The sequence below is a fragment of the Aeromonas sp. 603757 genome (genome assembly GCF_049171255.1).
Classification (GTDB): domain Bacteria; phylum Pseudomonadota; class Gammaproteobacteria; order Enterobacterales; family Aeromonadaceae; genus Aeromonas; species Aeromonas veronii_A.
Genome location: NZ_JAAKOE010000006.1, coordinates 1 through 114,518, shown reverse-complemented (window position 1 = coordinate 114,518; position 114,518 = coordinate 1). Strand labels below are relative to the sequence as shown.

The 114,518-nt window shown below is 59.8% G+C and carries 101 protein-coding genes, 2 tRNA genes and 1 riboswitch; of the genes, 63 read left to right on the top strand and 40 right to left on the bottom strand.

Annotated elements, in window-relative coordinates; genetic code table 11:
* Positions 1 to 44: 44 nt before the first annotated feature.
* Positions 45 to 1,574 (bottom strand): EAL domain-containing protein, encoded by a 1,530-nt coding sequence (locus tag G5332_RS07915; RefSeq protein WP_227341526.1) that lies wholly within the window; start codon positions 1,572 to 1,574, stop codon positions 45 to 47.
* Positions 1,575 to 2,069: 495 nt separating this feature from the next.
* Between G5332_RS07915 and G5332_RS07910 the strand changes: the two genes are divergently transcribed.
* The gene (locus G5332_RS07910; protein ID WP_227341525.1) at positions 2,070 to 3,998 is read left to right on the top strand and encodes an EAL domain-containing protein; all 1,929 of its coding nucleotides are present in this window, start codon (positions 2,070 to 2,072) and stop codon (positions 3,996 to 3,998) included.
* Between the two features lie 64 nt (positions 3,999 to 4,062).
* On the opposite strand, the gene G5332_RS07905 is transcribed toward G5332_RS07910, so the two are convergent.
* Entirely contained in the window at positions 4,063 to 4,986 is a 924-nt protein-coding gene (locus tag G5332_RS07905; protein ID WP_216952742.1) for a 1-aminocyclopropane-1-carboxylate deaminase/D-cysteine desulfhydrase, read from the bottom strand.
* An 86-nt stretch (positions 4,987 to 5,072) separates the two neighbouring features.
* Between G5332_RS07905 and G5332_RS07900 the strand changes: the two genes are divergently transcribed.
* From G5332_RS07900 to G5332_RS07770, 27 genes are all read left to right on the top strand, one after another.
* Positions 5,073 to 5,936: an MSHA biogenesis protein MshI gene (locus G5332_RS07900; protein ID WP_227341524.1), complete on the top strand. Its 864-nt coding sequence runs from the start codon at positions 5,073 to 5,075 to the stop codon at positions 5,934 to 5,936.
* A 100-nt stretch (positions 5,937 to 6,036) separates the two neighbouring features.
* Entirely contained in the window at positions 6,037 to 6,630 is a 594-nt protein-coding gene (locus G5332_RS07895; RefSeq protein WP_128834786.1) for a PilN domain-containing protein, read from the top strand.
* The gene (gene pilO, locus G5332_RS07890; RefSeq protein ID WP_128834788.1) at positions 6,630 to 7,277 is read left to right on the top strand and encodes a type 4a pilus biogenesis protein PilO; all 648 of its coding nucleotides are present in this window, start codon (positions 6,630 to 6,632) and stop codon (positions 7,275 to 7,277) included. Before G5332_RS07895 ends, pilO begins: the two co-directional genes overlap by 1 nt.
* Positions 7,270 to 7,599 (top strand): SctD/MshK family protein, encoded by a 330-nt coding sequence (locus tag G5332_RS07885; protein WP_106844136.1) that lies wholly within the window; start codon positions 7,270 to 7,272, stop codon positions 7,597 to 7,599. Before pilO ends, G5332_RS07885 begins: the two co-directional genes overlap by 8 nt.
* 70 nt (positions 7,600 to 7,669) lie before the next feature.
* Positions 7,670 to 9,346 carry a pilus (MSHA type) biogenesis protein MshL gene (gene mshL, locus G5332_RS07880; protein ID WP_216952745.1) on the top strand — a complete coding sequence of 559 codons (1,677 nt, stop codon included), beginning with the start codon at positions 7,670 to 7,672 and terminating at the stop codon, positions 9,344 to 9,346.
* Between the two features lie 92 nt (positions 9,347 to 9,438).
* Positions 9,439 to 10,335, top strand: a complete 897-nt coding sequence (locus G5332_RS07875) for an ExeA family protein (protein ID WP_421311213.1) — start codon at positions 9,439 to 9,441, stop codon at positions 10,333 to 10,335.
* On the top strand, positions 10,332 to 11,414 hold the full coding sequence (locus G5332_RS07870; protein ID WP_266134568.1) for a tetratricopeptide repeat protein: 1,083 nt from the start codon (positions 10,332 to 10,334) through the stop codon (positions 11,412 to 11,414). The genes G5332_RS07875 and G5332_RS07870 overlap by 4 nt, the downstream gene beginning before the upstream one ends.
* 73 nt (positions 11,415 to 11,487) lie before the next feature.
* The gene (gene mshE / locus G5332_RS07865) at positions 11,488 to 13,197 is read left to right on the top strand and encodes an MSHA fimbrial ATPase MshE (RefSeq protein ID WP_106844139.1); all 1,710 of its coding nucleotides are present in this window, start codon (positions 11,488 to 11,490) and stop codon (positions 13,195 to 13,197) included.
* Positions 13,198 to 13,200: 3 nt separating this feature from the next.
* A complete protein-coding gene (locus G5332_RS07860) occupies positions 13,201 to 14,421 on the top strand; it encodes a type II secretion system F family protein (RefSeq protein ID WP_005340027.1) in 1,221 nt (406 codons plus the stop codon).
* Positions 14,422 to 14,566: 145 nt separating this feature from the next.
* Entirely contained in the window at positions 14,567 to 15,028 is a 462-nt protein-coding gene (locus G5332_RS07855) for a hypothetical protein (RefSeq protein WP_128834793.1), read from the top strand.
* Between the two features lie 77 nt (positions 15,029 to 15,105).
* Positions 15,106 to 15,777: a prepilin-type N-terminal cleavage/methylation domain-containing protein gene (locus tag G5332_RS07850; protein WP_106844142.1), complete on the top strand. Its 672-nt coding sequence runs from the start codon at positions 15,106 to 15,108 to the stop codon at positions 15,775 to 15,777.
* A gap of 14 nt (positions 15,778 to 15,791) precedes the next feature.
* Complete coding sequence (locus G5332_RS07845) at positions 15,792 to 16,223, top strand: prepilin-type N-terminal cleavage/methylation domain-containing protein (protein WP_106844143.1); 432 nt, start codon at positions 15,792 to 15,794, stop codon at positions 16,221 to 16,223.
* A gap of 58 nt (positions 16,224 to 16,281) precedes the next feature.
* Complete coding sequence (locus tag G5332_RS07840) at positions 16,282 to 16,770, top strand: type II secretion system protein (RefSeq protein ID WP_128834795.1); 489 nt, start codon at positions 16,282 to 16,284, stop codon at positions 16,768 to 16,770.
* Positions 16,757 to 17,317 carry a type IV pilus modification PilV family protein gene (locus G5332_RS07835; RefSeq protein WP_421249447.1) on the top strand — a complete coding sequence of 187 codons (561 nt, stop codon included), beginning with the start codon at positions 16,757 to 16,759 and terminating at the stop codon, positions 17,315 to 17,317. The genes G5332_RS07840 and G5332_RS07835 overlap by 14 nt, the downstream gene beginning before the upstream one ends.
* Complete coding sequence (locus G5332_RS07830; RefSeq protein WP_421249448.1) at positions 17,317 to 18,246, top strand: PilW family protein; 930 nt, start codon at positions 17,317 to 17,319, stop codon at positions 18,244 to 18,246. Before G5332_RS07835 ends, G5332_RS07830 begins: the two co-directional genes overlap by 1 nt.
* Entirely contained in the window at positions 18,236 to 18,709 is a 474-nt protein-coding gene (locus G5332_RS07825; protein ID WP_421249449.1) for an MSHA biogenesis protein MshP, read from the top strand. Before G5332_RS07830 ends, G5332_RS07825 begins: the two co-directional genes overlap by 11 nt.
* Positions 18,706 to 22,362, top strand: a complete 3,657-nt coding sequence (locus G5332_RS07820; RefSeq protein ID WP_421311212.1) for a DUF6701 domain-containing protein — start codon at positions 18,706 to 18,708, stop codon at positions 22,360 to 22,362. The genes G5332_RS07825 and G5332_RS07820 overlap by 4 nt, the downstream gene beginning before the upstream one ends.
* Positions 22,363 to 22,566: 204 nt before the next feature.
* Complete coding sequence (locus tag G5332_RS07815) at positions 22,567 to 23,607, top strand: rod shape-determining protein (RefSeq protein ID WP_005340051.1); 1,041 nt, start codon at positions 22,567 to 22,569, stop codon at positions 23,605 to 23,607.
* Positions 23,608 to 23,649: 42 nt separating this feature from the next.
* Positions 23,650 to 24,543: a rod shape-determining protein MreC gene (gene mreC / locus G5332_RS07810; protein ID WP_005342907.1), complete on the top strand. Its 894-nt coding sequence runs from the start codon at positions 23,650 to 23,652 to the stop codon at positions 24,541 to 24,543.
* Complete coding sequence (mreD, locus tag G5332_RS07805) at positions 24,543 to 25,028, top strand: rod shape-determining protein MreD (protein ID WP_005342908.1); 486 nt, start codon at positions 24,543 to 24,545, stop codon at positions 25,026 to 25,028. The genes mreC and mreD overlap by 1 nt, the downstream gene beginning before the upstream one ends.
* Positions 25,029 to 25,030: 2 nt before the next feature.
* Positions 25,031 to 25,618, top strand: coding sequence for a Maf family protein (locus G5332_RS07800; RefSeq protein ID WP_005342909.1), 588 nt, complete (start codon positions 25,031 to 25,033; stop codon positions 25,616 to 25,618).
* Positions 25,619 to 25,713: 95 nt separating this feature from the next.
* The gene (rng, locus tag G5332_RS07795) at positions 25,714 to 27,183 is read left to right on the top strand and encodes a ribonuclease G (protein ID WP_005340056.1); all 1,470 of its coding nucleotides are present in this window, start codon (positions 25,714 to 25,716) and stop codon (positions 27,181 to 27,183) included.
* Positions 27,184 to 31,077, top strand: a complete 3,894-nt coding sequence (locus tag G5332_RS07790) for a YhdP family protein (RefSeq protein ID WP_421311211.1) — start codon at positions 27,184 to 27,186, stop codon at positions 31,075 to 31,077.
* Between the two features lie 34 nt (positions 31,078 to 31,111).
* On the top strand, positions 31,112 to 31,432 hold the full coding sequence (locus G5332_RS07785; protein WP_042052565.1) for a Dabb family protein: 321 nt from the start codon (positions 31,112 to 31,114) through the stop codon (positions 31,430 to 31,432).
* Between the two features lie 25 nt (positions 31,433 to 31,457).
* Positions 31,458 to 32,291 (top strand): carbon-nitrogen hydrolase family protein, encoded by an 834-nt coding sequence (locus G5332_RS07780; RefSeq protein WP_421172672.1) that lies wholly within the window; start codon positions 31,458 to 31,460, stop codon positions 32,289 to 32,291.
* Positions 32,292 to 32,424: 133 nt separating this feature from the next.
* Positions 32,425 to 33,873 carry a metalloprotease TldD gene (gene tldD, locus G5332_RS07775; RefSeq protein WP_421172673.1) on the top strand — a complete coding sequence of 483 codons (1,449 nt, stop codon included), beginning with the start codon at positions 32,425 to 32,427 and terminating at the stop codon, positions 33,871 to 33,873.
* 32 nt (positions 33,874 to 33,905) lie between these two features.
* Complete coding sequence (locus G5332_RS07770; protein ID WP_041209636.1) at positions 33,906 to 34,769, top strand: SIS domain-containing protein; 864 nt, start codon at positions 33,906 to 33,908, stop codon at positions 34,767 to 34,769.
* A gap of 68 nt (positions 34,770 to 34,837) precedes the next feature.
* On the opposite strand, the gene G5332_RS07765 is transcribed toward G5332_RS07770, so the two are convergent.
* The 8 genes from G5332_RS07765 to G5332_RS07730 form a co-directional block, all read right to left on the bottom strand.
* Positions 34,838 to 35,473, bottom strand: a complete 636-nt coding sequence (locus G5332_RS07765) for a DUF2057 family protein (protein WP_421172674.1) — start codon at positions 35,471 to 35,473, stop codon at positions 34,838 to 34,840.
* Positions 35,474 to 35,514: 41 nt separating this feature from the next.
* Positions 35,515 to 36,588: a porin gene (locus tag G5332_RS07760; RefSeq protein ID WP_227341512.1), complete on the bottom strand. Its 1,074-nt coding sequence runs from the start codon at positions 36,586 to 36,588 to the stop codon at positions 35,515 to 35,517.
* A gap of 102 nt (positions 36,589 to 36,690) precedes the next feature.
* Entirely contained in the window at positions 36,691 to 38,145 is a 1,455-nt protein-coding gene (gene murP, locus G5332_RS07755) for a PTS N-acetylmuramic acid transporter subunit IIBC (protein WP_041234056.1), read from the bottom strand.
* Positions 38,146 to 38,241: 96 nt separating this feature from the next.
* Positions 38,242 to 39,138 (bottom strand): N-acetylmuramic acid 6-phosphate etherase, encoded by an 897-nt coding sequence (gene murQ / locus G5332_RS07750; RefSeq protein ID WP_227341511.1) that lies wholly within the window; start codon positions 39,136 to 39,138, stop codon positions 38,242 to 38,244.
* Between the two features lie 262 nt (positions 39,139 to 39,400).
* Positions 39,401 to 39,604: a hypothetical protein gene (locus G5332_RS07745; protein ID WP_041209699.1), complete on the bottom strand. Its 204-nt coding sequence runs from the start codon at positions 39,602 to 39,604 to the stop codon at positions 39,401 to 39,403.
* Between the two features lie 182 nt (positions 39,605 to 39,786).
* Positions 39,787 to 39,990, bottom strand: coding sequence for a hypothetical protein (locus tag G5332_RS07740; RefSeq protein ID WP_216952760.1), 204 nt, complete (start codon positions 39,988 to 39,990; stop codon positions 39,787 to 39,789).
* 159 nt (positions 39,991 to 40,149) lie between these two features.
* On the bottom strand, positions 40,150 to 40,872 hold the full coding sequence (locus tag G5332_RS07735) for a MarC family NAAT transporter (protein WP_151287145.1): 723 nt from the start codon (positions 40,870 to 40,872) through the stop codon (positions 40,150 to 40,152).
* Positions 40,873 to 41,016: 144 nt separating this feature from the next.
* On the bottom strand, positions 41,017 to 42,336 hold the full coding sequence (locus tag G5332_RS07730; RefSeq protein ID WP_151287144.1) for an MFS transporter: 1,320 nt from the start codon (positions 42,334 to 42,336) through the stop codon (positions 41,017 to 41,019).
* A 166-nt stretch (positions 42,337 to 42,502) separates the two neighbouring features.
* Here G5332_RS07730 and G5332_RS07725 point away from each other — a divergent pair, with 166 nt between their 5' ends.
* Positions 42,503 to 43,183 (top strand): ATP-binding protein, encoded by a 681-nt coding sequence (locus tag G5332_RS07725; RefSeq protein WP_421172712.1) that lies wholly within the window; start codon positions 42,503 to 42,505, stop codon positions 43,181 to 43,183.
* Here G5332_RS07725 and G5332_RS07720 read toward each other — a convergent pair.
* The 5 genes from G5332_RS07720 to G5332_RS07700 are packed head-to-tail and all read right to left on the bottom strand — an operon-like array spanning position 43,180 to position 49,666.
* The gene (locus G5332_RS07720; protein ID WP_216952761.1) at positions 43,180 to 44,382 is read right to left on the bottom strand and encodes an HD-GYP domain-containing protein; all 1,203 of its coding nucleotides are present in this window, start codon (positions 44,380 to 44,382) and stop codon (positions 43,180 to 43,182) included. The genes G5332_RS07725 and G5332_RS07720 overlap by 4 nt on opposite strands.
* The gene (locus tag G5332_RS07715; RefSeq protein WP_421172675.1) at positions 44,321 to 46,987 is read right to left on the bottom strand and encodes a response regulator; all 2,667 of its coding nucleotides are present in this window, start codon (positions 46,985 to 46,987) and stop codon (positions 44,321 to 44,323) included. The genes G5332_RS07720 and G5332_RS07715 overlap by 62 nt, the downstream gene beginning before the upstream one ends.
* Positions 46,988 to 48,052, bottom strand: coding sequence for a SpoIIE family protein phosphatase (locus tag G5332_RS07710; protein ID WP_421172676.1), 1,065 nt, complete (start codon positions 48,050 to 48,052; stop codon positions 46,988 to 46,990).
* 6 nt (positions 48,053 to 48,058) lie between these two features.
* The gene (locus G5332_RS07705) at positions 48,059 to 48,430 is read right to left on the bottom strand and encodes an anti-anti-sigma factor (protein ID WP_216954502.1); all 372 of its coding nucleotides are present in this window, start codon (positions 48,428 to 48,430) and stop codon (positions 48,059 to 48,061) included.
* Positions 48,431 to 48,445: 15 nt separating this feature from the next.
* On the bottom strand, positions 48,446 to 49,666 hold the full coding sequence (locus G5332_RS07700) for a PAS domain-containing protein (RefSeq protein WP_216952764.1): 1,221 nt from the start codon (positions 49,664 to 49,666) through the stop codon (positions 48,446 to 48,448).
* A gap of 296 nt (positions 49,667 to 49,962) precedes the next feature.
* Between G5332_RS07700 and G5332_RS07695 the strand changes: the two genes are divergently transcribed.
* The gene (locus tag G5332_RS07695) at positions 49,963 to 50,109 is read left to right on the top strand and encodes a hypothetical protein (RefSeq protein ID WP_302055900.1); all 147 of its coding nucleotides are present in this window, start codon (positions 49,963 to 49,965) and stop codon (positions 50,107 to 50,109) included.
* Between the two features lie 100 nt (positions 50,110 to 50,209).
* Here the strand turns inward: G5332_RS07695 and G5332_RS07690 are convergent, their stop codons facing one another.
* Entirely contained in the window at positions 50,210 to 50,473 is a 264-nt protein-coding gene (locus G5332_RS07690; protein ID WP_042658108.1) for a hypothetical protein, read from the bottom strand.
* A 169-nt stretch (positions 50,474 to 50,642) separates the two neighbouring features.
* On the opposite strand from G5332_RS07690, the gene G5332_RS07685 reads away from it, so the two are divergent.
* The 5 genes from G5332_RS07685 (at position 50,643) to G5332_RS07665 (ending at position 56,749) form a co-directional block, all read left to right on the top strand.
* A complete protein-coding gene (locus G5332_RS07685; RefSeq protein WP_201937502.1) occupies positions 50,643 to 51,464 on the top strand; it encodes an HDOD domain-containing protein in 822 nt (273 codons plus the stop codon).
* Positions 51,465 to 51,594: 130 nt separating this feature from the next.
* Positions 51,595 to 52,104, top strand: a complete 510-nt coding sequence (locus G5332_RS07680) for a GNAT family N-acetyltransferase (RefSeq protein WP_421172677.1) — start codon at positions 51,595 to 51,597, stop codon at positions 52,102 to 52,104.
* Positions 52,105 to 52,306: 202 nt separating this feature from the next.
* The gene (locus tag G5332_RS07675) at positions 52,307 to 53,659 is read left to right on the top strand and encodes an alpha-glucosidase/alpha-galactosidase (protein WP_421172679.1); all 1,353 of its coding nucleotides are present in this window, start codon (positions 52,307 to 52,309) and stop codon (positions 53,657 to 53,659) included.
* Between the two features lie 44 nt (positions 53,660 to 53,703).
* Complete coding sequence (gene melB / locus G5332_RS07670; protein ID WP_216952768.1) at positions 53,704 to 55,104, top strand: melibiose:sodium transporter MelB; 1,401 nt, start codon at positions 53,704 to 53,706, stop codon at positions 55,102 to 55,104.
* 58 nt (positions 55,105 to 55,162) lie between these two features.
* Positions 55,163 to 56,749, top strand: coding sequence for a hypothetical protein (locus G5332_RS07665; RefSeq protein WP_421172681.1), 1,587 nt, complete (start codon positions 55,163 to 55,165; stop codon positions 56,747 to 56,749).
* A gap of 51 nt (positions 56,750 to 56,800) precedes the next feature.
* Here the strand turns inward: G5332_RS07665 and melR are convergent, their stop codons facing one another.
* The 6 genes from melR to G5332_RS07635 form a co-directional block, all read right to left on the bottom strand.
* A complete protein-coding gene (melR, locus tag G5332_RS07660) occupies positions 56,801 to 57,721 on the bottom strand; it encodes a transcriptional regulator MelR (RefSeq protein ID WP_421172683.1) in 921 nt (306 codons plus the stop codon).
* A 193-nt stretch (positions 57,722 to 57,914) separates the two neighbouring features.
* Entirely contained in the window at positions 57,915 to 59,096 is a 1,182-nt protein-coding gene (locus G5332_RS07655) for a MalY/PatB family protein (protein WP_421172684.1), read from the bottom strand.
* Position 59,097: 1 nt separating this feature from the next.
* Positions 59,098 to 60,561, bottom strand: a complete 1,464-nt coding sequence (gene nhaC, locus G5332_RS07650) for a Na+/H+ antiporter NhaC (RefSeq protein ID WP_216952772.1) — start codon at positions 60,559 to 60,561, stop codon at positions 59,098 to 59,100.
* A gap of 114 nt (positions 60,562 to 60,675) precedes the next feature.
* The gene (locus G5332_RS07645) at positions 60,676 to 61,698 is read right to left on the bottom strand and encodes a LacI family DNA-binding transcriptional regulator (RefSeq protein WP_421259328.1); all 1,023 of its coding nucleotides are present in this window, start codon (positions 61,696 to 61,698) and stop codon (positions 60,676 to 60,678) included.
* Positions 61,699 to 61,968: 270 nt separating this feature from the next.
* Complete coding sequence (locus tag G5332_RS07640; RefSeq protein WP_005340085.1) at positions 61,969 to 62,145, bottom strand: hypothetical protein; 177 nt, start codon at positions 62,143 to 62,145, stop codon at positions 61,969 to 61,971.
* A 506-nt stretch (positions 62,146 to 62,651) separates the two neighbouring features.
* Positions 62,652 to 63,929 (bottom strand): cation:proton antiporter, encoded by a 1,278-nt coding sequence (locus G5332_RS07635; RefSeq protein WP_019446508.1) that lies wholly within the window; start codon positions 63,927 to 63,929, stop codon positions 62,652 to 62,654.
* 216 nt (positions 63,930 to 64,145) lie between these two features.
* On the opposite strand from G5332_RS07635, the gene metH reads away from it, so the two are divergent.
* Both metH and rimK read left to right on the top strand, forming a co-directional pair.
* A complete protein-coding gene (gene metH / locus G5332_RS07630; RefSeq protein WP_421311210.1) occupies positions 64,146 to 67,841 on the top strand; it encodes a methionine synthase in 3,696 nt (1,231 codons plus the stop codon).
* 231 nt (positions 67,842 to 68,072) lie between these two features.
* A complete protein-coding gene (rimK, locus tag G5332_RS07625) occupies positions 68,073 to 68,969 on the top strand; it encodes a 30S ribosomal protein S6--L-glutamate ligase (protein WP_005340088.1) in 897 nt (298 codons plus the stop codon).
* 95 nt (positions 68,970 to 69,064) lie between these two features.
* On the opposite strand, the gene G5332_RS07620 is transcribed toward rimK, so the two are convergent.
* Both G5332_RS07620 and G5332_RS07615 read right to left on the bottom strand, forming a co-directional pair.
* Positions 69,065 to 70,309: a sensor histidine kinase gene (locus G5332_RS07620; RefSeq protein WP_421311209.1), complete on the bottom strand. Its 1,245-nt coding sequence runs from the start codon at positions 70,307 to 70,309 to the stop codon at positions 69,065 to 69,067.
* Complete coding sequence (locus G5332_RS07615) at positions 70,306 to 70,974, bottom strand: response regulator transcription factor (RefSeq protein WP_042032226.1); 669 nt, start codon at positions 70,972 to 70,974, stop codon at positions 70,306 to 70,308. The genes G5332_RS07620 and G5332_RS07615 overlap by 4 nt, the downstream gene beginning before the upstream one ends.
* A gap of 88 nt (positions 70,975 to 71,062) precedes the next feature.
* On the opposite strand from G5332_RS07615, the gene G5332_RS07610 reads away from it, so the two are divergent.
* From G5332_RS07610 to gapS4b, 11 genes are all read left to right on the top strand, one after another.
* Positions 71,063 to 71,485, top strand: coding sequence for a hypothetical protein (locus tag G5332_RS07610; RefSeq protein WP_346202516.1), 423 nt, complete (start codon positions 71,063 to 71,065; stop codon positions 71,483 to 71,485).
* Between the two features lie 86 nt (positions 71,486 to 71,571).
* Positions 71,572 to 72,057 (top strand): hypothetical protein, encoded by a 486-nt coding sequence (locus G5332_RS07605; RefSeq protein WP_368209630.1) that lies wholly within the window; start codon positions 71,572 to 71,574, stop codon positions 72,055 to 72,057.
* A 260-nt stretch (positions 72,058 to 72,317) separates the two neighbouring features.
* On the top strand, positions 72,318 to 73,781 hold the full coding sequence (aerA, locus tag G5332_RS07600; protein ID WP_421311223.1) for an aerolysin AerA: 1,464 nt from the start codon (positions 72,318 to 72,320) through the stop codon (positions 73,779 to 73,781).
* Positions 73,782 to 74,032: 251 nt separating this feature from the next.
* Positions 74,033 to 74,145, top strand: a riboswitch (TPP riboswitch).
* Positions 74,146 to 74,425: 280 nt separating this feature from the next.
* A complete protein-coding gene (gene thiC, locus G5332_RS07595; protein ID WP_421311208.1) occupies positions 74,426 to 76,417 on the top strand; it encodes a phosphomethylpyrimidine synthase ThiC in 1,992 nt (663 codons plus the stop codon).
* Complete coding sequence (gene thiE / locus G5332_RS07590; RefSeq protein WP_421249460.1) at positions 76,414 to 78,021, top strand: thiamine phosphate synthase; 1,608 nt, start codon at positions 76,414 to 76,416, stop codon at positions 78,019 to 78,021. The genes thiC and thiE overlap by 4 nt, the downstream gene beginning before the upstream one ends.
* Positions 78,011 to 78,805 (top strand): HesA/MoeB/ThiF family protein, encoded by a 795-nt coding sequence (locus tag G5332_RS07585; RefSeq protein WP_421249461.1) that lies wholly within the window; start codon positions 78,011 to 78,013, stop codon positions 78,803 to 78,805. The genes thiE and G5332_RS07585 overlap by 11 nt, the downstream gene beginning before the upstream one ends.
* Positions 78,802 to 79,008, top strand: coding sequence for a sulfur carrier protein ThiS (gene thiS / locus G5332_RS07580; protein ID WP_421249462.1), 207 nt, complete (start codon positions 78,802 to 78,804; stop codon positions 79,006 to 79,008). Before G5332_RS07585 ends, thiS begins: the two co-directional genes overlap by 4 nt.
* A 1-nt stretch (position 79,009) precedes the next feature.
* Positions 79,010 to 79,777, top strand: a complete 768-nt coding sequence (locus G5332_RS07575) for a thiazole synthase (RefSeq protein ID WP_421249463.1) — start codon at positions 79,010 to 79,012, stop codon at positions 79,775 to 79,777.
* The gene (gene thiH / locus G5332_RS07570; RefSeq protein WP_421311207.1) at positions 79,774 to 81,030 is read left to right on the top strand and encodes a 2-iminoacetate synthase ThiH; all 1,257 of its coding nucleotides are present in this window, start codon (positions 79,774 to 79,776) and stop codon (positions 81,028 to 81,030) included. Before G5332_RS07575 ends, thiH begins: the two co-directional genes overlap by 4 nt.
* 571 nt (positions 81,031 to 81,601) lie before the next feature.
* Entirely contained in the window at positions 81,602 to 82,549 is a 948-nt protein-coding gene (gene gapS4a / locus G5332_RS07565) for a GapS4a family protein (protein WP_199416171.1), read from the top strand.
* Entirely contained in the window at positions 82,542 to 83,654 is a 1,113-nt protein-coding gene (gene gapS4b / locus G5332_RS07560; RefSeq protein WP_421311206.1) for a GapS4b family protein, read from the top strand. Before gapS4a ends, gapS4b begins: the two co-directional genes overlap by 8 nt.
* A 130-nt stretch (positions 83,655 to 83,784) precedes the next feature.
* Here gapS4b and G5332_RS07555 read toward each other — a convergent pair whose 3' ends face one another.
* The gene (locus G5332_RS07555) at positions 83,785 to 84,219 is read right to left on the bottom strand and encodes a GNAT family N-acetyltransferase (protein ID WP_421311205.1); all 435 of its coding nucleotides are present in this window, start codon (positions 84,217 to 84,219) and stop codon (positions 83,785 to 83,787) included.
* A gap of 287 nt (positions 84,220 to 84,506) precedes the next feature.
* Here G5332_RS07555 and G5332_RS07550 point away from each other — a divergent pair, with 287 nt between their 5' ends.
* The gene (locus tag G5332_RS07550; protein ID WP_421311204.1) at positions 84,507 to 85,088 is read left to right on the top strand and encodes a penicillin-binding protein activator LpoB; all 582 of its coding nucleotides are present in this window, start codon (positions 84,507 to 84,509) and stop codon (positions 85,086 to 85,088) included.
* Between the two features lie 89 nt (positions 85,089 to 85,177).
* Here G5332_RS07550 and G5332_RS07545 read toward each other — a convergent pair whose 3' ends face one another.
* Positions 85,178 to 85,813, bottom strand: coding sequence for a Vat family streptogramin A O-acetyltransferase (locus G5332_RS07545; RefSeq protein ID WP_255912735.1), 636 nt, complete (start codon positions 85,811 to 85,813; stop codon positions 85,178 to 85,180).
* Positions 85,814 to 85,836: 23 nt separating this feature from the next.
* Positions 85,837 to 86,154 carry a DUF6968 family protein gene (locus G5332_RS07540; protein WP_058056329.1) on the bottom strand — a complete coding sequence of 106 codons (318 nt, stop codon included), beginning with the start codon at positions 86,152 to 86,154 and terminating at the stop codon, positions 85,837 to 85,839.
* 349 nt (positions 86,155 to 86,503) lie between these two features.
* Between G5332_RS07540 and G5332_RS07535 the strand changes: the two genes are divergently transcribed.
* Entirely contained in the window at positions 86,504 to 87,394 is an 891-nt protein-coding gene (locus tag G5332_RS07535) for a sensor domain-containing diguanylate cyclase (RefSeq protein WP_159158084.1), read from the top strand.
* Positions 87,395 to 87,546: 152 nt separating this feature from the next.
* On the opposite strand, the gene G5332_RS07530 is transcribed toward G5332_RS07535, so the two are convergent.
* On the bottom strand, positions 87,547 to 87,801 hold the full coding sequence (locus tag G5332_RS07530; protein ID WP_421257787.1) for a hypothetical protein: 255 nt from the start codon (positions 87,799 to 87,801) through the stop codon (positions 87,547 to 87,549).
* Positions 87,802 to 87,865: 64 nt separating this feature from the next.
* Here G5332_RS07530 and G5332_RS07525 point away from each other — a divergent pair, with 64 nt between their 5' ends.
* Positions 87,866 to 89,140, top strand: a complete 1,275-nt coding sequence (locus tag G5332_RS07525) for an amino acid permease (RefSeq protein WP_421257786.1) — start codon at positions 87,866 to 87,868, stop codon at positions 89,138 to 89,140.
* 66 nt (positions 89,141 to 89,206) lie between these two features.
* Here the strand turns inward: G5332_RS07525 and G5332_RS07520 are convergent, their stop codons facing one another.
* A complete protein-coding gene (locus G5332_RS07520) occupies positions 89,207 to 89,845 on the bottom strand; it encodes an exopolysaccharide biosynthesis protein (protein WP_216952786.1) in 639 nt (212 codons plus the stop codon).
* Positions 89,846 to 90,096: 251 nt separating this feature from the next.
* Here G5332_RS07520 and G5332_RS07515 point away from each other — a divergent pair, with 251 nt between their 5' ends.
* Positions 90,097 to 90,720, top strand: a complete 624-nt coding sequence (locus tag G5332_RS07515) for an outer membrane beta-barrel protein (protein ID WP_216954511.1) — start codon at positions 90,097 to 90,099, stop codon at positions 90,718 to 90,720.
* A 91-nt stretch (positions 90,721 to 90,811) separates the two neighbouring features.
* Here G5332_RS07515 and G5332_RS07510 read toward each other — a convergent pair whose 3' ends face one another.
* Positions 90,812 to 91,735: a GGDEF domain-containing protein gene (locus G5332_RS07510; RefSeq protein ID WP_216979592.1), complete on the bottom strand. Its 924-nt coding sequence runs from the start codon at positions 91,733 to 91,735 to the stop codon at positions 90,812 to 90,814.
* A 504-nt stretch (positions 91,736 to 92,239) separates the two neighbouring features.
* On the opposite strand from G5332_RS07510, the gene amt reads away from it, so the two are divergent.
* Positions 92,240 to 93,667 (top strand): ammonium transporter, encoded by a 1,428-nt coding sequence (amt, locus tag G5332_RS07505; protein WP_421249467.1) that lies wholly within the window; start codon positions 92,240 to 92,242, stop codon positions 93,665 to 93,667.
* A gap of 82 nt (positions 93,668 to 93,749) precedes the next feature.
* On the opposite strand, the gene G5332_RS07500 is transcribed toward amt, so the two are convergent.
* The 9 genes from G5332_RS07500 to G5332_RS07460 all read right to left on the bottom strand — a co-directional run bounded on the left by G5332_RS07500 (position 93,750) and on the right by G5332_RS07460 (position 101,866).
* On the bottom strand, positions 93,750 to 94,217 hold the full coding sequence (locus G5332_RS07500; RefSeq protein WP_421249468.1) for a glycine zipper 2TM domain-containing protein: 468 nt from the start codon (positions 94,215 to 94,217) through the stop codon (positions 93,750 to 93,752).
* Positions 94,218 to 94,336: 119 nt separating this feature from the next.
* Positions 94,337 to 94,813, bottom strand: coding sequence for a GNAT family N-acetyltransferase (locus tag G5332_RS07495; RefSeq protein ID WP_139405189.1), 477 nt, complete (start codon positions 94,811 to 94,813; stop codon positions 94,337 to 94,339).
* Between the two features lie 112 nt (positions 94,814 to 94,925).
* Positions 94,926 to 95,330: a nitrous oxide-stimulated promoter family protein gene (locus G5332_RS07490; RefSeq protein ID WP_421249469.1), complete on the bottom strand. Its 405-nt coding sequence runs from the start codon at positions 95,328 to 95,330 to the stop codon at positions 94,926 to 94,928.
* 88 nt (positions 95,331 to 95,418) lie between these two features.
* On the bottom strand, positions 95,419 to 97,221 hold the full coding sequence (locus G5332_RS07485; protein WP_421311203.1) for an aminopeptidase P family protein: 1,803 nt from the start codon (positions 97,219 to 97,221) through the stop codon (positions 95,419 to 95,421).
* A 33-nt stretch (positions 97,222 to 97,254) separates the two neighbouring features.
* Positions 97,255 to 97,920: a GntR family transcriptional regulator gene (locus tag G5332_RS07480; protein ID WP_005340138.1), complete on the bottom strand. Its 666-nt coding sequence runs from the start codon at positions 97,918 to 97,920 to the stop codon at positions 97,255 to 97,257.
* A 192-nt stretch (positions 97,921 to 98,112) separates the two neighbouring features.
* Positions 98,113 to 99,738 (bottom strand): phosphoenolpyruvate carboxykinase (ATP), encoded by a 1,626-nt coding sequence (pckA, locus tag G5332_RS07475; RefSeq protein WP_139405192.1) that lies wholly within the window; start codon positions 99,736 to 99,738, stop codon positions 98,113 to 98,115.
* Between the two features lie 149 nt (positions 99,739 to 99,887).
* Entirely contained in the window at positions 99,888 to 100,772 is an 885-nt protein-coding gene (hslO, locus tag G5332_RS07470) for an Hsp33 family molecular chaperone HslO (protein ID WP_005340140.1), read from the bottom strand.
* A 77-nt stretch (positions 100,773 to 100,849) separates the two neighbouring features.
* Positions 100,850 to 101,248 carry a ribosome-associated heat shock protein Hsp15 gene (hslR, locus tag G5332_RS07465; RefSeq protein WP_270819384.1) on the bottom strand — a complete coding sequence of 133 codons (399 nt, stop codon included), beginning with the start codon at positions 101,246 to 101,248 and terminating at the stop codon, positions 100,850 to 100,852.
* Positions 101,249 to 101,485: 237 nt separating this feature from the next.
* On the bottom strand, positions 101,486 to 101,866 hold the full coding sequence (locus tag G5332_RS07460) for a hypothetical protein (RefSeq protein ID WP_421249471.1): 381 nt from the start codon (positions 101,864 to 101,866) through the stop codon (positions 101,486 to 101,488).
* A gap of 185 nt (positions 101,867 to 102,051) precedes the next feature.
* Here G5332_RS07460 and G5332_RS07455 point away from each other — a divergent pair, with 185 nt between their 5' ends.
* Together G5332_RS07455 and ydiK are read left to right on the top strand one after the other, a co-directional pair.
* Positions 102,052 to 103,440: a bifunctional NUDIX hydrolase/phosphatase PAP2 family protein gene (locus tag G5332_RS07455; RefSeq protein WP_421311202.1), complete on the top strand. Its 1,389-nt coding sequence runs from the start codon at positions 102,052 to 102,054 to the stop codon at positions 103,438 to 103,440.
* Positions 103,437 to 104,528, top strand: a complete 1,092-nt coding sequence (ydiK, locus tag G5332_RS07450) for an AI-2E family transporter YdiK (protein WP_216952793.1) — start codon at positions 103,437 to 103,439, stop codon at positions 104,526 to 104,528. The genes G5332_RS07455 and ydiK overlap by 4 nt, the downstream gene beginning before the upstream one ends.
* A gap of 104 nt (positions 104,529 to 104,632) precedes the next feature.
* Here the strand turns inward: ydiK and mutS are convergent, their stop codons facing one another.
* A complete protein-coding gene (gene mutS, locus G5332_RS07445; protein WP_421172710.1) occupies positions 104,633 to 107,224 on the bottom strand; it encodes a DNA mismatch repair protein MutS in 2,592 nt (863 codons plus the stop codon).
* 250 nt (positions 107,225 to 107,474) lie between these two features.
* Between mutS and pncC the strand changes: the two genes are divergently transcribed.
* From pncC to G5332_RS07405, 8 genes are all read left to right on the top strand, one after another.
* The gene (gene pncC / locus G5332_RS07440; RefSeq protein WP_064338870.1) at positions 107,475 to 107,966 is read left to right on the top strand and encodes a nicotinamide-nucleotide amidase; all 492 of its coding nucleotides are present in this window, start codon (positions 107,475 to 107,477) and stop codon (positions 107,964 to 107,966) included.
* 80 nt (positions 107,967 to 108,046) lie between these two features.
* Positions 108,047 to 109,111: a recombinase RecA gene (gene recA, locus G5332_RS07435; RefSeq protein WP_005348744.1), complete on the top strand. Its 1,065-nt coding sequence runs from the start codon at positions 108,047 to 108,049 to the stop codon at positions 109,109 to 109,111.
* Positions 109,112 to 109,155: 44 nt separating this feature from the next.
* On the top strand, positions 109,156 to 109,665 hold the full coding sequence (locus tag G5332_RS07430; protein ID WP_201910943.1) for a regulatory protein RecX: 510 nt from the start codon (positions 109,156 to 109,158) through the stop codon (positions 109,663 to 109,665).
* Positions 109,666 to 109,960: 295 nt separating this feature from the next.
* Positions 109,961 to 112,585, top strand: a complete 2,625-nt coding sequence (gene alaS, locus G5332_RS07425; RefSeq protein ID WP_040068996.1) for an alanine--tRNA ligase — start codon at positions 109,961 to 109,963, stop codon at positions 112,583 to 112,585.
* A 16-nt stretch (positions 112,586 to 112,601) separates the two neighbouring features.
* Positions 112,602 to 113,840, top strand: a complete 1,239-nt coding sequence (locus G5332_RS07420) for an aspartate kinase (RefSeq protein WP_005336054.1) — start codon at positions 112,602 to 112,604, stop codon at positions 113,838 to 113,840.
* Positions 113,841 to 113,943: 103 nt separating this feature from the next.
* On the top strand, positions 113,944 to 114,132 hold the full coding sequence (gene csrA, locus G5332_RS07415) for a carbon storage regulator CsrA (RefSeq protein WP_005336053.1): 189 nt from the start codon (positions 113,944 to 113,946) through the stop codon (positions 114,130 to 114,132).
* A gap of 213 nt (positions 114,133 to 114,345) precedes the next feature.
* Positions 114,346 to 114,438, top strand: a tRNA-Ser gene (locus G5332_RS07410).
* A 3-nt stretch (positions 114,439 to 114,441) separates the two neighbouring features.
* Positions 114,442 to 114,518: transfer RNA gene (locus tag G5332_RS07405), tRNA-Arg, on the top strand.

Here is a 114,518-nt window from a genome sequence, read left to right as displayed (position 1 = left end):
CGGTGGGGGGAGCCCTGCCAGCGCTGGCCTGTGCAATATCGGTGTCAGCTCTCTTGCGAATATTGTGGAGGCCATGTCTGCTGCCAGATGGCAAGATCTGCCAGCGCCATGGGCCTGCCAAAGACGTAACCCTGGATCAGATAGACGCCGTGTTGCCGCAAGTAATCAACCTGTTCCCGCGTCTCAACCCCTTCCGCAATCATCTCCATGCCTGATTCCAGGCCAAACGTGATGATGGCATCCAGCACGCTGCGTTTGAGGTCGTTGGTGCCTATGGTATCGACGAACATCTTGTCGATCTTGATCTGGCGGATCCCGAGGCTCTGCAGGTAGGCAAAACCACCGTAGCCGGTACCGAAATCATCCAGTTTGAAGTGATATCCCATCTGCTGCAACAGGGTGATCTCCTCGGTAGCGGCTTTGATGTCGAGGATCGGCTTGCGTTCTGTCAGCTCGAAGGTAAGGCGCTCGGGCGAAGGGTTATGGTGTTCACTCAACATGTTGCGCAGCAAGGGTTGTTCGATATGGGTGGCCATCAGATTGACACTGATCCACTGCTCTGGTGGCAACAGCGGCAGATCCGTGATCACCTGCTCCAGCAACTGCCTGGTGATAGGCAGGATAAGTCCCTGATCTTCAGCATATTCGATGAAAGCGCTCGGGGGGATCAGCTCGTGTCCACGTTGCCAGCGTAGCAGCGCCTCAAAACCGGCAACCTGCCAGGTTCGAAGATCCACCACGGGTTGATAGAAGGGGATGAACTCCTGGCGCACCAATCCGGCCTGCAATAGCCCCTTGAGCGAGCGGCGATAGTTTCGCAGCGACCAGTAAGCGGTCACCAGCAGCAGGCCCAGGATAGTGCCGCTCCAGAGTGCGATTCGTCTGACTTGCTCGCGAGCATACAGGTCCAGTGCAGAACCGGCCCAGATGGTTTGTCGGGTCAGTTTGTCCTGATCAAAGAAGCTCAGGCTGCGGCTGCCCTCTTCCAGCTTGATGGTCCGGTCACCGCGCGGGAAGCGGGGGGTCATCGCTGCGGGATCCCGCTGGCTGAACTCCAGATAGAAACAGTCACTGCAGGGGAGCTGTAGCAGATCGTGGCTCCAGCTGTTATCGAGCACCCAGTAGGCAATGTTGCCGCCGTTTTTGTAGTAGGCAACCATCTCCTGTTCCGTATTGAAACTGGCCGTTGTAGCAGTCAGCCCCAGTTTGTCGGGGAGGGCGCCATCCTGGTTGGCGTTTTTGATGAGCGAAATACCCACACCCAGGCTTGAGCAGCTTTTCCCTGATGCCAGTTCCAGCCCCTGCAGACGAATATGGGTGTTGTAAAAGCGGGGATCCCGCAGCAGTGCCATGTCGTTGGCACCACAATCGAAATCAAACAGCGTCAGCTGCTCGCTCATGGCCTTGTCCAGCGTGTGATGGCGTATCGCCATGGCTCGCTTTATCTCGGCCACCTTCTGCTCAAGCAGGTGGTTGGCCATCGGTTTTGTTAGCCACAGACCGACGGACTGGCTTGCCAGGATGGGCAAGAGCAGTAGCAGTACAGTGATCCAGAGGGGGGTGATGCGTAACAAGGGCGCCTGCCAGTTTTACGAGACACAAATGGGTCAAGCCATCATAGTGCATTAGTACAATCAATTTGAGCTCTACTTGTCACACTTATTGGATGATTTTTTAAATGTATGATTTTAAATGTTTTTATTGTTAACCTTGAAAAGATTCAATCGCTGACCTGTCATAAATGACAATTGCTCAACTTATCCGAACTGCTTTAGAGTACCCCTGCGGTTTGACTCACCGTGTGTTCAATACTCCTGTATCTGTTTTTTGTCAGTAGCACAGAGTGTTAGTTTTGATATGAGTGTTCCTTTTGGTCCCTTTTGAGGGACCATTTTTCTGTCTGCTATCTTCCCCTGCTCCACCTGTGTACCTTCCTTGGTATTCTCTCGCTGCTTTGGGTATGCTGCCCCGCTTAAATTACAGAAGCGGGATCCCCGTCCATAGTGATGGCCACAGCGCCACTGCTACCATGAACTCCAATGGATGATGCCGGGCACACGGAAAGGCACATGAAACTCACAACACATCTTGTCTCGTTTATTACCTTGTGCGTGATCGCTGCCATGGCGACCGTGCTGATTGGCGGGGTGTTCAGCTTTCGCGAGCTGGGCATGGAGTTGCAGCAAAAGAAGGTCGATGCGCTGGTCGAGGTGATCGACAAGCAACTCGACGTTGCTCACGGTATGGAGGATATGAGCCGCTGGTTGCCCACCTTGCTGCGGGCGGCTCATGTGGTGGAGCTGGAGGTGCGCCAGAATGACCAGCGGGTCTACTGGTTCCGTGACGTACAGCGTCCGGTTGATGAACCGCTGCTGGTGCCATACAGCCATCCGCTGCCCCATCAGGCTGGCATGCAGGCCAGCTTCAAGCTGGAGCGCCCCTTCAAGGAGGCGGAGTACTCCATCAAGGCGATGTCGGGCATCTCGTTCGGGATCTTCATCGTGGTGTTCGGTCTCTGGTACTCCATCCGCTGGTTGCGTCAGCAGTTGCGCGGCGCCGAGCTGCTGGGCATTCGCGCCCAGCTGATCCTCGATGACAAGCTCTCCAAACTAAGCCATGACCCCGCCGAAGAGTGGCCGGTGGCCGCCAGTCAGGCCCTCGATCATCTGCTCGCCGAGCTGGCGGATGCCCGCAAGGAGCGCAGCCGCTTCGACAACTTCATTCGCAGCAACGCCTTCGTCGACAAGATGACCGGCATCGGCAACCGCCTCTTCTTCGATAACCGGCTCGAGAGCGCTATCATGGAGGCGAGCGTGATGAGTGGCGGTGTCTTGCTGATTGAACTCGCCTGTCTGGAAGAGCTGGAAGCGGAGCAGTTCGAGCTGCAGGGGCATGATCTGCTGCTGGAGGCGAGCGCCGTGATCAGTGCTTTTGTACGCAAGCATAACGGTGCCTTGCAGGCTCGTTATGCCGGACATGTCTTTGCGGTATTGTTGCCCAACATGTCGGAGAGCGAGATGGTGGACAGTGCCAGCCAGCTGCTCAAGAGTCTGCAACGGCTACACTGGCCGCAGCAGGTCAATCCGGAGACGGCCATCTATATCGGGGCTGTCTGCTACCAGGCGCAAGACACTCTGCTCAAGGTGCAGGAGGAGGCCGAGCTGGCCCTCAAGAGTGCACGTCTGCAGGGGCACAACGGCTGGTTCCTCTACGAGAAGCAGCTGGACGAGGAGCAGAGCAGCAAGGGGACGGTGCGCTGGCGCACCCTCATCAGTCGCCGTCTTGAAGAGCAGGGGATCGATTTTTATACCCAACCGGTCCAGCAGGATCGGGATCAGGTGGTACTGCAGCAGGATCTGCTCACCTATATCCACGATGAGCAGGGGAGGGAACTGCAAGCAGGGATCTTCATGCCAATGGCGGAGAAGGTGGGCCTGCTGCTGCAACTGGATCGGCTGGTGGCGGAGCAAACGCTGGTGTTGCTGCGCCAGCGTTCCGAGCAGAGCTGTCCCATCACTCTGACCCTGAGTGCCCAGAGTCTGCTCAACCGCGAGTTCCAGCGCTGGCTCTTCTTCGCCCTGTTCCAGCTGCCGCGCAGCACCAACGAGCGGTTGATCCTGCAGCTCTCGGAGGCTCAGGTCACACGCCACTTCGAAGCACTCAAGCGGCCGCTGCGCTCCCTGCGGATGCTGGGCTGCCAGCTGGCCATCGATCATGCTGGCCAGGATGTGGTGAGCACCCAGTACATCAAGGAGTTCGAGATCAACTTCCTCAAGCTGCACCCCAGCCTGGTGCGGGAGATTCACGCCCGACAGGTGAACCAGATGGCGGTCCGCAGTCTGGTGGGGGGCTGCGCCAATACCCGTACCCGGGTGCTGGCGGTGGGGGTAGAGAGTGGCGATGAGTGGAAGATGCTGCGCCACCTCGGGGTGCATGCCGGGCAGGGGCCCTGGTTTGCCGAGCCACGCCGGTTGGTGCAGGAGTCGGCTGGTGATTGAGATAAATGAGAGAGGGTCGTCGTGGGGCGACCCTCTCTCGTTTTCGGTTGCCGTCAGGCGGGGCTCACAGTCGCCCCTGCTCCCGCAGTCCGGCCAATCCCTGCATGCCGCCGGTATGGATAAAGACAATCTTGCTGCCGGGGGCGATGCGGCCCGCAGCCAGCTCGCGAAACAGCCCCCACATCGCCTTGCCGCTGTAGATGGGCTCCAAAGGCAGACCTGTTTCGGCGCTGAAATCTTGAACCCACTGCCAGAGGGCCGGGCTGAATTTGGCGTAGCCACCATCGTGGTGATCGAGTGCGACCCGCCAGCCGGGGATGCTGGCGGCAGCGGGATGGAGGCGACACACCTCGTCAGCGATAAAGCCGCCTCCTTTCAGTACCGCAATGGCGAGGATCTGCTCCCGGTCCTGTTTGCCAGCGATTAGGCCCGCCAGGGTGCCGCCGCTGGCACAGGGCAGTACCCAGAGATCCGGCGAGAAGGGTACCTCGCCGACCAGTTCGGCAACCCCGGGGATAGCCAGCGGGCTGCTGCCCCCTTCCGGCACGATCAGGGTATCGGGTGCATCGAATTGGGCCAGCCAGTCGGGATCCTGGCGACGGCGGTAACTCTGGCGGTCGACGAAAACGAGATCCATACCCCAGCGTCTGGCATCCCTCAGGGTGGTATTGCTGACGGCATCAGATTCGCCCCGTATGATACCGGTAGTTCGAAGGCCAGATTGGCACCCTGCTGCTGCCAGTGCATGGATGTGATTGGAGTAGGCGCCGCCAAACGAGAGTAGATGCCGTTTGCCGTGCTCTCTGGCATGAAGCAGGTGGTATTTGAGCTTGCGCCACTTGTTGCCGGAGATGGTCGGATGGATCAGATCATCCCGCTTGCACCAGAGTTCGACGCCGTAGCGGGTCAGCAACGGGTGGTGGAGGGGGTGCAGGGGGGAGGGCAGGATAGCTGACCCCTCTGGCTCGGCTGGAAGGCTGGCTTGCAATGGTGAGTCCGTCTTTTATATAGAGGCTAATCTGCTGTTTATGTTAATATTTCATACATTTAATCACTATTGATGGGCGGGCTTACATGAAAAAACTGTTCAGACGGTCGACGCCAAGCCGCCAGGTCGGGCTCTTGTTGGCCAATGACAGGATCATGCTGGCTGCAGTGGGCAATCCCCCCGTCTTCGCGACGCGCACCATCAACGGCCCACAGGAGTGGGCTGTGGCCATGAACGAGCTGTTCAGCCGTTATGGGCTGGCCAAGTCTAAAGTGCGGGTAGCCCTCGCCGCCAGCCTTTATCAACAGATCCAGATCGACAAGCCTGCCGTGCCTGACGCCGAGATGGCGGGGGCGCTCCCCTGGGCCATCAAGGACTATGTCAGCGAACCCGTGCTGCAACTGGCGATGGATTATGTGGACTTGCCCACCCCGCCTGCCGGTCGTCCGCGCATCAATGTGATCTGCCTGCCCAAGAGCCGGGTGCAACAGCTGGCCGATGCCATCAACGGCATCGCCACCCTGCAATCCATCATCAGCGACGAGCTGGCGCTCACCTCTCTCTATGAAGCGGATGACACTGTGCGCATGCTGCTGTGGCAGCCCAAGGGGCAGGATCTGCAACTGCTGGTCTTCCATCAGGGGGGGCTCTGCTTCTCCCGCCAGCTGCGCGGTTTCACCAGCCTGACCGGCGAACATGAGCCTGACGCCATGCTGCTCGATTCACTGGCGCTGGAGATCCAGCGCTCCCTCGACTATCTGGCGGGCCAGCTCAAATTGCCCGAGCTGGGGCAGATGCAGTTTGCCGTCGCTTCGCCCTTTATCGGTACCCTGGTGCGTCACATGGAGCAGACCTTCGGCTTTGCCGTCTCCGCCATGGCCAACAAGGCGGTGCTGGCCGGCGTCGAATACCTCTCGGCTTATGCTGCCGCATTGGGGGATCATCAATGAGAGTGTTATTCCCCCTTGCTGCCATGGTCAACAAGACAATGTTGCTGGCTGGCGTCGAATACCTTTCTGCCTACGCAGCCGCCATCGGGGAGGATGCGTGATGAAACGTCAGATAAACCTCTATGGTGCCGAGTTTCGTCCCAAGCGGCAGTGGGCCAGCCTCAATCAGATGGCGTTGGTATGGGGTGTTGCGCTGTTGCTGATCCTGCTGACGGCTATCGGTTACAGCTGGCAGCAGCAACAGGTCAGCCGGGCGCTAGCGCAACGCACCGCCGAGCTGGAGCTCAAGCGCAGCGAGGCCAGACGCCTCGATGCCGAGCTGGCGCGCCATCAGGCGGATCCCCGGCTGCAACAGCAACTGGTCAATAAACGGGATGAGCTGACCGCCAAGCAGGGGTTGATGCGTCAGCTCGGTAGCCTGTCTCTGCAAAAATCCCAGGGCTATGCCAGCGTGATGGCGGATCTCTCCCGCATTCGCAGCAGCAACCTCTCGTTGCAGCGCATCGAGATCAACGAAGGGCGGATCAACCTCTCCGGTTTTGCCGGACGCAGTCAGGATGTGCCGGCCTGGGTCAACCGCTTCAAGCAGACCCCGAGTCTGGTAGGCAAGGAGTTTGGTGAACTGACCCTCGGCCGTGACGAGGAGGGTCGTCTGACCTTCCAGTTGAGCGGCATCGCGCGGGAGAAACCCTGATGAACCTGAAAGCACAATGGCAGGCGTGGGGCCAGCGTATCGCCCGGTTGAGCCAGCGGGAGCGGGTGTTGATCCTGCTTACCGGTCTGGTTTTGCTGGGCGCTGGCAGCATCTACGGTTGGCTCGATGGCGCCGATACCCGCCTGCAGCAGGATCGCATGGCCCTGAGCGCCGCCGAGCGCGACCTCGAAATCATGGAGCTGGAGAACCTCGGCAAACAGGCTCGGCTCAAGTGGGATCCCAATCAGGGCGTTCGCGACCAGCTGGCGCAGGTCGAAGCGGATCTGGCCCGGATCGACGATGAGCTGAAGGCCCAGACCGTCGATCTGATCCCGGCGCACGAGATGCCGCAGGTGCTGGAGGCGCTGCTCTCCCGCTCCGCCAACCTTCACATGCTGGCGCTCAGTTCGCTGGAGCCGACCCCGCTGATGGCGGGAGAACAGAAGGTCAATCTCTACAAACATGGTATCCGGCTTCAGCTTGAAGGTGGCTATTTCGATGTTTATCAATATCTTAAAGCGCTGGAAGCCTTGCCGCGCCACTTTTACTGGAAGCAGTTCGACTACCGGGTCAAATCCTATCCCGGCGCGGTGGTGGAGATGGAGATCTACACCCTGAGTACCAGCAAGGAGTTTATCCGTGGCTAGAGTGTTTGCGTTGTGCTGTTGCCTGTTCAGCGTGCTGGTAAAGGCGGAGCAGGTCGAGGTATTGCAGGATCCCACCGCACCGCTGGCGGATGTGGCGATTGGCGCCCGTGCGACCGGCGAGAGCAACACCGGTTTACCGAAGCTGCAGAGTGTGGTGCTGGGCAATGGCCCGGCGCTGGCGGTGCTCAATGGCAAGAGTTATCGGGTCGGGCAACAGGTGGATGGCTATACGCTGGTGGCCATCACGGCAGATGCCGTGGTGCTGGAAAAGGCGGGCAAACGCCACGCGGTCACACTCTTTGCCAGCAAGATCCGGGTTTGAGTCGTGCTTGCCTTTCGAGAGGTGGAGCGGCTTTATCGAGTTTAATTGCAAGTCAGGGTGCTCTAATTACATGAAAAAACACCGTCTCTGTCTGATCACCATGGCCATGATGGCCGCAGGCTGTACCACGTATCAGCACCCCGAGCCGACCCAGGCCAAGGATGCTCTCAAACAGGCCATGAACGAACAGCAGAAGCAGGCTGCCCCGCTGACCGCCTTGCCCAAATCGGTGCAGAGTGAATTGCTGCAGCTGAACCGGCCGCAGATGCCGGTCGGCATGCCGGAGAAGCGGCTGCGCATCGCGGCTCACGACGTGGAGGCGGTGGAGTTTTTCGGTTCCCTGTTCAAGGGCTCCCGCTACAGCGTGGCGGTTCATCCCGGGGTGGCCGGGCTGGTCTCGGTCGAGCTCAAGGATGTGACCCTGCCGGAGGTGCTGGCGGTGGTAGGTGACATGTATGGCTTCGACGTGCAGCGCAAGGGCAATGTCTTCCACATCTATCCGGCGGGTCTGCGCACCGAAACCATTCCGGTCAACTATCTGATGATGTCCCGCCGTGGCCTATCCCGCACCTCGGTCAGCACCGGCGGAGTGACTGCCAATGACAACAACAATGGCAGCAATAACAGCAGTTTCGACAGCGCGTCCAACAACAGCGGCAGCAACAGCTCCTCCAGCAACAACTCGAGCGGTGACAACAGCAACGGTACCCGGATCGAGACTGACACCAACAGCGACTACTGGACCGATCTGCGCGACTCCCTGCAGACCCTGATTGGCACGGGTGATGGTCGCGCCGTGATTACCAGCCCGCAGGCGGGTCTGGTCACTATTCGCGCCTATCCGAAGGAGCTCAAGGCGGTACGTGAATTCCTCAATCAATCCGAGAGTCACCTCAAGCGCCAGGTGGTGCTGGAGGCGCGGATCATCGAAGTCGCCCTCAACGAAGGGTATGAGCAGGGGGTTGACTGGAGCGGTCTCTCCGCCAGTTGGGATGGCGGCAAGGGTATTACCGGCGGCCAGTCACTTGCCAAGACCCAGCTGCCCACCACCCCCAACCAGATCTTCAGTGCGCTGGGCGGCGGCGCCGGTTTCACGATCTCTGATGGCAACTTCGAGGTGGCGGTCAACCTGCTCAAGACCCAGGGCGATGTGAATACCCTCTCCAGCCCGAGGGTCACTGCGACCAACAACCAGAAGGCGGTGATCAAGGTGGGGACGGACGAATATTTCGTCACCAATGCCTCGACCACTACGGTGACCTCGACCGGCACGGCCGAACCTATCGTGACCCCCAATGTGGAGCTGACCCCCTTCTTCTCCGGTATTGCGCTGGACGTAACGCCGCAAATCGATGAAGAGGGCAAGGTGCTGCTCCATATCCACCCTTCCGTTATCGACACAGAAGAGCAGAAGAAGACCATCAACGTCGGTACCGCCAAACCGCTGGAGCTGCCGCTCGCCAAGAGCTCGATCCGCGAGTCCGATACCGTGGTGCAGGCCAATAACGGCGACATTATCGTCATCGGTGGTCTGATGAAGACCGACAAGCAGGAGATCGTCAGCAAGGTGCCGCTGCTGGGAGATATTCCCTGGGTGGGCGAAGCCTTTACCAATCGTCGCGAGAGCACCAAGAAGGTGGAGCTGGTGATCATGCTCAAACCGACCGTGGTGGAGAAAGATACCTGGCAAAACGAGCTGCAGCGTTCCGCAGATCTGCTCGACAAGTGGTATCCGGCGAAGGGGTAAGCCATGAGCTGGCGATTGGCATCTTTCCATTCCGCCGTACTGCGGGCCGAGGCTCGCGGTCGCAGGTTCCCCGTACTGGCTGGTGAGCGCCCATGTACCTGAGCCACTTCGGCCTGCAGGAGGCGCCGTTCGGCCTCACCCCCAATACCGGCTTCTACTACGGCCTGCCCCCTCACGAGGAGGCGCAACAGGTGCTCAATTGGGCGCTGGCGCAAGGGGAGGGATTTATCAAGGTGACCGGCGAGGTGGGTACCGGCAAGACCCTGCTCTGCCGAAAACTGCTGAGCGAGCTGGGCTCGGAAGAGTGCCCGGTGCGGCTCGCCTGGTTGCCCAATCCCCACCTCAGCCCGGCCGAGCTGCGCACAGCGCTGGCGCTGGAACTGGGGTTGTCGGTGCGGGAGCAGAGTGAGCTGGATCTTACCGATCGCATCCATCGTCACCTGATCAGCCTGCACCAGCAGGGCAGTCGGGTGGTGGTGCTGATCGATGAGGCCCAGGCGCTGCCTGACGAGACGCTGGAGGCGATTCGCCTGTTTGGCAATCTCGAGACCGAATCGAGCAAGCTGCTGCAGATTGTGCTGTTCGGCCAGCCGGAGCTGGATATCAGACTGGCCAGGCCCCACCTGCGCCAACTGCGCCAGCGGATCGGCTTTTCATACTGCCTGCGCCCGCTGCGCTTTGACGAGACCCGCGCCTATCTGGAGCACAGATTGCAGGTCTCCGGCTACCGCGGGGCACCACTGTTTGCCGGCCGCGCCATGCGGATGCTGTGGCGGGCCTCGCGAGGGATCCCGAGACTTATCAACATCCTGGCGCACAAGTGCCTGATGCTGGCCTACGGTCAGGGGAGGCGCCGGATCGATAGCCGTCTGGTGAGGCTCGCCATTCGCGATACCGACGATGCCAGCCGCTTTGCGCCATTGCGCTGGTGGCCCCTGTTACTGTTACTGTTGCTGGGGTGCGCCCTGGCTGATGGAGTCTGGCCATGAGCGTTATCAACCAGATGCTGAAAGATCTGGATCGGCGCCAGCAAGGCGCCGAGGGAACTGCCGTCTATATTGCCCCTGCGCGCCAGCAGGGGTGGTGGATGTTGCTGCTGACCCTGATCTGTGGTCTGGCATTGGGGATCCTCGGTTGGCGCACCTGGATCTACTGGCAGCAGACACACCCTGTCGTCGCCGCCAGCGAAGTGGTGGTTCCCGATGTGGTGACACGGGCCGCCGAGCCAGTCAATCCGCCCGAGCCGGTCGCAGTGGCCGCTGCGCTGCCGTTGCCGGGTGGGGATGAGAGAGTGGCTGATACCGCTGGCGGGCAGGTAGAGGGAGAGATGGCCGATGGTGCCCCCTTTGATGCCTCCAGCGATGTTGACGATTCGGAGCCGACCGATGAAGAGCTGCAGCCCGAGCTCTACGCCGAACTGGCGGCAGAGCAGCAGGCTGTCGCCAGCGCCCCGCGTAAACCGGGCATATTGAAGATCGAGACGGTCGAGCTGTCGGCCAAGGAGCTGGCGGCACTGGCGGAGCGCAAGGCGACGACCGCCATGGCCAAGGGAAGCCTGCGGGATGCGCAGGACAACTACTATCAGGTGCTGGCCCACGATCCCTATAACCAGGGGGCGCGCGAGCAACTGGCGGGGTTGCTCTACGGCGAGGGGCGCCTGACCGAGGCGCGCCAGCTGCTGGAGGAGGGGATCCGGCTCGATCCCCAACAGGCCGATTTTCGTCTGCTGCTGGCCCGTCTTGCCATCAACGAGGGGCAGCAACAGCAGGCGCTTGGCTGGTTGTCCGGTTATCAACCTGATCTTGCCAGCAACCTGGACTATTACGCCACTTGGGCGGGTCTGACCCAGGAGCTGGGTCAAAATGCCGATGCGGCGGCGCTCTATGTGAAGCTGCTGCGCCAGCAGCCGGATCAGGGCCGCTGGTGGCTTGGTCTCGGTGTCGCCGAGGATGGTCAGGGGCACAGCCAGCGGGCACTCGATGCCTATCGCAACGCCCTGCTGCACGGCAATCTCGGCGAGGCGTCGACCAACTGGCTGGAACAACGAATTGGCCAACTAACCCCTTGATAAACGCAGATTCGATGAGCGAAGCCTCATCGGATGCGGCAACGGGTGTGAAGTAACAGATATCGGAGCAAACATGGCACAACCCAGACTGAAAATGCGCCTCGGCGACCTGCTGGTTCAGGAGCAGATCATCTCTGATGATCAGTTGCAGCTTGCCCTGCAGCAGCAGCGTCAGACCGGACGCAAACTGGGTACCACTCTGATTGACCTCGGCTTTATCAGCGAGGTACAGCTGCTGCAGTTCCTCGCTCGCCAGCTGGATGTACCCTTCTTCGATCTCAATAACCTCACCATCGATGCCGCCGCGGTGCCGCTGCTGCCCGAAGTGCAGGCGCGCCGTTATCGGGCGCTGGCGGTCAACCTTACCGACGACAAGGTGACGGTAGCCATGTCGGATCCGGCGGACTTGAGTGCGCTGGATGCCATTGCTGCCTTGCTGAGCCCGCGGGAGATGGTGCTGGCGGTCGCGCGGGAAGGGCAGTTGCTGGACTATTTTGACCGCCTCTATCGCCGCACCCGCGAGATTGAGAGCTTCGCCGAACAGCTGCAGGAGGAGTATCAGGACTCCGGCTTCGAGTTGGGTTCAGGTAATCTGGGGGCCAATGACGAGGGGGAGGCGACGGTGGCCAAGCTGCTGCGCTCCCTGTTCGAGGATGCGGTGCAGGTGGGAGCGTCGGATATCCACATCGAGCCGGACGAGAAGGTGCTGCGCATTCGCCAGCGGATCGACGGCATCCTCCACGAGAATATCCTCAACGAGGTGCGCATCGCCCAGGCGCTGGTGCTGCGTCTCAAGCTGGTGGCCGGGCTCGATATCTCCGAGAAGCGCTTGCCGCAGGATGGCCGTTTCAACATGAAGGTGCGCGGCCGTGATGTGGATGTGCGGATGTCCACCATGCCGGTGCAGTATGGCGAGTCTGTGGTGATGCGTCTGCTGGATCAATCCTCCGGCATCCTGTCGCTGACCGAGACCGGCATGCCGCCGGAGATCCTGACCCGTTTCCGTCGTCAGCTCAAACGCCCGCACGGCATGATCCTGGTGACCGGCCCCACCGGTAGCGGCAAGACCACCACCCTCTATGGCGCTCTCTCCGAGCTCAACCAGTCCAGCAACAAGATCATCACGGTCGAAGATCCGGTGGAGTATCGTTTGCCCCGTATCAGCCAGGTGCAGGTCAATCCCAAGATCGGTCTCACCTTTTCCCACGTGTTGCGTTCTACCCTGCGTCAGGATCCGGACATCCTGCTGGTGGGTGAGATGCGTGACAACGAGACGGTGGAGATCGGCCTGCGTGGCGCCATCACCGGTCACCTGGTGCTGACCACCCTGCACACCAACGATGCGGTGACCAGTGCCTTGCGCCTTATCGACATGGGGGCGCCCGGCTATCTGGTGGCGAGTGCCCTGCGGGCTGTGGTCGCCCAGCGGCTGGTGCGGCGGGTATGTGAGCACTGCGTCGAGGAGAAGGCGCCCGACGAAGGGCAGGCCACCTGGCTCACCGTGCTTTCCGGCGAGGCGCCTGGCCAGCATACCTATCACAAGGGCCGGGGTTGCCAGAGCTGCAACTTTACCGGTTATTCCGGCCGGATCGGGGTCTACGAGCTACTGGAGCTGGATCAGCCGATGATGGATGCCCTGCGCCGCAACGATGCGGAAGGGTTCGCCAAGGCGGCCCGTCAACACGAACACTACCGGCCGCTGGCCCTCACTGCCCTCGATTATGCCCGTCAGGGGATCACCTCGGTGGATGAGGTGTTGCGACTGGCCGAGGATTTGGGGTAAGCGATGGCTAACTTTGCTTACAAGGGGCGTGACAGCCAGGGCAACGCCACCAGTGGCGTGGTCGAAGCGGCCAACGAGATGGCGGCCGCCGAGCAGCTGATGCGCCGTGGTGTGATGCCCACCGAGCTCAAACCGGGCAAGGCCAAGTCCGCCGCCATCGACTGGTCACTGTTGCTGGAAGGTGGCGTCAAGCTGGATGAGCTGGTGATCTTCAGCCGCCAGATGTATGCCCTGACCCGGGCCGGGATCCCGATCCTGCGTGCCATCGCCGGGTTGGAGGAGAGTACCCACAGCAAGCCGCTCAAGCGGGCGCTTCACTCGCTGGGGGAAGATCTTGGCAACGGTCGCCCGCTCTCCAGCTCGATGCAGGCGCACCCCAAGGTATTCAGCAGCCTGTTCGTCGCCATCATCCATGTGGGTGAGAACACAGGTCAGCTGGAAGAGTCCTTTTTGCAGCTCGCCAACTATTTCGAGCTGGAGCTGGAGACTCGCAAGCGGATCAAGACCGCGATGCGCTACCCCAGCTTCGTGATGATCGCCATCGGTATCGCCATGGTGATCCTCAATATCATGGTGATCCCGGTGTTTGCCGGCATGTTCGCCAAATTCGGGGTGGAGTTGCCGCTGGCGACCCGCATTCTGCTCGCCACCTCGCACTTTTTTGTCAACTACTGGTGGCTGCTGCTCGCTATTCTGGCGGGGATGGTGTTCGGTTGGCGCCGCTGGGTCGCCACCACCAAGGGCAAGCTGACCTGGCACCGCTGGCAGCTCAAGTTGCCGATCGTCGGCACCATCATAGAGCGCTCCCTGCTGGCCCGTTTTGCCCGCAGTTTTTCCATGATGCTCAAGGCAGGGGTGCCGCTGAACACCGCGCTGACCCTGGTGGCCGATGCGGTGGATAACGCCTATATGGCGGGGCGGGTACGGGATATGCGCGCCGGTATCGAGCGGGGCGAGAGCCTGCTTCGCACCGCCAGCAGCAGCGGCCTGTTCACCCCGCTGGTGATGCAGATGATCGCCGTGGGTGAGGAGACCGGTCAGGTCGATGACCTGCTGCACGAAGCGGCCGAGTATTACGAGCGCGAGGTGGATTATGACCTCAAGAGTCTCACCGCCCGCATCGAGCCGATCCTGATCGGGATCGTGGCAGTAATGGTGTTGATCCTGGCGCTGGGTATCTTCACGCCTATGTGGGACATGATGAGGGCCGTAAGAGGCAAGTAACCCCGTATCTTCACGCCAGAATGGTGGGACATGATGCGAGCGGGATGTGAGTGGTTCGTAGCAAGTAACTCGGCATCTTCACACCTGAGTGGCTGGGCATGATGAGCGTCGTAAGAGGCAATAGGGCGAGGGAGTCGAGGAGTGGATGAACAGACAGACACAACAGGATGATCGCTGGCTGGCCGGATATCGGCGGATCGCCGTGATAATCCTGCTGATGGTGATCGTCACGACCCTGGTGCGCAGCTATCAGATCAACCGGGAGGAGGCGCAACAGCTTTCGCTCACCCTGCTGGGAGAGCAATTTGCGGAGCGGGCACAGCGTTTGCACGGGATCTGGCTGAATGAACGGCGCCCCGACACCCTGCATAGCGCGGGTCATGGTTGGCAATTTGATGAGCGTGGCTGGCCACTCGGACTGTTGCCCCTGCAATCACCATCAGAAAATTGTCGTCAGTTGTGGCTGGCGTTGGTGGGAGAGACGGAGGGGGGCATGCCACCCTTGCAGTTTCTGGCCCGCCCCGATGGCAGCGGGTGCGAGATGGGGTGGGATGGTTATTGGCTGGTTTATCTGTTTTCCGACGGGCGAGTGATTAAAAAGCCTTGAATGAGGCTAATCATATGACCCAACTACATGATTTTTTTAGGTCTGCATGAAATAATATCGGCCATTACCAAGGGAGCATGAAAATGAAACCAATGGCACCATCAATGCCAAATAACGGGATGACAAGAGTGACCGCCGGCTTCTCCCTGATTGAGCTGGTGATCGTTATCGTGATCCTGGGGATCCTGGCGGTAACAGCATTGCCCCGTTTTCTGGATGTAACCGACGAGGCGAAAAAGGCCAGCGTCGAGGGCGTCTCGGGTGGTTTTGCAACAGGAGTGTCGCTAGTGCGGGCCCAGTGGGAAGCGGAAGGGCGCGCCAAACAGGATAGCCTCAATACCGTGCTCTATGACGGCAGCCGCTTCTATCTGACCACGCCGACCGATGCCCAGATCAGCAACGGCGAGTTGTCTCCCGGCTATCCCATGGATACTGCGGCTAGCGGCAATCCGGATGTGGATCCGGCCAATCTGAGCGCAGAGCGTTGTCTCAAGATTTGGGAGGGGTTGCTGCAAAACCCGCCCAAGGCTACGGCCAACTTCAATGAAGTACGCGGTAGCGGCAATGACCTGAAATACTATGCCACTGTGAGCAGTAATGGACTGGATTCGGTCTGTCGTTACTATCTGGTCAATAGTTTGAGTAAGGGCAGCGATGGCAAGTATCAGGATCCGCAAGGCAGTACTGATGCATTCATGAGTTTCAGTTACCGTCCGGCGTCCGGTCAGGTGACTACCAACATCAATTGACAGAGGAAAGTGAAATGAAAAAACAGGCGGGTTTTACCCTGATCGAACTGGTTATCGTGATCATTATTCTGGGGATTCTGGCGGTCACCGCTGCACCCAAGTTCCTGAATCTGCAGGATGATGCGCGTAAAGCAGCTGCTGATGGGGTCAAAGCATCACTACAGAGTGCGGCTCAGATGATTTACAGTAAGGCGGCTATCCAAGGTATTGAAAACTCTTCTTCGGCAGTCTCTGTTGCTGGCACTACCGTCGATGCCAAGTATGGCTATCCGACAGTAGGTACCATTGCAAACGCCGTTACTTTAGATGGGTGGGATGAAGTATCTGCATCCAAAGGGACCTTCAAGCCCAAGGCGGCTGGCAATAACGCTAATTGCCAAGTTAAATACAATGAGGCCACTTCAGCCGCTGCATTCAGTGTTGATGTGACAGGTTGTAGCAACTGATTGAATTATCAAGCGAGGCTTTGGCCTCGCTTTCTTCTTTCCCCCTATGAGAAAAACCATGCCTGCAACCAAGGGCTTTACCCTGATTGAACTGGTTGTGGTGATCCTGTTACTCGGGATTCTCGCCGCCTTTGTCGTGCCCAAATGGCTGGGCAAAGGCGGCGTTGAAACTCAAACTGTGCGTGATGAACTGCTGACCCGTCTGCGGTTGGTACAGACCGTCAATATGCATGAGCCTGCCAACCGCTGTACCCTGCTGGTGGTCGCCTCTCCCCGTTTTGCCCACCGTACTTATGCGGCGTGTCCCGCCAGCGATGATCTGGGCAGTGGTTGGACCGATAACCTGCGCACCCGTGGTCGGCTGGTGACCGCCTCTGACGGAATCACGCTTTCCCTGAACAGCAACAGAAGCTTCGTACTCCGCTTCGATCAGATGGGCAGACCGCTAGGCAGCTGTGCCAACGGTTGTACCTTGCTGGTGAGTGATGGTCGCGAAACCAGCCGCATCCAGATTGAGTCTGAGGGGTATATCCATGAGATCCCTTAAGCGCGGCTTTACCCTGATTGAGCTGATCGTTGGCATAGTGCTGCTGGCGGTGGCCTTGACCGGCATATTGGGGTTACTCATCAATCAGGCGCCGCAGGCGGTAGACCCGGTGCAGCAGGTACGCGCCGCCCAGCTGGCCCAGCGCATCTCCGGCGAGATCCTGCAAAAGTCGTTTGATGAACATTCGGATCATAATGGTGGCCGTTATCGTTGTGGCGAGCAGGTGGCGGGGGTGAACATAGCTCCCTGCTCCGGCAGTTATGGCCCCGATGGTGAGCCGGCTCCCTACGCCTATAACGATGTGGATGACTTCGATACTGCGGGAAACTGGCGGGATGCCAGCTGGTTTACCCAGACGGCGGCGGGGATCAGCGGCGAGGAGTATCGCAACTATCAGGTCAGGATTGCGGTCAGCGCCGTCGATTTTAGCGATGGCACCTTCAAGAGTTGTACCGCACCCTGTTCTGTGGGCAAGCGGATTGATCTGCAGATCAAGCTGCCGGATGAGAGCGTACTCGACTTCTCCTTCTACCGGGGGAACTACTGATGAATCGTTCCGCTGTCGGGGGTTGCCTGCCTGTCCGAAAGTCCGCTCCTGTAACCACTTCCGGCTTCCGATTATGTCTGGCGGCTAGTCGAACTTACCGTAAACCTGGGGGTAACAGTGGCTTTACCCTGGTCGAGCTGGTGATGGTGATCCTGCTGCTGGGCATCATGGCGACATTTACCAGCCAGTTTATCGGCATCGGCAGCCAGATCTATGGCGATGCCAGCAGTCGTGAACAGTTGATGAGCGATGCCCGTTTCGCCATGGAGCGGCTTAACCGCGAACTGCGCGATGCGGTGCCAGGATCGGAGCGGATCGAGACGCTTGATGGTACCTGGGTTGACTCGGGGGCTTGCCTGCGGTTCTGGCCTATCAGCACCTCCAGCCGCTATCTGGCGCTTAACCGTGCCATGTCGGGGAGCACGGCCACCCTTGAGCTGGTGATGGCGACCCCGGCTTCTGCTGCCAGCCCGTCGAGTGCAGATCCGTTAGCCGTCGGCAAAGGTGACTGGATGATCGTTTTCCCGGTACCTGACCCAAGTGCAGGGTCGCTGCTGAGCAATTGTGAATATGGCCGCTGTGTGGCCAGGGTTGCTGATGTGCTGGCGCCCGTCTCCGGCGCACAAACGATCCGCTATACCAATAGCGAGAGTCTGGCTGGCCTCTCTCCCGGTAGCCGTGTCTACTTTGCCAATCAACAGGTACGTTATTGCGTTGATGGGGGCACCCTCACTCGTGCCAGTGCCGCAATCGGTGCTCCTTTACCTGCGCAAGGCGTGCTGATGGCAGAGTCGCTCCGCGCTGGCGGTTTCTATCGGGAAACATCGGCATTCAACGCGGAAGGGGAGTTTGGCATGCGGTTCTTGTTCGAACGCAAGGGGGAGTCGGTCACCTTCAACCACAAGATAGAGGTGTTCAATGTGCCCTGATCCACAGGCTTTCGGACGGATGCGAGGCAGTGCCTTGATGATCGCCCTGTTTGTGATTGTGGTGATGGCGCTGCTGGCGGCTGCAATGGGCCGTTTTCTGGTCGATAGCGGCGAGAAAAATACCGTGGAGGTGCGCAGCGTGCGGGCTCTGCTGGCCGCCCAGAGCGGGCTGGAGATTGCTCTGTATCAGCTGTTTCCGAACCGGCCTGCTGCGCCATCTCCCCAGGATCGTTGTGACTGGATCAGCCCGACCCCCTCGTTCACCGGCGTTACCGGTCTGGTGCAGTGCCAAGTTGCTGTGCGTTGCACTCAGGTTCCGGTGACCTATAACGGTGCCGTGACTAATGGCTATCGTCTCGAGAGTGTCGGAACCTGTGGTTCCTCTGAACTGGATAGTGCGAGTCCCGATTTTGCCGTGAGCAGAACTCTGATGCTTGAAGCGTATGACGGAGGCGGACAATGAAATGGGTATGGGCGCTTGCCCTCTTTACTGGCCATGTCTGGGCCTTCGACCCTATCGACACAGGCACGCTCTTTCCGGATGTGGTGCAAGGGCATCATGGCAACAACAATAACGTTTGCCATCAGATTAGCGGCTACCAGCTTAGCCAACTCAACAACGCCAAGATCAACGGTTCCGGCGGTTTGCCTCTCAACTTCTGCTCCATCCAGCCGGATCAGAACAATACGCCGCGCTGCGATGATGGTACTGGCGGCTACATGGTTTGTAGCGTTACTGGCAAAGATATCCGCGGGCTGTCCCTGAGCGGGAATAATGCTTTTCCCGCCATCACCTCCAATTCGACCCAGCTCTGTTCGTTCGGTGCGCAAACGGCTTCCAGTACCTCTTATGGTGCGATGACGGTAGAAAACTGCACTACGACGTTCCCCAGCCGCAGCACCTACCTGATCAAGACGCTGACAGTGCGCAACAACGCGATCCTGGTGCTGGGGGAGGGGGATTACTTCATCGACAAGCTGATTCTGGACAGCGGTACCATCCGTCTCTCAGGCAGTGGCACCACCCGGATTTTCGTCAATCAGGATGTCAAGCTGGTCAATACGGTCAATATCAATGCCAATAATCAGGGCAGTCTCATCTGGGTTAACTATAACGACATGGTGATCGACAACCGCACCACGTTTTATGGTTATCTCTATGCCGATGGGAAGCTCACCATGAACAATAATGCCACCGTCTATGGCAGGGTGACGGCCCGCTATCTGGCCATGGATGCCCAGTCCAGCATCAATGAAGCGGTACTTCCGCCGATGCTGACCTGTTTTGTCGACGGTTTCGAAAGCAGCCAGATCAACCCCGACAGTTGGGTCGTGGCTCAGCGCAACAACAGCACATTGCCATCGGTGCAGAATGGTCGCCTGCGTCTCACCCAGAACGTCACCAACCAGGCCACGTCGGCCACTTTCCAGCGCCTCTTCCCCGGTGCAGGTAACCTGGTGACGGTCGAGTTCGATCAATACGCCTACAAGACTTCCGGCACAAGCGGGGCGGATGGCATGGCGGTGGTGCTCTCGGATGCCACCCTGACGCCACAACCTGGTGCATTTGGTGGCCCCCTGGGATACGGTTTCAAGACCGGGATCAGTGGTTTTGCGGGCGGCTGGCTTGGTGTCGGGATCGACGAATACGGCAACTACGCCAATGAGGGGGGGTCTTATAATATCGGCTCCCGACCGCAGGCCGTCTCTATTCGCGGATCCGGCTCCGGTACCTCCGGTTACCGCTACCTGGCCGGAACCGCCAGCAATCTCAACCCGACCGTCGACAGCGGTACCAACAGCAATCGCCCCCACCGCTATCGCATTACGGTCGACTCTCGCACGGCGGGCAACTCGGTGGCCACCGTCGAACGGGATAGCGGTGACGGGTTTCGTACGCTCGTTGGTCCAATCAACATGACGAGCCAGACCGGCCAAGCGACAGTACCGGGCAACTTCCTGCTGTCATTGACTGGGTCCACCGGGTCGGTGACCAACTTCCACGAGATCGATAACGTGCGGATCTGTGCGCTGCGTTCCAGTCCAGTGGGCACCCAGATCGATCATTTCGAATTCGATCACAGCGGCAATGCGCTGACCTGCAACCCTGAAACCCTGACCATTCGGGCCTGTGCCAATGCCGACTGCAGCCTGTTGGTGACCGAACCCGTGACTGCCACCCTGCAACCCGCAACGAGTAGCAGCGGTGGTTGGGTGGGAGGCAATCAAGTGAGCTTCAGCGGAGGAACCACCACGCTGGCGCTGCGACAGAATACCGCCGGTACGGTGACCGTCGGGGTCAGCGGCTCGACGCCCTCGACCAAACCGTTGAGTACCACCCTGTGCCGGGTTGGCGGTGGCGCCAAGAGTGCGGCTGCCTGTACGCTCACCTTTGCCGACAGCGGATTTATCTTCGACGTGCCCGACACCTACTCGAACCAGCCGCAGACGGTGACCATCAAGGCGGTCAAAAAGAGCGATGTGACCAAGCAGTGTGTGCCGGGGTTTGCCAGCCAGAGCAAGAGCGTCAAGTTCTGGAGCAGCTATATCACCCCCACCAGTAACCCCTATAACAGCCAGATGAGCGTCAACAGCAGTACGATTGGTGCCAGTCAGGGGGCTGCAACGCCGCTCTCCCTCGTATTCGATGCGCAGGGGCAGTCGAGCATAACGGTTAAGTACCCGGATGCGGGCAAGGTGCAACTGGATGCTCGTTATGATGGTACTGGCAGTGAAGCCGGTCTGGTGATGCTAGGCGCGGATCAGTTTGTGGCTCGCCCGGTCGGTCTGTGCATCACGCCCCCGCAAGGGGTCTGCGCGGCAGGTGACAGCAGCTGTCCGGTATTCAAAAAAGCGGGGGAAACGTTCCAGGTAGATATCAAGGCGATGGCCTGGGAATCCGCCAATGATGGGGATATCTGCGTAGGGAATCAGACTACGCCCAACTTTGCCCTGCCCAATATTGCTCTGGGCAGTACGCTGGTGGCACCCAATCCGGGCACTAATGCAACGCTGGGTACTACCACCTATAACCATGTTGCTGCGGCCAACAGTATCAATAGCGTTAGCCAGACTGTGAGCGAGGTGGGAGTATTCCGGATGACGGCGACGCCGCCAGTCAATGGCTACTTCAATTACACCATCCCATCAACCCAGAGCCAGCCGGTGGGGCGTTTTATTCCTGCCGACTTCAATCTGGTGAGCGGCGACATAGTGCCAGCCTGCAATGCGTTCTCCTATATGGGGCAGCCCTTTGGCGTCATGCTGGATGTGCTGGCTCGTAATACGATGGGCGTACAGACCCGAAACTATACGGGGCCCTTTGCCAAGGGCGAAGCCTATCTCTCGGTTGCCAATGATAAGGATGGTAAATCCCTGTCGAGCCGCTTGCGCAGTCTGCAGCCGCTGCCATGGCTCGATGGCCGTGCGGCCTTGACTACCGGTAGCAGCGAGTTTGTGCGCCTCTCTGGCACGCAACCGGATGGTCCCTACAACTCTTTGTTGTTTGGTCTGTATATGAGGGATAACGATGGCGACAGAACGCTGATTGCCAGCCCGAATTTCAATGATGCCGTGGTAGGTAACTGCAGTGGCAGCGGCTGTAATGCCCGTCAGATAGACAGTGTGCCTATGAAAGCCTATTTTGGCCGCCTGCAGGCGGGCACGGCGGCGGGTCTGGCCTCGGCACCGCTGGCCATTCCACTGCAGATGCAATATTACGAAGGGGGCAACTGGCTGCAAAACAAGGAAGATCAATGTACCCAGTTCTCTTTGGCCAATCAGGGGTTCACTTTCCTCAATCCGAGTCACACCTTTGATGCGGCGACTCGCGAGCTGAATCTGGGGGCAGGTCGCAAGATCAAGCTGGGATTGGGCAGTTCGGCACCGGGTGGGGATGCTGCACTGGCGAAAGACGGGGAGATCCTGTTCCACTTTGCCAAGCCGGACATCTCGGTGCGCATCCCCTACAAGGTCGAATTGGCAAAACAGCCATCATCGCCACTCTGGTTGTCTGACCCAACGAGTGCCAATGACGGCAACCTGCAAGGTGAGGCCATTTTCGGCTCCAGCCGGGGTAATGACAGAATTATTTATCGGCGCGAAGTATTGCAGTAATTGATGTGTAAGGGGGGTTGGCTCAACAGCATCCCCCTAAATCCTTGTTTATTAGTGTTTGCAAGCGTGTGCGAGTGAGTGATGACTCGCATTTTTGTCGCGCCTGATTGATTGGCGACAGTTTGAGCGCTTGCCCATTGGGGTGGGCATTGGTAAAGTTAGCCGGTTTTCTGCACCTCCAAATTCTTAGGATTTCCCGTAGCCATGTTCAAAAAGCTCAGAGGCGTCTTTTCCAACGATCTGTCGATCGATTTGGGAACTGCCAACACCCTGATCTATGTAAAAGATCAAGGGATCGTCCTTAACGAACCCTCAGTTGTCGCCATTCGCCAAGAGCGCGGGAACGCCAAATCGGTCGCTGCTGTCGGTCATGCCGCCAAGCAGATGCTGGGCCGTACCCCGGGCAACATTTCCGCAATCCGCCCGATGAAAGATGGCGTGATCGCCGATTTCTACGTGACCGAGAAGATGCTGCAGCACTTCATCAAGCAGGTTCACGACAACAACTATTTCCGCCCCAGCCCGCGTGTGCTGGTGTGTGTACCGTGCGGTTCAACCCAGGTTGAGCGTCGCGCCATCAAGGAGTCCGCACTGGGCGCCGGTGCCCGCGAGGTCTACCTGATCGATGAGCCTATGGCTGCTGCCATCGGTGCCGGCCTGCCGGTATCCGAAGCGACCGGTTCCATGGTGGTTGATATCGGTGGTGGTACCACTGAAGTGGCCATCATCTCCCTGAACGGTGTGGTCTACTCCCAGTCAGTCCGTATCGGTGGCGACAAGTTTGACGAAGCGATCATCAGCTACGTCCGTCGCAACTACGGCAGCCTGATCGGTGAAGCGACTGCCGAGCGTATCAAGCACGAGATCGGCTCCGCCTATCCGGGCGAAGAGGTGCGCGAGATCGAAGTCCGTGGTCGCAACCTGGCTGAAGGTGTGCCGCGCAGCTTTACCCTCAACTCCAACGAGATCCTGGAAGCGCTGCAAGAGCCGCTGTCCGGTATCGTGGCTGCCGTGATGGTTGCGCTGGAACAGTCTCCGCCGGAACTGGCATCCGACATCTCCGAGCGCGGCATGGTGCTAACCGGTGGTGGCGCTCTGCTGAAAGATATCGACCGTCTGCTGATGGAAGAGACCGGCATTCCTGTCGTCGTGGCCGAAGATCCCCTCACCTGTGTGGCCCGTGGCGGCGGCAAGGCGCTGGAGCTGATCGATATGCACGGTGGCGATCTGTTCCACTACGAATAAGACCCAAAGCCGGCCAGCGTGCCGGCTCTTTTTTGACGACCCATGAAACCCATTTTTGGTAGAGGCCCTTCGCTTCAGTTACGGTTGTTTCTCGCCGTCATCATCTCCATCGCTGCCATCGTCGCGGATTCCCGCTTCGGTGTGTTTACCCATGTCCGCGTCTACCTCAGTTCGTTAGTCAGTCCCCTGCAATACATGGCCAATGCGCCCGGTACCCTGCTCGACACCATGTCGACCCAGGTGCAGACCCGTGCCGATCTCATCGAGCAGACCAAGCAGCAGGAGCAACAGCTGTTTACCCTGCGCTCTCGCCTGCTCAAGATGGATCATCTGGAGCACGAGAACCAGCGTCTGCGCGAGCTGCTGGGTTCACCGGTGCACAAAGAGTCCCGCAAGATGGTGGCTGAGCTGCTGTCGGTGGATTCCGACCCCTTCAGCCATCAGGTGCTGATCAACAAGGGGGCGCTGGATGGCGTCTATAACGGTCAGGCGGTGATCAACGATCAGGGGGTGATTGGTCAGGTGCTCCACGTGGGCTCCACCACCAGTCGCGTGCTGCTGATCACCGACTCCAGCCACGGTATTCCGGTGCGGGTGCTGCGCAACGACTTGCGCGCCATCGCCTCCGGCAGTGGCGAGCTCGACAAGCTGGAGCTGCGCAACCTGCCGCGCAACACCGATATTCAGGTGGGGGATCTGCTGGTCACCTCGGGTCTGGGTGGCCGTTTCCCGGAAGGTTATCCGGTGGCGACCGTGACCCGATCCGAATATGTGGAGGGCAAGCCCTTCGCCCAGGTCGAGGCCAAGCCGCTGGTCGAGCTGGATCGGCTGCGTTATCTGCTGCTGCTGTGGACCGACAAGAAACCCGAAGTACATGATGATGAGAATGGCGAACGGGTGGCAACGGCTGCCTCCGCCGCAGGAGCCACTCGCTGATGCTGCAACCTGCCAGCGGCAGGATCTGGATCTGGATTTCGATCCTGCTGGCTTTGAGCCTGTCGATCCTGCCGCTTCCTTTCGAATTTGATCCATTTCGTCCGGACTGGCTGGCCATGGTGCTCATTTACTGGGCACTGGCGTTGCCGCACCGGACCAACGTCGGCACCGCCTGGGTGGCCGGCCTGCTGCTGGATGTGCTGCTTGGCAGCACCCTCGGCGTGCGGGCCATGGCGATGGCCATCACCACCTATCTGGCAGCATTCCAGTTCCAGAAGATCCGCAACTTCTCCCTCTGGCAGCAGGCCCTGATCATCGGTGGGCTGTCGCTGGTAGGCAAGCTGACGGTGTTCTGGGCCGAACACCTGTTTAGCCGGGCCAGCCTCAACTTCGCCTACTTTTGGTCGACGTTGACGACGATGCTAATATGGCCCTGGGTGTTTCTGGTGTTGCGCAAAGTGCGGCGCCGCTTCAATATCAGGTAAATATGAGCAAAAACAACGAACTGCAACTCTATCTTGCATCGGGTTCCCCCCGTCGTCGCGAACTGTTGGCCCAGCTTGGCTATCGTTTTGATGTGCTGAAACTGGATGTGCCGGAGCAACGGGAAGAGGGGGAGAAACCGCAGGATTATGTCTGCCGTCTCGCCCGCGACAAGGCGATGGCTGGTGTGGCGTGTGCGCCGACGGCGTTGCCGGTGTTGGGTGCCGACACCATAGTGGTGCTGGGGGATCGGGTGCTGGAGAAACCGTCCGATCTGCTCGATGCCAAGGATATGCTGGAGGCACTCTCCGGCAAGGTACATCAGGTGATGACCGCGGTGGCGCTGGCCACCCCCGAGCGCTGCGATGTGCGACTGGTCACCACCAACGTGGCGTTTCGCAAGCTGGACGAGGCCGAGATTGAGGCCTACTGGCAAACCGGAGAGCCCTGTGACAAGGCCGGGGCCTACGGCATTCAGGGGATTGCCGGCAAGTTTGTCAGCCGCATCGAAGGCAGCTATAGCGCCGTGGTCGGCCTGCCGCTGCTGGAGACGGATCTATTGATCAAGCAGCATCTGGAACAACACAAGTAATTTTCCGTCAGCTGTGCTCTGCTGCGTTCTTCCTTGCGCGCGTTGTACCGGATTGGCTGTATAAGAATTCAAAACTGGAACAGGCAAGGTTACTTATGTCGGTAGAACTGCTGGTTAACGTTACCCCCTCCGAAACCCGGGTCGCTCTGGTCGAAAACGGTCTGCTGCAGGAAGTGCATGTAGAGCGTCAGGCCAAACGCGGCATTGTCGGCAACATCTACAAAGGCAAGATCAGCCGGGTGCTCCCGGGCATGCAGGCGGCTTTCGTCGATATCGGTATGGACAAGGCGGCCTTTTTACACGCCTCCGATATTGTGCCCCATACCGAGTGTGTGGCTGTGAAGGAGAAGGAGCAGTTCCAGGTCGGCAATATCGCCGAGCTGGTGCGTCAGGGGCAGGACATCATGGTGCAGGTGGTGAAAGACCCGCTGGGTACCAAGGGTGCCCGTCTCACCACCGATATCACCTTGCCTTCCCGCTATCTGGTCTTTATGCCGGGCAGCGCTCACGTCGGCGTCTCCCAGCGAATCGAGTCCGAAGCGGAGCGGGAGCGCCTCAAGCGCACCGTGGCAGGTTATGTGGATGAACTAGGCGGCTACATCATCCGCACCGCCGCCGAAGGGGTGGGGGAGCAGGAGCTGGAGCAGGATGCCGCCTTCCTCAAGCGGCTGTGGCGCAAGATCCTCGAGCGCAAGCAGAAGTATCCCCCCTGCAAGATCCTCTACGAGGATCCCAGTCTGGCATTCCGGGTGGTGCGCGATTTCGTCGGCGCAGAACTCGACAAGATCCGCGTCGACTCCCGCCAGAGCTTCGATCAGCTCAAGCGCTTCACCGAAGAGTACGTGCCGGAGCTGGCCAGCAAACTGGAGTACTACCCCGGCGAGTCGCCCATCTTCGATCTCTACGACGTGGAGAACGAGATCCAGCGGGCGCTGGAGCGCAAGGTGGAGCTGAAATCCGGTGGCTACCTCATCATCGACCAGACCGAAGCCATGACCACGGTGGATATCAACACCGGCGCCTTTGTCGGCCACCGCAATCTGGAAGAGACCATCTTCAATACCAACGTCGAGGCGACGGCAGCCATCGCTCGTCATCTGCGCCTGCGCAACCTCGGTGGCATCATCATCATCGACTTCATCGACATGCAGTCGGAAGATCACCGCCGCCGGGTGCTGCACAGTCTGGAGCAGGCGCTGTCCAAGGATCGCGCCAAGACCAACGTCAACGGTTTCTCCCAGCTGGGCCTGGTGGAGATGACCCGCAAGCGCACCCGAGAGAGTCTGGAGCATGTGCTCTGCTCCGAGTGCCCCGAGTGCAAGGGACGCGGCCGGGTCAAGACGGTGGAGTCGGTCTGCTTCGAGATCCTGCGGGAGATCATCCGGGTCAACCGTGCCTACGATGCAGATCAGTTCACCGTCTACGCAGCCCCTGCCGTAGCCGACTATCTCCATGGCGAGGAGTCCCACAGTCTTGCGGAGCTGGAAGTGTTTATCGGCAAGCAGGTGCGGGTGGTGAGCGAGCCTCTCTGCGGCCAGGAGCAGTTCGACGTGGTGATGATGTAATTGGTCTATCGCTGGCTGAGTCGGGGCTGGTTAGCCCTGGGGGTCCTGTTCGTACTGCTGGCCATGCTGGTCACCCTGGTGCGGGTCGGGGGCCCTTTGCTGAATCAGTATCGAGAGAGCCTTATCCACACTCTGCTCGGCGATTCGCAAATCAAGGTCAGCGTCGATCAAATTGGACTGAGCTGGACACAGTCAGGCCCGGCCCTCGAACTGCAACAGCTCGCCGTTGCCCCCGACTCCAAACGCTATACCGTCAAGCTCGGCAAGGCCTGGGTGCATCTCGACTTCTGGCGCACCATTAACGAGCTAAAGCCGGTGTTTGGCGAGCTGATCCTGAGCTATGGCGATATCACCCTCGACTTGCGCCAACCGGCTGACGACAGCCCTTCCGGCGATCCCCAGCAGGGCGCCCTGCTGCGCTTTCTGCTGACCCAGCTCTCCACCTTTGACATCCACAACACCCGGCTCAATGTCACCACCGCACTGGGCGACATGCGAGCACTCGACATTGCCCAACTGCGCTGGCAGAATCGTGGCAAGCGCCATCAGGGGGTCGGTAAGGCCTATCTCATCAACGGGGTAGGCGAGAGCACCCTGGACCTGATACTCGATGTAGATACGCCACAAGATCGGCTCGATCGCCTCAAGGGGCAGCTCTATATGGGTGCCCGCCAGCTCGATATTACCCCGACCCTCGCCAGGATCCATGCTGGTGAACCCAAGGTGGCCGGGCAGCTCGATTTCCAGCTCTGGAGCGAGTTTGACAGCGGCAAGCTGGGCAACACCCTACTGGCCTTTGGCAACAACTACCTGATCTGGAAGGATCCAAAGAAAGGGGAGATGCACCGTTTCGGCCTCGATGGCGGCAAGGTTCAGCTACGCCGCGATGGTGAAAACTGGCAACTGGCCAGCCATGGCGTCACCTTCAAGCTGGATGGCAAACCCTGGTTGCAGAGCCGCTTGCAACTGGAACGGATCGGGGATCGGGTGCAGGGCTATCTGCCCAGCATAGAGTTCGACAAGATCACCCAGATCAGTCAGCTGGTCTCGGCGCTCTACCCCACTCTCTGCGAGACCCTGCGCCAGACCAATCCGCAGGGTTCGGTGCAGGATCTGACGCTGCTGGCCAATGCCGACTGGCAGGATCTCTCCCTCAGCGGCCGCTTCAGCAAGGTGCGCCTCAAGGCGTGGCAGGATATACCCGGGATGCAGGATCTCAACGGTGAATTCTGGCTCACCCCCAAGGGGGGCAGCGCCAGAGTGGCGCTGGCGAACGACAAGGTGGATCCCGCCCGTCACTTCAAGATGCCGATCCCGGTCGACCACTTCTCGGCCCGCCTCGACTGGTGGCGCGAGGAACAGGGCTGGGTGCTGTACGGGCAGGATATCGCGCTGGATAACCCGGATCTGACCCTGTCCAGCCGTTTCCGCCTCGATCTGTTCGAGCACCCTTTCCTCGCCCTGACCGGTCGCATCGATGTGAAGAATGCGGGCCATGCGGATCGCTACTTCCCGCTGCAGGCGATGGACAAGGGGCTGGTGGATTACCTGAGCGGTGCCATCAAGGGGGGCAAGGCCAAGGGGGCCGACCTGCTCTGGTATGGGGAGTTTCGGGATTTCCCTTATGAGAAAGGTGATGGCATCTTCCAGGTGGCGGTGCCCCTCGAGCAGGCCACCTACGAGTTCTTCCCCGGTTGGCAACCGCTTACCGATCTGCAGATCGATCTCTTGTTCCAGAATGCCGGTCTCGATATGCGCAGCCGCTCCACCCGACTTGGCAAGGCGAGCTCCGACTCGGTGCATGCCTGGATCCCGGATCTCTCCCCCGGCGCCCACCTCTATGTGGATGCCAAGGTGCAGGGGGAGGGCAAGGCCATCAGCGACTACCTGCAGGATTCCCCGCTGGGCAGTTCGGTGGGACAGGCGCTGCGGGAGATCGAGATCCGCGGCCCGATGGCCGGTTCGGTCAAGCTCGATATTCCTCTCGATGGCGAGAGCGAGGTCAAGGCGAGCGGCGATGCCACCTTCAGCAACAACAAGGTGCGGGTCGCCAGTCTGGACCTGCCGCTGGAGAAGGTGCAGGGGCGCCTTGAATATGACAACCAGCAGACCCGTTTCAACAACCTCAAGGCGAGCCTGTGGAACCAGCCGCTGACCCTCGACTATCAGGGGCGCCAGCATCCGGATCACTATCAGGTCGACCTCGATTTCAAGGGGCAGTGGGATAGTCGCCGCCAACCCGCCGCCATCTCTTCATTCGGCATTCTCAACGGCCGCAGTAACTGGGGCGGCAAGCTCGGGTTGACCCTGCCCGACAGCAAGCCGTTCAGCTTCCAGCTGGCGCTCGACTCCAACCTGCAGGGGATGGGGCTGGATCTGCCGCTGCCGCTGGCCAAGAGCAGCGCCAGCCGGCTGCCGCTCAAGGTGATCGCCCGTGGCCGGGATGGCAGCGCCGACATTCGCGCCGTGCTGGGGGCTGATGTGGATATGCAGACTCGGCTGGTCTACGGCGAGGGGGTGCCTTATCTCAGTCGGGTGCGGGTTGATGTGGGCCAACCGGGCGCCCGGGTGCTGCGCGATGCCCCCATGCTGCTCGCCATCAACCAGCAGGAGGCCGATGTCGGTGGCTGGCTGGCCAGACTCAAGCAGTGGTTGCCAGCGCAGAACCAGACTGGCAATGCGGTGGTTGGACCCGCCTTCCTGCCGCAGGAGTGGTGGGTGGATGGACAGCTGGCTCGCGCCTATATCGGCAGTGCCACCCTCAAGGCGGCGCGTTTCACCGTGGGGCCGACCAATCAGGCGACCGAGGTGATGATCGACAGTCCCGACGTGATGGGGGTGATCCGCCTGCCTGCAGTAGCCAATCGTCCGGTGGATGCCAAGTTTGCCCGTATCTACTGGTCCGGCAAGAGTTCGGATCTCAGCCCGGATCCCGATGCCAAGCAGGACAACGCCATCATGGCCTCCATCCCCTGGCTGACATTCAGCTGTGTCGATTGCCGCTTTGGCGCATTGCCGCTCGGTGAAGTGAAAGGCGAGCTGGTGCCCGGCGCCAACAAGGTGACACTCAAGGGGCTGGATGTGCGGCTGGCGGGGAGTCAGCTCACCGGCAGCGTCGACTGGCTGGCCGATGGCAACCGGATGCAGACCCGTGCCCGTGGCAAGCTGACCAGCAACAACAGCGAGCTATTGCTCAAGCGGCTGGGCTACACCTCACCCATCGGCGATGCCCCCGGCTCCCTCGCTTTTGATCTGAACTGGCAGGATGTGCCCTATCGCCCGAGCCTGCCGACTCTGGGGGGAAGTGCCAACTATCAGCTGGAGGGTGGCACCCTGCGGGAGATCAACGACAAGGGGGCACGGCTGCTCTCCCTGCTCAGCCTCGACTCCCTGCTGCGCAAGCTGCGGCTCGATTTTCGCGATGTGTTCGACAAGGGCTTCTACTTCGAATCCATGTCCGCCTCCGCCAAGATCAAGCAGGGGGTGGTGGACAACCGCGACTTCTACATGAAGGGGGCGGCCGGCAACCTGCGCGGCGAGGGGATCGCCGATCTGGTGCGCTGGCGGCTCGACTACGAGCTGAGCTTCTCTCCCAATCTGGGGGGCACCCTGCCGGTGGTGGCGGCTTTCTCCATCACGCCGGTCACGGGTCTCTATGTGCTGGCCCTCTCCAAACTGCTGGAGCCGGTGGTGGATGTGGTGACCCGCATCGATTTTCGCATCTCGGGCCCGCTCGACGCACCCAAGCTGATCGAGGCGGGGCGCGATCGCGCGCGCATCAAGCTCAACCAGCAGCAGAAAGAGGCGGTAGATGCCGTTGCCCCCAGCCTGCCGACCCAAGAGGTGACCCCTTTCCTGCTGAGCCCCAAACACGCAGGGCCCGCTCAGCGCTGAACGAGCGGCCCGGCACCATCACAAGGAGTGAGCCATGATCCGACATATCCTGCTGATCGCCTTCAAGCCGGACACCCAGCCTGCCCGGGTAGATGCGGTGCGTACCGCCTTTCTCGCCATTCCCCATCAGGTCAGCGGCGTGACCGCCGTGGAGTGGGGGGAGAATGACAGCCCGGAGGGGAGGGATGATGGCTTTACCCACAGCGTGCTGATGACCTTCGCCGACGAAGCAGCCCGCCAGCGCTATCTGCCCCATCCGGATCACGATGCCCTCAAGGCCATCTTCCGCCCGGTGCTGGCGCGCATCATAGTGCTGGATTACACCCTGCAGGCAGGGGATGCTGTCACCGTCTGATGGCCCAAGCGACAAGGAGAACGTCATGTGGTTAGCCGCAATACAGCTGGTATCTGGCCGTCACTGGCAGGATAACCGGGAGCAGATCGCCGCCGAGCTGGCCGCCTTGCCCAAAGAGCGGCCGCTGCTGGTGCTGTTGCCGGAGAACTTTGCCCTGTTTGGCGAACGGCAGGGTTATCTGGATGGGGCCGAGGCAATCGGCTCCGATCCCAGCGCCACTCTGAGCGGAGCAACGCCCATTCAACAACAACTGGCCGAATGGGCCCGCGATTATGGCATCTGGCTGGTGGCCGGGGCTATGCCGACCACCATCGCAGGTTCTGACCATATCCACACCAGCTCGCTGGTGTTTGACCCAAGCGGTGAGCTCAGGGGCTACTACCACAAGATCCACCTGTTCGACGTGGATGTGGCGGATAATCACGGCCGCTATCGGGAGTCGGAGACCTTCAGCCCTGGGGAGGCTCCTGTGTTGGTGGACTCCCCCTTTGGTCCCCTCGGCCTCTCGATCTGTTATGATTTGCGCTTTCCCGAGCTCTACCGCCAGTTGGCCCGAGTTGGAGCTCGTGTGCTGCTGGTGCCTGCCGCCTTTACCGCCGTGACAGGCGAGGCGCACTGGGAGCCGCTGCTGCGGGCTCGCGCCATCGAAAACCAGTGCTACGTAGTCGCGGCCAATCAGGGCGGCACTCACGAAACGGGGCGCCAGACCTGGGGCCACAGCATGGTGATCGACCCCTGGGGCCGGGTGCTGGCCAGCAAAGAGTCCGGGCGCGGCACAGTGCTGGCGAAGATGGAGCCCGGGCTTATCGACGAATTGAAACGCACCATGCCAGTGCTGCAACACGCCCGTTTGCTCTGATGGTGTGGTGAAAAATTGAAACGCAGCCGTTTGCCCGTGCTGGAGCATGCCCGTTTGTTGTGATGGTGTGGCTTGTTGCCAACCCGTCGGCAAGACGATTTAAAACAGCTCGTTACGAGAGTGGAGAAGAAGATTGAGTCTATTGAGCCAGGTTAGTGCCTCCCTGTTGGCCCCGAACGACCTCGACGAAGGGCGCCTGCAGCAGCTGCTCTGCAGCCTGATGAGCCATCAGGTGGAGTTCGGCGATCTCTATTTCCAGCGCAGCTGGCACGAGTCCTGGATGCTGGAAGATGGCATCGTCAAGGATGGCAGCTACAACATCGATCAGGGGGTCGGGGTGCGCGCCGTCAGCGGCGAGAAGACCGGCTTCGCCTACTCGGACGAGCTGAGCCTGCTGGCGCTGCAACAGTCGGTGACTGCTGCTCGTGGCATCGCCGCTGCCGGTGCTCACGGCAAGGTGAAGGCGTGGGCGCGCACCGAAGCGAACCTGCTCTATCCGGCCATGGATCCGCTACAGACCCTCGACAAGCAGCAGAAGATCGCCCTGCTGGAGCAGATGGACAAGTTTGCCAGAAGTCTGGACCCCGCCATCAACCAGGTGATGGCCTCCATCAGTGGCGTCTATGAAGAGGTGCTGGTGGCTGCGACCGACGGTACCCTGGCTGCCGATATTCGCCCACTGGTGCGGCTGTCTGTGACCGTCATTGCCGAGAAGGGCGATCGTCGCGAGCGCGGCAGTGCCGGTGGCGGCGGCCGCTTTGGTTACGACTGGTTCCTCGAACTGGACGGGCTGGAGAGCCGTGCCTTTGGCTATGTGCGCGAAGCGGTGCGTCAGGCGCTGGTCAACCTCGACGCCATCGATGCGCCGGCCGGCACCATGCCGGTGGTGCTCGGCGCCGGCTGGCCCGGCGTGCTGCTGCACGAGGCAGTGGGTCACGGTCTGGAGGGGGACTTCAACCGCAAGGGCTCTTCCGCGTTTGCTGGCCGCATCGGCGAGCAGGTGGCCTCCAAACACTGCACCATCGTCGATGACGGTACCCTGCCGGGTCGGCGTGGCTCCGTCAGCATAGATGACGAGGGGACGCCGGGTGGCTACAACGTGCTGATCGAGAATGGCATTCTCAAGGGTTACCTGCAGGACAAGCAGAATGCCCGTCTGATGGGGGTGCCGCTCACCGGCAACGGTCGCCGCGAATCCTACGCCGCCATGCCGATGCCGCGCATGACCAACACCTACATGCTGGCGGGTCAGTACGATCCGGCCGAGATCATCGCCTCGGTAAAGAAGGGTATTTATGCCCCCAACTTCGGTGGCGGTCAGGTGGACATCACCTCCGGCAAGTTTGTCTTCTCCGCCTCCGAGGCTTACCTCATCGAGGATGGCAAGATCACTGCCCCCATCAAGGGGGCGACCCTGATCGGCAACGGCCCCGAGGCGATGAGCCAGGTCTCCATGGTGGGTAGCGATCTTGCACTGGATCGCGGAGTCGGTATCTGCGGAAAAGAGGGGCAGAGCGTGCCGGTCGGTGTCGGCCAGCCCACCCTTAAACTGGATCAGCTCACCGTGGGTGGCACCCAGTAAGCCTCGACGCAGAACAAGAACAGAGAGAAACCATGCTTACCCTGTCGAAAATATCCAATATCAGGAGCCAGCTCTCCCCCAGCGAGCTCAAGATTGCCGATTACATCCTCTCCTGTCCGGAACAGGTGACCCACTTCTCCTCTCAGGAGCTGGCCCAGCAGGCGGAGGTGAGCCAGTCGAGCATAGTGAAGTTCACCCAGAAGATCGGGTTCAAGGGCTTCACCGCCTTCAAGCTGGCGGTCAGCGAGGATCTGGGGCGCAAGCATGCCATCAAGACCGACACTGTCGGTGATCTCTACAATGGCATCGGGCGAGACGATGATCTGGAGACCATGGCCAAGAAGCTGGCGCAGGAGAAGATAAATTCTATTATCGAGACCACTCAGGCTCTCGACAGTGCTCTGCTGAAGCAGGTACTCGACACCATAGATGGCGCCGGGCGAGTACAGCTGGTGGGGATTGGCGGTTCGGCACTGACCGCCAAGGATCTCTGGTACAAGTTGCTCAAGATCGGCGTAACTACCCTGTTTGCCCAGGATAGCCATGTGCAGATCTCCATCGCCCAGACCCTGGGGCCGGGTGATGTGCAGCTGGTCATCTCCTATTCTGGCGCCAGCCGTGATGTGCTGGCGGCGGCCGAGCTGGCCAAGCGCAATGGTGCCACCCTGATTGCCGTGACTTCGTTCCGGCAAACCCAGTTGCGCCAGATGGCCGACATGGTGCTGGATACGGTGGCGGAGGAGAACGAACTGCGTATCTCTTCCATCTCCTCCCGTACCGCCCAGAACACCATTACCGACATCCTGTTCCTTGGCCTGGTGCAGCGCAGAGACGAGCGAGCCTGGGCCCTGATCGATGGTACCCGGGATGCCATCGACCGACTCAACAAGGAGTGAGGCCGGCTCTCCCGCTGCATCATCCGTACAACAAAAAACCACCTGAACAGGTGGTTTTTTGTTGTCTGCTAGAGGTCAAGGGCCCAGCGGATAAAGGCTTTACGCCGCTTGGCATCGGCCGCCAGATAGAGTTCCCGCAGGGTGGCATCCGCCTGCTCCGGCGTAAGTGCCGAAGCTGTATGAGCAGTAGTTGCGGCCTGTGTTGCGAAAATGGGGGCCGGGCTTACTGTTGGCGTATGGCTTTCCAGCAGGGCCTGGTAATCGGTGCCCAGACTATCCTGGCTGCGTGGCAGGGCTTGTAGTGCCAGCGGCTGTGAGGTGCCCTTGTCGTCACTCAGCAGCAGGGCCGGGCTGGCGGCAAACTGGCGGATAGCCGAGGAGCTGGTCAGCACCGGGGGGGTCAGTTGCAGCGTCCCTTGTGATGGTGCTGTAAGGGTAACCAGCAGAGGAGCCGAGGTCACGCGTCCCTGGCTCTCGTTGGTGGAGCGAGGGTCACTTGGGCTGTCAAAGCGCACCAGCAGTCGGGACTCTCCCGCCGGGAGCTCAATGGTCCGGGTGAAGACCGAGGGTTTGCCCTGTGGCGAAGCGAGCAGGGTGAGGGTATCGGCCAGCTCCAGTCGGGCGGCCGTGGCCGGTACGCTGAGCAGCAGGGCAAACAGGGGGGATAATAGTAGGGGAGAGAGCAGGGAGGATCGTGCCATCATAAGACTCCATGAAGGAGCCGGCCCGCAGGCCGGCAACCAGATCAGAATTCGTAGCGCAGGCCGAGGTGGTAGAAGCTCTCGCTGTTGCTGCTGCCACCAAAACTGGTGATGGTGCTACCAGCCAGACCATCTTCACCATTGCGGATCACATAGGCGCTGTAGAGGGAAGATCGCGGGGTGAGCTTGTATTGCAGTTCCAGCGTAGTATCGCGCAGTGCCATCTGGTCGCCCCCCTCGTTGACGAGGTGACGATAGCCTGCGCGGGCCGCCCACTTCTGGTTGATGTCATACACCGCGGTCAGTTCCCACACCTTGTCTTCACTGTCGGCACGGCCATCGCGATAGGTCACCTGATCCTTGCTATAGAGGGCGCCCAACATCAGAGGGCCGAGATAGTAGCGGGTACCGATCCCGGCGAAGCGATACTCATCGGCATTGGGATCGACCTTGCTGCCACTGCTCTGGGCGGCTTTGGTCTGCTGATACGCCACGACTGGAGCCAGTTTGCCTGCATTGCCCAGATCGAAGGTGTAGCGCAGGGCGCCGTTGTAGCCGTAATCAAGATCCGAGGTACCGTTACCAAGGATGTAGGCGAGCGAGAGATCCAGATTGCCGAGGGTGTTCTGGTACTGCAGGGTGCCATCCTGACGGAACACCTGCACGGCGGTGGAGTCCACCTTGCTGGCCTGACGAGCCATGGAGACATCAGAGGCGGCAAACACATCGCCAATATCGGTGAACATGATGAGGCCGGAAGAGACGCGCCCGCCGGTCACCTTGCCCCACTGACCACCATCGATCCCTGCCCAGACGTAACGGGCAGTGAGGTCGCTGCTGTTCTTCTGCACGTTGTTGGCGTATTCGGCTGCATTGACCTGATATTGCGCCATGCCGATCACTGCGACATCGTCATTGACGGTCTGACGGGCGGTAAAGCCGATACGGCCATCGAAGTCACCCTGATCATTGCCGCTCTTCTTGTCGGAAATATTGAAGCCAAGACGGCCGTAGAGGTCGACGTTGGAGCCATCGTCAGCCTGATAGATGACGGCCGCATGAGCGGAACCTGTGCCGAGCAGTGCGGGAAGAACCAGAGCAAGCATGGATTTTTTCATTTTTTATCGTTCCTGTACGGGCTCTGTGCCAGAGCCGGGATGAGTTTGGCCATGACCCCGATTGCTCGGGGCCAGACCTTGGCTAGAAATCCGGAGGAGGGATTAACTCAGATCGACGTTCTTGCAGCCGAACATCAGGGTGAAGAGATAGCCGCCGAGGTAGGCGACGGCGAGGCCGACCGCATAGACCATCATGCCGGGGAAGATCCCCTGGGCGGAGGTCATCAGCGGCAGGGCGACGATACCGGATGGTCCAAAGACGGTGTTGAGGCCGACCGGCAGACCCAGCCAGGAGATCAGGCCAACCACGAAGCCCCCCAGCGAACCACCGCAGCAGGCCGTGATAAAGGGTTTGACCCGCGGCAGGGTGACGCCGTAGATGAGCGGCTCACCGACCCCCAGAATGCCCGGAATGATGGTGCCCTTCACCTGAGTGCGCAGTAGGGAATCCTTGCCTGCCCGGCTGTAGAGCGCCAGCGCAGCCCCTACCTGTCCGGCACCGGCCAGCGCCAGGATAGGAAACAGGGAGTTGAAGCCCTGGGCATCCATCAGCGCAAAGTAGACGGGAACGAACCCTTGGTGGATGCCGAACATCACCGAGATGAGGAACAGGCCAGCCAGAATAGCGGTACCGAACGGGTTGCCATTGAGGTTGATGAAGAGCCAGGACATGCCGTTATAGAGCTGCACGCCGAGGGGCATGATCAGGATAAAGGTGACGGCTCCCATGATCAGCAGGGTGATGCAGGAAGTGAGGATCATATCCAGACTGTCCGGCATGTAGCGGCGAACCTGGCGCTCAACCGAGGCGCCTATGATGCAGGCGATCAGCACGCCGATGATGTTGCCGCGGGGATCGATCTGATGGCCGAAGAAGTCGGTGATACCGGAGTAGATGCCGCTGCTGGCCTGAGGGTCATAACCCATGACAAACAGAGAGGCGATGATGGCACCGTTGACGCCGGAGCCACCAAACGCCTTCTGGGCGTTGTAGCCGATCAGGATGCTGAGGAAGCTGAACAATCCCTTGCTGAAGAGCTTCATGTAGCCGACAAATTCGGCCAGCATGCCCCCTGTCTGCTGTCCTTCCAGCAGCAGGGTTTGCTCGATCAGGGTGGCGCAGCCGAGCAGCAGACCCGCAGCGATAAAACCGGGGATCAGCGGTGTGAAAATGGTGGCAAACTTGGCCAGGAAGCGGTGCGCCGCACTGCTCTGTTTCTGCTTCAGCGCCTGTTTGTTGGCGGCGGCGATGTCGACAAGATCCGCTGATTGCGGGCGGGGGGCGGTGAGGATGCCCGCGTCCGCACTCAGCATGCCGTTCATCATTTCGCAGGCGGTCTGGGCTTTGCCCGGACCAAGCACGATCTGGAACTGGTTGTCGCTTTCAATCACCCCCATCACCCCGGCGATCCGTTTGATGGTATCGCGATCGGCATGCAGGCTGTCCGCCAGGCTCAGCCGCAAGCGGGTCATGCAGTGGCCACAGTTGGTGATGTTATCCCGGCCGCCGATGGCCTGGATGATCTGGCCAATCATGGAATCAGTTATTTTTGCCATAAAGAACCCGGTCAGTCTGATGTGAGGGGGCGGATGCCCCCGCTTATGTTGTTATCCTGTCGCCATTGCTGGCGCGGCCAATGTGCGGTCGGCCGATTAATCTGTGCATTTGCTGATAAAGCCGCCGCTGCTTTTCAGCCGCTCTCGTGCTTCGCTGGCGGAGATATTGGCCAGGATCATTACGATGGCGGTCTTGCAGTGGTTATCTGCGGCGGCGAGAGCCTGCTCGGCCGTGCCACGGTCACATTCGGTTGCTTCCATGACGATGCGCTTCTGGCGCTCCACCAGTTTGGCGTTGGTCGCCTCCACATCCACCATCAGATTGCCGTAGACCTTGCCGGTACGGATCATGGCGCCGGTCGAGAGCATATTGAGGATCAGCTTCTGGGCTGTGCCCGCTTTCATGCGGGAGGAGCCGGTCACAATCTCGGGGCCGACCACGGCGACCATGCTGATGTCGGCCGCTTTGGCGAGCGGGCTGCCCGGGTTGCAGCTGATGCTGCACACTGTGGCACCCAGGCTCCTGGCATATTGCATGGCGCCCAGCACATAGGGGGTTCGCCCGCTGGCTGCGATACCCACCAGCACGTCGTGGGCACTGAAGTGGATATTTTTAAGATCGTTGGCACCGAGTTCTGCATCGTCTTCGGCATTCTCCACCGCCTGCAGTATGGCCTTGTGGCCCCCGGCAATCAGGCCGATGACCAGCTCGGCAGAGACCCCGTAGGTGGGCGGGCATTCGCTGGCGTCCAGGATGCCGAGGCGTCCGGAGGTGCCAGCCCCGATGTAGATCAGGCGGCCGCCTTTGCCAAATGCGGCTGCAATAGCATCGACCGCCTTGGCGATCTCGGGCAGCAGTTGGCCTACAGCCACTGCAACGTGTTGATCTTCTTGATTGATGATCCGCAGCATATCCAGCGTCGGGAGCTGATCGATCTCGATGCTGGCTGGATTGCGGGTTTCGGTAATCATGCTTGATAGGTCAATGGTCATCGCTTCCTCTACTTCAGGTCGTCGCCATTCCCGGCGTAAATCATTCTTCTCGATGCGGGTCATCATGCTCGATTTTTGATTTTTATTATGAGACTGATGTCGCATAATTAATTATTCCAATTATTTTCTTTTTAAAGGAGGTAAAATTCCATCAGAGGAGCATAGAGAGAAGAGGGAGTGACAGGGGGATTGGCTAGCCTGCTTGATGGACATGCAACAAAAAGCCCCGGTCAGTAGGCCGGGGCTTGCAGAATCATCGGTGTTAATTGACCGAGATGGCGCGGGCGTCGATGAAGTAACGGGCTTTACCCTGTTTGTCGATCTGGATTTTGGCGAGCAGCCTCTCTTGCTGCCTGTGTTCCCACAGTTGTTCTATGTTGGCAAGAGCTGGATTGGCTATGCCGAGCACATTCAGGTATTCGTGAAACAGGCTATGACTGCCGATTTCGGTCAGCATCTTGGTCATATGGGCACTCTTCTGGAACAAGGGGGGCAGATAACAAGATAGCCATGTCGAGCTGAATGAGTGCTGTACAAAAAACAAACAGAGCTTCTGGCAACAGCAGAGATAATGCGGGTCAGCGAGTGCGGGATCGCAGACAACAAAAAGCCCCGTTCGGTGGAGCGGGGCTGGCTGGTTATTCGGTATCAGTTGATGGATATTGCGCGAGCATCGATGAAGTAACGGGCATTGCCCTGTTTGTCGATCTGGATTTTGGCGACCAGCTGCTCCCGCTTTTTATATTCCCAGTGTTGCTCAATTTTGGCGAGGGATGGGCTCGCAATCCCAACCACGTTCAGGTACTCGTGAAACAGGCTATGGCTCCCTATTTCGGTCAGTATCTTCTCCATCTGCATACTCTCCTGAAGTTGAGTGGGTATTCATCAACAAACCTATCAGCGTCCGTCTGAATAAAGTCTGTATAAAAAACAAACTAACCCATTTTTGTGTCAATAACATGATCAGGAACAAGATCAGTGCAGATCGTCAGGGACTTTTTGATACCGTTTTCAATCAGGGCTGACGGGCTTTTGCGGCAACTGATCAAACGTGCCGGAAGCCTGCGGTAGCGCCGGTGCGGTTTGCACGGCCTGGCCACCGTGGAAGACCGGATCCTGTGCCACTTCCTTGATGCCGTTGATGCAAAACTGCATACCCATGCAGACCAGCAGGAAGCCCATGATGCGTGTCATGGCATCGATGCCGGTGGCGCCAAGGATCTTGCAGACCGGATCCGCCAGCTTCAATACTCCCCAGCTGATCAGGCTCATCAGGGCAAACGCAGTGACCATGGCGCCATAGATGGTGAGGCGGTTGTACTCGTCAGGCAGCTCGGCAATCTGGGCTGCCCCGCTTATCACCAGCGCCATGGTGCCCGGCCCGCACATGCTGGGCATGGTGAGTGGTACGAAGGCAATGCTCTGGTTGATATCGACCCCGCTCTGCTGGCTGGGGGCGGGGAACAGCATGCGAAAGCCGATAAAGCCGATGATGAGCCCCCCGGCCAGGCGCAAACCCGGAATGGAGATACCGAACAGATCCAGAATCGAGGATCCGATAAAGAAAGTGATGCAGAGGGTGCAGAACAGATAGATGGCCGCCATATTGACCTGACGTCGCACATGTTCGCGCGACATCCCCTTGCTCAGCCCCAGCAGCAGGGTGGCCGTGGTAGGCGGATTGACCATGGGCAGCAACGCCAGCAAAGCGAGAAATACGACCTGAAAGAACATGTTGAGCCTCGGATAGCAGGGATGAATGGGAATACCTTGATCCAGGTGGTCACCTGACTCAAGAGGGAGGCTATCTTATGCTGGCGAAACTGAACATAAGCAGTACAAAAAAGCCCCGGCAGATACCGGGGCTTGTTGTTCGGGTCAGGCCGCTTGCGGCGCTTGCTGTTGCCGGATGGCCCGTTGCTGGAACCAGAGCCAGAGGCCGATGGCGAAACCCAGCACCGACAGGCTTACCACATAGTGGGAGGGGGCCAGCATGTCGCTCTTCATCCAGAGGGTCACCGCCATCGGGGTGAGGCCGCCGAAGATGGCGTAGGCCACGTTGTAGGAGAACGACAGACCGGAGAAGCGCACCACCGGCGGGAAGGCGTTGACCATCACGTAAGGCACGGCGCCGACAATCCCGACCGCAAAGCCTGCCAGCATGTAGAGCGGCACCAGCTGGCTCGTACCGGCCGCCAGACCGTGATAGAAGGCGTAGCTGGAGCCTGCCAGCAGCAGGGAGCCGAACATGAAGGTGAGACCGCTGCCCAGCAGGTCGATCAGTCGGCCATAGACGATGCAGCCGAGGGTCAGGGCAATGATCGCCAGCGAGTTGGCGGTCAGGGCGTCAGCCGGGCTGATGCCATAGACCTTCTGCAGATAGGTGGGGGTCATCAGGATCACCACCACGATACCGGCGGAGAGCAGCCAGGTGAGCAGCATGGAGACCACCACGCTGCTCTTGTGGTTGCGCAGTACCGACTTGAGGGGGAGTTCGTCAGCCAGGGTCTTGTTGGCCTTCATCTCGGCGAAGACCGGGGTCTCGTGCAACCAGCGACGCAGGTACATGGCGACGATGCCGAAGATACCGCCCAGCAGGAAGGGCACTCGCCAGCCCCAGTCACTCACTTCGGCCGGGGTCAGGCTCTTGTTGACCGCAGTGGCGATGAGGGAGCCGAGCAGGATGCCGGCCGTCAATCCCGCCGTGAGCGTGCCGCAGGCGACCCCGACCCGACGGGCAGGAACGTGCTCGGCGACAAACACCCAGGCGCCCGGCACTTCACCGCCGATGGCGGCGCCTTGCAGGATCCGCAGTCCCAGCAGGGCGATGGGGGCGCCGATGCCGAGCACTGCATAGGTGGGTAGCAGACCGATCAACAGGGTCGGCAGCGCCATCATGATGATGCTGAGGGTGAACATCCGCTTGCGACCGATGAGATCGCCAAAGTGGGCCATAATGATGCCGCCGAGCGGGCGGGCCAGATAACCGGCGGCGAAGATGCCGAAGGTCTGGAACTGGCGCAACCACTCGGGAATATCTGCCGGGAAGAACAGCTCGCCGATGACCACGGCGAAAAAGACGAAGATGATGAAGTCGTAAAACTCCAGCGCACCGCCGAGGGCAGCCAGACTCAGGGTTTTGTAATCCTGTCGATTGAGGGGGCGGGCGTGATCGTGTTGTTGTGTGGTCGTGGTCATATCCGTATGTTTCCCATCGGTTTTTTTAGTTATTGTCACCCCGTGCAAGGGGCATATACAGGTGATCGAGAGTATGCTGCCTGCCTCTTGTGTGTAAATCGCGCAATTCGCAACACTGTCTTGCATCTTTTTGGGGCAATCCGAATGCCCCGCTGGCGGAGGAATGATGGAAAAGAAACGGGTACTGCTCTCCTGGAGCAGCGGCAAGGATTGCGCATGGGCTCTGCATCAGTTGCGGCAGGATCCCGCCATCGAGGTGGTGGGGCTGTTTACCACCCTCAATCAGGCATTCGAGCGGGTGGCGATGCACGGGGTGCGCAAGCAGCTGTTGACCGAACAGGCCGCCTGCGTCGGGCTGCCCCTCATCACCATCGATCTGCCCTGGCCCTGCAGCAACGAGGATTACGCCCGCATCATGACCGGCTTTATCGCCGATGTGGTGGCACAGGGGATCCGCCATATGGCCTTTGGCGACTTGTTCCTTGAGGATGTGCGCGCCTACCGTGAAAAGCAGCTGGCAGGCACCGGCATCGAACCACTGTTCCCGCTGTGGGGCAGCAATACCCGTGAACTGGCGTCGCAGATGGTGGCCGCTGGGTTGAAGGCGCGGATCAGTGCTCTCGACCCGAACAAGTTGGATGCCAGCCTGGGTGGCCACGATTTTGACGAGGCACTGCTGGCGGCGCAGCCGGCGGGGGTCGATCCGTGCGGCGAGAACGGCGAGTTTCACACTCTGGCCTATGATGGCCCCATGTTTCTGCGCCCGCTGGCGATCTGCACGGGGAAGACGGTGGAGCGCGATGGTTTCATTTTCACTGACTTGTTGCCTGCTGATTCCAGCACCTAGTCGAGTTTGGCCTCCTGATCGCTCTTGTCGTCGTTGTAGCGCAGCGCGATCTCGTGAAATTGCACGTGGATGTGAGCGAAGGCATCCGTGATGTCGGGATCAAAATGGTTGCCCCTTCCCGCCAAAATGATGGGCACCACCTCTGCATGGGTCATGGCTGCCTTGTAACACCGCTTGCTGATCAAGGCATCGTACACATCTGCTAGCGCCATCAGTCGGGCCGAGAGGGGAATCTCATCTCCTATCAGACCGTAGGGGTAGCCGGTGCCATCCCACTTCTCGTGGTGGTAGCAGGCGATCTCCTTGGCCAGTCTCAGAAATTCCACCTCTACCCCCAGTGCCTCCTCGGCGTGGACTATGGCCTCCTTGCCAAGGGTGGAGTGGTGTTTCATCTGGGCGAACTCATCTTCATCGAGTTTGCCAGGTTTGAGCAGGATCCGGTCCGGTACGCCGACTTTGCCGATATCGTGCAGGGGGGCCGACTTGAACAGCAGCTCTATTGTCTTGGGGGTCAGCTCGGCACGAAAGCGAGGGTGCTCGCAGAGAGTTTCCGCCAATAGCTTCACATAATGCTGGGTGCGCAGAATGTGGTTGCCGGTCTCGTTGTCCCGGGTTTCGGCCAGAGAGGCGAGGGAGTGGATGGTGATGTTCTGGATCAGCTCGTTTTCTCGGGTGCGTCGTTCCACCTCCTGCTCCAGATAGGCATTTTGGTCATGTAGCAGATCCCGTGCCGCCTTCAGCTCAAGGTGGTTTCTGACGCGGGCCAGCACGATGGCGGGGGAGATCGGCTTGTGAATATAGTCCACGGCGCCGAGAGCCAGTCCATGTGCCTCGGCGCTCTCCTCTACCTTGGCAGTCAGAAAAATCACCGGAATATGCCGTGCCTGCGGCATCTCCTGCAGTGCCTGCATCACCTGATAACCATCCATCCCGGGCATCACGACATCAAGCAGGATCAAATCTACCCGGGAGTCTGATGACAGTATCTCCAGTGCCCGCTGGCCACTGATGGCGACCTTGACCCGGTATTGTGGGCTGAGCAAGGCGCTGAGCAATGAGAGGTTTTCAGGGGTGTCATCGACCACCAGCAGGGTGGGCTTGGTATCGGGATCCAGCAGGTTGAGCATGGTGGTGCCCTCACTCTTGGTTGAACAGATCGGGCCTGAGGGCCCGGACTCGTTGCAGATGTGCAAGTGCATCCGTAAAACGGAAGCCGGTAATGGCGTCAGCTATCCTGGATGCCGTCTCTCCCAGCACTCTCGTCAGCTGCTGCTGATGCTGCTGGAACAGGGTCAGAGCTCCGGCATCATCTTCCGCCAGCAGCCGGATCAGCTGCGCCAGCAGGGGCGCCAGGTCGACTTGTTCTTGCTCCGGCAGGTCGGCTGTGGTCTGGGTGGGTAGCAGGGCCTGTAGGCCATCGCTCAGTTGCTGCTGCATCTGCAGCCCCTGTTCCGCCAGTGGAAGCAGGCTGGTGGTGTCATCCCCCCGGGAGAGTGCACTCTCCAGCCTGGCCGAGATACCCCGCAGTGGTTCGGCGCCCAGAGTGGCGGTAATCCCCTTGAGGGTATGGGCCTGACGATGGGCCTCCTCCCGGTCGTTCTTCTGCAGGGCGGCGATCAGGCTCTGCATGGGCCGGGTGCCCTGTTGGGCAAATCGTTGCAGCAGATCCTGATACCACCCCCAGTTGTACATCAGCCGTTGCAGGGCGGCTTCGGCATTGAGTCCGAGCGCTCTTAACTGAGGCTGCAATGGCTGGTGCTGTGGTGAAGGTGCGCTCTTGGGTATTGCATCGGTTTCAACGCTGAAGGCAGGGGCCCAGCACTGCAGTGCGGCATAAAGCTTGTCGGGGTCGATGGGCTTGGCGATGTGGTCATCCATACCGGCCGCCAGACAGCGTTCCCGGTCACCGGCCATGACATTGGCCGTCATGGCGAGGATCGGAGTGTGGTGCCCTTCGCTCTCTTGCTGGCGCAACTGACGGGTGGCAGTCAGTCCATCCATCACCGGCATCTGCATGTCCATCAGGATCAGGTCGTATGGTTGTTGCGCAGCCATTTCCAGAGCAATGGCACCATTGGCAGCAATGCTGACGTCGATGCCCGCCGCTCGCAGCAGTTCCATGGCCACCTGCTGATTCAGCTCGTTGTCTTCTGCCAGCAGTATACGGAGTCCCTCGAAGCGATAGTTGTGGGTAGGCTGGGTGGGCTTCAAGGCAGTCGCCGTGGTTTGCTGGCCGAACAGCCCAATGATGGTATCAAACAACACAGAGGCACAGACTGGTTTGACCAGCACCCTATCAAAGCCGGCGGCCTCTGCTTCGCGAAAAATCTCTTCCCGCCCATAACCTGTCACCATGACCCGATAAAGCCGCTTGCCAAGGCCGCGGGCGATGAGGCGGCGCCCCGTCTCTATGCCATCCAGCCCGGGCATGTGCCAATCCAGCAGCACCACCTCGTAGGCGTTACCTTCCTGCTCGGCACAGGCGATCATCTGCAGCCCTTGCTGACCCGATTCGGCGGTGTCGACCACGAAACTCATGCTGCGCAGCAGGGCAGCCAGTATGGTGCGGGCGCTGGCACTGTCGTCGACCACCAGTATGCGGCGGCCACGCAGATCCAGACTTGGCAGATAGCGTGAGCGGTATCTGCCGCGGCCGAGTCGGGCAGTAAACCAGAAAGTGCTTCCCTTGCCCGGTTCGCTCTGCACGCCGACCTCCCCTCCCATCAGTGCCGCCAGTTCGCGGGAGATGGCGAGCCCGAGGCCGGTGCCGCCGTATTTGCGGGTGGTGGAGCTGTCCGCCTGCTGGAAAGACTGGAACAGCCGTTGCTGCTGCTCCTGGCTCATGCCGATCCCCGTGTCCTGCACCGAGCAGTGCAACAGCACCTCTTGCGGTCGTTTCTCCAGACAAGTGACCTTGACCAGTATCTCCCCCTGCTCGGTGAATTTGACTGCGTTGTTGGCGTAGTTGATCAGGATCTGGCCGAGCCGCAGGGGATCGCCATAGAGCAGGGTGTCTAGCTGGTGATCGACCTCGAACAGCAGTTCTATGCCTTTGGCTTCGGCCTTCTCGCCCACCAGGGTTGCCAGATTTTCCAGCACATGGTCGAGATCGAACTCGATCTGCTCCAGATCCAGCTTGCCCGCCTCGATCTTGGAGAAGTCGAGGATATCGTTGATGATGCCGAGCAGGTGATGGGCCGAGCGCTGGATCTTGCCCAGATAATCAGCCTGCTGCGAGTCGAGGCGTGTTTGCAGGGCGAGGTGGGCCATACCCAGAATGGCGTTCATCGGGGTGCGGATTTCATGGCTCATGTTGGCGAGAAAATCGCTTTTGGCCCGGGTTGCGCTTTCTGCCAGCTCATAGGCCTGCTCCAGCTCCTGATTCTTGGTCTGCATCACGGCGAACAGCTCATCCCGGGTCGGTTCAGCGAACTGCTGCTGCATCTGCAACAGCAGAGCGTCATCGGGCCAGTGTGGCAGGTGGCATACCAGAGCGATGGCGGTGTCAGCATGAGGAACCAGCCGGATGCTGCCATGGGTTGCACCGGGTGCGTTGTGCTGCAGTGGCTCGTCGGCCGAGAGGGAGACCCACAGCTCCCGCGTATTGCTCTCCAGCCAAAGCTGGAGTTGCAGCGAGTCGATGGTTGCCGTCAGCTGGCGCACCAGCTCCGAGGTGGTACCCGCCAGCGGCGCCACGAAGGTGGGGCTCTTGTCGATGCAGGTGAGCACCCGGATCACCTTGCGTCTGGCGGTGAGGGCTGCCGTCGGGCCAGAGAGCCTGATATCACCGATCAGCTGCCGCATCTAGCGCTCCTTCTCTGGTTGTACCCGCAGCACAATACAGCTCGCATCGTCGGTGCTGCGCCCACTATGGTCTATGACTTGACGGGCCAGAATGACGGGATCAGCCCCCAGATCCAGTGCGCCGTCACGCAGGTTGAGTGACTCGCTGATGCCATCCGAATAGAGCATCAGCACATCCCCCGGCTTGATGGGCTGCCGTTGCAGCAAGGGGGTGGGGAAGCGCTCCCCCAGCACCCCATCACGGGAGATACCGCGCCAGAGGTCATGGCCGCGCAGACAGATGCGGGTGTTGCCGATGCCGGCGTAGCTCATTTCACCCCGTTCACTGTTGACCAGGGCTATGCCAGCGGCCGCTCCCCGGGTACCGATGCAGTGTTGGTGCAACAGCTGCAGCAGAGGTGCCGGCTCCTGTTCAGGGGTGTTTTGCAGCGCCTCTTGCAGTATCAGTGCCAGCTTGTTGGCCGAGGAGCCGTGGCCGCTGACATCGATCAGTACCAGCAAGACGCCGTCGGATGTGGGCCGGATAAAGACCAGATCGCCGGAGACCTTTTCCGGATAACAGGGTCTGTTTTCGCTAGCCCAGACCAGTGTCAGACCTGCCTGCCCCCATTGTTGGGTGGGCGTGATGAGACGTGGGACCGAGGGTACAGAACCCAGCCATTTGCGCGCCTGCACCAGGGTGCCCCCTTCCGGCGGTGTGCTGATGGTGAGCTCTGACATCATGCGCCGCACGCCGGGCAGTCCCAGTCCCAGGGTGCCGGAAGTGCTGTAGTGATCCTGCAGGGCCTGATAGACATCCGATATGCCGGGCCCTTTGTCACGGGCGATGATGTCGATGCAGGATCTCCCCTTCGGGTGATGGAGCATCAGGATGATCTCCCCCTGCCCGGCGTATTTCAGGATATTGCTGCCAAGTTCGGAGACCACGGTGGAGAGCATGGCGCGATCCACGTCGGATAGGTTGGCGATAAATGGGAGCCGACGAACCGACATCACAGCCAGGTGCAGATCGATATCGTGGCGTAGCGGATAGCTGGCCTCCCGGGTCGCATGCTCTTGTATCATGGCGGTTTATTCCTCGCCCTGGAGGCGGCTGACATGGGCAAAAGCGTCGTCCATGTCGATGAAGCAGCGCAGTGGCCCGGGCTGTGCCTCGGCTAGCGCCAGAAATGCGGCGATCCCGGCATTGAGCCCTACCAGCAGGCAGGTGGCACCCAACAGACGGCACACCTCGGCAAGTTTGCAAACCTGTCTGAATTCATGGTGATCCAGTAGCATGACGCCGGAGAAGTCGAGCAAGACTGCATGGTGACGCCCGTGTACCAGTCGCTGGGAGAGGGCCTGCATCAGCATCTGCATGCCGTCGTCTCCGAGATCGGGGCGCATGCTGACTACTATGCAGTCGGCCATATCGGCGATGCCAAGATCGTTGTTGAGCTGCATGGTCATTGCCGCGACCTAGAGGGCTGAGCCAACCCGTTTGAGCGCTATTTCGAAGGCGTCTCTCAGGGTCGCCGTGGTACGGACGTCACCGACCGACACCCCCAGCTCCACCATGGTACGGGCAATGGCGGGGGAGACTCCCGAGATGATGGCTTCACAGCCCATAAACTGGGTCGCCTTGGTGATCTTGATCAGCTGGTTGGCGACGCCAGTGTCCACGGTGGCGACTCCGGCAATATCCAGCACAAAGACCCGGGCGCGGGTTTCGGCAATCTTGGTGAGCGACTTGTTCATCACGTCGGCAGTGCGCATGGAGTCGATGATCCCAACCAGTGGCAGCAGCAGGATCCCGTCCCAGATAGGGGTGACAGGGGTCGACATCTCTTGCAGAGACTTGTGCAGCTCCTCGCGCACTCTGGCGGCCTCTTCCGCTTCCACCATCGCCTGTTTGAGCTGGCGGTGCTGCTCCACCTGCGCCGTGATGTCGGTGGCAAACTTGACGATTTTACTGGGCTTGCCGTTCAGATCCAGCACGGGGTTGTAGGAGCCCTGGATCCATACCTCCTGTCCCTGCTTGTTCAGGCGGCAGAATTCGCCAGCCAGAAACTCGCCCCGGCGCAGCGTGTCCCAGAAGGCGAGGTAATCCGCCGACTGGGCGTAGTCTGGGTCAACCAGCAGCCTGTGGTGTTGCCCTTTCAGCTCTTCCAGCTGGTAACCCACTATGTCGAGAAAGCGTGGATTGGCATCCAGTATGGTGCCCTCCAGCGAAAACTCGACCTTGCCCATGACCCGGCTCAGCGCATTGAGCTGGCCCTCGAAGCTGGCCGTGAGCTGCTTCTGCCCGGTCAGATCCATGGCGTACAGAGTCATACGAGATAGTTGTCCATTGTCATCCAGAACCGGGCTGCAGGCTCCACGGATCCAGACATCCCGTCCCGGCTTGTCCAGCAGGTGAAGCTCGTCCTCCTGCGAGGAGCCGCTGCGCAGTGCGGCCTGAAAGGTGTCATGTGTGGCGGATTGCACCTGGTCCGGGGAGAGCAGCATGCCGTAGTGCTTGCCGGAGAGCTCATCTAGCGTGTAGCCCATGAGGCTCAGAAATCGCGGGTTGGCATCAAGGATCTGCCCCTCTGGCGAGAGTTCGAGCCGTACCAGCACCTGATCGAGGGTGTCTATCCCGGCATGATGAGTGGAAGGGGCCGAACCTGTGGTATTGGAAGAGGAAGTGTGCGCGTCCATGGCATCTCCAGAGAGAGTCGTTGATTTTGATGTCAATAGCGGGTGTTAAGCAGTTATAGCCCACTCTGGCTCTTCCAGCCGATATCTAGGGTCAAAAGAGGCTTGTCATATCCTGGTTGGTGGAGGCTTATCCCAGGCGGATAAAATGGGGGGCTAGCCACCAAGACCAAGACCGAGACCGTGAGCCAGATCCTGCAGCAGACCATGAATATTCCGGCCGACCAGCTCAATCCGGTGATCTTCGCCGGTGGCCAGCGGGGCAGAACACCAAGGTGCAGTGGCTCAAGGATAAGCAGATGACGCTCTTCTACGGTGATATCAAGGCGGCGCAGGAGGTCGGCATTCGCGGCATTCGGCTGCTGCGGGCCGCCAACTCCAGCTATCGACCACTGCCGTTGGCAGGGGCGCTGGGGGAAGAGGTGGTCATCAACTCCCAGTTCTGATCCGGAGCGGATCCATACAACAAGGGCGGGGCCATTGGCGCCCGCCCTTCTGTTTTTAAGGAGTCATGCAAAGGCGTAGCGCCTTGGTCAGCTCCGGTTATCAGTCAGCCCACGGCATCTCGGGCAGGCTGTCGAGGAACTCGCCGTAGCGGGTCAGATTGAAGGGGCCCTGATCGGCCTCCATCGCCATCAGCTCGGCCCCTAGGGCGCAGGCGATATATTGCAACGCCTCTTCCCGCGGGGTGCCCTTCATCACCAGCCGCATCAGGGTCGCCTTCACATGGGGAGGGTGACCATCGTTGAGCTGGTTCTCCACCATCTCCAGCAGCGTCTCTTCGTCAAAAAATTCCTGAGTGTCGTTCATGGGATATCCGCAACAGTGAATGTGGCGGCCAGTATAGCCTGAATGTGACTAACACCTTGAATGGCCAGCGAATAAACAATCCGATGAGGAGGCCATTTGTTACCCATAATTAGGAAGAGTTTGCCAAGGCAAACAGGTTGGAACACAGATAACATGGATGGACACGCCTATGCCCACGATAGATTCCCTGCTGGCTGAGCCCAAGCTACTGCCCCAGATCCCGGAAGTGATGCGCGATTTGATCCAGACCTTCAATGAAAAGGATCCGGATCTGCTGAAGATCAGCAAGTTGATCAACAAGGACCCTGTCATCTCCGCCAAGTTGCTGCGGCTGGCCAACTCGGCCAAATTCGGCAGCAGTCGTCAGATCGGCACCGTCAATGAAGCCGCGGTGCGGCTTGGACTGGCGATGGTGCGCAACATGGTGCTGGCCTGCGGGCTCACCGAATCGGTCAAGGCCGTGCCCGGCATTGATCTCAAACATTTCTGGGGCTGCGTCTTCAACGTGGCTGAACTGGCCCGCCGTCTGGCGGTGAAGAAAGGGATGAAGGGAGATGAGGTTTTTACCTGCGCTCTGCTGCACGATCTTGGCCGGCTGGTGATGCACGTGGGGCTGCCTGAAAACACTGTCCACCACATTCACGATCTGGAGCTGCACAAGGGGCGGGCCAAGGCAGAAGAGCTGGTGGTTGGCTTCAACTATGCCCAGGTCGGGGCGGCCATGGCTCGTTACTGGAAGTTTCCCGATACCATCAGCAATGCGGTGGAGTATCACTACAATCCCATGCTGGCCAAGGTATTTTCCGCCGAGGCCGGGTTGATCCATCTGGCCATTGTGCTGGCGGCCCAGTCCGATGTGGGGGAAGAGGCGCCCCCTGAGTGGCCCCACAAGGTGGCAGATGCGTTGGGGCTGAGCTGGGCCGATTGCGCTGCCCAGTTCACTGCGTTGCGCGAGCAGGGCAACGGCTATGCCGGACTGCTGGCCGCCTGAGCCCGTTTCTCCCATCTCGTCAGGGGTCGCACTGCGACCCCTTTTGTATGAGTGATGGTGCCACAGGCTTGCCAGTCCGGGAGTGACGGGGCACTCTTTGCCCTTCACTTTCCGTTTGAGAGCCCTTGCCATGATTGCCTCCTCCCGCCTGATCCTGCGCGAAATGATTGCCACCGACGCCCCCTTCATCCTTGAGCTGCTCAATGACGGTGACTTCTATCGCTACATCGGTGATCGGGGCATTCGCACCCTCGAACAGGCGCAGGAGTATATCCAGCAGGGGCCGGCAGTCAGCTATGCCCGCTATGGTCACGGGCTCTATCTGGTGGAGCGCAAGGATGACGGTGCCAGCCTCGGTATCTGCGGTCTGATCAAGCGCGATACCCTGGAGCAGGTCGATATCGGTTACGCCTTCCTGCCGCAATATCGTGGCCAGGGCTACGCCATTGAAGCGGCGCAGGCCGCCCTTGCCGATGGCAAAAGCCGGTTGGGGATCGGGCAGGTAGTTGCCATCGTCACTCCGGGCAACGAGCGATCCATCGGCCTGCTGGCCAAGCTGGGGCTGGTGCACAGTCGACTGGTCAAATTGAGCGAAGATGCCGATGAGTGCCTGCTGCTCGAATCCGGGGTAACGGAGTAACGTTCCGGCTGTCTGCGAGCCGGTCGATGCCAGGAGAAGGGAGTCCCACTTTCGGGAACAAGTGTCCCGTTTCCTAAGATCTTGTCAGCCAGCCCATCAAAAATGAGTTTTTGGGAGTCTCTGTTCCGTAAGCGAGACGCACCTGACGGGACCAGCCCTGCATAGTAGGCACACTGGTTTCACCGTCATTGGAGCAATGGACATGAGAACTCCCAATATCACCTTTATCGGCGCAGGCTCTACCATCTTTGTGAAGAACATCCTGGGCGATGTGTTTCACAAACCGGCCCTGAAAAATGCCAACATCTCCCTGATGGACATAGATCCACAGCGGCTTGAAGAGTCCCAGATTGTGGTGCGCAAGCTGATGGATTCCAGCGGTGCCAAGGGGCTGCTCAGTTGCCATACCGAGCTGAAACCTGCGCTGGCAGGGGCCAACTTTGTCATCGTTGCTTTCCAGATCGGCGGTTACGAGCCCTGTACCGTGACCGATTTCGAGGTGTGCAAACGCCACGGTCTCGAACAGACCATTGCCGATACGCTTGGGCCCGGCGGCATCATGCGGGCACTGCGCACCATCCCTAATCTTTGGCGGGTGTGCGAGGTAATGAGCGAGGTGTGCCCCGACGCCACCATGCTCAACTACGTCAACCCGATGGCGATGAACACCTGGGCCATGTATCAACAGTTCCCTCATATCAAGCAGGTGGGACTGTGCCACTCGGTGCAGGGAACGGCGCACGAGTTGGCCCGTGATCTCGGCATCGATCCGGCGACCTTGCGTTATCGCTGTGCCGGTATCAACCACATGGCCTTCTATTTGACCCTTGAGCATCAGCTGGAGAGCGGCGAATTCGTCAATCTCTATCCCGAGCTGCTGGCTGCCTATGAAGCGGGGACTGCCCCCAAACCCGGCCTGCACCACAACCAGCGTTGCCAGAATCTGGTGCGCTACGAGCTGTTCAAGAAGTTTGGCTACTTTGTTACCGAATCTTCCGAGCACTTTGCCGAGTACACCCCCTACTTCATCAAGCCGGGACGCCCCGATCTCATCGAGCGCTACAAGGTGCCGCTCGACGAGTATCCCAAGCGCTGCGTCGAGCAGATTGCCCGCTGGCAGGATGACCTCACTGCCTATCGTCAGGCCGAACGGGTCGAGGTGCCCGAATCGAACGAGTATGCGAGCGTCATCATCAACTCCCTCTGGAGCGGTGAGCCCAGCGTCATTTATGGCAACGTCAGAAACGACGGCCTCATTACCAACCTGCCGGATGGCTGCTGCGTGGAGGTGCCCTGTCTGGTGGATGCCAACGGCATTCAGCCCACCGCCATCGGTCGGCTGCCAACCCATCTGGCCGCCCTGATGAGCACCAACATCAACGTGCAGGCGCTGGTCACCGAGGCGATCACCGAGCGCAAGCGGGAAAGCATCTACCATGCAGCCCTGCTCGATCCCCACACGGCGGCAGTGCTTGGCATGGACGAGATCTACGCCCTGATCGACGAACTGATTGAAGCCCACCGCGGCTGGTTGCCGGAGTGGATTCACGGCTGAGCAAGAGCCCCCTGCGGGGGGCTTAACCCCCAAGGAGATAAACCATGAGCGTCTCGCTGAAAACCAAGTTGAGCTATGGCTTCGGGGCCTTCGGCAAGGATTTTGCCATCGGCATCGTCTACATGTACCTGATGTTCTATTACACGGATGTGGTGGGGGTGTCGGCTGCCTTCGTCGGCACCATCTTTCTGATTGCCAGGATTTGGGATGCGGTCAATGACCCCATCATGGGGTGGATTGTCGACAATACCCGCAGCCGTTGGGGCAAGTTCAAACCCTGGATACTGATAGGTACAGTGGTCAACTCCATCGCCCTGGTGATGGTGTTCAGTGCCCACTATTTCGAAGGGACGGCCCTGCTCGTCTATGTGGCCATCACCTACATCCTGTGGGGCATGACCTATACCCTGATGGATATACCCTTCTGGTCGCTGGTGCCAACGTTGACCATCGACAAGCACGAGCGCGAGGCACTGGTTCCCTATCCCCGCTTCTTTGCCAGTCTCTCCTGGCTTATTACCGGTGCCATCGGCCTCAAGGTAGTGGACTATTTTGGCCAGGGGGACAAGGCCCACGGTTTTCTGATGTTCACCTTCATCCTGGTCGCCTTCTTTCTTGTCTCGACCCTGGTCACCCTGCGCAATGTGAAGGAGCGCTACAGCTCGGCCGCGACCCCCACTGTCAGTCAGCAGCGCACCACCATCATGGATTCGGTCAAGCTTATTTTCCGCAACGATCAGCTCACCAGCGTGCTGTTTATGGCGCTCTGCTACAACGTGGCGAACAACACCATCACCGCCTTCGCCATCTACTACTTTACCTATGTGATTGGTCAGGAGTCCCTCTTTCCCAGCTTCATGATGTACGGGGGCATCGCCAACCTGATCACCCTGATGATCTTCCCGCGGCTGGCCCGCTTCATCTCGCGGCGGGTGCTCTGGGCGTTGGCCTCACTCTGCCCCATAACGAGCTGCCTGATGCTGATGTATATCGGTTTCATTGCTCCCCAGAATGTCGCGCTGATCATCCTCTCCGGCATCCTGCTCCACATAGGTACCGCCCTGTTCTGGGTGCTACAGGTGATCATGGTCGCCGACACGGTCGACTATGGCGAGTACAAGCTTGGCACCCGCAACGAGAGCATCGCTTACTCGGTGCAGACCATGGTGGTCAAGGCTGGCTCGGCCTTCGCCGGCTTCTTCATCGGTGTCATGTTGACTCTGGTCGGTTATGTCCCCAATGCGGTGCAGAGTGCCGAAACCCTCTTCGGCATGCAGGCCATCATGGTGGTGCTGCCGGCCATCTTCTTTGCCCTGACCCTGTTTGTTTACTTCCGCTTCTACAAGCTCAACGGCCACTACCAGAGCAAGGTGGTAGATCATCTGATGTGCAAATATGAATCCGAAAGTATCGAGGCCAAGCAGGCGCAGGCGGCGGCCAGCTGATCTCTTTCACCTATAACGCCGACCTTGGGGTCGGCGTTCATCATCAAAGGAGTTGAACATGGGATATCCAATGAGTCGCCGGGCCCGTCTCTCATGCGCCATGATGGCGGCAGGCATCGCTACCCTCTGTGCGCAGCCGGCGGTCGCCGCCGGAGTGGAGGCAGCATCGCAACCGGCCGTGCATCTCAGCTCTTCCAGCACCGAACTGGCGGAAGGATTCAACTGGGCGGCCGCCAAAACGGCGCAGTTCATCATGACCGGCCAGCGTGGCGTCACCAACAAGGACGAGTACCACCCGGAGGGGGATGGCACCGGCCTGCATGACTACATCCCCTCCTACTGGGCCGGCTATTACGATCGCACGGCCTTTTACGGACGCGACTTTGCCCATCAGGTTGCCGGTGCCGAGATTGCTGGCTGGCGCGCCGAGAACTTTTCGATGTTCAAGGTGTTTGCTCGCAATGCCACCGACGCGCGCAAGTGGTATACCCTCTGGGCCTTCAACTTTGATGGCTCTCCCCACACCATCGACTACAAGGACGACAGCTGGTTCGTGCGCGAGGTGCCCGCCCAGTTCGAGTTGGTGGAGAAGGCTTACCACGCCTACCTCTGGAGCGGCGATCGCCGCTATATCGAGGATCCCGAGCTGTGGTCCTTTTACGGCAAGGTGCTGACCGACTTCATCGCGCTGCATGATGAGCAGCACCCCAACGGGATCGCCGAGGGCAAGGGAGGTATTTTCCAGGGATCCTGCACCTACAACGAGCGGGGTGAGCACCCGATAGAGGCAGCCGATGCCATCGGCTCCCAGTATCAGGCGACGCTGGCTTATGCCGCTATGCTACAGGCTCGCGGTGAAAAGCGGGCGGCGCAAGTCTGGCAGCGCAAGGCGGTGCTGCTGAAGCGCTACTTCAACGAGGAGTGGAGCCGGGTTGCCGGGGATGAGCAGGGCCACTATGCCCGCATCCTCGACAGCAATCTCAGCAAGCGCAACGATTTTGGCAAGGAGAACAGCTGGTTTATTCCGATGAAGCGGCTATCTGAGCCGGGGCCGCGCAATGACCGCTATCTCGACTTTATCAGCGAGATGGTGGGTGAGGGGATCGGCTCGACACCACAGGCACCCGCCAACATCGAGGCCTACACCTATCTGCCGGATACCTATTTCCCCTATCAGCGCAACGAGGAGGCGTGGCGCTGGATGCGCTACATTCTGGCCAAGCGAAATCTCCCCCATGAGCGGCCTAGTCAGGGCACCAATGGCGACTATCCGGAGATCTCCTTTACGCTGGTGTCGCAGACCGTGGAGGGGATGATGGGGGTTGAGCCGGATGCGGCCGCGCACCGGGTGGCAACCCTGCCCCGATTGCCCGCTTTCATCGACTGGGTAGCCATCGAGCAACTGCCGGTCGGGGCCCACCGGTTGTCACTGCGCCATGAGGGCGTTACCGCCAGCAAGTTGGGCAACACGGGGCCGCGCGCGCTGTTCTGGGAGGCCCGCTTCCCGGGCAACCACGGATTCCTGCTGGTGGATGGCAAGCTGCGCAAGGCGCGTATGCAGCGCCTCAACGGAGTCACTGTGAGTGCGGTCGAGGTGACTGTGCCGCCGGGTGGACGAGTGAATGTATCGGTACCGTCCCGCTAAGCGGGGAGAGATTGAGTCAGGGGGGCGTGAGCCCCTTTTTTATTTGGGAATTTACTGCGAAGAGTTGGCCCGTTCCCGACTCAGTTGGCGGTAGCGACTCGGTGTCAGCCCCAGATAACGCTGGAAGGTCTCATAGAAGCGGCTGCTGGAGTTGAAACCTGCCGTCAGTGCGACATCGAGGATGGTGCGGTCGGTATCGCTGAGCAGGGCTCTGGCATGGTTGATCCGCATCGCGGTGACGTACTGCTTGATGCTCATCTGCATCACCTTCTGAAACAGCCCCATGGCGTAGTTGGGGTGCAACCCAACATGATCGGCCAGCTCCCTGGTGGTGAGCGGGGCATCATGGTGGGCGGCAATGTATTCGAGCATCTGCTGCACATGGAACTGGGAGTGTTTCGAGGCACCCGTCGTCGTCCCCTGATTGCTGTGGTTGGCGAGCAGGCGGCTCCAGCCATCCAGCCCTAGGCGCCGCAACATCAGGCAGATCTCGTCGGCAACCAGTTGCTGACGGCCAGGGTCATCCATCCGGCTCTCCGTGACCCAGCGGGTCAGTTCAAACTCGCTCACCAGCATGGCTGATCGCGACTGCAGTACGCCGCCATGGGTGACCTGATTCAGCAGCTCCCGATTGATGGGCCAGGAGAGAAACAGATGGATCGGTATATTGATGAGGCCCATTTGCGAGCAGTGGCCGATACGGGTCAGCTGATGGGGAATGGCCGCCCAGAACAACCCTGCATGCCCTGCCGCCAGGGTAAAGGATTGGCCATTCATGGTGTACTCCACATCGCCATCGAACGGGATGTTGACTTCCACCTGGCCATGCCAGTGGTAACCGGCCATCTCGTGGGGAGCCCGCAGTTCCACATCGATCGCCTCATAAACGGAGTAGAGCGAGAGGGGGCTGCTTAGCCCCTCATCGGTCTCGTGCACGCTGGAAAAGTAGGGGCGTTCAAGCTTCGTCATCATGCAGGCATCGTTATCAGGTGGATTGAAGAGACCCTGTTTGTATCACCATTCCGAGTCTCTGCCTGTGGCGGTCGTTCCGTTATTGCATCTTGTGGTGCACCAGAGCGGGAAACTGCCGGTGAACTCACAGTTGGGGTATGCAGGAGACAGCGGGGTTGCATGCTCTACCCCTGTTGTCCCCTGCTCTGCGATGTCATCTGGACACCAGCCGCTCCAGTCCGGTGAGTGCTTGTTCCAGATAGCTGCGCGGGCAGCCCAGATTGAGGCGAATAAAGCCCTGCCCCCCTTTGCCAAAGCCGATCCCCATCGACGGGACAACTCTCGCCTCTTCGATAAGCCGCTGTTTCAGCTCATCGTCATCCAGCTCCAGCTGGCGGCAATCGATCCAGGCCAGATAGGTGGCATCGGCCTCCATCAGTTGCAGACGGGGCAACCGGGTTGCCAGCTGCTCGGCAAACCAGTGGCGATTGTCTGTCAGATAGGCGAGCAGCCCGTTTAGCCATGCCTCGCCGTGCTGATAGGCCGCAGTGGCAGCCTCCATGGAGAGCGCATTGAATACATCCAGACCATGGGCATCGAGACGCTGTTTGAAGCGCTGGCGCAGCGCAGGATCCGGGATGATGAAGTTGGAGATGCGCAGCGAGGAGAGACCGAAGCTCTTGCTGGCAGAGGTCGCCACCACCATGTTGGGCAGCAAATGGGGCGGCAGGGAGAGCACCGAGGTGTGCCGATGGCCAGCCAGTTGCAGATCGGCCCAGATCTCGTCTGATACCAGCGTCACGCCGTGCTGCTGGCACAGGGTCGCCAGTTCATAGAGCTCGGTGAACGTCCAGCTCCTGCCGGTCGGGTTGTGGGGATTGCAGAGGATCATCATGGCGGGGCGCTCCACCATGAAGAGACGTGCCAGCTGCGGCAGATCCATCTCGTAGCGATTCCCTTTTCGCAGCAACGGGTTATCTAGCAGTCGTCGCTCGTTCAGCGCGATGATCTTGGCAAAGGAACCATAACAGGGGCCCTGGACAACAATCCCTTCTCCGGGTTGTGTCAGCATTTGCAGTAGCAGCGAGATGCCGGGGATCACCCCCTCGACGGAGTGGATCCACTCCCGTTCTATGGTGATCTGATGGCGCCGGGCAAACCACTGTTGTATGGCGCTGAAGTAGTCATCCCGTCGCTCGCTGTATCCGAATACGCCGTGGGCGACCCGCCGTTGCAGTGCCTGCTGCACGGTTGGTGGACAGGCAAAGTCGAAATCGGATACCCACATGGGTAGCAGATCGCTGCCGTCGATGCCAAGGTACTGGGGCATACAGTCCCACTTGATGGAGTTGGTATTGTGGCGATCAATCACTTGGTCAAAGTTGTGCTCCGGCATCTTATCGCTCCTCCGCCACTGTCATGGTCCGCGGCTCCCCTGTCACCTCTTTCCGGTCTGCATGGGCGATGCCAATACCGGTAAAGCCGTAGCCCAGGGCAAAGAAAAGGGCGGCATAGCACTGGATGGCCCAGGGGAGGTAATCGAGCGTCGGGATGCCAAGGGTGCCCGCCATATAGACACCAGCAGCCGTCCAGGGGATCAGGGGCTCAATCACGGTGCCCGCATCCTCTATGGTGCGGGAGAGGTTCTTGGTATCCAGCCCCATGCGACGGTAGGCGTCCTGAAACAGCTCGCCCGGGATGAGCAGGGCCAGCTTGCCGTCACTGGTGGCACCGGTGACCAGCAGGGTGGTGGCAATGGTCGAGGCGATCAACTGGCCAGTGGAGTGAATAAGGGTCAGCAGGCGATTGATGATGAGGTTGAGCGCCCCCGTCAGGGTCAGTACACCGGCAAAGGAGAAGGCGCAGAAGACCAGCAGAATGGTGCTCATCATCGAGAACATGCCACCGCGATTGAGTAGGCGGGGGATATCGGGGAGCAGCTGGCTGACGTCATGACCCAGTGGGGTGAACATGGTGAGGTTGAAGCCGTCGATCAGGGCATTGAAACCGGACTGTAGCGGCAATCCCTGCAACGTAATCCCGAGGATAATGGCGATGGCGCTGGCCAGCAGCATCAAGGGAATAGTGGGCTTCTTGGCGATCGCCCCCCACAGCACAATCAGCGGGGGCAGCAGCAGGAGAGGATTGAAGTGGTAGAGCTGCTCCAGTGTGGACAGGATGGTGATGACCTTCTCCGGTGTGGCCACCTCTTCACCGATGACTGAAAAACCGGCGACGAAGAAGACGCCGGCAGCCAGCAGGAAGCTGGGCAGCGTGGTCCAGAGCAGGTGCTGGATATGGGCGTAGAGGGTGGTATCGGCCACAATGGCGGCGAAGTTGGTCGAATCGGAGAGAGGAGAGATCTTGTCGCCGAAATAGGCGCCTGACACCACGGCCCCGGCTGCCGCTGCCAGCGAAACATCCAGACCGTGCGCAACCCCCATCAGGGCTACCCCGACGGTGCCCGCTGAGCCCCAGGAGGTACCGGTACAGACCGAGACCAGACTGGTGATGAAGAAGGCCGCAATGAGAATGTATTGCGGGCTGATCAGCTTGAGCCCCCAATAGACCATGTAAGGGATGGTGCCGCTGAACATCCAGCTGCCAATCAATCCACCCACACAGACCAGGATCAGAATGACCGGCATCGCCTTGGCCAGCTTCTGGACGATGGACTGGATGATCTCGTCCCAGCTATATCCCTGCCAGCAGGCGAGCAGTGCTGTGAAGATGGCGGACAGCAGGAGCAGTGGCTCAATGCGCAATCCCATCAGAACATAGCCAACGATCAGGAGCCCCAGCATCACCAGAATGGGTAATGTGGCAAGCCCCAGGGTCAGGGTCTTTCTCTCTTGTTTCATCACAGTTGATCCATCGCTTCAGAACATGGCGCCATTGTGGGGCGAGCAGCCTGGTGGAAATGTGAGCCTTGCACGCCAGCTATGTAACCGGTTACATGGTGTTCTGGAACGTGATCATGGTCGCAGAAGGGGAGGTTGCGTCAGGGGCATAACCGACTCGCGAATGACCAGTGCAGGGGTGAACTCATGGATCTCCGGGCCCGGGTCCTGCTGTTGCAGTCGGGTGATGGCCAGCTCGGCAGCCCGTTTGGCCATGGTCTCAATGGGGTAGTGCAGAGTGGTCAGTGTCGGGTAGAGGTAGCGGGCCAGCATGATGTCATCGAACCCGATAATCGACAGGTCTTCAGGGATCCGTCGCCCGCATTTTCTCAGGTGCGACATCATGCCTGCCGCCATCACATCGTTGAAAGTGAGCACGGCGGTTACCTCGGGGCACTCAGCAAGCAAGCGCACCGCCGCCTGTTCGCCCCCCTCCTCGGTAAAGGGCTGGCTGATAACCCACTGTGGTTTGAGTGCCAGATGATAGTGAGCCATTCCTTGCTCATATCCCTCCAGGCGGAGCTGCCGATCGGCGATGGGCAAATCACAGGTGATGAAGCCGATCCGGCGATGACCTTGAGCCACCAGATGGTCGACGGCGGCTCGGGTGCCTGCCCGGTTGTCCAGCCAGACACTGCGGTGAGCCAGCTCGGGCAGATAGCGATTGATGGGAATGAGTGCTGGCATGTGTGAGGCGTAACGGAGCAGCAGTTCGTCAGAGAGGCGAGTGGTATGGGCAACGATGGCTTCGCAGCCCTGATTGATCAGAAACTCGAGCCCATACTGCTCCTGCTCGCTTTGATGGGACCCGCTACAGACCATCAACCGAAAGCCGTGCTGCCGGCTGATGGCTTCTACTCCGCGGGCCAGTCTGGCAAAGAAGGGATCAGCCAGATTGCCGGTCAACAGGCCGAGCATATTGCCGCTGCGTTTTGCCAGAGCCACTGCCGCCATGTCGCGTCGATAGTCGAGCGCACGCATTGCTTTCTCTACCCGTTCCCTGGTCGCCGGTTCAACATGGGCAGAGTTATTGATCACTCTTGAGACGGTTGCCGTCGAGACCTTGGCGAGGGTTGCGACCTGTCTGATGGTGGCCATCTGATTGCCTTGTTCATACTCCGGAGATAAGGGGCTCTCTTATAACGACAACTCGGTATGTCAGCTACCTCTTGCGGTTCGCTTTACTGCGATTTGTGATCGGAGTGGCACATTGGTGGTTTGCAAGGCGAATGAGATAAAGAGGCTAAGGGAAGGAGCAGAGACGATGCGGGGTGTACTATCACCAGATGATGGCGGAGGGGGATAAGCAAAGAGGCCGCCGTGAGTTGCGGCCTGTCTGCATCGGGCGCTGCCGGAGGGCAGGCAGGATCAGTTGAGGTCTTCGATGGAGAACTCGCCAGCGATACCATCACAGGAGATGGCGAAACCGCCGCTGAAGCGGGTGCTGAACTGGATCAGAAACGCATCATTGTCGTGCTCTTGCACAGGCAGGTTGATGGGCTTGCTGCGACGCAGGGGCTTGTGTGTTTGTACTGCTTTCATCATGGTATTTCTCTATATAAATTAGGTGTTTGCTCCTTGTATTGGCAAATGTCAGGTCAATGGGCGCGGTCGATTGGGTGAACGACAAGCGCGCAGGAATACCCAGCCCGGTTAAGGGGCGTCTGCACTTTCAAGGAATATGCTGATGCATAAATCAAATTGGGTGGGCAGATCGGGTCTGCACCGTGAGAGCCGGGCAACGCAGGCAGACAGCCTGACGGTTCTCAAGGCGAGTAAATCAGAAGAAGGTTATGCGGGTACTGGCAGGATTCATCGTGAGGTGAAGCATTGCAGGATAAACATAAACAGGGCTGATTAACTAGCCGGCGCGCATTCTCTCCTCGAAATGAATAAAAAGCAAACAATAATTTGCCGATGTTGAAGTCAGTACGCTTTTCCTCTGTGTAATCAAGGGGCTATCAGCAGCAAATATTCGCATCTATCCGCCATAAAAAGAGGGCTCCCGACGGGAGCCCTCTCTCATTCTGCAACCTGCACAGTGGGCCGACTCAGTAGTCGCCACAGGCCTTCTTGGCGGCCGTGATCATCGGGGTGATGGTCATGCCTTGCACCACGATAGAGAACATCACCACCGAGTAGGTCATCACCAGGATGACCTCCCGCAGGTCGACGCCATGTTCCGGGATCATCATGACGCCGGAGGGGAGTGCCAGCGCCATCGCCATGGCCAGACCACCGCGCAGGCCACCCCAAGTGAGGATCCGTACCGAGAAGGTGTTGTAATTGCGGAATCGGCGGAAAGCCACATAGGGCAGCGACACGCTGATAAAGCGGGCACCCAGGCAGAGCGGCACCGCAATGACCAGCAGGATCCAGTCACGCCAGGCGAGATCCAGCAGTACCAGTGCCAGACCGATCAGCAGGAACAGCAGGGCGTTGAGGAACTGGTCCATCAACTCCCAGAAGTGATCCAGGTGGTGGCTGCTCTGCTCGGAGAAGCCGGAGTGACGGGTCCAGTTGCCGATCATGATGCCGGTGACCACCATGGCCAGTGCGCCGGAGACGCCGATCATGTTGGCAAAGGCAAAGCCGGCGGTCGGGATGCAGAGGGTCAGCAGCAGCTCCAATGAACCGTCGTCGGTGGCACTGATCATCACGTGGGCGATGAGGCCCAGCACGGCACCGAACAGGATGCCACCGAGGGCTTCGTGCAGGAACAGACCGGCCACGCTACCGAAGGTGGGCTCGACCCCGCCAAAGGCGACGGCAAACACGGTAGCGAAGATCACGAGGCCAACACCGTCGTTGAACAGGGATTCCCCTTCGATCTGGATGGCGATCTGGGGTGGCGCCTTCATCTTCTTGACGATGGCCAGGACGGCAATCGGGTCAGTGGGGGAGATCAGCGCGCCGAACAGCATGCAGTAGACCAGCGGCAACTCCCAGCCCAGCAGCTTGGCGATAAACCAGAAGCCGTAGCCGATGAGGAAGGTGGAGAGCAGGGTGGCAATGATGGCCAGAATGGTGATCTCCCACTTCTGGCTACGCAGCGCCTTGAGGTTGATGCCAAGGCCACCGGCGAACAGCAGGAAGCCCAGAATCCCCTTCAGCAGGAAGTTCTGGAAGTCGATGCTCTCCATGGTCTTGACGGCAAGAGGTTCCAGATTGAACCAACCCAGTTTGCCAAACAGCACCAGCAGTGCGGAGATCAGCATGGAGCCCGCAGTAATGGCGATGGTGGTCTGGATCTTCACAACATACTGGTTGGCAAAGGCGATAAAAATCGCCAACGCTGCCAGAAAACAGAGTGTGTAGTAGACGCTCATAGTTATTTTTTTCTCGTTGGTAGACAGCAAGCACGTATCCCTATGCAGGACGGGCATAGGTTACTCTCGGGCCCTATGTTACTCATTACCCATAAATGAGTATATGGTGGCACGTTTGGACTGATAGACGGCTAGATTTCCATTTTATTTGTTTGCTGTTAGGATGCTGTTTACGCAGTTGCATGGATGTAAGAGGAACACGCGGTGTCGAACGTAATGTCGAGCAGAGAGCCGAGCAAGCAGTCGGACGTAACAAAGAAGCTGGAAGCCTGCCTCAGGGAGCGGATCCTGATCATCGACGGGGCCATGGGCACCATGATCCAGGGCTACAAACTCGGGGAGGCGGATTATCGGGGTGAGCGGTTTGCCGACTGGCATACCGACATCAAGGGCAACAACGATCTGCTGGTGCTGACCCGTCCGGCGGTGATCCGCGAGATCCACGAGCAGTATTGCGCTGCCGGGGCCGACATTCTCGAGACCAACACCTTCAACGCCACTCGCATCGCCATGGCCGATTACGAGATGGAAGAATTCTCGGCCGAGATCAACAGGGAAGCCGCCCGTCTGGCCCGCGCCGTGGCCGACGAGTGGACGGCAAAAGATCCCGCCAAGCCGCGTTTCGTGGCAGGGGTGTTGGGCCCCACCAACCGCACCGCCTCCATCTCGCCGGATGTGAACGATCCCGGCAAGCGCAACGTCACCTATGACCAGCTGGTGGCCGCCTATACCGAATCGACCCACGCCCTGATCGAGGGCGGCGCCGACATCATCCTGATCGAGACCATCTTCGACACCCTCAACGCCAAGGCCGCCGCCTTCGCGGTGGAAGGGGTGTTCGAGGCGCTGGGCTACAGCCTGCCGGTGATGATCTCCGGCACCATTACCGATGCCTCTGGTCGTACCCTCTCGGGCCAGACCACCGAAGCCTTCTACCACTCGCTGCGCCACGTCAAACCGGTATCGTTCGGCCTCAACTGTGCGTTGGGGCCGGACGAGCTTCGCCAGTATGTGGAGGAGTTGTCTCGCATCAGCGAGACCCATGTCAGCGCTCACCCCAATGCCGGTCTGCCCAATGCCTTTGGCGAGTACGATCTGGATGCCGCCGAGATGGCGGAGCATATCCGCGAGTGGGCCCAAAGCGGCTTTCTCAATATGGTTGGCGGCTGCTGCGGCACCACCCCGGCCCATATTCGTGCCATGGCTGGCGCGGTTGCCGGCATCAAGCCGCGCGCTTTGCCCGAGCTGCCGGTGGCCTGCCGCCTGTCGGGTTTGGAGCCGCTGATCATCACCCCAGAATCCATGTTCGTGAACGTGGGGGAGCGCACCAACGTCACCGGCTCGGCCAAGTTCAAGCGGCTGATCAAGGAGGGGCTCTACGACGAGGCGCTCGACGTCGCCAAGCAGCAGGTGGATAACGGCGCCCAGATCATCGACATCAACATGGACGAGGGGATGCTGGACGCCGAAGCGGCCATGGTGCGCTTCCTCAACCTTATCGCCGGCGAGCCGGACATCGCCCGGGTGCCGGTGATGATCGACTCCTCCAAGTGGGAGGTGCTGGAGGCAGGCCTCAAGTGCGTGCAGGGCAAGCCGGTGGTCAACTCCATCTCCATGAAGGAGGGGGAGGAGAAGTTCATCCAGCAGGCCAGATTGCTGCGCCGCTACGGTGCTGCCGTTATCGTGATGGCGTTCGACGAAGCGGGTCAGGCCGACACCCGCGCCCGCAAGTTCGAGATCTGCCAGCGAGCCTACCGAATTCTGGTGGATCAGGTCGGTTTCCCGCCGGAAGACATCATCTTCGACCCCAACATCTTCGCGGTGGCGACCGGTATCGACGAGCACAACAACTACGCGGTGGACTTCATCGATGCGGTGAAGGACATCAAGGAGAACCTGCCCCACGCCATGATCTCCGGCGGTGTCTCCAACGTCTCGTTTTCATTCCGTGGCAACGAGCCGGTGCGGGAAGCGATTCACGCCGTCTTCCTCTACCACGCCATCAAGAACGGCATGGACATGGGGATCGTCAACGCCGGTCAGCTCGCCATCTATGAAGACATTCCGGCCGAGCTCAAAGAGAAGGTCGAGGCGGTGGTGCTCAACCTCAATGGCAACGCCACCGAGGAGCTGCTGGCGATCGCCGAGAAGTATCGCGGTGCCGGCGCCCAGGCGGAGGATCCGCGGGATCAGGCGTGGCGCAGCTGGCCGGTGGGCAAGCGGCTGGAACATGCGCTGGTCAAGGGGATCACCGACTTCATCGAAGAGGATACCGAGGAGGCGCGCGCCCAGGCCGAGCGGCCGCTGCACGTCATCGAAGGGCCGCTGATGGATGGCATGAACGTGGTCGGCGATCTGTTCGGCGCCGGCAAGATGTTCCTGCCGCAGGTGGTGAAATCGGCCCGGGTGATGAAGCGGGCGGTCGCCTATCTGCAACCCTATATCGAGGCAGAAAAATCGGGTGGCTCCAGCAACGGCAAAATCGTGCTGGCGACCGTGAAAGGGGATGTGCACGACATCGGCAAGAACATCGTCGGGGTGGTGCTGCAGTGCAACAACTTCGAGATCATCGATCTCGGAGTCATGGTCCCCTGCGAGACCATCCTCAAGACCGCGCGGGAAGTGGGGGCCGACATGATCGGTCTCTCCGGTCTCATTACCCCGTCGCTGGACGAGATGGTGCACGTAGCCAAGGAGATGGAGCGTCAGGGCTTCAAGCTGCCGCTGCTGATCGGTGGTGCCACCACCTCCAAGGCCCACACCGCGGTGAAGATAGAGCAGAACTACTCGGAGCCTGTGGTCTATGTCTCCAACGCCTCCCGCGCGGTAGGGGTGGCCCAGAGCCTGCTCAGCCCGGATCTGAAGGAGGCGTTTGTCGCCCGCATCGACAAGGAGTACGAGATCGCCCGGGATCAGCATGCCCGCAAGCAGCCGCGCTCCCGTCCGGTCAGTCTGGCTCATGCCCGCGCCAACCGGCACCAGCTGGACTGGGTTGGCTACCAGCCGCCCAAGCCCCGCGAGCTCGGGGTGCAGAAGTTCGAAGATGTGCCCATTTCGGTGCTGCGCCCCTACATCGACTGGACGCCGTTCTTCCTCAGCTGGGAGCTGGCGGGCAAGTATCCGCGCATCCTCGAGGACGAGATTATCGGCGAGGAGGCGACCAAGCTGTTTGCCGACGCCAACGCCATGTTGGATCAACTGGAAAAAGATCAGAGCGTGCGCTGCGCCGGGGTGATCGGCCTGTTCCCGGCCAACGCGATAGGAGACAGCATCGAGGTCTACAGCGACGAGTCGCGCACCGAGGTCATCAAGGTGCTGCACCACCTGCGCCAGCAGAGCGAGAAGCAGGGCTTCCCCAACTACTGTCTGGCGGACTATGTGGCGCCGAAAGAGAGCGGCAAGCCCGACTGGATCGGCGCCTTCGCGGTGACCGGCGGTATCGGTGAGGAGGCCATCGCCAAGGCCTACAAGGCGCAGCACGATGACTACAACGCCATCCTCATTCAGGCGGTGTGCGACCGTCTGGCCGAGGCGTTTGCCGAGTACCTGCACGAGCAGGTGCGCAAGGTGCACTGGGGTTATGCTCCCGACGAGGCCCTCAGCAACGAGGAGCTCATTCGCGAGAACTATCAGGGCATCCGCCCGGCCCCCGGTTATCCGGCCTGCCCGGAGCACACCGAGAAGGGGAGCATCTGGGAACTGCTGAAGGTGGAGCAGGCTATCGGCATGCAGCTCACCGAATCCTACGCCATGTGGCCGGGGGCGGCGGTATCGGGTTGGTACTTCTCTCATCCCGAGAGCAAATACTTCGCGGTGGCGCAGATCCAGCACGATCAGGTGGAAGATTACGCCGTTCGCAAGGGGATGACGCTGGCAGAGGCCGAGCGCTGGTTGGGGCCAAACCTGAACTGACTCCCGTGTGACACCGGTTGATCTTTAACGAGAAACGGCGGCATCCTTGCACTGGTTGAACAACCTGCGCAGAGCCGCCGTTTAACCTGTTGGTCACAGTGATGTGGTAGCGTGCGGTTTGGTGTGGTTTGTCTTGTTGTCAGGATAAACAATTGGCGTTGCCTTGGCGCTGTGGCACCTTATACTCTCCCGCCCCATCCTGCCCAGGCACAGCCTTCTAGCGGAATTGTCATGAAGATCGCCATTTTATCCCGTGAGCCGAAAAACTACTCCACCCGCCGTCTGGTCGAGGTGGCACAGGCGCGCGGTCATCAGGTAGAGGTGCTCGACACCCTGCGCTGCTATATGAATATCGCTTCCCACAACCCTTCCATTCACTACGAGGGGGGGGAGCTGGGAAGTTATGACGCCGTGATCCCGCGGATCGGGGCCAGCATTACCGCCTACGGCACCGCCGTGCTGCGCCAGTTCGAGATGATGAACACCATGGCCCTCAACAGCTCGGTGGCCATCAGCCGCTCCCGCGACAAGCTGCGGGCGATGCAACTGCTCTCCCGCCATGGCATCGGCCTGCCCATCACCGGCTATGCCCACAGCACCCACGACGTGCCCGACCTCATCACCATGGTGGGCGGGGCGCCGCTGGTGGTGAAGCTGCTGGAGGGAACCCAGGGGATAGGCGTGGTGCTCTGCGAGACCCAGAAGGCCGCCGAGAGCGTGATCGAGGCCTTTATCCAGACCAACAACAACATTCTGGTGCAGGAGTATATCCGCGAGGCCAATGGCGCCGACATCCGCTGTCTGGTGGTCAACGGCAAGGTGGTTGCCGCCATGCGCCGTCAGGCCCAGCCGGGGGAGTTTCGCTCCAACCTGCACCGTGGCGGCACCGCCGAGGCGATCAAGATCACCCCGGAAGAGCGCGCGACCGCCGTGCAGGCCGCCAAGATCATGGGGCTGGATGTAGCGGGGGTGGATATCCTGCGCAGCGCCCGTGGCCCGCTGGTGCTGGAGGTCAACTCCTCTCCTGGATTGCAAGGGGTGGAAGCCGCCTCCGGCAAGGATGTGGCCGGCAAGATCATCGAGTTTCTCGAACTCAAGGCGAGCCGCAAGAACAAACCGGCGGAGTGAGCCTCAGGCTTGCATCCGTCAGATAGAAACAGGGCGCCCTCGGGCGCCTTGTTGCTATCTGGCTGGTGGGTTGGCGGTGCCACTGCGCCCTCACCCTAACCCTCTCCCAAAGGGAGAGGGAACTGTTCGGCAGTGATCATCGCCAGCCGGGCGCTAAATACGCCATCCTCGAGCCGGGTGTCGATTTGCCAGCCGAGTTTCTCGCAGATGCGCTGGATGATGGTGAGGCCACAGCCGTAGCCGAGGATCTGATCCGGCGCCGCCGCCGTCGGGTTGCTGATGGTGAGCACCGGGCCACACAGCTCGATGTCGATATGTCCTTCGGCATAGCTCAGGGCATTTTTCAGCAGGTTGCCGAGGGCGATGGCGAGCAGGGAGAGGGGGGCGTTTACTTCGCTGCTCTCGTCCAGATTAAGCCGGATATCGAGGGCCTCCCGCTGCAACAGCGGGGCGAGGCGGGCCAGCTCCTGACGGATCAGCGGGGTGACCTGTTGCAGCGGTCGCTCCACCGCCTCCTTGCGGCCCAGCAGCAAAAAGGTCTCGGTGAGCAGGGCCATCTCGTCGGCGGCGGCCCGGATGCGGGTGACGGCGCGCTCGGCGGGGGCGGGCAGATCGTTCACCTTGCCGAGCAGGGCGGCCGAGCCCTGGATCACCATGTTGGGAGTGCGCAGCTCATGGCTGGCAAAGCGGCTGAACTCCTGCTCGCGGGCAAACACGGCACTCACCTCCTGCTTGCCGGCCAGCAGCGCCAGCTCGATATCCCTGAGCTCCTGCCAGGGGGCATCGGGGATGAAGTCCGCCTGATCCGGGGTGAGGTGGGCGACCCTGTGTTGCAGCCGCTGCAGCGGCCCGGTGATATGGCGTACCAGCCAGATGCCGAAGCCGAGGCAGCCCAGCAGTAGCGCCAGCCCGATCAGCCGGGTGGCCAGATGCAGCTTGTCCTCGTAGGGGTCGAGGTAGTCATCGGCATCGTCGTTGAAGACCAGATAGAGCATCCCCTTGCCGGAGGGGTGGCGTGCCACCAGAAAGTGTTTGTCCTCCTTGCCCAGCTGGTGCTCGAAAAAGCCGGGGGTCTGGTAGGGTTGCAGCCACCTAGGCAGGCGTCCCGACTCGGTCCAGTAGCTGGAGAACTGGCGCGGGCTGGGCGCCGCCGCCGCGGCCCCGAGGCGCAGCCAGTCGTCGCTGTAGCGGGTTACTTCCGCCTCCAGCCAGTGGCGCAGACTGAGCTCCTCCATCTTGTCCTCGGCCACCATCATCAGGCCGGAGAGCAGCACCAGCAGCACCACGCCAGCCCCGCCGAGCGCCATGATGAGCCGGTGGCGCAGGCTCGGCAGGCTCATGCGCTCACCAGTCGGTAGCCCTGACCGTGCAGGGTTTCCAGCATGGGGGTGGGGAAGGGTTTGTCGAGGGTGTTGCGCAGGGCGTAGATGTGGCTGCGCAGGGCGTCGGAGTCGGGCTCCTCCTCTCCCCAGACGGTGTCGAGCACCTCCTGACGAGTGACGATGGCCGGCGCGCGGCGAGCCAGCAGCGCGAGGATCTGGAACGGGATCTTGCCGAGCTTGAGGGGAACGCCGGCACGGGTCGCCTGACCGCTGGCGGCATCGACGGTCAGCTCGCCAAAGGTGATGGCGCCGATGTCACCGCGGGGGCCGCGCAGGCTAAGGGCTTGCAGCCGCACCTCCAGCTCCTCCATGGCGAAGGGCTTGACCAGATAGTCGTCGCCACCGGCCTTGAAGCCTGCCAGCTTGTCTTCCAGACTGTCGCGTGCAGTGAGAAACAGCACCGGGGTCGAGATCCCCTCTTCACGCAGGCGGGCGACCGTGCTGAGCCCGTCGAGACGGGGCATCATCACATCCATGATGATGACGTCGAAGCGCTGTTCGGCCAGCAGTTGCAGTGCCGCCTGACCGTGATAGGCACAGTCCAGCCGGTGGCCGGCCAGCTCCAGATAATCCATGATGGTTTCTGCCACCTGAGGATTGTCTTCCACTACCAAAATCTTCATGCTTTGTACTCCTGGTTGGCGAGCAGCTTCACGCTCTTTTCACACCGGATACATCATCCTGTCGCCAGTGTAACCCCGAGGATCCACGATGAAGAAGTCTCTCTGTGCTCTCCTGCTGCTGATCTTGCTGCCGCTCGGATCTGCGCAGGCTGCCGAATTCAAACTGACCGGCCGCACCACCTGGCAGCTTGGCCAGTTGATGGTCAACGGCATGCCGTTCGTGATCGACGACCAGACCCGCTTCAAGGATTGGCTCAACGAGGATGATCTCGGCGGCACCTGGGTCGAGATGAAGGGGGTGGTGGAGAACGGCGTGCGTTATGTACGCAAGGTCGAAGCCCTCGACGAAGATGACAAGGACGAGATGGATCTGGAGGGGCCGGTGGAAGGGGGGCGGATCTGGGGCTACACCACCTCGGACAACAGTCTGGCGCCGTTCGAAGGGCGCTGGCTGGAGCTGGAGTGCAAGTTTGACGGCATGCGCCTGAGCCGCTGCCGCGAGGATGACTGATCCGATCTCTGCGTTCCGATTAGAAATGCTCCCGAATGAAGCCCATGCTTGTCCAGCATGGGCTTTTTGTTCAGGGACGAACGAAGATGGAACAATCGAGAAAGTGGTGTGCATGGATGCTGGGTGTGCCGCTCTGGGCGGCGCAGGCGGGAGCTGACGAATTGTGGCTGGTGGAGCTGGAGCACAGCGATGGCATCCGCCTGCAATTTCAGGGGGCCGAGGTGGAACAGGGCAGTGCCGCCATCTGGCGGCAGGGGGAGATTTGGCCGCAGCCACTCAAACCCGGCGACCAGCTCGCCCTGCTGGTGGCCGATGGCGTTGCCACCCGGATTGAGCTGCTGGCGGCCAGAGCCCCGCGGGCCAATCAGCCTTGGCAGCGGGCGCAAGATCGCCTGCAATCCTTCGATGACCGGCAGCTCACCCTGGCCACCCTGGGCACTGTGCCACTCAATCCGCAGGTGCGCTGGGTCAACGGTTCGGCCGCCGATCTGCATGCCGGGAGCGAGCTGGTATTGATCCGTTCGGCGGATGGAATATTGCAGGGAATTGAAGTGATCAATCCGGAAGAGTAATTCAGCATCTTCTTATTTAATATAGTTTCACCATATTGTGGCAGCCATTAAATAATGGCTGCCACAATATTTATGATTTATTCCTCAATAAAGTCATCGCTCTAATTATTTTCCTGTATCACCATTATTTTATTTGTCATGGATGTTTTTTGGTGGTTTATTTTATTTGTGTCAGGTTTTGTCGGAGTCCATACCTGTCAAATGAAAAAGGATATTTCTACACAATAACAATTATCGTATGTCTGAAAGAGGGATAAATGATGAATAGAATAATTACCGCCAATCTGGCGTTTTTGGCGTCTTCATTGATGCTCGCTCAGGTGCAGGCGGCTGAACCTGTCTACCCTGATCAGGTCAAGTGGGCGGGTCTTGGGACGGGCGTCTGTGCCAGTGGTTACCGTCCTCTGACCCGCGATGAAGCCATGAGTATCAAGGGTAATCTGGTCAGCCGCATGGGGCAGTGGCAGATCACCGGGCTGGCGGATCGCTGGGTGATTATGGGGCCTGGATATAACGGCGAAATCAAACAGGGCTCTGCTGGAGAAACCTGGTGCTATCCCAACTCACCGGTTTCCGGAGAAATACCAACACTCTCTGTCTGGAATATTCCGGCGGGAGATGAAGTCGATGTGCAATGGCGGCTTGTCCATGACAATGATTATTTTATCAAGCCGGCCAGTTATCTCGCCCATTATTTGGGATACGCCTGGGTAGGTGGAAATCATAGCCCCTATGTCGGGGAAGATATGGATGTTACCCGGGTTGGCGATGGCTGGCTGATAAAGGGAAATAATGACGGCGGCTGCTCCGGATATCGTTGCGGGGAGAAGAGCTCCATCAAGGTAAGCAACTTCTCATATACCCTGGAACCCGACTCCTTTAGTCACGGCCAGGTCACCGAGAGCGGCAAGCAGCTGGTGAAGACCATCACGGCCAATGCGACCAACTACACGGATCTGCCTCAGCAGGTGGTGGTGACCCTGAAGTACGACAAGGCCACCAACTGGTCGAAGACCGACACCTACAGCCTGAGCGAGAAGGTGACCACCAAGAACAAGTTTCAATGGCCGTTGGTAGGTGAAACCGAACTGGCCATCGAGATCGCTGCGAGTCAGAGCTGGGCTTCCCAGAAAGGGGGCTCGACGACCGAGACCGTCTCGGTTGAAGCGCGCCCCACGGTGCCGCCTCACTCCAGCCTGCCGGTGCGGGTTGCCCTCTACAAGTCCAACATCTCCTACCCCTACGAGTTCAAGGCCGAGGTCAATTATGACCTGACCATGAGGGGCTTCCTGCGTTGGGGCGGCAATGCCTGGTATACCCATCCGGAGAATCGCCCCACCTGGGAGCACACCTTTGCCGTCGGCCCGTTCCGCGACAAGGCCAGCAGCATCCGCTACCAGTGGGACAAGCGTTATATCCCGGGTGAAGTGAAGTGGTGGGACTGGAACTGGACCATCAGCGAGTATGGTTTGTCGACCATGCAGAATAACCTGGGTCGTGTGCTGCGCCCGATCCGTTCGGCAGTGACCGGTGACTTCTATGCCGAGAGCCAGTTTGCCGGCGATATCGAAATCGGTCAGCCCCAGACTCGTTCCGCGAAGGCTGCCCAGCTGCGCAGTGCCTCTGCCGAGGAGGTGGCGCTTACCGGTGTGGATCTGGACAGCGAGGCCCTTGCCAACGAAGGGTTTGGCAATGTATCCCTGACCATAGTTCCGGTTCAATAACCTCACTCGCAGGCCCCTTTCATAGGGGCCTGTTTCTGTTTGCCCTGCGCCCCTCGATTTTCCCTCTTTTTCTCCTCTTGTCCCTGAATGATCACAACAGAAAGCTATGGCGTGCCAAGTTGATGCCAACGCAGGTTTGACCTTTGTTTGGGGTGGCTCCGTGGCGAGGCATTGTTCACTCATTTGTTGAAAGAGGCGTGTTGGCCAGATTGTTAACGGCTTGTGCTTTAGATTTTCCCCCTTATACTGGCGCCATCTTGTCGGAGTGCTGACCGTCGAACGACGCGAAGCTGAGACCGTTAATTCGGGATCCGTGGAACCTGATCAGGTTAAAACCTGCGAAGGGAACAAGGGTAACTTGCGGGTTACCGCGCCGGAGGAGGAACAAGCCTCTTCCGCTCATCAAAGGGCTCACCCTTGATGGGTCAGGGCGCACAGGAGGGAGTCTGTCCCGTCCGGTTTTCCAGCATGTGGGGCGCCTTGCCCACAGCGTGCAGAGAGCGGGAAGCGACAGAACAGCAGCGCGGAGATCTATCCCGCGCGCACTCCCTCCCGAGATAAACACCCCGCCGCAAGTTCATCTTCTCCTCGAACTCCAGACAAGCAAACACCCATAACTTCAACCAGTTAATGTGAGTTTTGCTATGTCTACTTCCGTATCTGATACCGCCAAATCCAGCCGCCGCGAGCAGCGCTCCAGCGCCCAGGCCTTTATCGACAGCCTCAAGGGGATGGCTCACCCCAACTCCCGCCGCATCTTTATCGAGGGCTCCCGCCCCGATATTCGTGTTCCCCTGCGGGAGATCCAGCTGGCCGACACCTTCGTCGGCGGCACCAAAGAAGATCCCAAATTCGAACCCAACGAGCCGGTGCCGGTCTATGACACCTCTGGCCGTTACGGGGAGGAGGGGGTCGCCATCGACGTGCGCCGCGGCCTGCCGCGCCTGCGGGAAAACTGGGTGCTGGAGCGGGATGATACCGACGAACTGCCGGGGCTCAGCTCCACCTTCACTCAGGAGAGGCTGGCCGATGAGGGGCTGGATCACCTGCGCTTCGAACATCTGCCAAAGCCGCGCCGCGCCAAGCCGGGTCGCCGGGTCACCCAGCTCCACTACGCCCGGGCCGGTATCGTCACCCCCGAGATGGAATTTATCGCCATTCGCGAGAACATGGGGCGCGAGCGGGTGCGCTCCGAGCTCCTGCGCACCCAGCATCCGGGCCGCGATTTCGGTGCCCGTTTGCCCCAGAACATCACCCCCGAATTTGTGCGCGATGAGGTGGCCGCCGGTCGCGCCATCATCCCCAGCAACATCAACCACCCGGAAGCGGAGCCGATGATCATCGGCCGCAATTTCCTGGTGAAGATCAACGCCAACATCGGCAACTCGGCGGTCACCTCCAGCATCGAAGAGGAGGTGGAGAAGCTGGTCTGGTCGACCCGCTGGGGCGCCGACACCGTGATGGATCTCTCCACCGGTCGCTATATCCACGAGACCCGCGAGTGGATCCTGCGCAACAGCCCGGTGCCCATCGGTACCGTGCCCATCTATCAGGCGCTGGAGAAGACCAACGGCATCGCCGAAGACCTCACCTGGGAGCTGTTCCGCGACACCCTGCTGGAGCAGGCCGAGCAGGGGGTGGACTACTTCACCATCCACGCCGGCGTCCTGCTGCGCTTCGTGCCGATGACCGCCAAGCGCCTCACCGGCATCGTGTCGCGCGGCGGCAGCATCATGGCCAAGTGGTGCCTCTCCCATCACAAGGAGAACTTCCTCTACCAGCACTTCCGCGAAATCTGCGAGATCTGCGCCGCCTATGACGTGGCCCTGTCGCTGGGCGATGGTCTGCGTCCGGGCTCCGTCTATGACGCCAACGACGAGGCCCAGTTCGCCGAGCTGCGCACCCTGGGCGAGCTGACCAAAATTGCCTGGGAGTACGACGTGCAGGTGATGATCGAGGGCCCCGGCCACGTGCCGATGCATATGATCGAGCGCAACATGACCGAGCAGCTGGAGCACTGCCACGAGGCACCGTTCTATACGCTGGGCCCGCTCACCACCGACATCGCGCCCGGTTACGATCACTTCACTTCCGGCATCGGTGCGGCGCTCATCGGCTGGTATGGCTGCGCCATGCTCTGCTACGTCACCCCCAAGGAGCATCTGGGGCTGCCCAACAAGGAGGATGTGAAGCAGGGGTTGATTACCTACAAGATCGCCGCCCACGCCGCCGATCTGGCCAAGGGGCATCCGGGTGCCCAGATCCGCGACAACGCTATGTCCAAGGCACGTTTCGAGTTCCGCTGGGAGGATCAGTTCAATCTGGCCCTCGACCCCGACACCGCCCGTGCCTACCACGACGAGACCCTGCCGCAGGAGTCCGGCAAGGTGGCTCACTTCTGCTCCATGTGCGGGCCCAAGTTCTGCTCCATGAAGATCACTCAGGACGTGCGCGACTACGCAGCAAAGCTGGAGGCCGTTGAGATCAAGCTGGTCGGCATGGATGGCCAGCAGGAGCAGGTGGTGGCTCAGGTGGCGAGCGGCATGGCCCGCATGGCGGAAACCTTCAAGGAGACTGGCGGCGAGATCTACCATCAGGCGGCGGCGCTGAAACAGGCCGCAGGGGAGGAGGCGTGAGCAGCGCAAGCGGGGCTGTCAGCCCCGCCGATCTGCTGCCTGTGACGCAGGCCCGCCCCGTGGTCTGGACCATCGCCGGTTCCGACTCCGGCGGCGGCGCCGGCATTCAGGCCGACTTGCACACATTGCACGACCTCGGCGTGCACGGCTGCTCGGTCATCTCCGCCATTACCGCCCAGAACTCGGTGGTGGTGAAGATGGTTGACCCCGTGCTGATGCAGACCTTCACCACCCAGATCGACGCCCTCGGCGTCGATCTGCCGCCCGCCGCCATCAAGATCGGCCTGCTGCCGACCCGGCTGCACGTCGAGGTGCTGGCCCGCCGACTGGCGGCCACCCCGGCCCCCTTCGTGGTCTACGACCCGGTGGCCATCGCCAGTACCGGCACCCCGATGGCGGAGCCGAATATGCTGGAGGCGGTGCGCGAGCAGCTGTTGCCGCGCCTCTCCTTGATCACCCCCAACGGCCCCGAGCTGGAGGCCCTGACCGGCTTGCCGGTCAGCAGCCCCGAGCTGGTGCGCTTCGCCGCCCGGCAGCTGCGCGAATTCGGCGCCCGTGCCGTGCTGGTCAAGGGTGGCCATCTGGGCTGGAGCGGCGATCTCTGCCTCGACTACTACCAGGATGAGACCCGCGAATTCTGGCTGGCGGCGCCGCGCCTCGATACCCGCCACGGCCACGGCACAGGTTGCTGCTACGCCAGCGCCATCGCCGCCGTGGTGGCGCAGGATTATCCGGTGGAGGACGCCATCACCCTGGCACGGGCCTACTTGCAACAGGGCTTGGCGGCGGCGCAAGGGGTGGGGGCAGGCCCGGGGCCCATCGCCCATCTTGGCTGGCCCGCCGATCTGGCTCACTTCCCCCGCGCCGTATTGGCGGGTTCAACGCTCGATCACCGCTTCGGGCTTTATGAAGTGAGCAGTGCCCGCCTGCCGGATGGCCCCTTTGCCGCCACCGAACACCACCTCGGCCTCTATCCGGTGGTGGACTCGGTCAAGTGGCTGCGCCGCCTGCTGGGGGCTGGGGTCAAGACCATCCAACTGCGGATCAAGAATCTGCCCGCCGCCCAGGTGGCACCAGCCATTCGCGATGCGGTTGAGCTCGGTCGCCGCCATGGCGCGCGGCTCTTTATCAACGACTACTGGCAGCAGGCCATCGAGGCGGGCGCCTGGGGAGTGCATCTGGGGCAGGAGGATATGGAGACCGCCGATCTCGCCGCCATTCAGGCGGCGGGGCTGCGCCTTGGCATCTCCACCCACGGCTACTTCGAGCTGATGCGGGCCCGCGAGCTTGCCCCCTCCTATATCGCGCTGGGCCATATCTTCCCGACCAACACCAAGGCGATGCCGTCTCGCCCGCAGGGGTTGGTGCGGCTGCACCGCTACCGCGCCCTGATGGCGCAGTGGCCGACGGTGGCCATCGGCGGCATCAGCGAGGAGCGGGTGGCGGCGGTCAAGGCAAGCGGGGTCGGCAGTATCGCGCTGGTCTCGGCCATTACCGGAAGCCGAGATTGGCAGGGGGCGACCGAGCGGCTGCTCGCGGCCGTGGGAGCGGGGGATGAGCCGCGCTCGGCCACCGTTATACAGGAGGCAGAACATGCACTCTGATGCCGCTTCCCTTAGTGACAAAGAGTATCTGCGATACGGTCGCCAGCTGATGCTGGCGGAAGTGGGCGAAGAAGGGCAGGCGCGGCTTAAGGAGAAATCGGTGCTGATCGTCGGCCTCGGGGGGCTTGGCTCGCCGCTCGCCCTCTATCTGGCTGGCGCCGGGGTGGGCACCTTGTGGCTGGCTGATGGCGACACGGTGGATTCCAGCAATCTGCCGCGCCAGATCCTGTTCGATAGCGAGGCGGTCAACCACTCCAAGGCGGAGCTGGCCCGCGAGCGTTTGGCCGCCCACAACCCGCTGGTGGAGCTGATCGCCATCAACCAGCGACTCGATGCCGCCAGCCTGCCGGAGTTTGTGGCCGAGGCAGATCTGGTGATCGACTGCTGCGACAACCTCGCCACCCGCCAGGCCATCAACGCCGCCTGCGTGAAGCAAAGCAAGCCCTGGATCTCCGCCGCCGCAGTGGGTTGGCAGGGGCAGCTGATGGCGCGCACCAGCAGCGATCACGCCTGCTACGCCTGCCTCTATCCGCTGGATACCAAGCTCGCCCAGAGCTGCGAGACCAGCGGCGTCACCGGCCCGCTGGTTGGGGTGATGGGCTCCTTGCAGGCGCTGGAGGCTCTGAAACTGCTGTTCGGGATGGCAAGCCCGGTCGCTGGCACATTGCGCCGCTTCGATGCGTTGACCCATCAGTGGCAGACCCTCACGCTGGTCCCCGATCCCGATTGCCCGGTTTGCGGACAGCGCCGATGCCCGACACACGATAAGGAGATCACCCCATGACCTTGACCATTCGACTCAACGATAAAGCCCAGTCGCTGGCGGCAGGGCAGAGTGTGGCCGACCTGCTGGCGGCGCAAGAAGTTAATCCACAGGGAGTGGCGGTGGCCCTTAACGGCGCCGTGCTGCCCCGTGGCCGCTGGGCCGAGACCCGTCTCAATGACGGGGACGAAATTCACCTCTTTACCGCCATTGCCGGAGGCTGACATGCTGAGAATTGCCGATCACACCTTCTCCTCGCGCCTCTTTACCGGTACCGGCAAGTTTGCCCGCCCGGATCTGATGGCCGCCGCCATCGAGGCGAGTGGCTCCCAACTGGTCACCATGGCCATCAAGCGGCTGGAACCGGGCAAGGCCCACGACGATATCCTGAGCCCCTTGCTGCAACTCGGGGTCAAGCTGCTGCCCAACACCTCAGGCGCCAAGACCGCCGCCGAGGCGGTATTTGCTGCCCACCTCGCCCGCGAGGCGCTGGGGACGAACTGGCTGAAGCTGGAGATCCACCCCGACCCGCGCTATCTGCTGCCCGATCCCATCGAGACGCTGAAAGCCGCCGAGCAGCTGGTGAGAGAGGGCTTTGTGGTGCTGCCCTACTGCGGCGCCGACCCCGTGCTTTGCAAGCGGCTGGAAGAGGTGGGCTGCGCCGCCGTGATGCCGCTCGGTGCGCCCATCGGCTCCAATCAGGGGCTGGTGACCCGGGAGTTTCTCTCCATCATCGTCGAGCAGGTCAATGTGCCTGTGGTGGTGGATGCGGGGATCGGTGCGCCGAGCCACGCGGCCGCCGCCTTTGAGCTGGGAGCCGATGCGGTGCTGGTCAACACTGCCATCGCGGTGAGCGGCGATCCGGTCGCCATGGGCCGCGCCTTTGCACTGGCCAGCACCGCCGGTCGCAGCGCCTATGAGGCGGGCCTTGGCGCCCGCGTCCTGCAGGCTCAAGCCTCCAGCCCGCTCACCGATTTTCTGGGGGCGTTATGAGTCATGATGCTGGCGCGGGGCAAGAGCCAATCGCCAAGTCCTCTTTCTCGGTTTCTCCCGTGGCTGATGTGTTTAGCTCCCCTCTCGGCTCTTCACAAAATAAGGGAGAGGGGCTGGGGGTGAGGGCTAAGGAGCCATCCTTTATCAGCCGCTGGCAGGAGCTGGATTGGGACGATATCGGCATGCAGATCCGCGCCAAAACTGCCGCCGACGTGGCGCGAGCGCTAAGCGCACCGCGCCGCACACTGGCCGATTTTATGGCGCTGATCTCCCCTGCCGCCGAAGCCTATCTGCCGCAGATGGCAGCCGAGGCCGAGCGGCTGACTCGCCAGCGTTTTGGCAACACCATCGGCTTCTATGTGCCGCTCTATCTGTCGAACCTCTGTGCCAACGACTGCACCTACTGCGGTTTCTCCATGAGCAACCGCCTCAAGCGCAAGACCTTGAATACAGAGGAGATAGAGCGCGAGTGTCTGGCCATCAAGGCGCGCGGTTTTGACAGCGTGCTGCTGGTGACCGGCGAGCACGAGCACAAGGTGGGGCTCGCCTATTTTCGCGAGGTGATGCCCATCATCCGCCGCCACTTCAGCACGGTGGGGATGGAGGTGCAGCCCCTCTCGCAGGTCGAATATGCCGAGCTGAAAAGCCTCGGTCTCGACGCCGTCATGGTCTATCAGGAGACCTACCACGCCCCCACCTATGCCCGCCACCATCTGCGTGGCAACAAGCGGGACATCGCATGGCGCCTCGCCACGCCGGATCGGCTGGGCCGCGCCGGTATCGACAAAATCGGGTTGGGGGCGCTGATCGGTCTCTCCTCGGACTGGCGCACCGACAGCTACTTTGTCGCCGAGCATCTGAGCTGGCTTGAGCGCCACCACTGGCAGAGCCGCTACTCGCTCTCCTTCCCGCGCCTGCGCCCCTGCACCGGTGGGCTGGAGCCTGCCGTGGTCATGTCGGATCGACAATTGGCCCAGCTTATCTGCGCCTGGCGCCTCTTCTCGCCCACGCTGGACTTGTCGCTCTCCACCCGCGAGTCGGCCACCTTTCGCAACGGTGCGGTGCGCCTTGGCATCACCCAGATGTCGGCCGAGTCGCGCACCCAGCCGGGGGGCTATGCCGAAGGGGATGCAGAGGAGCTGGAGCAGTTCGCCATCCACGACGACCGCCCGGTGGGTGAAGTGGCCGCCGCCGTGCGGCAGGCGGGTTTGCAGCCGGTGTTCAAGGACTGGGAACCCTTCTTGGGCCGATAGGGGCGGCCACGCCCCCCTTTGCCGGTGGCATCCCGGCGTCCAGCCAGACTCCGTGCCTGTGGCGAGCAGGCACGGCTGCGCCGAGTAATCGTAGGGTCGATTAGCCGGTAGGCGTAATCGTCCGGGGGGGATAGTCGATGGCACGGCTTCGCCGTGCAGGACGCGAGGCCGCTGGCCTCGAAGGGGTTTCGCCCGCCCTTCGGGCCGGGGCGAGTGACTTTGGAAAGACCCAAAGTCACCAAAGGTCTTCTCCCCCGCTTATTCGCCCGACTTCGTCGGGTTCCTTCGGCTCACCCGCTTGTCCGACGGCACGCGCCGACGGGCCATCCATGGCCCGGCGCCGCTCGCTCGACATCCTGTCTCGCGGCCTGGACAAGCGGGCTCGCCTCAGCGAATAAGAGGGGGATAAAACAGAGCATCTCCAGCCTATCTTCTCGCATTTGTGGGATGTATATGTCTATGCACTAATTGTGCGACTGTTCTAATAATTGCTCCTTATTTCTTGAGAGCTCCAACTGACGCATGATATAAAACATAAAGTTTTTATTTTAATTTTTTAAGGGATTAGGTAATGGGTGAGTTTTCTAAAAAGGTGGGTGAGCATGGGGAGCTCATTGTTAAAAATTTTCTATCTATGATTGGATGGCTCTCGGTTCAAGAAGGTGAGACTATCCCGTGTGAGCATGGTGAAAAACATAAAGAAAGCTCAAATGCAAAGACAACTCATGGAATAGATGCCTTTTATTCAGTGAAATCTCAACTTCAAGACTTCACCTTGGATAATATTGTCGTATCAGTTAAATATACTTCCAAGCCTTATCCAAATGCACCTTCAACAAAATTCAAAAGCCATTTAAAGGACTTGGCCAACACATTAGAATGTTTTATGCATTCCGACTTTAGAACGGAAAATAATCAACGATATGAAATGACAGGAATAAAATCAGCAAGGGATATTGGAGTTTTATTTTGGTTGACGAGTGATCGAGAATCACAGCAAGATGTAATTAGTAAAGTTTTTAATGTTGAGCTTGATAAAACACTTATATTCTCGAGTATGCATGTTATAGATAACTCTAGAGCATCGTTTATTTATGATTCCATTTCATACGTAAAGAAAAAGTTTTCAGAAAAAGATATAAATTTTCATTATGCATTTAGTTCATCAAATTATAGTGATCCGACTATCAAGAAATATGGAAAGATAATGCCGGTTGAATATTTGACATCAAATGTAATCCCCTTCCGGTTAGTTGAAAGCACTACAGGTAAAGTTTCATTTTGTTTGGTTTGTCGAGACGGGTTCTCCGAGGAGTCAATTAACAGACTGATTTACCTTGCGAGTGATGTATCACAAGACTTTACTGATGACTTTGTGTTCTTATTCCCAGATTACGATCATTTAAAACATCAATCTATAGTTAGTGGTGCAGGGAGAATGCAAGAAGAGTTATTAAATAAGTTAAATGTCGAGGTTTACTCTTTTAATGAATCATTTGAGGGCTTGATCCATGGGTAATAAAAAATACCTGCTTCCATATGGTGACGCCTTACGTGATTTTCTAAATAATCAGGGGATTACAAAGAGTGATTTACGGTCTATTCTCAGACGAAGAGGTGTTTTTACAGCAAGCGATGAAAAATCTGAACAAGTTCCTATTCTAGTTCGGACAGGTATAACCCCACCAGAGCTTAGTATCTTACTGGATAGATTAAGAGTAAAGGAAGATAATCCTAAGATACATACGCAAACAGTTAAGTGTACTGATAATAAGTTAACACTAAAGGCCATGATTCCCTCCAATTTTAATATTGAAAGTGTCGTTAACAAACCCTTTTCAAACTATCGGTTGTTGGGTATACCATCATTTAAGAGTGTAGGTGGGGATAATAACCACTTAGAGTTGGAATTTACTATTGAACGCTTCGACTATACAAAGAGTTGGGATAAAAATACATCTCAATTTTCAGGTAAAGTAAAATTGAAAAAGGTTGGTTCATCTGTAGATATGAATATAACCTTGTCACATACATCTCCTGAGACAAAAGAGGTTGCTAATGGAATAACATCAAAGCTGATCAAGGAAATGAAGTCTTCAGGCGCCATATCTGAGCGTGAGCAAATAAAGAAGATACAGTTTTCAGATTTTACAAACGAAAATAGAGTTTTATTCTTGAAAATGGTTAGTCAAGAGCAAATAACAAATGAACTCTATTTCAAAGATACTAAAGATATTGGTTTTAGTCCGGATGATACTCAGACCTTACCTAAAGATATAGCGTGGATGGAAAAAACCATATCGAATCTTGTTTTACAAGGTGTTGGATTGCATTCAACTTTTTTTGTGAAGAATAAAAGTTATCACAAGTATATAAAGATGCATAGGCTTGAGGCAGCTTATACGTTTGATCACAGCTCATTCAATGGTACTTGTAATATCATATTTGAATTTCCTGAGTATATTACAAAGGGCGATATTTCATCCGAGTTGTCGATAAAAATTAGTGGCTTAAGGTTTGGTGATAAAAATGATGTCTCAATGGGTAAGGTCAAAGAAATATTATTATCTCAATTAGATGTCGCCAAACTAAAATATTATGAAGAGTTGGCTAGCGAAAAATAAAGTGTTGGGGGGTTCATAGACTTTATAGATGTATACTTGGCTATTAATAAAGATCATTGCTTTAAATCTGGATGTGGGCATGCAGGTTATTCCTGATGCCCGATTCCAATGACAGAGAAAAACAACTCTGTTACTGAACTATTGACTGCTTTTTCAGGAAGTAACTGATATGCCCCGGCGGCATATCGGGCAGCTGGCCAAAGACCTCGTAACCCTGCTTCTGGTAGAAGGGGAGGGCCTGAAAACTGGTGGTTTCCAGATGGTAGTTGCTGATGCCCTTGCTTTGGGCGTACTGCTCCATGGCCCCCAGCAGGCGGCCGCCCCAGCCGTCGCGGCGGATGCTTTCGTCGATCCAGAGCCAGTCGACGTGCAGCCAACCCCACTTGATGTCGGCGATGATGCCGCCATGTACCTTGCCCTCTTCATCCTTGATAAAGCTGGCGATCCGCTCGCGCCGAAGTTCGTACAGTTGAGGGCCTGCCTGGCTTACGTTGTAGCCCGAGAGACCAATGCGCAGCGCTTCGATCTCATCGTCCTGAGGCGGTTGGGGTGGGGTGAGTTGCATAGTGCTTCCTGCTTGAGTGTGATGATCTCTGTCGGGTTGCGACGTGTTGTGCGCCGGGCTTACCGCTGCGTTACTGTTGATGTTTTACCGACACTACCCTAACGGAATCGGGTGGAGCCGTGCCAGCTTTTTCGTGGGCCCAGGTTCGCCAGTCTCTGTCGCCCTGTGGTGGTGGGCGTATCGACCCCGCCGGGGTTTGTCCCTAGCATAAGGAGGATGCGGGGCAGGGGCTCCGCCATGCGGGCATGTGTTGATGCCCGTTTACGGATTTCTGGCGGAGAGAAAAGATGAAGCTGCGTTCCTTGTTGATGGTGGGGGCCCTGCTGCTGGGCGGTTGTGCGGTCAATCCCTACGGTGGTACTCAGGCTCCTGTCAGTGAACCCGATCAGCCAGTGAGCCAGCCGGACAAGCCGGTGACCAAACCGGATAGCGGGGACGTTCAGCCCAAGCCGGTGGCGCCGACCGGACTGGGGCAGGCCATGGCCGATCTCTTTGTGCAGGCCCCCGAGGTGCGGGAGCTGGCGCAAACCGGTCAGCCGGTGCTGCTGCTCACCCCGCCCCAGAACGGCACCGGCGAGCCGGTGGACACCCGCGCCATGGCGGCGGCCATGAGCAAGCGCATCCAGAGCAAGAGCGGTTTTCACTTTGTCGACCAAGGGCAGGTGGCAGCCATCACCGGCCAGCTGGAGTATCAGCAGGGCAGGATGAACCCGGCCTCCCTGGTGCGGCTTGGCCGTCAGACTGGCGCCGGCTACATGCTCTACGGGGATCTGGTGACAGAGGGGAGCCGTTATCGGTTGTCGATGACCCTGATGGAGCTGCGCAGCGGCGAGCTGATCTGGAGCGGTAGTCGCTCCGCCAGCCACTGAGCGGTCTGCGACCAATCAAAAAGAGGGTTGAGTGCCTGTACGCTCAACCCTCTTCTCATTTCTGGCCCTATGCCTGATGGGGCTTGTCTCTAGCGGATTGCCGCTTCCAGCGCGGCTATCTCGCCGCCGCTGATGAGCGGCAGGTTGCGGCTGATCTGCTCCACCGGCCAGTCCCACCAGGCGATGGCGTTAAGACGGGCGATGGTGTCGTCGTCGAAGCGGTAGCGGATCACTTTGGCCGGGTTGCCGCCGACCACGGCGTAGGCGGGCACGTCACCGGTGACCACGGAGCGGGCGGCGATAATGGCGCCGTTGCCGACCTTTACCCCCGGCATGATCAGGGCGTCATAGCCAATCCAGACATCGTTGCCGATCACGGTATCGCCCTTGTAGGGGAGGCTGCCCGGGGCGGGGGCGGCGCTCTCCCAACCGTTGCCGAAGATAAAGAAGGGGTAGGTGGAGAAGCCGGAGGTCTGGTGGTTGGCGCCGTTCATGATGAACTTCACCCCGCGGGCGATGGCGCAGAACTTGCCGATGATGAGCTTGTCGCCGATGAAGGGGAAGTGGTAGAGGACGTTGCGCTCGAAGCCCGCCGAATCCTCCGGGTCGTCGTAATAGGTGTAGTCACCCACCTCGATATTGGGCCCCTTGATGGTGTTCTTGATAAAACACACCTGGGGGAAGCCATTCATGGGGTGGGGATTGGCGGGGTCGGGTCCGTGCATCCGGGCTCCTAGGGTTGGCCGGGCTAGAGCGCCGGGAAGTAGCAGGCGCTCATGTCGATAGGGTGATCGGGGCAGCCTGGCAGATAGAATTGCCAGCCCGCATCGGAGAAGGCGCGCAGTTCAGTTTCGACAAACTTGATGGCGAGGCTCAGGGCCTGCAGGCTGTCGATGCCGTAGATAAAGGTTTTGTCGCTCAGCCCCGCCAGCTTCACCTTGCAGCGCCAGTCACCGCTGGCGGACTTGGGATCCGGCTCGGGGGCCTTGATGGCGATCTTGAGGGTGAGCTGTTCCCCTTCGGTACTGATAGCGTCGAAGCGGGCGGTAACGATGGCGTTTTTCATCTGGCGATTCCTTTTCCGTGGTACAGCCCCTGCGGTTGCGGGGGGGCTGGCGTTCCTGATGGCTGATGAGGTGAAAACTGGACTCGTGACGGCCAGCGTAAATGAACTTGTGAGTTGAAACAATGAGATATCATTGAGCGAGGGAGGGGCCATCCGCCACTGCGAACGGTCGCAAGTCAGAGCGGCGGTGGGCGCAGGCAATCCTTGCTGGCCGAGACGTCTGCATGCTGCTAGATGTAAAGGGTTGTTGGCTATGACGGCAGATTTTTCTCCGTTGCCGATGAGGGCGAGTGAGTCCTTTTAAGGCAGAATATCTCCCCCTGTTTGACCCTAACGTACAGGAGTCTCCGTGGCGCTTTCGGTAACCCAGCTTTATGAAGTGATGGCCCAACTGCCAGATCCCATCTTCATCCTCAGTGAAGATGGTTATTACGTGGAATATATCGGCGGCATGGAGCAGCAATCCTATCACGATGGCAATCCGCTGGCGGGCAAGCAACTGGCCGATGTGCTGCCACCCGAGATGGCCATGTGGGTCAAGGCACAGGTTGCCGAGTCACTGGCGAGCGGTCAGGTGCGGGTGGTGGAGTATGAGCTATCAGCAGCCGAGGTGGGGGGGATCAATGCCGCCGTCGGGCCGCAGGGGGTACAACGCTTCGAGGGCAAGATTGCCCCGCTGCCCTCCCTCTATGACGGCAAGCGGGCGGTGGCCTGGGTGACTCGCAATATTACCCGCCAGTACGAGTTGCAGCAGCGACTGCAGCGCCAGAGCGAGACCGATCAGCTGACCGGTCTCTACAACCGCCGCTTCTTCTTCGAGCACTGCCAGCCGCTGCGGACAGGGGAGGCGCCCTGTGGCCTTATCATGCTCGACATCGATCACTTCAAGCAGATCAACGATCACTACGGCCATCAGCAGGGAGATCGGGCCTTGCAGCGATTCAGTGGCTGCATCGATGCCCTGTTGCGTGCGGACGATCTCTTTGTGCGCAGCGGCGGCGAGGAGTTTCTTATCCTGTTGCCACGGATCGATGAGGCCGGTTTGCTGCAGATGGCGGAGCAGATCCGTGCTGCTGTCGAAGCATTGCCTGCCGATCCGGTCGCCATCACGGTCAGTCTGGGCACAACCCTGGTGCAGCCGGAGGAGGAGATCAATCAGGCGCTGGCCCGGGCCGACGAGTGGCTCTATCAGGCCAAGCGGGCAGGGCGCAACCGGGTGGCACACTGCCCGGCACGCTGAGCTGATTGGTCCTGTTATTGGCAGACATCACCTTTCCTTTTGCCATAAATAAATTGGCTGACATCACTGTCAATTAGTCGAAAAGTTGGCCGAATTATTTCACTCATATTCCACAGCTTAAGGTGTTAATATTATCGGCCTGATCGCTGGTCTTATTTGTGTTGTTGGGCAACAGCATGAGGTTTTATCGGTATGTTATCAAAAGGGTTTGGATCTGGTTCTGGATGACGAATGTGACACATTTCATTGTCTTTTGAAACAATCCGATTCAAACGGTCATGAATTATTAACCTTGACCAGGTTGGCGATTTCAACGATGGTAGCGTGGCAGCTCCGTTTCTCTCCGGTGGCTCTGTTGGCCGCTGGCGGCGTTGTTTTTTCATGTGCAGGGCGATATGCAACGACATATCTCCAGCCTGTTATTCGGGCCAATAAAAATAATGATGACAGACTAATAAGGTATATATTGCAATGAGTGTTTCTATTGCTGAAAAGAGTAACTCTGTTTCAAAATTGAAATGGGAGAAAAGCGATTCGGTATGGACCATGGGCCTATATGCCACTGCTGTCGGTGCCGGTACGTTATTTCTTCCTATTACTGTCGGCAGTAATTCCCCGGTTATTTTGCTGTTTATTTTATTGCTGGCTTTTCCGCTCTCTTATTATTCCCACCGGGCATTGAGCCGCTTTGTGCTCTCCAGCTCCCATAAGGAAGGGGATATCACCCATGTGGTGGAGGAGCACTTCGGTGCCAGGGCGGGCAAGCTGCTGATGCTGGTCTATCTGATGGCCTTCTACCCCATCATTCTGGTCTACAGCATCTCCATCACCAATGCGATCCAGAGCTTCGTGGTACATCAGCTGGGGGATGCCGAGCTTCCCCGCGGCTTGCTGGTGCTGGGGGTGATGCTGGGCCTGCATCTGGTGCTGCTGGCCGGCAAACAGATCGTGGTGTCGGCCATCAGCGTGCTGGCGCTGCCCATGGTCGCCTTTCTGATTGGCCTCTCGATCTATCTGCTGCCCCAGTGGAGCCTCTCCTATTTCACAGAGAGTCAGGCAGTGGAGTGGCGTGACCCGGCGTTCTGGAAATCCCTCTGGCTGATCGTGCCGGTGATGGTGTTCTCCTTCAGCCATGCGCCCATTATCTCCTCCTTCAGTGCGGCGCAGAAGAAGCGTTGTCAGGAGAGTGCCGACCTGCGTGCCAAGCGGATCATCAAATACAGCAGCATGCTGATTTGCGGCAGCGTGCTCTTCTTCGTGGTGAGCTGCGTGATGAGCCTGAGTCAGGCCGAGATGGCGCTGGCCCGCACCGACAATATCTCCGTGCTGTCGGCGCTGGCGAACAAGTTTTCCAATCCGCTGATCGCCTATGTGGGGCCGCTTATCGCCATTCTGGCCATGTCCAAATCCTTCCTCGGCACCTCCATGGGGGTTAGCGAGGGGACGGTGAGCATGGTGAGCGGTGCCTGTCAGGGGCTGGGGCTCTCTCTCAAGGAGTCGACCATCGCCCGGGTGTCGTCGGTGATCCTGTTTATGGTGACCGCCCTCATCACCTATCTGAACCCCAATGTGCTCGACATCATCGAGCGCGTCAGTGGCCCGCTGATCGCGGTGATCCTGTTTCTGCTGCCGGCCTGCTCCATCTATCGCTTGCCCGCACTCAAGCGTTATCGCGGGCCGAGTACCCTTTTTGTGTTGGTGATGGGGCTGCTTGCCATCTCGGCCCTTATCTACGATCTGCTTTGACCGGGCGGTATCCCGCACAAATCCAAAAGGGCGACCATCTAGTCGCCCTTTTTCTGTGCATCGGGGTTAGCCGAGCAGGCCGGTGGCGCTCTGGCCCGCCATCAGCAAGCCGATGGCCAGCACGCTGAACCAGACCAGGGTCGCACTTACCAGCAGATAGCCGCTGGCAACGAACAGACCGTCCCGCTGCAACATGCCGGTGCAGAGCAGCAGGATGGCCCAGGCGGGCATGGCATTGGTGAAGGGGATGGCGCCCAGGGGTAGCATCAGCAGCAGGGCGGCCAGCATGATCAGCAGACCGTTGCAGCGGTTGACCGTGCTGCTGCCGGTCAGCACCAGCAGGCGCGGGCGGATAACGCGATCGACACGGGCCAGCAGATCCGCACCCTTGTGCAGGGTCGGCTTGAGCTGGTCGGCGGCGAAGCGGCGTTCCATCAGGATGGCGGGCAGCCAGGGCACCCGGTTGAGGGTGATGCCGATGCCGATAAAGAGGATCAGCAGACCAAACGGGGTGCTGACCCCGGGAATGGAGACCGGCAGCAGGAAGGGGACGGTGAGCAGCACGCAAAACAGCAGCATGCCCTGTTCGCCCACCAGCGCGAGCATCTGGCGCAGGCTGATGTGGCTCTCGTCGATGGCATGCGCGGTGGCCCGCAGGGTATCCGCGAGGGTGGTTTGGGGGTCGTGAAGTTGCGCGGCAACCATTCCCTGATGTCCTTTTGAGTAGTGATAACGGGCCCCGATGACCCGATTTGGCGCCAGCATACGTGGCAGAGGTTAACCGTCGATGAATGGTGGCAGGGGCGCATAGCGGCGCCAGTGGGGCGGCTCGGCAGAGGTTCCGGCGAGAGGGAAATCCCGCGATGAAAGTGATCCGGTACAGCCGCCATTTAGGATGGGCGCAGGATGCCTCTGGTATGCTTTCTGCACAATCACACAGGGAGCAGGGGACGATGATGAAGAGAGCCGGGATAGCGATGATGGGGCTGTTGCTGCCACTGGGGCAGGCCTGGAGTAGCGAGGCTGCGACCACATCTGGTTGGCAGGTGACGCCGTTTTTCGGCTACAGCTCAGCCATCGACTTCGAGAAGGGTGACGAGGTGGTGCAGCCGGTGCCGCTTTCTGCATCGCTTGATTCACTGCAGGGGCAGAGTTCCGGCAGCTGGGGTCTCTTTATCAGCAAGGAGGTGGATGATCCGGGCATGATCGAGCTGCTCTACAGCCATCAGTCCACCACCCTCTCTCCCGACCAGCCGGATCGCCTGACGGTGGACATCCTGCACTTTGCCGGTGCTTTGACCCTCTCTGACAACCTGATGGCGCCCTATATCGGCGCCGGGATCGGGGTGACCCGCTTTGCCGCTTACGACAGCGAGGTGACCCCTTCCATGTCGCTGGCGCTCGGGGTGCAACCGCGCCTCGCCGAGCATCTGGCCCTGCGGGCCGAGGTGCGCGGTTATGGCTCGCTGGTCAACGACAACAACCAGTTTCTCTGCAACCCGGAGCAGTGCGTGTTCAAGGTGCGCGGGGAGCTGGTGACCCAGTGGCAGGCCAATATCGGTCTTACCTTCCGCTTTTAGGTGGGGGGATTTCCCCCCATAAAACAGGGGCCCCTGGGCCCCTGTTTCAGCAGCAATGTTCCGCAGTGACCGGCAATCAACCGGCAGCTCTTCACGCCTCTTTATTAGTCGGCGTCGCCCATACCGCGCAGTTTCTACCCGCCTCCTTGGCGCCATAAAGCGCCTGATCCACCCGTTTGAACAGCGAGACGGCCGGCTCCCCGGGCTCGCGGATCCCCATCCCCAGACTGACCGTCATGGTATGGGTCGGGTCGGGGGCTATGGTGCGGGTCGCAGTGAGCAGGGTGTTGGTCAGTTGCTGCAAATCGGCTTCGTGAGCGACGGGCAGCAGCAGGGCAAACTCTTCACCCCCGACACGGGCCGCCAGCGCACCCGGTGGGCAGTGCTGTTGCAACAGCTCGCCAAACTGCTGCAACACCCGATCCCCGATATCGTGGCCGTAGTTGTCATTGATCCGCTTGAAGTGATCCAGGTCCAGCAGGATGAGGGCATGGCAAACCCCTTGCTCCAGAAACAGCTGCTGATGAAAGTAGCGCCGGTTTGGCAGCTTGGTCAGATCGTCAAACAGCGCCTGCTCTCTGAGCCGGGTATTGATATGAAAGAGGTGGTGCATGGTGCTCAGGATGCCGATGCTGCTGAGCAGGATGCCGCTGGAGCGCAGCAGATCCTCGGCATAGATGGCGAGCCAGAGCGGCTGCGCCACCAGCTCATCCATGATGTCGGCGGTGGCCCCCATGATCCACAGCATCAGACCGCAGGAGAGCATGCGGTAGGTGTGGGTGGGCAGGTGGGCGCACTGCACCACCCAGAACAGGAACAGCATGGTGAGCCAGTTGATCACCTCGAAGCCAAAGCTGACGGCGTAAAAGCGCTCGTAGGGGAAGTGGGGCAGCAGCAACAGATGAAGGGTCATGATGGCCAGCATCAATCCCCCCAGCAACAAGATGTGGGAACGATGCTCCCGATCGAGCTGATGGTAGTGGGAGAGGCTGATATCGAGACGATCAAACTGCATGGTGTTCCTCGGATTGGGCCCGCCATCACGTTGCAAACAAGGCGCTGCGTAATGGTATGCCGTAGTCGGATAACAGAAACGGCTGGTCTGCCAGTGTAAACGAGTTGGCCCGCAGCGCGCGATATCGAGGGCTTCAGCTTGTGGGCTGGTTCAGGATTTGCGCATTTGTGGTGCGCCGGCCATGCCCTGCCCTGTGACAGGGCGGTTCAGTACCGGTTAGCGCAGAGCGTGCGCCATTTTGGTGCGTTAACGATGGCTGAGATAGTTAATTTAATGATTTTTAAGGATTTAAAATTATGGCCCACTTTATGCTTTTTACATGTCAGAGGGTCTCTTGCGCTCATCGGCGGCAGACGCAGTGATGAGGAAGTGGCAAGAGGCATCCCCGTGCCGGGCGCGGGTGTGATTCTGGCGGGTTGCAGCAACACCTTGCGGTTCGCCACAGATTCAATCAGGGAAACGGAGCCGGTCTTGTACCGGTACGACAGGGAAGGAGAGTGCTCTATGGTCAAAAAATGGATGATGGCGGGTCTGACGATGTTGCCTGCCTTGCTGGTTACCCCAAGTTGGGCCGAAGAGGTCGCTCAGGTACAGGCGGCGGTGGCACCGGTTGCCGCCATGACAATCAACAAGGGTGACAACACCTGGATGCTGCTCTCGGCGGCCCTGGTGATCCTGATGTCGATCCCCGGTCTGGCCCTCTTCTACGGTGGTCTGGTGCGGGCCAAGAATATGCTGAGCGTGCTGATGCAGGTCTTTACCCTGTTCTGCCTTATCTGCGTGCTCTGGGTAATTTACGGTTATTCACTGGCCTTTACCGAGGGGGGCAATTTCTACGGCTCCTTCAGCAAGGTGCTGCTCAAGGGGGTGACCCCTGACTCCATCGCCGCCACCTTCAGCAAGGGTGTCGGGATCAGCGAGCTGATCTATGTGGTGTTCCAGGGGGCCTTTGCCGCCATCACCTGCGGCCTTATCGTGGGGGCGTTTGCCGAGCGCATCAAGTTTGCCGCCGTGCTGCTCTTCTCGGTGATCTGGTTCACCTTCGCCTATATCCCGCTGGCTCATATGGTGTGGTATTGGGCGGGTCCGGATGCCTATACCAGCGCCGAAGCCGCAGCAACCGCGACCGCAACTGCCGGGTATCTGTTCCAGCATGGTGCGCTGGACTTTGCTGGCGGCACAGTGGTGCACATCAACGCCGCCGTGGCGGGTCTGGTGGGGGCCTATCTGGTGGGCAAGCGTCTGGGCTACGGTCGTGATCCCATGACCCCCCACAGCCTGACCATGACCATGATCGGCGCCTCCCTGCTCTGGTTCGGCTGGTTCGGTTTCAACGCGGGCTCCGCGCTGGAAGCCAACGGGGTGGCTGCGCTCGCCTTTATCAACACCTGGGTGGCACCGGCTGCGGCAGCTCTGTCATGGACGTTGGCCGAGTGGGTGATGAAGGGGCGTCCCTCCCTGTTGGGTGCGGCGTCCGGAGCGGTGTCCGGTCTGGTGATGATCACCCCGGCGGCCGGGTTTGTCGGTGTCGGTGGCGCGCTGGTGATGGGTCTTGTCAGTGGTGTGGCCGGTCTGTGGGGCGTCCACGGTCTCAAGCGTCTGCTGGGGGCCGATGACAGCCTGGATGTCTTCGGTCTGCACGGGGTGTGCGGCATTCTCGGCGCCCTGCTGACCGGCGTCTTTGCCAGCCCGGATCTGGGCGGCACCGGGGTGTGGGACTATGTCACCAATCAGGTTGCCGATGGCTACTCCATTCTGACTCAGGTGAAGATCCAGGCCATCGGGGTCGGTGTCACCCTGCTCTGGTCCGGTGCCGTGGCGGCGATTGCCTTCAAGGCGGTCGACATGCTGATCGGGCTGAGGGTCAATGGCGATGCCGAGCGGGAAGGGCTGGATGTCACCTCCCACGGCGAGAAGGCTTACAGCATGTAATCCCGAACGTCAGACAACAAAAAACCGCCGGAACCGGCGGTTTTTTTATGGCTCGAGGGTGGCGAAACCTTGGTTCACACGCTTAATTCACGACGGCCACGTTGATGCTGCCATTGCCCTGGGTCATGCGTACCCGCGCGCCCGGCACGAAGGTGGGGCTGGCTTTTTGTACCACCACGATGGCTTCGCCGTTCTCTTTCTTGATCTCCAGCTCGACTCCGTCGACCTGGTTGAGTTTGTCGCCAGCGGCCTTGCCGGCTGCCGCGCCGGCAATGGCGCCACCAGCTGTGGCGATATCACGGCCGGTGCCGCCGCCTATGGTGCTGCCCAGCAGGCCGCCGACCACGGCACCGCCAATAGTGCCAATCAGGGAGTTTTCATCAGCCTGGATCTTCACCGGGCGGGTGGAGATGATGGTGCCATAGCTGACGGTTTGTACCTGCTTGGCACGGTCTTTGGTGTAGACATCGCCAGAGTAGACATCGCTGTTGGCGCAACCGGTGACGGTAGTGGCGGCCAGCAGGGCAATAAGGGTCATACGTTTCAACATGATGGGCCTCCAAGGCTGAATAGAATTCAAACAATCAGTTTGATGAATTGAACTTTACTCCAAGCAAGCGGGACATGAAATCGGCAAAATGTAACCAATTATGCGTTCTGTAACCGGTTTTATCCTTGAATCGCAGCTGTACCGGAGAGGGTTTTAACCAGCACAAGCCGATCCTCGCCGGGGCCGAAGTAGTCGGCGACCTCTTCAACTAGTTGATAGCCAAGACGGTAGTAGAGGCGCTGGGCCGGATTGGCCGGATCGACCGTGAGCCGCAGTTCGCTTATCTGCAGCGCCTGCTGGTTGGCCTCCATCTGGCGCATCATCCGCTCCGCGAGGCCGAAACCGCGCGCCTCGGGCAGCACCGCCAGCGAGAGCACCCAGCCTTGCGACCGCTCCTGACCAAAGCCACCCAGCACATAACCCACCAGTTGCCCCTCGTATTCGGCCACCAGCAACAACTCGGGCCATAAATCCATCGCCTGACGGAAGAAGAAGGCGGGATAGACATCTTCACCAAACACTTTGGCATCGATCTGCCAGATGGCGTGCATGTCATTGTGGGTGGCGGTGCGTAGCAGGGGCGGGTTGTGGTGCATCAGGACTCCATCGGCAGCAAACGGATCGGCAACGCCGCTGACCTTGGGGCCAACGGCAGAAAAGGAGTCATAGGGTAGTGGTCATCCCCTGCCGGATGCAAGGGATTGGCGGTTATGGCGGCAGCGGGAGGCTCTGGGGCAGTTTGGGGGCCTTGCGCAAGCCGTCGAGCAGGTGGCGGAGGGTGAGCCAGGGGTGGCGCAGCAACATGCGCGGGCCGCTCCACTTCATCACCTGCTGGATCTGTTTGCGCATCGCCGGGGCGTAGCAGTGGATATTGCAGTTGGCGCAGGTGGGTTTGTGGCCGTGGCCATAACGGCAGCGACGAAGGCGCTGATGGGCGAAATCCCGCAACTGGCGACAGTGGCGGCAATGGGGATCCTGATGATGGTGCTGGCAGTAGAGGCGGATCATGGCGCTGACCGTCTGCTGCTCGCGCATGAGTCTGGGATGGTCACTCGCCTTTTTGCTGGCTGCGGCGTGTGAGCCCCGGGCTGGGCTGGCATGATGACTTTTCATGGCCGCCATTGTCCTGACCTGCTCGCTTGGGGTGTTGATACAGGTCAAAAGGGGGGGATAAAAAACAGGGCCCGCAGGCCCTGTGTCATCAGATGAGGCTGGTTGCCTGCTCCAGCCAGGCGAGATCCTCGCCCTCGAGCAGCGGGCTCAGGCGGCGGAACACCTCGACGTGGTATTCGTTGATCCAGCGGAATTCGGCCGGGCTCAGCAGGCTGCGATCGATCAGGCGGGTATCGAACGGCACGTATGTCAGGCGCTCGAAGCCGAGCATCGGCAGCTCGCCAACCTGTTCCAGCTCGGTCACCACTACCAGGTTTTCGCAGCGGATGCCGAAGCCATCTTCGCGGTAGTAGCCCGGCTCGTTGGAGAGCACCATGCCCGGTTGCAGGGCGACCATGCTCCCTTTCGGCGCGATGCGCTGGGGCCCTTCGTGGACACTCAGGAAGTGGCCGACGCCGTGACCGGTGCCGTGGTCGTAGTTGTAACCGGCCTGCCACAGTGGCATGCGGGCCAGCACGTCGAGCTGGATACCGGCGGTGCCGCGCGGGAAGCGGGCCTGATCCAGCGCGATATGACCCTGCAGCACCCGGGTAAACATCGCTTTCTGCTCGTCGCTCACCTCACCCACCTTGATGGTGCGGGTGATGTCGGTGGTGCCATCCATATACTGGGCGCCGGAGTCCAGCAGATAGAGGCTGTCCTGGCCAAACGCGCGCGGGGTGCCGTTGGTGTGGTGGTAGTGGCACATGGCGGCGTTGGGGCCGAGCGCGGAGATGGTATCGAAGCTCGGCTCGACGTAGTGCTCCTGCTCGCGGCGGAACGCTTCCACCTGATCGGCCAGAGTGCCTTCATCCACCCCCTCGAACTCGCCGGAGGCGATCAGCCGATCCAGCCAGGCGAGGAAGCGGGTCATGGCCACGCCATCGCGCAAATGGGCTGCACGCATGCCGGTCAGCTCGATCTCGTTCTTGCACGCTTTCGGCAGCATGGTGGGGTCTTGCCCTGCCACCAGAATGGCGCCCGCCTCCTCCATGACGAGCTGGGTCCAGGCGTTGGCGCTGTCCGGATCGGCCAGCACCTTCTGCTGATCTTCACCGATGCGCTGCAACACGTCGCCCAGCTTGTCGATGGGGTAGACGGAGACATCCTGTCCCACGTGCTGGGTGAAGGCGAAGCAGTCAATCTTGTCGGTATCGACGAAGAAATCCATGCTGGTGTTGGCGTAGAGCACCGCAAAGCCCAGCACCACCGGCAGCCGGTCGATGTCGCGGCCGCGCAGGTTGAGCAGCCAGTTGATGGGCTCGGCCTGGGTCAGCAGCACCGCATCCAGCCCGCGTTTGCGCAGATCGCTGGCCAGCTGTTCACGTTTGGACTGGCTGGACTGGCCCGCCAGTTCCTCGCTGTAGAGGATGACCGGGCTCTTGGTCGGCTCCGGGCGATCGCTCCAGTTCAGGTCGATGGGGTTCTGCTCGACGCGGATCAGCTCGATACCGCGATCGGCCAGCACGGCCTTGGCATGCTTGTACCAGGTCAGGCTGTGCAGGCGGGCATCGAAGCCAACCCGGGAGCCTGACGGCAGTTGCTCGGCCAGCCACTGGACATGGGGATTTTCAATGAGGTGGAGGAATTCGAACAGTTCGGCGGGGGTTTGCATCCGCGCCTGCACCGTATAGCGACCATCGACAAAGAGGGCTGCCCGCTGTGCCATGATGATGGCGACCCCGGCAGAGCCGTTGAAACCGGTGATCCAGTCAAGCCGCTCGGCATAGGCGGGGATGTACTCGCCGAGGTGCTCATCATCGTGGGGGACGATAAAGGCGTCCAACTCCTGCATGGCCAGCTCGGCCCTGACTTGGGCGACGCGGGTTTCAATTATCTCGAAATTATTCATGTCGTTAGTGCCAGATGGTTGCTATATGAGTGTTCAGTTTTTATGGCCGCTGGCCAGGATCCGCTTGATCGACTGACCTGCCGCTTCGATATGCTGCCTGAGCAGCACCACCGCCTCGTGCTTGCGCCGGGCGCGGCACAGTTCCAGCAATTGGGCGTGTTCACGCTCCGCCTTGTCCACCCCGTCGCTGGCAAAGAGCAGCTCGAAGCGGACATAGCGGTCACAGCTCAGATTGATCTGGGCGATCAGTTCAAGTGCCTGGGGGCGACCGGCTGCCTGATAGAGGGTGGCGTGAAAGCTGTGGTTCAACTCGGCCCAATGTTCGATCTGGGTGCCTGACTCCAGGGCGTGATCAAACTGGGCGAGGATCGCCTCCGCTTGCGCGAAGGTGGCTTCCGTCATCTTGTCGACGGCGTGAAACAGGGTATCGGCTTCCAGCAGCGCTCGCAAATAAAAGAGCTCTTCGATGGCCGAGGCGTCCAGCATGGTGACCACGGCGCCGCGATGGGCTTCGAACTTCACCAGCCCCTGCGCTTCCAGCTGCATCAGGGCTTCGCGCACCGGAATGCGGCTCACCGCCAGCTCTTTGGCAATGGCGTCCTGACGCAAGGGGGCGCCGGCGGGGAACTCCCCACGGAGGATCCGGCCACGGAGGTTTTCCATCACCATCTGGGTTCGGGTCTTGTAGGGTGGGGTCATGGTCGGGTCACGATTGGGCGTTACAAAATTGTATATTGTATAAAGTTTGGCTGAATCTACCCCGTCAGGGCTGGCAAGGCAAGGTTTAGGGGGCTGTTGCTGCGTGGTTGGCGGCGTTCGGGGCTCCACAAAAACAAAAATGCCGGTCAGCGTGGCTGACCGGCATGATGTCACTGATACGAAGCGAGCCTGTTACAGCTGCGGGCCTGCCGCAACCAGACGCTTGCCCTCTTCATTGTCGGTGAAGCGCTCGAAGTTCTTGATGAAACGCCCTGCCAGATCGACGGCCTTGGCATCCCACTCGGCCTTGTTGGCGTAAGTGTCGCGCGGGTCGAGGATCGCCGGGTTCACATCGTGCAGCGCGGTCGGGATCTCCAGATTGAAGATCGGCAGCACCTTGGTCTCGGCCTTCTCGATGGAGCCATCCAGGATGGCGTCGATGATGGCGCGGGTATCCTTGATGGAGATGCGCTTGCCGGTGCCATTCCAGCCGGTGTTGACCAGATAGGCTTCTGCACCTGCCGCTTCCATCCGTTTCACCAGCTCCTGGCCGTACTTGGTCGGATGCAGGGAGAGGAAGGCTGCGCCGAAGCAGGAGGAGAAGGTCGGGGTCGGCTCTGTGATGCCGCGCTCGGTACCGGCCAGTTTGGCGGTGAAGCCAGAGAGGAAGTGGTACTTGGTCTGCTCCTTGGTCAGCTTGGAGACCGGAGGCAGCACACCGAAGGCGTCGGCAGTCAGGAAGATCACCTTGGTGGCGTGACCTGCCTTGGAGACCGGCTTGACGATGTTGTCGATGTGATAGATGGGGTAGGAGACGCGGGTGTTCTCGGTCTTGGAGCCATCATCGAAGTCGATGGTGCCATCGGCAGCAACGGTCACGTTCTCCAGCAGCGCATCGCGGCGGATGGCGTGGTAGATATCCGGCTCGGCCTCTTCGGAGAGCTTGATGGTCTTGGCGTAGCAGCCACCTTCGAAGTTGAACACGCCGTGGTCATCCCAGCCGTGCTCGTCATCGCCGATCAGCTGACGCTTGGGATCGGTGGAGAGGGTGGTCTTGCCGGTGCCGGAGAGGCCGAAGAAGATGGCCACGTCGCCGTCCTGACCCACGTTGGCGGAGCAGTGCATGGAGGCAATGCCGCGCAGGGGCAGGAAGTAGTTCATCATGGAGAACATGCCCTTCTTCATCTCGCCACCGTACCAGGTGCCACCGATGAGCTGCATCTTCTCGGTCATGTTGAAGGCAACAAAGTTCTCGGAGTTGAGACCCTGCTCCTTCCAGTTCGGGTTGGTGCACTTGGCACCGTTCATCACCACGAAGTCAGGCTTGAAGGTTTTCAGCTCTTCATCACTCGGGCGGATGAACATGTTTTTCACGAAGTGTGCCTGCCAGGCCACCTCGGTGATGATGCGCACGGCCAGGCGGGTATCCGGGTTGGCACCGCAGAAACCGTCGACTACAAACAGGCGCTTGCCGGAGAGCTGTTTGGTGACCAGCCCTTTCAGATGTGACCACACTTCCGGGGTAATCGCTTTGTTATCGTTTTTACCCTGGTCAGACCACCATACAGTATCCTGGGTAGTGGCATCTTTGACGATATATTTATCTTTCGGGGAGCGACCGGTGAAGATACCGGTGTTGACGTTGACTGCGCCCAGCTCGGTCACCACACCGCGCTCGAACCCTTCCAGGTCAGGGCGTGTCTCTTCGGCGAAAAGCTGCTCGTAAGAGGGGTTGCGAACGATTTCTTGGCTGTTTTTGATGCCGTACTGGTCCAGTCCTAATTGTTGGGCCAGGGTGGGTTCTGCCACGATTGTCATTGTATTCTCCTGGGTTCAGAGGTTGGTAGGGTTCTATCTGACGGTCATCCTATCACTTAGGTGGTAGAGTTTAGCGATCGCCATCAAACTTTATAAAATAGGGTATTTTTTTGTTATTAAAGTTAAAGGCGGGTTTTGCCCGCCTTTAATTAGTGTAACTGGTTTGCATCATTGCCGGGAGCCCTGCTGAACAGGGTTTCGACATCGATCCCATTAAATTGGTACTGGGCGCCGCAATAATCACAGTGCATGTCGATCTTGCCGAGCTCCTGCACCATCTCCATGACCTCTTCCTTTTCTATCTGCAACAGGGCCCCTTCGCAGCGCTCGCGGGAGCAGGTGCAGCGGAACTCGACCGCCTGCGGATCGAACACCCGCACCTTGTCCTGATGGTAGAGACGGTAGAGGATCTCTTCTGCCTGCAGGCCGAACAGCTCTTCATCCTTGATGGTGCTGGTGAGCTGGGTCAGGTGATCGAAGTCGTTGCTGTGATCCTCGCTCTGGGCGGGCAGCTCCTGCAGCATGATGCCGGCAGCGCGCGGCGCACCTTCGTGGTAGCCGGTGCGGATCCACAGCTTGGTGGCCAGCTGTTCGGAGCGGGCAAAGTAGTGCTCCAGGCAGCCCGCCAGGGTGTCGGCATCCAGCGCGATGATGCCCTGATAGCGCTCGCCCTGCTCCGGGGTGATGGTGATGATCAGCTGGCCGTTGCCAATCAGGCTCTGCAGCTTGCCATCGCTCGGCAGCTCGCCTTCATAGCGGGCCACGCCGCGCAGCTGCTGGTTGTTGTCACCGTTGATCACGGCCAGACGCACCGGGCCATCGCCCTGCAGTTGCACTGTGATGGAGCCTTCAAACTTGAGGGTGGCGGTCAGCAGGCTGGTGGCGACCAGCAGCTCGCCCAGCAGTTTTTGCACCTGCACCGGGTAGTTCTGGGCTTCCACTACGTGGCGGTAGGTGTGATCCAGCTGGACCAGCTCGCCACGCACTTCGTACTCTTCAAACAGATAGCGATACAGCAGATCTTGGTTGCTCATCATGTATTCCTGGCTTTTCGGTGAGGTAAATCGGGCGGGCTGGGGTTGATGCCAGCCCGGTATCAAATCGGGGTCGGTCAGTACTGTTTGACCTTGAGCAACTGGCGTCGCTCCTGCTTGTCGGGGCGGCGCTCGGGGCTGGGGGCAAACTGGCTGTTGAAGCGGCGCGCCTCGCTGTTCTCGGCCCGTTTTTTCTGGCTCTCGGCGGTCTCTTCATAGAGCTGCTGGGCCAGCGGGGCCGATTTGCGCTGCTCGCTCAAGGCCAGCACCCGCACTTCGCGTTCGTCCTGCCCCTGCCAGAAGCGGATCAATGCACCCACTTCCACCTGTTTGCCCGGTTTGCTGCGCTGACCATTGTAGTGCACCTTGCCCCCGTCTATCTGATCCCGCGCAATGGAGCGGGTCTTGTAGAAACGGGCTGCCCACAACCACTTGTCGAGACGAACCTCAAGGGCACTTTCTGCATGATTGGGCATGAACAGGCTCCATAACGGGGAAAAGAGGTGGTCGATTATACCAGAGCACGGGGTCGGGATAGAAACCGGGCAGCCGCCGCGCGGGGCGCAAACCATGTCAAGGTGATGCAACATATGGGCAGTTTGCTGATTAACAAGGGAATGGCGCTGGTTTATAGGGTATCACCGGGGCGGGGAATGGGGTCATAGGGTACATATAATGCTGCCGCCCCTCTCTGGGGGCGGCAACTCGGCAACTCAGAAGTGATCGCGAGAGTCCGGTTTATTGCGGTCGTTCTGCCTTTCGCTGTGGGCGATGGCGGTACGGATGAGGTCAACCCCGGCGCGGATAATCAGCACCCCCATGTTGACCAGCTTGACGCAGACCCACATGAAGGTGATGAGCAGGATCAGCTTGAGCACGGTCTGGAACGCTTCCAGGAAGTTCTGCTCCAGCTGGGCGGTCAGGCCGTTGGCGCTGGTCATCAGCCAGGTGTAGACCTCGCGCACGAACGGGATGCGGCTTGGCATCTCCAGTACGTCCAGTGCCGCAGGCAGGGCCTGAAAGATAACGATGCTGCCGAACAGGATCAGGATGACACCGATGGCGATGCCGAGGAAAAAGCCGAACTGTCTCATGGAGGGCTCCAGCGTTTGCTGCATGAAATTGAAGATAGCCGCCAATAGTAGGGAGTGCCCTGCTTCATCGCAATCTTCCGTGCACCGCCAGCGCGGCGGGAACGGTGGCGATCCGGCCGCTACCGTTGCCCAACTATCTGATTTCTGGGAGGCTTGTCGCCATTGTGCATAGGGAAAGCAAATTGATGTCGAGAACCCTCTTTTTACTCTTGCTGGCGCTGTTTGCCGCTCTGCCAGCCCTGAGCGCCGAACCGGCGGCACCGACGGCAGCAGCCTGCGCCATCCGCCATCAGGATCAACTGCTGCTGGTGCAGGATCGCATCTCCTCCCGCTACAGCCTGAGCGGTGGCTATATAGATGGCGGCGAGAGCCCGCAGCAGGCGGCGCTGCGCGAACTCTATGAAGAAACCGGCTTGCGGGGGGAGGTGGTGCAGGAGTTGGGCCGCTGGCAGCGGGCGCTTATCTTCGCCTGCCGCACGCTGGAGCCTATCGTCGCCCAGCAAGATTCCGATTTTGTCTCGCTGCTGAAGGCCCCCAATCTGGGGGGAGAGATCCTTAACGCCCGGCTGATCGCCATCGACCAGCTTCCCCGCGAGCAGCGTCGCTTTCCGGATCAGCTCGACTGGCTGCAATCCCGACTGGATAAGGTGCCCGGGAGCGAGGTGCACTGGCAGGCCGATTTCGTGGCGCAGGGCAATGCGCTGCATCAGGTCGAGATCCCGCTGATGCTGAGCCTGCAACAGTGGCTGGGGCCCGATGTCTGGTGGCTGTCGGTCAGCAATCTGTTTGGTTCAGGCGGCTTTCAGCTTGCCCTGATACCTTTGCTGCTCCCGCTGCTGGGGTGGCCGCGACTGCGCCAGCTGCTGTTCGCCATGCTCTGGCTCGGCTTGCTGGTGCAGGCAAGCAAGGAGGGGATCGGCTGGCCGCGCCCCTTCCATCTGCAACCTGAACTGGCAACCCAGAGTGCCCAAGGCTTTGGCATGCCGAGCGGCCATACCGCCTCGGCCTTGCTGTTCTGGGGGGCGCTGCTTGGCTGGCTCTGGCCTGCCCGGCGCGGGCTGGCCTATTCGCTGGCGCTGCTGCTGGCGCTGACCACAGGTCTGGCGCGGGTCTGGCTCGGGGTGCACTTTATCTCTGACGTAGCGGCGGGGCTGCTGATGGGCGCCATACTGCTGGCTGCTTGTCCCTGCTGGCGTACCGATGGGGGTGGGGCAGGCTGGTTGCTGCTGATTGCCGCGGCGCTGGCGCTCGGGGGGCTGACCCAATCGGCCCATCTGACCGGTATCGGGCTGGTAGCGCTGGGCCTCTGGCTCGGGGGAAAGGCTGCCCTCGTTCGTGCTGGTTATCCCCCGCTGCTTACAGGGGGCGTCGTGCTGGCGGGCGGCTTGCTGATCGGTGCCGGCCTGTGGCTGTTGCCGCTGCTAACCAGTAGCTCGTTGATCATACTGCTCGGACAGTTTGTGCTCTTTTTCGGGCTGGGGCTCTGGTTGAGCGTCGGCCTCTGGTGGATACTCTCTCTCTTGAAACAAGACTCACGACCCAGGGGCGGACGCCCTGCAAGGGGAACTCTATGAATATGAAAAAAGTGGATTTGGCCAAGATAACCTTGGGGGTGCTGTTTCTCAGCCTCCTGATCATCTCCTGCTTTATGGTGCTGCGCCCCTTCCTGCCCGCACTGGTGTGGGCCACCATGATCACCATCGCTACCTGGCCACTGATGTTGATGGTGCAGCGGTTGCTGTGGGGCAAGCGTGCGCTGGCCGCTCTCTTTATGAGCCTGGTGCTATTGCTGATGTTTGTCATTCCGCTCTTTATGACACTGGCCAATGTGGCGGAGAAAGCCCCCATGCTGATCGAACTGGGGACCAATATCAGCCAGTCGCCTCCGCCCGAGCTGCTCTGGTTGCAGCAGATCCCGCTGGTGGGCGGCAAGCTCTATGACTTCTGGCAGCAAATTCTGGCGAGCGGTGGTCAGGTGCTGTTTGCCAAACTGGCGCCCTACTTCGGCCAGACGGCGCGCTGGCTGGCTGCTCAGGCCGGTAATCTGGGCATGCTGCTGGTCCACTTCCTGCTGACGGTCGGTATCTGTGGTCTGCTCTATCACTCCGGTGAAGTGGTGGCGACCGGCATTCGCCGCTTTGCCCACCGGCTGGCCGGGGATCGCGGTGACAATGCGACCGTGCTGGCTTCCCAGGCGATCCGCGCCGTGGCCATGGGGGTGGTGGTTACTGCGCTGGTGCAATCCTCGGTGGCCGGGGTGGGGCTGTGGATCGCTGGCATCCCCTACACCATGGTTCTGGTGGTGGTAATGTTCCTGCTCATCGTCGCCCAGATAGGTCCCTTTCCGGTGCTGATCTCCTGTGTCGGTTATCTCTACTGGAGCGGTGATACTACCTGGGGCACCTTCCTGCTGGTCTGGTCGCTGATCGCCGGCACAATGGACAACTTCCTGCGTCCCTTCCTGATCAAACGCGGTGCCAATCTGCCCCTCATTCTCATTCTGGTGGGGGTTATCGGCGGCCTGCTGGCGATGGGGATCATCGGTCTGTTTATCGGCCCCGTGGTGCTGGCTGTGGCTTATACCTTGCTGGATGCCTGGATCAAGGAGGGTGACCACCAGTCAGAGGCGACCCATATCGCGGCAGCGCCCAGTATAGATTGACGGTTCTATAAAAAGACGATGCAAAGAGCCGCCCGATGGGCGGCTCTTTTGTTGATGATGACAGCGTCAGGCCAGTTGTTTCATACCTGAGCCGCAGCGGTTGTTCACAGCATCTGCTTGAGGCGATAGAGCAGGTCCAGTGCCTGGCGCGGGGTGAGCTCGTCCGGGCGCAGCGCTTCCAGCTCTTCCACCACCGGATGAGGCTGCGGGGCGAGGGTCACCGGAGCCGGGCGGCTTTCACCGGCGGCGACCGGGGTGGCGCTCTCCAGCTCATGCAGTTTGTGACGGGCCTGCTGGATCACCGATTTCGGCACCCCGGCCAACGCTGCCACTTGCAGACCGTAGGAGCGGCTGGCCGCGCCTTCCTGCACCGCGTGCATAAAGGCGATGGTGTCGCCGTGTTCCACCGCATCGAGATGGACGTTGGCCAGCCCGCTCATCAGCTCCGGCAAGCGGGTCAGCTCGAAGTAGTGGGTGGCAAACAGGGTGTAGGCGCCAATCTTGCTCGCCAGCTGTTCGGCACAGGCCCACGCCAGCGAGAGGCCGTCGTAGGTGCTGGTGCCGCGGCCAATCTCGTCCATCAGCACCAGACTGCGGGCGGTGGCGTTGTTGAGGATATTGGCGGTCTCGGTCATCTCCACCATAAAGGTGGATCTTCCCGATGCCAGATCATCCGACGCTCCGATGCGGGTGAAGATGCGGTCGATGGGGCCGATGCGGGCGTTGTCGGCGGGCACGAAGGCACCGATATGAGCCAGCAGCACGATGAGCGCGGTCTGGCGCATATAGGTCGATTTACCGCCCATGTTGGGGCCTGTGATGATCAGCATCCGCCGCTCCCGCTCCAGCCGGATAGGGTTGGCGATAAAGGGATCTGTCATCACCTGCTCAACCACCGGATGGCGGCCCGCCTCGATGATGATCTGATCTTCGTCGATGAGGGTCGGGCAGCGATAGTCGAGGGTCTCGGCCCGCTCGGCCAGATTGGCCAGCACGTCCAGCTCCGCCAGTGCGGCGGCGGAATCCTGCAGATCGCCGAGGTGGGGCAGCAGAGTATCGAGCAGCTCTTCGTAGAGCCGTTTCTCCAGCGCCAGCGCCTGGGACTGGGCGGTGAGCACCTTGTCCTCGTACTTCTTCAGCTCATCGATGATGTAGCGTTCGTTGTTCTTGAGGGTCTGGCGGCGGATGTAGTGGGCCGGCACCAGATGGCTGTTGGCGCGGCTCACCTCGATATAGAAGCCGTGCACCTTGTTGTAACCCACCTTGAGGGTGTTGATGCCGGTCAGCAGCTTCTCCCGCTCCTCGATGCGGGCGAGGCTGGCGGTAGCGCCGTTGGCAAGATCCCGCAGCTCGTCCAGCTCCTGATTGAAGCCGTCACGGATAACACCGCCATCGCGGATCAGCACCGGCGGCACCTCCATCACCGCGCGTTCCAGCAGGTCGAGCAGCTCGGGGAAGGTGCTGGCCCGCTCGGCCAGCTGTTGCACCGCTTCGTGTTCGTTGTCCGCCAGCAGGCGCTGTAGCTCGGGCAGCTGGGCAAAAGCCTGCCGCAGCCGGGTGAGGTCGCGCGGGCGGGCCGAGCGCAGGGCGAGACGGGCCAGTACCCGTTCTACATCGCCGACTTGGCGAAGCAGACCGCCCAGCTCGTCGTAGAGGTTCTGCTCGATAAGCGTATGGATGGTGCTCTGGCGACCTTTCAGGATCACCCGATCGCGGATCGGCTGGTGGATCCAGCGCTTGAGCAGCCGGCTGCCCATGGGAGTGGCGGTGCGATCCAGCACCTCGGCCAGGGTATTTTCATAGCCACCGGCCAGATTCTGGGTCAGCTCCAGATTGCGGCGGGTGGCGGCATCCATGATGACCGCATGATCCGGCTGTTCAAGGCGTACGTTGCGGATGTGGGGCAGGGCGGTGCGCTGGGTATCCTTGACGTACTGCATCAGGCAGCCAGCGGCGCACAGGGCGGTCTCGCTTTTGTCGACGCCAAATCCCACCAGATCCTGGGTGCCGAACTGCTGGCAGAGCAGCTTGCGTGCGGTGCCCAGCTCAAACTCCCACTCCGGGCGACGACGCAGGCCGCGGCGACCCTCGATATGGTGCAGGAACTCGAAGGATTCCGGGTAGAGCAGCTCGGCCGGATTGGTGCGCTGCAGCTCAGCCAGCAGGGTCTCTTCTTTCTCGAACTGGTTGATGAAGAAGCGGCCGGAGCCGATGTCCATGGTGCCATAGCCGAAGCGGCGGCCATCGTGATAGACGGCGGCGATCAGGTTGTCCTGTCGCTCGCTGAGCAAAGCCTCGTCGGAGACGGTCCCCGGGGTGATGATGCGAATAACCTTGCGTTCCACCGGCCCCTTGCTGGTGGCGGGATCCCCCACCTGTTCGCAGATGGCGGCCGACTCGCCGAGCTGTACCAGCTTGGCCAGATAACCCTCGATGGCGTGATAGGGCACCCCCGCCATCGGGATGGGGCTGCCCGCCGACTGGCCACGTTTGGTCAGGGAGATATCGAGCAGTTGGGAGGCCTTGCGGGCATCGTCATAGAACAGCTCGTAGAAGTCGCCCATCCGGTAGAACAGCAGGATCTCCGGGTTCTCGGCCTTGAGGCCAAGGTACTGCTGCATCATGGGCGTGTGGGCGCTCAGATTGGCGCCGGGAGCGGAGCTTGTGGCGCCGCTGGCTTGGTGTTGTGCGGTCATGTTCTGTTCCAGAAGGGGCCTCTGCGGGCCAGTGTCTGCGGTGATGAGCCTTGAGCTTGATGACGCCATTCTACACATAAGCGCCGCGGCGGGGGAGCGGGTGTTCCGGGCGCAGCTGCTCTGCGCTATTGAAGGCATGACGCCGGTGCGGCACCTCACATTGCGGCAGGCAAGGGCGGTCTGCCGTGGTTGCGGGCGGCGCTAGCGGGATCGCATAATGTGCCTCTTGAGCGGATCAGAAGGAGTCGTGATGAAACTGGATGCAGAGATAGAGCACCTTGCCATCGAGCTGGGACGGGCCCTCGGTCAGCGGGGCTGGCTGGCTGCGACCGCCGAATCCTGTACCGGCGGCGGGGTGGCTACGGCTATTACCGACATCGCAGGTAGCTCCGGCTGGTTCGATCGTGGTTTTGTCACCTACACCAACGAGGCCAAGCAGCAGATGTTGGGGGTGAGCAGCGAGAGCCTGGATCAGCACGGTGCAGTGAGCGAGGCTGTGGTGCTGGAGATGGCCCGCGGCGCGCTGGCTCACTCGTCTGCCTCCATCAGCGTTGCTATCAGCGGCATCGCCGGCCCCGGCGGCGCCACCGAGGGCAAGCCGGTCGGCACCGTCTGGTTCGCCTGGGCCGACCGCAACGGTCGTCACCACTCCCTGCTCGCCCGCTTCGACGGGGATCGCCGACAGGTGCGCCAGCAGGCGGTGAGACAGGCCTTGTCGGGTCTGTTGGCCCTGCTCAGATAAATTGGGCTTGATACTGTATGAATAGACAGTATACTTAGCCCAACTTCACTTCTTACTCACGATTTCCAGCGGAGATTGGCATGGATCAGAACAAACAGAAGGCACTGGCGGCTGCGCTGGGTCAGATTGAAAAGCAGTTCGGCAAAGGTTCCATCATGCGTCTGGGCGACAGCAAGACCATGGATATCGAAGCCATCTCCACCGGTTCCCTCTCGCTGGACGTGGCGCTGGGCATTGGCGGTCTGCCGTGTGGCCGTATCGTCGAAATCTACGGCCCGGAATCTTCCGGTAAAACCACACTCACCCTGCAGGTGATCGCGGAAGCCCAGAAGAAGGGCAAAACCTGTGCCTTCGTCGATGCGGAACACGCCCTCGACCCTATCTATGCTGCCAAGCTGGGCGTCAACGTCGACGACTTGCTCATCTCTCAGCCGGATACCGGTGAACAGGCGCTGGAGATCTGCGACATGCTGGTTCGCTCCAATGCGGTTGACGTTATCATCGTCGACTCCGTGGCGGCCCTGACCCCGAAAGCGGAAATCGAAGGGGAGATGGGTGACTCCCACGTTGGTCTGCAGGCCCGTCTGATGTCCCAGGCGCTGCGCAAACTGACCGCCAACATCAAGAACGCCAACTGCCTGTGCATCTTCATCAACCAGATCCGGATGAAGATCGGCGTCATGTTCGGTAGCCCGGAGACCACCACAGGTGGTAACGCGCTCAAGTTCTACGCCTCCGTGCGTCTGGATATCCGTCGTATCGGCGCCATCAAGGAAGGCGACGAAGTGGTCGGTAACGAGACCCGCGTCAAAGTGGTCAAGAACAAGGTGGCCCCGCCCTTCAAGCAGGCTGAATTCCAGATCTTCTACGGTGCCGGTATCTCCAAAGAGGGCGAGCTGGTGGATCTCGGTGTCAAGCACAAGCTGATCGACAAGGCCGGCGCCTGGTACAGCTACAACGGCGAGAAGATCGGTCAGGGCAAGGCCAACGTGATGAAGCTGTTCGCCGAGAACAAGGTGATGGCTGGTGAAGTGGAGGCTCGTCTGCGCGAGCTGCTGCTCTCCGGTGCCGTGCCAGTCGATGACAAGGCTGCACCGGTTGAGGCAGACGAGTTCGATGCCGAAAGCGAACAAGAGTTCGAATAAGGAACAAAGGAAGGCCGGGTAGATACCCGGCCTTGTTATTTATGATGGTTGATGAATCCGTTACCGAACCGGTCGAGCCTGCCGAACCGACCTTTGCCGAGCAGCTGGCCGCTGCCCGTGCTTATGCCATGCGCAGTCTGGCCCGTCGCGAGAGTGCCGAGTCAGAGCTGGCCAACCGGCTGCGCCAGCAGGGCTTCAATGAAGAGGTGATCGAGGCGGTGGTCGACTACTGCCGCGGTTACAACTGGGTCAATGACGAACGTTACGGCGGTATGGCTGTACGGGCCGGTGCCGCCAAGGGCCATGGCCCCATCAAGATCCGTTTCGATCTGCGCCGCAAGGGGCTCGACGATATGCAGATTGATGCCGCATTCGATCAGCCGGAGCTGGACTGGTTCGAACTGGCGTTTGCCCTGCTCGAACGGCGCGCCCGGGTGGCCGATCTGGCCGATTTCAAGCTGCGAATGAAGTGGCTCAAATATCTGCTGGGGCGCGGCTTTACCCAGGATCAGGCACATTACGCTATCTCTGCCCTGCAGGAGCGGGAAGAGTAACGCCACTGCGTGGCAACAGTCGTTTCAGCTCTCCTTTTTGTATGTTTTTCCTGCCGGCTCAGTAGCTTGCGCGCACAATCCCGAAAAAGCAGCCTTTTGTTCATCTCATCTCTCTTTATGCGCTGCTTTTTTGCCTCTCGACAGTGAAAAAAGCCACTGTGAGCAGTGGCGCTCTTTTCTGGCCCGTTTATGTGCGCTTTTTCGCCCGTGGCGGCCCTGTCCGTTTTACTTTACCCCGCAGAAAACTTACATTAATGCGGTTAAAAGTCCGTATTCGAATCAAGCAGGATTTTCCATGTATATGTCCACGTCAGAGATTCGCGCTGCGTTTCTCGAGTATTTCCGTTCCCAGGGGCACCAGGTTGTCTCCTCCAGCTCGCTGGTACCGCATAACGACCCGACCCTGTTGTTTACCAACGCGGGTATGAACCAGTTCAAGGACGTGTTCCTTGGCGCAGACAAGCGTGCCTACAATCGCGCGACGACTTCCCAGCGTTGCGTGCGTGCCGGTGGTAAGCACAACGATCTGGAAAACGTCGGCTATACCGCTCGTCACCACACCTTCTTCGAAATGCTGGGCAACTTCAGCTTCGGCGACTACTTCAAACAGGATGCCATCAAGTTTGCATGGGGTTTCCTGACCGAGGTGCTGCAGCTGCCGAAAGAGCGCCTGCTGGTGACCGTCTACGCGACTGACGATGAAGCTTTCGACATCTGGGAAAAAGAGGTCGGTGTGCCGGCCGATCGCATCGTACGCATCGGTGACAACAAGGGGGCACCGTACGCTTCCGACAACTTCTGGGCGATGGGCGATACCGGTCCGTGCGGTCCCTGCACCGAGATCTTCTACGACCACGGCGATCACATCTGGGGTGGCCGTCCCGGCTCACCGGAAGAGGATGGCGACCGTTTCATCGAGATCTGGAACGTGGTGTTCATGCAGTTCAACCGTCAGGCTGACGGCACCATGGAGCCGCTGCCCCGTCCGTCCGTGGATACCGGCATGGGTCTGGAGCGTATCTCCGCCATCATGCAGGGTGTCCACTCCAACTATGAAATCGACATCTTCCAGGCGCTGATCAAGAAAGCGGCCGAGATTGTCGGCACCACCGATCTGAGCAACCAGTCCCTGCGCGTCATCGCTGACCACATCCGCTCCTGCGCCTTCCTAGTGGCAGATGGCGTGATGCCGTCCAACGAAGGTCGTGGCTATGTGTTGCGTCGCATCATCCGCCGCGCCGTGCGTCACGGTCGCAAGCTGGGCGCTACCGATGTCTTCTTCTACAAACTGGCTGCCGAGCTGGCGGTGCAGATGAAAGACGTCGCTGCCGAGCTGATCGCCCAGCTGCCGCTGGTCGAGCGAGTGCTGCGCATCGAAGAGGAGCAGTTCGTCCGCACGCTGGATCGCGGTCTGCTGCTGCTGGAAGATGCTCTGGCCAACCTGGGCGATGCCAAGGTTATTCCGGGCGAAGTGGTCTTCAAGCTCTACGACACTTACGGCTTCCCGGCCGACCTGACTGCCGACGTGGTGCGCGAGCGCGAGATCGGCATCGACGAAGAGGGCTTCAAGGCCGAGATGGAGAAGCAGCGTGCTCGTGCCAAGGAAGCCTCCAGCTTCGGCGTGAACTACAACGAGATGCTCAAGCTCGACTTCGAGACCCCCTTCACCGGTTACAAGACCCTGACCGAGCGTACCCGCGTGGTCGGTATCTACAAGGGTGTGGAAGAGGTGAGCGGTCTCATCGCCGGTGACGAAGCTGTCATCGTGCTGGAAGAGACCCCTTTCTACGCCGAGTCCGGCGGCCAGATTGGCGACAGCGGTACCCTGAAAGTGGACGACGGCATCTTTGCCGTGACTGATACCCTGAAAGCGGGCAAGGCGATCATCCACAAGGGTTATATGGAGTTGGGCACCCTGGAGAAAGGGGCCGAGGTTGAGGCCGTGGTAGACGCTGACCGTCGTCAGGCCATCGCCCTGAACCACTCCGTGACTCACCTGCTGCACGCAGCTCTGCGTCAGGCTCTGGGCGAGCACGTCACCCAGAAAGGTTCTCTGGTTGGAGCCGAGCGCATGCGTTTCGACTTCTCCCACTTCGAGGGGCTGACCATGGCGACCATTCGCCGGGTCGAGGAGCTGGTCAACAACCAGATCCGCGCCAACCACGAAATCACCACCCAGCTGATGGATCTGGAAGCGGCCAAGTCCGCCGGTGCCATGGCTCTGTTTGGTGAAAAATATGAAGACGACGTGCGCGTGGTGCGCATGGGCGACTACTCCACCGAGCTGTGCGGCGGTACTCACGCCAAGCGTACCGGTGATATCGGCTTCTTCAAGATCATCGCCGAGAGCGGTATTGCTGCTGGCGTGCGCCGTATCGAAGCGGTGACCGGCAAAGCGGCCATCGACTTCATGCACCAGGTTGGCGAGCAGATCGAAGAGGCTGCTGCCCTGGTGAAAGGCGACCAGTTCTGCATCGCCGACAAGGTTCGCCAGATGCTGGACAAGGCCAAGATGATGGAGCGCGAGCTGGAGCAGCTCAAGGCCAAGCTGGCCGCTCAGGCCGGTAACGACCTGCTGGGTCAGGTGATCGAGATCAACGGTCAGAAGGTGCTGGTTGCAGCGCTGGAAGGGGCCGATCCGAAATCTCTGCGCGGCATGCTGGACGAGCTTAAGAACCAGATGAAGTCCGGTGTCGTATTGCTGGCGACCTGTGCCGACGGCAAGGTCAATCTGATCGCGGGTGTCACCAATGACCTGACCGGCAAGGTCAAGGCCGGTGAGCTGGTCAATTTGGTGGCCCAGCAGGTGGGTGGCAAGGGCGGTGGCCGTCCGGACATGGCACAGGCGGGTGGTACCCAGCCTGAGGCGGTGCCGGCAGCGCTGCAATCCGTTCACTCCTGGCTGGAAGAGCGCCTGTAATCGGGCGAGGTGATCTGTGGCACTCTATGTACAGAAGTACGGCGGCACCTCGGTCGGCACACTGGAGCGGATCGAGGCGGTAGCTGAGCGGGTCGAGCAGACCCGCGCCCAGGGACACGACGTGGTGGTGGTTGTCTCCGCCATGTCGGGCGAAACCAACCGGTTGCTGGGCATGGCCCAGCAGCTGGATCCTGATGCCAACCGGCGCGAGATGGATGTGCTGGTCTCCACCGGTGAGCAGGTCACCATAGCGCTGCTGGCCATCGCGTTGAACAAACGCGGTTGCCCGGCAGTCTCGATGACCGGTGATCAGGTGCGGATTCATACCGATTCCGCCTATGGCAAGGCGCGCATCACCCACATCGACACCGAGCTGGTTCATGCCGAACTGGCTGCGGGCAAGGTGGTGGTGATCGCCGGTTTCCAGGGCCGTGACGAGCATAACGCTATCACGACCCTAGGCCGCGGCGGTTCGGATACCACGGCGGTTGCCGTGGCGGCGGCCATCAAGGCCGATGAGTGCCAGATCTTTACCGATGTGGATGGGGTCTATACCACGGATCCGCGCATCGAGCCCAAGGCGCGCCGTCTCGATACCATCACCTTCGAGGAGATGCTGGAGATGGCCAGTCTCGGCGCCAAGGTGCTGCAGATCCGCTCGGTGGAGTTTGCGGGCAAGTACCGCGTCCCGCTGCGGGTGCTGTCGAGCTTTATCGATGGAGAGGGAACCTTAATCACATATGGAGGTGATAGGATGGAAGCTCCCCTGGTATCCGGGATCGCTTTTAACCGCAACGAGGCCAGCCTGACCATTCTGGGCGTGCCGGACAGACCAACCGTTGCCGCGCAGATCCTGAATCCGATCAGCGACGCCAACATTGATGTCGACATGATTGTGCAGAACACCCTGGGAGATGGCACCGCCGACTTCACCTTCACGGTGAATCGTGACGACTATCGCCGCGCCCGGGCACTGCTGGAGGAGACCGCCACCGAACTTGGCGCCTCCTGCGTGCAGGGAAATGGCGAAATTGCCAAGGTTTCCATTGTCGGTGTCGGCATGTGGAACCATCCCGGTGTTGCGCGCACCATGTTCAAGGTATTGGGCGAGGAGGGGATCAACATGCAGTTGATCTCGACCTCTGAAATCAAAATCTCTGTGGTGATTGACGAGAAGTATCTGGAGTTGGCGGTGCGAGCCCTGCACGCGGCTTTCGGGTTGGATCAGGCACCGCAAGAGCAGCCCTTGGGCTAACAATCTCTGATTGATTTAGTTTCAACCATTTACCATATCGGTATCTTTGTTAGATAATGTCGCATATCGATATAAAAACAAAACAGGATACAGGAGCAAGCGAATGCTTATTTTGACTCGTCGTGTTGGGGAAACCCTGATGATTGGTGATGAAGTAACTGTCACCGTACTGGGCGTTAAAGGCAACCAGGTCCGTATCGGTGTTAACGCGCCGAAAGAGGTCTCCGTACACCGCGAAGAGATCTACCAGCGCATCCAGGCCGAGAAAGTTCCGGGCCAACCGGGCTTCTAAGCCACTTTCATGGCTGTGACAAGGCGACACCTCATGTGTCGCCTTTTGTTTTTCCGGCCCCCTGAAATTGCCCTGCAGGGCGCGAAACTGCGGGATAAGTGCCGATATTGTTTGAATATTCCACGCTTTGACCAAATGCTGAGCGAACGCACTTTTTTCTCCAAAAAAGTGTTTGACTAAAAATCCCTGTGAAGTATTATCAGCCCCGCAAACGGAGAGGTGGCCGAGAGGCTGAAGGCGCTCCCCTGCTAAGGGAGTATGCGGCTTATACCCGCATCGGGGGTTCGAATCCCCCCTTCTCCGCCATTTGCGCCCGTAGCTCAGCTGGATAGAGTACCTGGCTACGAACCAGGTGGTCAGAGGTTCGAATCCTCTCGGGCGCACCA

What these genes read in the sequence shown, in the direction of transcription:
- G5332_RS07910 (WP_227341525.1), top strand. Translation starts at nt 2,070, where the DNA reads ATGAAACTCACAACACATCTTGTCTCGTTTATTACCTTGTGCGTGATC.
- G5332_RS07900 (WP_227341524.1), top strand. Translation starts at nt 5,073, where the DNA reads ATGAAAAAACTGTTCAGACGGTCGACGCCAAGCCGCCAGGTCGGGCTC.
- G5332_RS07895 (WP_128834786.1), top strand. Translation starts at nt 6,037, where the DNA reads ATGAAACGTCAGATAAACCTCTATGGTGCCGAGTTTCGTCCCAAGCGG.
- pilO (WP_128834788.1), top strand. Translation starts at nt 6,630, where the DNA reads ATGAACCTGAAAGCACAATGGCAGGCGTGGGGCCAGCGTATCGCCCGG.
- mshL (WP_216952745.1), top strand. Translation starts at nt 7,670, where the DNA reads ATGAAAAAACACCGTCTCTGTCTGATCACCATGGCCATGATGGCCGCA.
- G5332_RS07875 (WP_421311213.1), top strand. Translation starts at nt 9,439, where the DNA reads ATGTACCTGAGCCACTTCGGCCTGCAGGAGGCGCCGTTCGGCCTCACC.
- G5332_RS07870 (WP_266134568.1), top strand. Translation starts at nt 10,332, where the DNA reads ATGAGCGTTATCAACCAGATGCTGAAAGATCTGGATCGGCGCCAGCAA.
- mshE (WP_106844139.1), top strand. Translation starts at nt 11,488, where the DNA reads ATGGCACAACCCAGACTGAAAATGCGCCTCGGCGACCTGCTGGTTCAG.
- G5332_RS07860 (WP_005340027.1), top strand. Translation starts at nt 13,201, where the DNA reads ATGGCTAACTTTGCTTACAAGGGGCGTGACAGCCAGGGCAACGCCACC.
- G5332_RS07855 (WP_128834793.1), top strand. Translation starts at nt 14,567, where the DNA reads ATGAACAGACAGACACAACAGGATGATCGCTGGCTGGCCGGATATCGG.
- G5332_RS07850 (WP_106844142.1), top strand. Translation starts at nt 15,106, where the DNA reads ATGAAAATGAAACCAATGGCACCATCAATGCCAAATAACGGGATGACA.
- G5332_RS07845 (WP_106844143.1), top strand. Translation starts at nt 15,792, where the DNA reads ATGAAAAAACAGGCGGGTTTTACCCTGATCGAACTGGTTATCGTGATC.
- G5332_RS07840 (WP_128834795.1), top strand. Translation starts at nt 16,282, where the DNA reads ATGCCTGCAACCAAGGGCTTTACCCTGATTGAACTGGTTGTGGTGATC.
- G5332_RS07835 (WP_421249447.1), top strand. Translation starts at nt 16,757, where the DNA reads ATGAGATCCCTTAAGCGCGGCTTTACCCTGATTGAGCTGATCGTTGGC.
- G5332_RS07830 (WP_421249448.1), top strand. Translation starts at nt 17,317, where the DNA reads ATGAATCGTTCCGCTGTCGGGGGTTGCCTGCCTGTCCGAAAGTCCGCT.
- G5332_RS07825 (WP_421249449.1), top strand. Translation starts at nt 18,236, where the DNA reads ATGTGCCCTGATCCACAGGCTTTCGGACGGATGCGAGGCAGTGCCTTG.
- G5332_RS07820 (WP_421311212.1), top strand. Translation starts at nt 18,706, where the DNA reads ATGAAATGGGTATGGGCGCTTGCCCTCTTTACTGGCCATGTCTGGGCC.
- G5332_RS07815 (WP_005340051.1), top strand. Translation starts at nt 22,567, where the DNA reads ATGTTCAAAAAGCTCAGAGGCGTCTTTTCCAACGATCTGTCGATCGAT.
- mreC (WP_005342907.1), top strand. Translation starts at nt 23,650, where the DNA reads ATGAAACCCATTTTTGGTAGAGGCCCTTCGCTTCAGTTACGGTTGTTT.
- mreD (WP_005342908.1), top strand. Translation starts at nt 24,543, where the DNA reads ATGCTGCAACCTGCCAGCGGCAGGATCTGGATCTGGATTTCGATCCTG.
- G5332_RS07800 (WP_005342909.1), top strand. Translation starts at nt 25,031, where the DNA reads ATGAGCAAAAACAACGAACTGCAACTCTATCTTGCATCGGGTTCCCCC.
- rng (WP_005340056.1), top strand. Translation starts at nt 25,714, where the DNA reads ATGTCGGTAGAACTGCTGGTTAACGTTACCCCCTCCGAAACCCGGGTC.
- G5332_RS07785 (WP_042052565.1), top strand. Translation starts at nt 31,112, where the DNA reads ATGATCCGACATATCCTGCTGATCGCCTTCAAGCCGGACACCCAGCCT.
- G5332_RS07780 (WP_421172672.1), top strand. Translation starts at nt 31,458, where the DNA reads ATGTGGTTAGCCGCAATACAGCTGGTATCTGGCCGTCACTGGCAGGAT.
- G5332_RS07770 (WP_041209636.1), top strand. Translation starts at nt 33,906, where the DNA reads ATGCTTACCCTGTCGAAAATATCCAATATCAGGAGCCAGCTCTCCCCC.
- G5332_RS07765 (WP_421172674.1), bottom strand. Translation starts at nt 35,473, where the DNA reads ATGATGGCACGATCCTCCCTGCTCTCTCCCCTACTATTATCCCCCCTG.
- G5332_RS07760 (WP_227341512.1), bottom strand. Translation starts at nt 36,588, where the DNA reads ATGAAAAAATCCATGCTTGCTCTGGTTCTTCCCGCACTGCTCGGCACA.
- murP (WP_041234056.1), bottom strand. Translation starts at nt 38,145, where the DNA reads ATGGCAAAAATAACTGATTCCATGATTGGCCAGATCATCCAGGCCATC.
- murQ (WP_227341511.1), bottom strand. Translation starts at nt 39,138, where the DNA reads ATGACCATTGACCTATCAAGCATGATTACCGAAACCCGCAATCCAGCC.
- G5332_RS07745 (WP_041209699.1), bottom strand. Translation starts at nt 39,604, where the DNA reads ATGACCAAGATGCTGACCGAAATCGGCAGTCATAGCCTGTTTCACGAA.
- G5332_RS07740 (WP_216952760.1), bottom strand. Translation starts at nt 39,990, where the DNA reads ATGGAGAAGATACTGACCGAAATAGGGAGCCATAGCCTGTTTCACGAG.
- G5332_RS07735 (WP_151287145.1), bottom strand. Translation starts at nt 40,872, where the DNA reads ATGTTCTTTCAGGTCGTATTTCTCGCTTTGCTGGCGTTGCTGCCCATG.
- G5332_RS07730 (WP_151287144.1), bottom strand. Translation starts at nt 42,336, where the DNA reads ATGACCACGACCACACAACAACACGATCACGCCCGCCCCCTCAATCGA.
- G5332_RS07725 (WP_421172712.1), top strand. Translation starts at nt 42,503, where the DNA reads ATGGAAAAGAAACGGGTACTGCTCTCCTGGAGCAGCGGCAAGGATTGC.
- G5332_RS07720 (WP_216952761.1), bottom strand. Translation starts at nt 44,382, where the DNA reads ATGCACTTGCACATCTGCAACGAGTCCGGGCCCTCAGGCCCGATCTGT.
- G5332_RS07715 (WP_421172675.1), bottom strand. Translation starts at nt 46,987, where the DNA reads ATGCGGCAGCTGATCGGTGATATCAGGCTCTCTGGCCCGACGGCAGCC.
- G5332_RS07710 (WP_421172676.1), bottom strand. Translation starts at nt 48,052, where the DNA reads ATGATACAAGAGCATGCGACCCGGGAGGCCAGCTATCCGCTACGCCAC.
- G5332_RS07705 (WP_216954502.1), bottom strand. Translation starts at nt 48,430, where the DNA reads ATGCAGCTCAACAACGATCTTGGCATCGCCGATATGGCCGACTGCATA.
- G5332_RS07700 (WP_216952764.1), bottom strand. Translation starts at nt 49,666, where the DNA reads ATGGACGCGCACACTTCCTCTTCCAATACCACAGGTTCGGCCCCTTCC.
- G5332_RS07695 (WP_302055900.1), top strand. Translation starts at nt 49,963, where the DNA reads ATGACGCTCTTCTACGGTGATATCAAGGCGGCGCAGGAGGTCGGCATT.
- G5332_RS07690 (WP_042658108.1), bottom strand. Translation starts at nt 50,473, where the DNA reads ATGAACGACACTCAGGAATTTTTTGACGAAGAGACGCTGCTGGAGATG.
- G5332_RS07685 (WP_201937502.1), top strand. Translation starts at nt 50,643, where the DNA reads ATGCCCACGATAGATTCCCTGCTGGCTGAGCCCAAGCTACTGCCCCAG.
- G5332_RS07680 (WP_421172677.1), top strand. Translation starts at nt 51,595, where the DNA reads ATGATTGCCTCCTCCCGCCTGATCCTGCGCGAAATGATTGCCACCGAC.
- G5332_RS07675 (WP_421172679.1), top strand. Translation starts at nt 52,307, where the DNA reads ATGAGAACTCCCAATATCACCTTTATCGGCGCAGGCTCTACCATCTTT.
- melB (WP_216952768.1), top strand. Translation starts at nt 53,704, where the DNA reads ATGAGCGTCTCGCTGAAAACCAAGTTGAGCTATGGCTTCGGGGCCTTC.
- G5332_RS07665 (WP_421172681.1), top strand. Translation starts at nt 55,163, where the DNA reads ATGGGATATCCAATGAGTCGCCGGGCCCGTCTCTCATGCGCCATGATG.
- melR (WP_421172683.1), bottom strand. Translation starts at nt 57,721, where the DNA reads ATGATGACGAAGCTTGAACGCCCCTACTTTTCCAGCGTGCACGAGACC.
- G5332_RS07655 (WP_421172684.1), bottom strand. Translation starts at nt 59,096, where the DNA reads ATGCCGGAGCACAACTTTGACCAAGTGATTGATCGCCACAATACCAAC.
- nhaC (WP_216952772.1), bottom strand. Translation starts at nt 60,561, where the DNA reads ATGAAACAAGAGAGAAAGACCCTGACCCTGGGGCTTGCCACATTACCC.
- G5332_RS07645 (WP_421259328.1), bottom strand. Translation starts at nt 61,698, where the DNA reads ATGGCCACCATCAGACAGGTCGCAACCCTCGCCAAGGTCTCGACGGCA.
- G5332_RS07640 (WP_005340085.1), bottom strand. Translation starts at nt 62,145, where the DNA reads ATGATGAAAGCAGTACAAACACACAAGCCCCTGCGTCGCAGCAAGCCC.
- G5332_RS07635 (WP_019446508.1), bottom strand. Translation starts at nt 63,929, where the DNA reads ATGAGCGTCTACTACACACTCTGTTTTCTGGCAGCGTTGGCGATTTTT.
- metH (WP_421311210.1), top strand. Translation starts at nt 64,146, where the DNA reads ATGTCGAGCAGAGAGCCGAGCAAGCAGTCGGACGTAACAAAGAAGCTG.
- rimK (WP_005340088.1), top strand. Translation starts at nt 68,073, where the DNA reads ATGAAGATCGCCATTTTATCCCGTGAGCCGAAAAACTACTCCACCCGC.
- G5332_RS07620 (WP_421311209.1), bottom strand. Translation starts at nt 70,309, where the DNA reads ATGAGCCTGCCGAGCCTGCGCCACCGGCTCATCATGGCGCTCGGCGGG.
- G5332_RS07615 (WP_042032226.1), bottom strand. Translation starts at nt 70,974, where the DNA reads ATGAAGATTTTGGTAGTGGAAGACAATCCTCAGGTGGCAGAAACCATC.
- G5332_RS07610 (WP_346202516.1), top strand. Translation starts at nt 71,063, where the DNA reads ATGAAGAAGTCTCTCTGTGCTCTCCTGCTGCTGATCTTGCTGCCGCTC.
- G5332_RS07605 (WP_368209630.1), top strand. Translation starts at nt 71,572, where the DNA reads ATGGAACAATCGAGAAAGTGGTGTGCATGGATGCTGGGTGTGCCGCTC.
- aerA (WP_421311223.1), top strand. Translation starts at nt 72,318, where the DNA reads ATGAATAGAATAATTACCGCCAATCTGGCGTTTTTGGCGTCTTCATTG.
- thiC (WP_421311208.1), top strand. Translation starts at nt 74,426, where the DNA reads ATGTCTACTTCCGTATCTGATACCGCCAAATCCAGCCGCCGCGAGCAG.
- G5332_RS07585 (WP_421249461.1), top strand. Translation starts at nt 78,011, where the DNA reads ATGCACTCTGATGCCGCTTCCCTTAGTGACAAAGAGTATCTGCGATAC.
- thiS (WP_421249462.1), top strand. Translation starts at nt 78,802, where the DNA reads ATGACCTTGACCATTCGACTCAACGATAAAGCCCAGTCGCTGGCGGCA.
- G5332_RS07575 (WP_421249463.1), top strand. Translation starts at nt 79,010, where the DNA reads ATGCTGAGAATTGCCGATCACACCTTCTCCTCGCGCCTCTTTACCGGT.
- thiH (WP_421311207.1), top strand. Translation starts at nt 79,774, where the DNA reads ATGAGTCATGATGCTGGCGCGGGGCAAGAGCCAATCGCCAAGTCCTCT.
- gapS4a (WP_199416171.1), top strand. Translation starts at nt 81,602, where the DNA reads ATGGGTGAGTTTTCTAAAAAGGTGGGTGAGCATGGGGAGCTCATTGTT.
- gapS4b (WP_421311206.1), top strand. Translation starts at nt 82,542, where the DNA reads ATGGGTAATAAAAAATACCTGCTTCCATATGGTGACGCCTTACGTGAT.
- G5332_RS07555 (WP_421311205.1), bottom strand. Translation starts at nt 84,219, where the DNA reads ATGCAACTCACCCCACCCCAACCGCCTCAGGACGATGAGATCGAAGCG.
- G5332_RS07550 (WP_421311204.1), top strand. Translation starts at nt 84,507, where the DNA reads ATGAAGCTGCGTTCCTTGTTGATGGTGGGGGCCCTGCTGCTGGGCGGT.
- G5332_RS07545 (WP_255912735.1), bottom strand. Translation starts at nt 85,813, where the DNA reads ATGCACGGACCCGACCCCGCCAATCCCCACCCCATGAATGGCTTCCCC.
- G5332_RS07540 (WP_058056329.1), bottom strand. Translation starts at nt 86,154, where the DNA reads ATGAAAAACGCCATCGTTACCGCCCGCTTCGACGCTATCAGTACCGAA.
- G5332_RS07530 (WP_421257787.1), bottom strand. Translation starts at nt 87,801, where the DNA reads ATGTCGTTGCATATCGCCCTGCACATGAAAAAACAACGCCGCCAGCGG.
- G5332_RS07525 (WP_421257786.1), top strand. Translation starts at nt 87,866, where the DNA reads ATGAGTGTTTCTATTGCTGAAAAGAGTAACTCTGTTTCAAAATTGAAA.
- G5332_RS07520 (WP_216952786.1), bottom strand. Translation starts at nt 89,845, where the DNA reads ATGGTTGCCGCGCAACTTCACGACCCCCAAACCACCCTCGCGGATACC.
- G5332_RS07515 (WP_216954511.1), top strand. Translation starts at nt 90,097, where the DNA reads ATGAAGAGAGCCGGGATAGCGATGATGGGGCTGTTGCTGCCACTGGGG.
- G5332_RS07510 (WP_216979592.1), bottom strand. Translation starts at nt 91,735, where the DNA reads ATGCAGTTTGATCGTCTCGATATCAGCCTCTCCCACTACCATCAGCTC.
- amt (WP_421249467.1), top strand. Translation starts at nt 92,240, where the DNA reads ATGGTCAAAAAATGGATGATGGCGGGTCTGACGATGTTGCCTGCCTTG.
- G5332_RS07500 (WP_421249468.1), bottom strand. Translation starts at nt 94,217, where the DNA reads ATGTTGAAACGTATGACCCTTATTGCCCTGCTGGCCGCCACTACCGTC.
- G5332_RS07495 (WP_139405189.1), bottom strand. Translation starts at nt 94,813, where the DNA reads ATGCACCACAACCCGCCCCTGCTACGCACCGCCACCCACAATGACATG.
- G5332_RS07490 (WP_421249469.1), bottom strand. Translation starts at nt 95,330, where the DNA reads ATGAAAAGTCATCATGCCAGCCCAGCCCGGGGCTCACACGCCGCAGCC.
- G5332_RS07485 (WP_421311203.1), bottom strand. Translation starts at nt 97,221, where the DNA reads ATGAATAATTTCGAGATAATTGAAACCCGCGTCGCCCAAGTCAGGGCC.
- G5332_RS07480 (WP_005340138.1), bottom strand. Translation starts at nt 97,920, where the DNA reads ATGACCCCACCCTACAAGACCCGAACCCAGATGGTGATGGAAAACCTC.
- pckA (WP_139405192.1), bottom strand. Translation starts at nt 99,738, where the DNA reads ATGACAATCGTGGCAGAACCCACCCTGGCCCAACAATTAGGACTGGAC.
- hslO (WP_005340140.1), bottom strand. Translation starts at nt 100,772, where the DNA reads ATGAGCAACCAAGATCTGCTGTATCGCTATCTGTTTGAAGAGTACGAA.
- hslR (WP_270819384.1), bottom strand. Translation starts at nt 101,248, where the DNA reads ATGCCCAATCATGCAGAAAGTGCCCTTGAGGTTCGTCTCGACAAGTGG.
- G5332_RS07460 (WP_421249471.1), bottom strand. Translation starts at nt 101,866, where the DNA reads ATGAGACAGTTCGGCTTTTTCCTCGGCATCGCCATCGGTGTCATCCTG.
- G5332_RS07455 (WP_421311202.1), top strand. Translation starts at nt 102,052, where the DNA reads ATGTCGAGAACCCTCTTTTTACTCTTGCTGGCGCTGTTTGCCGCTCTG.
- ydiK (WP_216952793.1), top strand. Translation starts at nt 103,437, where the DNA reads ATGAATATGAAAAAAGTGGATTTGGCCAAGATAACCTTGGGGGTGCTG.
- mutS (WP_421172710.1), bottom strand. Translation starts at nt 107,224, where the DNA reads ATGACCGCACAACACCAAGCCAGCGGCGCCACAAGCTCCGCTCCCGGC.
- pncC (WP_064338870.1), top strand. Translation starts at nt 107,475, where the DNA reads ATGAAACTGGATGCAGAGATAGAGCACCTTGCCATCGAGCTGGGACGG.
- recA (WP_005348744.1), top strand. Translation starts at nt 108,047, where the DNA reads ATGGATCAGAACAAACAGAAGGCACTGGCGGCTGCGCTGGGTCAGATT.
- G5332_RS07430 (WP_201910943.1), top strand. Translation starts at nt 109,156, where the DNA reads ATGGTTGATGAATCCGTTACCGAACCGGTCGAGCCTGCCGAACCGACC.
- alaS (WP_040068996.1), top strand. Translation starts at nt 109,961, where the DNA reads ATGTATATGTCCACGTCAGAGATTCGCGCTGCGTTTCTCGAGTATTTC.
- csrA (WP_005336053.1), top strand. Translation starts at nt 113,944, where the DNA reads ATGCTTATTTTGACTCGTCGTGTTGGGGAAACCCTGATGATTGGTGAT.